We start from the raw sequence: 115343 nt of genomic DNA, 5'->3' as shown, positions 1-115343 counted from the left end.
AAGCCGTCCGCCGGAGAGGGGAACGGGTTGGACGCGTGGAAGTAGGCTTCCTGGACGTTGTAGGCGGTGTCTCCGGCGGTGAAGGCCACCAGGCCCGCCGCGAGGGCGTACCAGGGCCAGCGGTGTGCGGGCCGGTACAGACGCGCACCCACGAGAAGGGCCGCGGCGCCCGAGAGCCCGATCACGGCCCAGGCGGGTGTACGCAGCGAGGCGTCTGTCATGTACACACCCGTAGCTGCGCCCACCGTGACGATGAGCGCGGCCATCAAGCGGTGGGCCAGCAGCACGGTGATGCGCCTCCCCGGGTCGGCGATCGCGCCGCCGCGCGGGGTACGCCGACTCGGACGTCCCTCGGTCATCCTAGGTGGCACGGGTGTCGCCGGGCATCTTGGGATGAAGTTGGCATTCCGGGCATGAAGAGAAGTGGTGCGAGCCGACGGCTCGGGGGAGCGCCGGCCCGCGTCTGATCCAGGGCACCTGCCGGGACTTCGCGGGCGCCCCACGGTCTACTCCTGCTCCGGTCGCCGGCGCGCCGTGTCCGCGTAACCGCGGGGGTTGAGGCGCTGGAACTGCCAGGCGTCCCGGCACATCTCGGCGAGGTCCCGGGTCGGCCGCCAGCCCCAGGCGCGCCGCAGAGCGCTTCCGTCGGCGACGAGTTCGGCCACCTCGCCGGGGAGGCGGGGCTGTACGTCGTACGGGATCGGCCTGCCCGAAGCGCTGGAGAACGCGGCCACGACGTCGAGCACCGATCTCCCCTGGCCGAGGCCGAGGTTGTAGACCCACATGCCCGGGCCGTCGTCGAGATGGTCGAGCGCGATGCGGTGGGCCTCGACGGCGTCCATGACATGCAGGTAGTCGCGTACGGCGGTGCCGTCGCGGGTGGGGTAGTCGTCACCGAACACGAGGAGCCGTTCGCGGGTGCCGACGGCGACCTGGGCGATGACCGGCATGAGGTCGGCCACCGGATCCGCCGGGTCCTCACCGAGCAGCCCGCTGGGGTGGGCGCCGGCCGGGGTGGAGTGCCGCAGGCACAGGACCGTGCACTCGGGGCAGTTCAGGCAGAGGTCCGCGAGGATCTGTTCGCAGATCCACTTCGAGGTCGCGTACGGGTTCATGGGGCGGACCTGGGCGGTCTCGGTGAGCGGACCGCTCCCGGCGTCCCCGTACACGGCGCAGGACGACGCATAGACCAGCCGGTGCACGCCGTGCTCGTGCATGGTGCGCAGCAGGGTCGTCGTGCCGCCGACATTGATGTCGTAGTACTCGGTGGCCGTCCGTGTCGACCGGCCGGCCCCCTTGGCGGCGGCGAAATGCACGACGGCGTCCACGGAGTGGCGGTCGAAAACGGCCGCGAGCGCGTGCCGGTCCCGGATGTCCAGTTCGTAGAAGGCGCCCAGAAAACGGCCGGCGATCCGCGCCACCCGAGCGAACACCTGCGGTGTGCTGTTCGAGTAATTGTCGACCACGATCACTTCGTATCCGTGGTCCAGGAAGTCCACGCAGGCGTGGCTGCCCAGGAAGCCCGCCCCGCCGGTGACGAGGACGGTCGACGGTGCCCATGAGGTGCCCGTCCCTTCGGGTGCGTTGCCGGTCATGGCGGGACGTCTCCTGCGTGCGGTAACGACGTATGTTTACGATGTATAGACATCACTTTGCTCCGATTTGCCGCCCGCGTCAAGGACGACCCGGCGGAGCCCGGGGACGCCGTTGCTCGACGGGCGGGCGCGGGCCGCCGCGTCCGCCCGTCGGTCATGGCCGCCTGCCGGCGCCACGTCTCGTGACCGGCCGCGCCCCGGGGACGGGACCGGCTATCCCCGGACCAGCAGCTGGAAGTCGAACGAATAGCGCGACGCGCGGTAGACGTGGGTGCCGTGCTCCACCGCGCGGCCCGTGTCGTCGTACGCCGTGCGCCGCATGGTGAGGAGCGCGGCGCCCTGCGGCTCGTCCAGACGGGACGCCTCCGCGGCCGTCGCGCAGCGGGCGCCGACGCGCTGGCGGGCACTGTGCAAGGTGATGCCGGCCGCGCGCATCAGGCGGTACAGGCCCGTCTTCTCCAGGCGCGCGGTGTCCAGGTCGAGCAGCGTCGCGGGCAGGTGGTTGCACAGCAGCGCCACCGGCTCGCCGTGCGTGAGCCGCAGCCGCTCCAGCACGACGACCTCCTCGCCCTCGGCGATCCCCAGCGCGGCGGCCACCTCCGCGCCCGCCGGCTCCCGCTCGTGGCGCACGACCCGCGTCGAGGGCCCCTGGCCTGCCGCCTCCAGGTCGTCGTAGAGGCTGCTGAGTTCGAGCGGGCGCCGCACCTGGCGGTGCACCACCTGGGTGCCGACCCCGCGGCGCCGCACCAGCAGGCCCTTGTCGACGAGGGACCGGATGGCCTGGCGGACCGTCGGGCGGGACAGGCCGAGCCGGGTGGAGAGGTCGACCTCGTTGCCGAGCAGAGTGCCCGGGGCCAGGACGCCGCGCCCGATGGCCGCCTCGAGCTGCTGGGCCAGCTGGTGGTAGAGCGGGACGGGACTGGTCCGGTCCAGGGCGAAGTCCACCGCGTCCGTGCCGGTGCGCGGCTGCCTCATGTACGCCCCCTCACAGATGGCGGCGGCGGTCCGCCAGCCGCTGCTCGTAGCGCGCGCGGGCGGCGACCGCGGCCTCGCGGCCCGCCACCTCCGCGACCGGCACGTCCCACCAGGCCTCGGCCCCGGGAGCGGTCGGCGCCGGGTCCGTCTCTACGTACACGCAGGTCGGCCGGTCCGCGGAGCGCGCGGCGGCCAGCGCCTCCCGCAGCTCGGCGACCGTCATGGCGCGCAGCACCTCCATGCCGAGGCTGGCCGCGTTCGCCGCGAGGTCCACCGGCAGCGGCGGCCCGGTGAACGTGCCGTCGGCGGCGCGGTGGCGGTAGGCGGTGCCGAAGCGCTCGCCGCCGGTCTCCTCCGACAGCCCGCCGATGGAGGCGTACCCGTGGTTCTGGACCAGCACCAGCTTGACCGGCAGCCCCTCCTGGACGGCGGTGACGATCTCCGTCGGCATCATCAGATACGTCCCGTCGCCGACCAGCGCCCACACCACCGTGTCCGGCGCGGCCTGCTGCACCCCGATCGACGCCGGGATCTCGTAGCCCATGCACGAGTAGCCGTACTCCAGGTGGTACTGGCGCGGGCTGCGCGCCCGCCACAGCTTGTGCAGGTCGCCGGGGAGCGAGCCGGCCGCGTTGATCACCACGTCCGTGTCGCCGACGAGGGCGTCCAGCGCGCCGAGCACCTGCGTCTGCGTCGGCACCGCGCTGTCGTCCGCCGCGCGGAACGCGGCGTCCACCACCCGCTCCCAGCGCTCCTTGCCCTCCCGGTACTCCGCCTCGTACGCCGCGTCCACGCGGTGCCCGTCGAGCGCCGCCGTCAGCCTCTCCAGACCGCTGCGCGCGTCGCAGACCAGGGTGCGCGCCGTGAGCTTGTGCGCGTCGAAGGCGGTGATGTTGAGGTTCACGAACCGCACGCCGGGGTTCTGGAAGAGGGTCCCGGACGCGGTCGTGAAGTCCGAGTAGCGGGTACCGACGCCGATCACCAGGTCGGCGGTGCGGGCCAGGTCGTCGCACACGGCCGTGCCGGTGTGGCCGATGCCGCCGACGTCGGCGGGGTGGTCGTGGCGCAGCGAGCCCTTGCCGGCCTGGGTGGAGGCGACCGGGATGCCGGTGGCGTTCACCAGCGCACGCAGCGCCTCCTCGGCCTCGCTGTGGTGGACGCCGCCGCCCGCGACGATCAGCGGACGGGACGCGGCGCGGATCGCCCGGACGGCCTCGGCGAGTTCGACGGGGTCCGGCGCCGGCCGCCGTACGAACCACACGCGCTCGGCGAAGAACTCCGCCGGCCAGTCGTGCGCCTCCGCCTGCACGTCCTGCGGCAGGGCCAGCGTCACCGCCCCCGTCTCGGCCGGGTCGGTCAGCACCCGCACGGCCTGCAGCGCGCTGACGATCAGGGCTTCGGGGCGGGTGATCCGGTCGAAGTAGCGGGAGACCGGGCGCAGCGTGTCGTTCACCGACACGTCCGCCTCCACCGGGTGCTCCAGCTGCTGGAGCAGCGGGTCGGCGGGGTGCGCGGCGAAGTAGTCGCCGGGCAGCAGCAGGACCGGCAGGCGGTTGACGGTGGCGAGGGCGGCACCGGTGACCAGGTTGGTGGCGCCGGGCCCGATCGACGTGGTCACCGCCATGGCGGACAGCCGGTTGAGATGGCGGGCGCGGGCCACGGCCGCGTGCACCATGGCCTGCTCGTTGCGGCCCTGGTGGTACGGCATGACGTCGGCGTACTCGACGAGTGCCTGGCCGATCCCGGCGACGTTGCCGTGGCCGAAGATGCCCCAGGTGCCGGCGATCAGCCTGCGGCGCACGCCGTCGCGTTCGGTGTACTGGGCGGCGAGGAACCGCACCAGGGCCTGGGCGGTGGTCAGACGGAGGGTGCGGGGGCTCATCGGGACGTCTCCGGGGCGGTGTAGAGGGGCAGTCGGGGGTCGACGCTCTGCCCGGGCCAGGTGTCACGGATCCAGGCGTGGTCGGGGTGGTCGCAGATCAGCCAGGACCGCTCGGTCCCGGGGCCCGCCATGACGTTGAGGTAGTACATGTGGTGGCCCGGCACCGCCATGGACGGTCCGTGCCAGCCGTCGGGAATGAGGACGACGTCGCCGTCGCGGACCTCGGCCAGCACGTCCGTGCCCCGGCCCCGGCCGGACGGCGAGACCCGCTGGTAGCCGAGGCCGGGCGTGGCGCCGTGGGCGGCGAACTCGAAGTAGTAGATCTCCTCCAGCACCGACTCCTCGCCCGGGCGGTGCTCGTCGTGCTTGTGCGGCGGGAAGGAGGACCAGTTGCCGCCCGGGGTGAGCACCTCCACCGCGATCAGCTTGTCGCAGTCGAAGACGCCCGCCGCCGCGAAGTTGTTGACCTGGCGTGAGCAGTTCCCGGTGCCGCGCAGTTCGACCGGGACCGAGGAGGCGGGGGAGTGGCGGGCGGGCAGCCGGCGGTCGCAGCGGGCCCCGGTCAGCGCGAAGCGGCCGCCGCGCTCGGAGGTCACGGTGGTGCGGGCGTCGCGCGGGGCGTAGGCGAAGTCGCTGACCGCGCTGAAGACGTCCGTCCGGCCCGCCAGCTCGAAGGTGTGGTGACCGAAGTCGTCGGCCACGGCGACGGCGCAGGAGCCGCTGAGCGGGAGCACGATCCACTCGCTGTCGCCGGTGTCGAAGGTGTGCGAGCCGCCGGCGGGCAGCTGCAGCACGCGCAGAGCGGAGTACCCCCAGCCGGCCTTCTCGGGCCCGACGTCGACGGCGTAGGACCCGGTGGCCGCCTTGCCCGCGGGCAGGTGGTACGTCATGAACTCCTCCGTTTCGCAGCACGCGTCGTAGTGCTGACCTTCCCAGGGCGCCGGTGTCCCAGCGGGGCGCCCGGGCGGTCGTGGCCGGCGTGTCCCGGCCGGACCCCGCCCGCGGGGCGGGGCGTCGCGGGTCGTGCGGGCCGGCGGTTCACAGCAGTCCGACGGCCGTGTCGACCGCCTCCTCCACACTGCCCGCGGCCGGGTAGAGCAGCGAGCGGCCCACGACCAGGCCGTGGACGGTGGGCAGTCCGAGCGCCTTGCGCCAGCGCTCGTAGGCGGCGTCCTGGTCGTCGCCCACGTCACCGCCGAGGAGCACGGCGGGCAGCGTCGAGGTCTGCAGCACCTCGGCCATGTCGTCGGGGTCGTCGGTGACGGGCAGCTTGAGCCAGGTGTACGCGGAGGTGCCGCCGAGGCCGGAGGCGATGGCGATGGAGCGGGTGACGGCCGACGCGGACAGGTCGTTGCGGACCTGGCCGGCCACGCGGCGCGAGAGGAACGGCTCGACGAACACCGGGAGCCGCAGCGCCGCCATCGCGTCGATGGCGCGGGCGGTGCCCTCCAGCGTGGTGAGCGAGCCGGGGTCGTCGTAGTCGATGCGCAGCAGCAGCTTGCCGGCGTCGAAGCGCAGCCGGGCGAGGTCGGCGGCGCGGTGCCCGGTGAACCGGTCGTCCATCTCGAAGGCGGCGCCCGCGAGCCCGCCGCGGTTCATCGAGCCCATCACCACCTTGCCGTCCAGTGCGCCCAGCAGCAGCAGGTCCTCCAGGACGTCCGCGGTGGCGAGCACCCCGTCGACCCCGGGCCGCGACAGCGCCGTGCACAGGCGCTCCAGCAGATCGGCGCGGTTGGCCATGGCCAGGCGCCGGTCGCCGACGGCGAGCGCGCCGCGCGCCGGGTGGTCGGCGGCGACGATCATCAGCCTGCCGGAGCCGTCGAGCAGCGGCCGCCGCACGCGGCGGGCGGCGGCCTCGGCGACCGCCTCCGGGTGCCGCGCGCGGACCGTGGCGAGGTCGGGGATGCTGAGAGTCAAGACGTCGCTCCGTTTCCGCGTCAGGGCTGCGGCCCGCGCCCCTGGGGTAGGGATCGACCGCGTACCGGCGGGCCTGCCGCCTCCAAGGTGTAGGTGCGGGAGCCGACGGTGTCAATAGTTTGTACTTACATTCGGACCTTGTTGTGAAATGATGTCTTAACAAAGTATTGACAGCGGGCGCCGCAGCGACTTGTATCCCGTCCCAGCGCAACAGCCGTACGACACGGCTCTCGATCCCCTCCCTTTCCCCCGTCGCACACGTCGCACAGTGAGGTGCAGGAAAGATGGACCGCTCTTCTCACTCCCGCAGACTCGCCCCGGTCGTGGCCCTGGCCGCGGCGGCGGCCCTGACCCTCGCGGGCTGCTCCAGCAGTTCCGGCGGCAAGAAGGCCGAGGAATCAGGGGGCGCGGCGTCCGCCGGCAAGGCCAGCACCCCCCGCATGACGGTCGCGCTGGTCACCCACCAGTCGCCCGGTGACACCTTCTGGGACATCGTCCGCAAGGGCGCCGAGGCCGCGGCGGCCAAGGACAACATCAAACTCGTCTACTCCGCCGACCCGAACGCCGGCGGCCAGGCCAACCTGGTGCAGAACGCCATCGACCAGAAGGTCGACGGCGTCGCCATCACCTTGGCCAAGCCGGACGCCATGAAGGGCGTCGTCGCCAAGGCCAAGGGCGCCGGCATACCCGTGGTCGGCCTCAACTCCGGGGTCAGCGACTGGAAGAAGCTCGGCCTGCTGGAGTTCTTCGGGCAGGACGAGACCGTCGCCGGTGAGGCCTTCGGCAAGAAGCTGAACGAGGTCGGCGCCAAGAAGGCCGTGTGCGTCGTCCAGGAGCAGGGCAACATCGGCCTGACCCAGCGCTGCGACGGCGTCAAGAAGACCTTCTCCGGCTCCGTGGAGAACCTCTACGTCAACGGCACCGACATGCCGTCCGTGAAGTCGACGATCACCGCCAAGCTCAAGCAGGACAGCGGCATCGACTACGTCGTCACGCTCGGCGCCCCGTTCGCGCTGACCGCGGTGCAGTCGGTGGGCGACGCCGGCAGCAAGGCCAAGGTCGCCACCTTCGACCTCAACAAGGACCTCACCAAGGCCATCAAGAACGGCACCATCCAGTTCGCCGTCGACCAGCAGCCCTACCTCCAGGGCTACCTGGCGATCGACTCCCTGTGGCTCTACAAGAACAACGGCAACTACAGCGGCGGCGGCGAGCAGCCGGTGCTCACCGGCCCGGCCTTCGTCGACAAGGCCAACGTCGACCAGGTCGCGAACTTCGCCGCGAAGGGCACCCGGTGATCGGTATGACCCAGCAGGCTGCGCCGGCGGTGGGGACACCGCCGGCCCCCGGCCCCGGGCAGTCCGACGGCCGCACCCGGCAGCGCTCCCTCGTCTTCCGGCTGCTCGCGCGGCCCGAGGTCGGCGTCTTCCTCGGCGCGGTGGCCGTCCTGGTCTTCTTCCTGATCGCGGCACCGAGCGTGCGCCAGGGCAGCTCGATGGCCACGGTGCTCTACCAGTCGTCGACCATCGGCATCATGGCGCTGCCGGTCGCGCTGCTGATGATCGGCGGCGAGTTCGACCTGTCGTCCGGCGTCGCGGTGATCACCTCCGCCCTCACCGCGAGCATGCTGAGCTTCCAGCTGAGCATGAACGTGTGGACCGGTGTGGCCGTCGCCCTGATCGTCTCCCTCGGCATCGGCGCCTTCAACGGCTGGATGGTGGTGAGAACGGGACTGCCCAGCTTCCTGGTCACCCTCGGCACCTTCCTGATCCTCCAGGGCGTCAACCTCGCGGTGACCAAGCTCGTCACCGGCAACGTCGCCACCGACGACATCAGCGACATGGACGGCTTCAACCAGGCCAGAAAGGTCTTCGCCTCCTCCTTCGACGTCGGCGGCGTCCAGGTGAAGATCACGGTGGTGTGGTGGCTGGTCTTCGCCGCGCTGGCCACCTGGGTGCTGCTGCGCACCCGGTACGGCAACTGGATCTTCGCGGTCGGCGGCAACAAGGAGAGCGCCCGGGCCGTCGGTGTGCCCGTGAACTTCACGAAGATCACGCTGTTCATGACCGTCGGCTTCGGCGCCTGGTTCGTCGGCATGCACAACCTGTTCTCCTTCAACACCGTGCAGTCCGGCGAGGGCGTCGGCCAGGAGCTGATCTACATCGCCGCGGCCGTCATCGGCGGCTGCCTGCTCACCGGCGGCTACGGCTCCGCGATCGGCCCGGTCTTCGGCGCGTTCATGTTCGGCATGGTCAACCAGGGCATCGTGTACGCGGGCTGGAACCCGGACTGGTTCAAGGCGTTCCTCGGGGTGATGCTCCTCGGAGCGGTCCTGATCAATCTGTACGTGCAGCGCACCGCGACGAGAAGGTGAGGTGACATGACCACCGACGGAACCCACGGCGCGATCCTCGCGGACACCGTGCCCGAGAAGGACGCGCCCCTCGTCGAACTGCGCGCGGCCGGCAAGTCCTACGGCAACATCCGCGCCCTGCACGGCGTGGACCTGCGCGTCCTCCCCGGACAGGTGACCTGCGTCCTCGGTGACAACGGCGCCGGCAAATCCACCCTGATCAAGATCATCTCGGGGCTGCACCAGCACACCGAGGGCGAGTTCCTCGTCGACGGGCATCCGGTGCGCTTCAGCACCCCGCGCGAGGCCCTCGACCGCGGTATCGCCACCGTCTACCAGGACCTCGCGACCGTCCCGCTGATGCCGGTGTGGCGCAACTTCTTCCTCGGCTCGGAGATGACCAAGGGCCCCTGGCCCGTCCGCCGTCTCGACATCGGCCGCATGAAGAAGACGGCCGACCAGGAGCTGCGCAACATGGGCATCGTCCTGGACGACCTGGAACAGCCCATCGGCACCCTCTCGGGCGGTCAGCGCCAGTGCGTGGCCATCGCCCGCGCCGTCTACTTCGGCGCGCGGGTGCTGATCCTGGACGAGCCGACCGCCGCGCTCGGCGTCAAACAGTCCGGCGTGGTTCTGAAGTACATCGCCGCCGCCCGCGACCGCGGCCTCGGCGTCATCTTCATCACCCACAACCCCCACCACGCCTACATGGTCGGCGACCACTTCAACGTGCTGCGCCTGGGCACCCTGGAGCTGTCCGCCGCCCGCAGCGAGGTCAGCCTCGAGGAGCTGACCAACCACATGGCCGGCGGCACCGAACTCGCCGCCCTCAAGCACGAACTCTCCCAGGTCCGGGGTGTCGACGTGGAGGGACTCCCCGAGGCACAGGACCTCTCCGCACCCGTGGCGGCCCCTACGCCGGAAGGAACTCCCTGACATGCCCGCTGCTCTGAGCCGTATCCGGGTCGGCTCCGCCCCCGACTCCTGGGGTGTGTGGTTTCCGGACGATCCCGCCCAGGTGCCCTGGCAGCGCTTCCTCGACGAGGTCGCCGAGGCCGGCTACGAGTGGATCGAGCTCGGCCCCTACGGCTACCTTCCCACCGACCCGGTCCGGCTCACCGACGAGGTGCACGCCCGCGGCCTGAAGGTGTCCGCGGGCACCGTCTTCACCGGCCTGCACCGCGGCCTGTCCGTGTGGGACGACACCTGGGAGCACGTGGCAAAGGTCGCGGCCCTCACCCAGGCCATGGGCGCACGGCACCTCGTCGTCATCCCGTCCTTCTGGCGCGACGACAAGACCGCCGAGATCCTTGAGCCGCCGGAGCTGACCGCCGAGCAGTGGGCGCACCTCACCAAGGGCATGGAGCGGCTCGGCCACGAGGTGAAGGAGACGTACGGCCTGGACATCGTCGTCCACCCGCACGCCGACACCCACATCGACACCGAGGCCCACGTCGAGCGCTTCCTCGACTCCACCGACTCCGACCTCGTCAACCTCTGCCTGGACACCGGGCACTACGCCTACTGCGGCGGCGACAGCGTCAAGCTCATCGAGACCTACGGCGAGCGCATCGGCTATCTGCACCTCAAGCAGGTCGACCCCGTGATCCTCGCCGACGTCGTGGCGCAGGGGGTGCCGTTCGGTCCGGCGGTGCAGCGCGGAGTGATGTGCGAACCGCCTTCCGGTGTACCGGAGTTGGAGCCGGTGCTGGAGGCGGCGCAGCAGCTGGGCGTGGACCTGTTCGCCATCGTCGAGCAGGACATGTACCCCTGCGAGCCGGACAGGCCCCTGCCGATCGCGGTCCGCACCCGCCGTTTCCTGCGCTCCTGCGGGGCCTGAGTCCGTCGTTTCCTGCGGTCCTGGGGGCCTTAGCCGTCCGGAGCGGCCGGCCGGGCGTGTGCGTGCCCCTGGCGCCGGACCGCCGACAGGCCCGTTCCCGACAGGACGCGGCAGGCGGGCGCTCCTATGCTGGTCCTAGCCCAGTGTGACCCATGGGACCACTGGTGCGTCAGGGCCGTCGGCCTGTGGGCGGCGGCCGCTGTCCCGCCGCCTTCCACGACGTTCGCGGGGCGCCCCCTCCTGCCGCCTCCCGGGAGCAAGCCCATGTCGTACGCGTCCACCCGCCTGCGCAGGTCAGCCGTCACCGCCGCCGCACTGGGCATCCTCGTGGTGCCGGCCGTGGGCGGCACCGCCGTCGCCCGTACGAGCGCGGCCCCCACACCGCCCTCCCCCCTCTCTCCCACCGCCACGGACTCCGCCTCCCCGTCCTCCACCTCGCCGTCCGCCACGGACACCGCCTCCCCGTCCTCCGCCTCCCCGTCCTCCACCGCGCCGTCGCCGTCCGGGACGTCGCCCACGTCGCCGTCCCCGAGCGGCAACGAGGTCCGCGCGCTCACGCCCGCCGTGCAGCGCGCTCTCGACGCCGCGGTGCAGCGGGTGATGCACCAGGCGAACATCCCCGGTGTGACCGTCGGCGTGTGGACGCCCGACCAGGGGCGGTACGTCAAGTCCTTCGGTGTCGCCGACAAGAGCACCGGCCGCAAGATGTCGCCCGACCTCTACATGCGCATCGGCAGCGAGACGAAGACCTTCACCGTGACCGCCGTGCTGCAACTGGTGGACCAGGGCAAGATCGGCCTCGACGACACCATCGACAAGTACGTCAGCGGCGTGCCCAACGGCAACAAGATCACCATCCGGCAGCTGGCCGGCATGCGCAGTGGACTGTTCAACTACTCGGCGGACGAGGACTTCTACAAGGCGCTCACCTCCGACCCCAAGCGCCCCTTCACCCCGCAACAGCTGCTGGCCTACGCCTTCAAGCACCCTGTGCTCTTCCCGCCGGGCCAGCAGTTCTACTACTGCAACACCAACCTGATCCTGCTCGGCCTGGTCGTCGAGAAGGAGAGCGGGCAGAAGCTGAACGACTACATCCAGCACAGGATCCTCGACCCGGTCGGCCTGAAGCACACGCTCTTCCCGACCGGCAACGAGTTCCCGACGCCGCACTCGCAGGGCTACACGAATCAGACGGCGACCGGGAAGGTCGAGGACTCCGCCGACTGGAACCCCTCCTGGGGCTGGGCGGCCGGCGCGATGATCTCCCAGCTGGACGACCTGCGGGTGTGGGCCCGCACGGTGGCCACCGGCAAGCTGCCGAACGGCGGTGACATGATCAGCCCCGCGACGCAGAAGCAGCGCCTGATGACGCCCGCGACCCCGATCCCGGGCGCCGGCTACGGACTCGGCATCTTCAATGTGCAGGGCTGGATCGGGCACAACGGCTCCCTGCCCGGCTACGAGTCCCTCACCATCTACCTGCCGGAGGCGCAGGCCACGGTCGTCGTGATGCTGAACACCGACATCAACTACAAGAACGAGGAGCCCAGCACCCTCTTCGGCCAGGCCGTGACGCAGATCATCTCGCCCGACCACGTGTTCAACCTGCCGGCGGAACCGGCGGCACGCTGAGTTCACCGCGGGCTCGCGCCTGAGCACCGACCGAACGCCGGCCGGGGCGGCCCGCACACCCTGCCGGGCCCTGGCCGGGGGTGCGGGCCGGCCTCCCCGGCCGGCGGCCAAGGGTCACGCGTCGCGTACCTCCGCCAGGGTCACCGGCCGGTGCTCGCGCAGGGACAGCGTGCAGGCCTCCGCGATCCAGCCGGCCTCCAGGGCGTCCTCGATCGTGCAGGGGGAGGGCCGGGTGCCGGCGATCAGCTCGGTGAACGCGGCGAGTTCGGCGCGGTAGGCCGCGGCGAAACGGTCCATGAAGAAGTCGTGCGGGACGCCCGAGGGGAAGGTGACTCCCGGCTCGGCCGAGCGCAGCGGCAGCTTGTCGTCGAGGCCGACCGCGAGGGAGTCCTGGAATCCGTGCAGTTCCATGCGGACGTCGTGACCGCGCCCGTTGTGGCGGGAGTTGGACACCACCGCGATGGTGCCGTCGTCGAGGGTGAGCAGCGCTCCGGTGGTGTCGGCGTCTCCGGCCTGCCGGATGTAGTCGGCGCCCCGGTTGCCGCCGACGGCGTACACTTCGCTCACCTCGCGGCCGGTCACCCAGCGGATGATGTCGAAGTCGTGCACCGAGCAGTCCCGGAAGATGCCCCCGGACGCGGCGACGTACGCGGCAGGCGGCGGCGCCGGGTCCAGCGTCGTGGACCGGACGGTGTGCAGCGTGCCCAGCTCACCGGCGCGCACGGCGGCGCGGGCGGCGGTGAACCCGGCGTCGAAGCGCCGGTTGAAGCCGATCTGGATCGGCACGCCGCTGCCCTCGACGGCGCGTTGCACCTCCACACCCTCGGCGATCGTGCGGGCGACCGGCTTCTCGCAGAAGACGGGCACGCCGGCCGCCACACCGGCCCGGATCAGGGCCGGGTGGGCGTCCGTGGCCGCGGCCACGACGATGCCGTCCACGCCGGAGGCCAGCAGGGCCTCGGGCGAGTCGGCTACCTCGGCGCCGAACCGCGCGGCGGCGGCCTTGGCGGCGTCCGCCACGGGGTCGGTGACGACGAGCGACTCGACCGCGTCGAGCCCGGACAGGGTCTCGGCGTGGAAGGCCCCGATGCGGCCGAGGCCGAGGATTCCGATACGCATGGTGCTCCTTGAGGGGAAGGACGGGTGTGCCGGTGGGGGAGCGGCAGGGCGGATGCGCCGGCCGGTGAGGGGAAGGGCGGGAGGAGGGCGGGTGCGGCCGTCAGTCCAGTCCGCCGAGGACGTTCTGGTCCCAGTCGATCACCGAACCCGTGACCACCCCGGACCGGTCGGACAGCAGGAAGACCACGAAGTCGGCGATCTCGTCGGGCCGGCCGAGCCGCCCCATGGGCAGCCGCGCCGCCGCCTGCTCCTGCCAGTCGTCGCCCGCCCCGTGGAAGGCGCGCTGGGTGGCGTCCTCGCCCTCGGTCGCGGTCCAGCCGATGTTCAGGCCGTTGATCCGGATCCGGTCGTGGCGGTGGGCGTGCGCGGCGTTGCGGGTCAGTCCCGCGAGCCCGGCCTTCGCCGCCACGTACGGCGCGAGGAAGGGCTGCCCGCCGTGCGCCGACGACGTGATGACGTTGACGATCGTGCCGGGCGCCCCGCGCGACAGCATGTCCGCGACCGCCGCCTGCATCGCGAAGAACGGCCCCCGCAGATTGACGGCGATGTGCCGGTCGAACAGCTCCGGTGTGGTGTCGAGCAGCGTGCCGCGCGCGGTCAGGCCGGCGGAGTTCACCAGGCAGTCGACGCGGCCCCAGGCGTCCACCACCGCGGCCACGGCCGCTCCGGCCTGCTCCGCGTCGGCCAGATCCGCCCGCACGTACAGTGCCGTGGCGCCGCCCGCGGTGAGCTGCGCGACCAGCGCCTCGCCAGGTTCCGGGCGGCGTCCGGTGACGGCCACGACCGCGCCCTCACGGGCCGACGCCCGGGCGACGGCCGCACCGACGCCCTGGCTGCCGCCGTTGACCAGTACGACCTTGTCGTCCAGCAGTCCCATCTCGCTCCCTGCTCCCCTCGTCCGACGGGTCAGCCCGAACGCCGCTCGGCGGCCGCGCGCAGCTGCGCGCGCAGCGTCTCGGCGCCCCACTCCCCGGCGAGTGCCCGCCGCACCAGATCGGCCTGCGACGGCGGCGCGAGCCCCTCCACCGGAGGATCGCGGTCCAGGTCCGTCGGGAAGGGATAGCCCTCGGCGCTCGCTGCGACCACACGCTCCAGCCACGCCTCGTCCACGCCCTCGGCCCTGCGCTTGAGCAGCACCGGGTAGACCGCGTTGACGACCGCCTCGCGGTCCACGCTCTCCATGGCCCGGCCGAACGCGGACGACACCTGGAGCAGGTTGGCCGTGCGCCGGATGTCCGCCGAGCGGTTGGTGCCGGCCGCGTGGAAGAGGGCCGGGTTGAAGAAGACCGCGTCCCCCTTGGCGAGCGGCAACTGCACGTGGTGCGCCGCGAAGTGGTCCCGGAACTCGGGCAGCCGCCAGGCCAGATATCCGGGCTCGTACAGCTGGGACCAGGGCAGGTACAGCGTCGGCCCCGACTCCACCGGCATGTCGCAGTGGGCGACGGCGCCCTGCAGGGTGAGCACGGGGGAGAGGCGGTGCACATGCGCCGGATAGGCGGCGGCGGTGGCGTTGCTGAGGAAGCCCAGGTGGTAGTCGCGGTGCGGCTGCTGCGCCGCACCGCCCGGGTTGACGACGTTGACCTGGGAGGTCACCTGGTAGCCGGGGCCGAGCCAGGCCTCGCAGACCAGCGCCACGACGTCGTTCGCGTAGTAGTCGGCGAACGCCTCCGGGTCGTGCAGCGCGGCCTTCTCCAGAGCGTTCCACACCCGGTCGTTGCTGCCCGGGCGCGCGAAGTGGTCCCCGGCCGTCCGGCCCGCGGCGCGCTGCTCGGCGATCAGCGCCTCGAAGACGACGGTGAGCCGGTCGACGACGGCCGGATCCGGGAAGGCGCCCCGGAAGACCGCGATCCCGGGGCCGTCGGCGAGGACGCGGACGATCTCGGATTGGATCTCGCGGCCGGAGCCGAGCCGCCCGGCGTCGTAGAGCGGCACGTTGTGCTCGACGGCGGCGGCATGCGGGTACGCGGCCGGGTCGGTGGTCCGCTCGGTCAGGGTACGGAAGGCGGCCAGGTCGCAGTCCGGTTCGGACAGCCAGGTGCGCTGCGGGGCGGTGGCGGACATCGCGGTCCCTTCGGTTCATGGCGCGATGCGTCGGCCATGGGGCCAGGTGCGGGTCAGGGTGGTCCATGGCGCCGTGCGGGTCACGGAGCGACGCGGCTCTGTCATTCTTGTCAGGACAAACACGGCGAACAACCGGCAGGCAGCCATCAAAAACCCCTCAAGGAGCCGACCGTGGGCCACCCTTTCCCGATCAAGGAGATCGCACGTCAGGCCGGGCTGAGCGAGGCCACGGTCGACCGGGTGCTCAACGGCCGGGGCGGGGTGCGCGCGTCCACCGCGCAGGAGGTGCACCGGGCCATCGCCGACCTGGACCGGCAGCGCACCCAGGTACGGCTGATCGGCCGCACCTTCATGATCGACATCGTGATGCAGGCTCCGGAGCGGTTCTCCACCGCCGTGCGCGCCGCCCTCGAGGCGGAGCTGCCGTCCCTGCACCCGGCCGTGCTGCGCTCCCGCTTCCACTTCCGCGAGACCGGGCCGGTCGAGGAGCAGGTCCGCGTCCTGGACCGGATCGCGCGCAGGGGCTCCCAGGGGGTGCTGCTGAAGGCCCCGGACGTTCCCGAGATCACCGCCGCCGTCGGCCGCCTCACCGCCGCGGGCATCCCCGTGATCACCCTCGCCACGGACCTGCCGGCCAGCACCCGGCTCGGCTACGTCGGCATCGACAACCGCGCCGCGGGCGCCACCGCCGCCTATCTGACGGGCCAGTGGCTCGGCGAGCGGCCCGGCAACGTGCTCACCAGCCTCAGCAGCGGCTTCTTCCGCAACGAGGAGGAGCGCGAGATGGGTTTCCGCAGTGCCATGCGCGCCCGGCACCCGGGTCGCGCCCTCGTCGAGATCGCCGAGGGCCAGGGGCTCGACGCCACCCAGTACGACCTCGTGCGGGCCGCCCTGGAACGCGACCCGGACATCCGCGCCGTGTACTCGATCGGCGGCGGCAACATCGCCACGCTCCAGGCCTTCGCCGACCTCGGCCGCGCGTGCGCCGTGTTCGTCGCCCACGACCTCGACCACGACAACACGCGCCTGCTGCGCGAACACCGGCTGTCCGCCGTCCTCCACCACGACCTGCGCCAGGACCTGCGCGAGGCGTGCCGCCTGGTGATGCGGGCGCACGGCGCGCTCCCGCCGGCCGGGCCCACCCTGCCGTCGGCGATCCAGGTCGTCACCCCGTTCAACATGCCGCCGCAGGCCGCCCGATGACCGGCACGGGGCGCACGCGGAGCGAGCGGGTCACGATCGAGGGCGTCGACTTCACGGTCACGCTCACCCCGGGCGACGGCATCGGCCTGCTCGCACTGCACGCCAGCGTCGAGGGCGGCACCGGTGAACTCGCGGACGAACTGGCGGAGCGGTGCGGGGCCGCGCGGCTGGTGTTCCGGCAGAACGCCGGGGAGCCGGTGCACATCACCTCGGCACGGATGGCGGCCGCCCCGTGCGGCCTGCTGCGCGACTTCCTCGCCCGCGCCGATGTCGTCGTGTCCCTGCACGGGCATCTGCGGCCCGCCGCGCCCCGCGCGATCTTCCTCGGCGGCGCCGACCGGAGCGCGGCGCACCTCATGGCGGGCGGACTCCAGGCGCTGCGGCCCCGGTTCGAGCCGGTCACCGACCTGGCACTGATCCCGGCGGCCCTGCGGGGCGTCCACCCCCGCAACCCGGTGAACATGGCCGGCGGGCCCGGCGTGCAGGTGGAGCTGCCGCTGCTCGCGCGCACCACCGTCCCGGGCGGTGCGGACAGGCCGCCGCGCGATGTCGCCGACGCCCTCGCCGACGGCGTACGACGGCTGCGGGCACTCACCCGGGAAGCGTGACGGCCCGCCGGAGCGCGGCGTGCACTGCCGGAGTGCGGCGTCCACCGCTGCGGGTGGCGTTCCAGGCCGGAGTGCGGCGTCCACCGCCGCGTGTGACGCCCCGGGCCGGAATGGGGCGCGTCCACCGCCGCGTGTCGCGTTCCCGGCCGGAGTGAGGCGGTCACCGCTGGAGCGTGACCCACGCCCCGGTCTCGGCGGAGCGTGCCATCGCGTCCAGCACGGTCGCGCTGTGCACGGCGTCCGCGAGGGTCGCCCCGTGCGGGGTGCCCTCGGCGATCGAGCGCAGGAAGCGGTGGCACTCGATGACCTTCAGGTCGTCGTACCCCATGGCGTTGGCCGCGCCGGGCTGGAACGCGCCGTACTCGCCGGCGCCCGGGCCCACGTACACCGTGCTCACCGGCTGGTCCTGGTAGGCCGTCCCGCGGCTGACGCCCAGCTCGTTCATCCGCCGGAAGTCCCAGAAGACGGCGCCCTTGGTGCCGTGCACCTCGAAGCCGTAGGCGTTCTGCTCGCCGACGGAGACGCGGCAGGCCTCCAGCACGCCACGGGCGCCGGAGGCGAAGCGCAGCAGACAGCTGACGTAGTCCTCGTTCTCCACCGGGCCGAGTGCGCCGCCCGCGGCGCGCGCGTGGCCGGCGGTGGCACCGGTGGGCCGGGCCCGCTCGGGCAGGAAGATCGCGGTGTCGGCGGTCAGGGCGGCGATGTCGCCGAGCAGGTGACGGGCGAGGTCGGCGCCGTGCGAGGCGAGGTCGCCGAGCACCCCGCTGCCGCCGCGCTCGCGCTCGTAGCGCCAGGTGAGCGCACCCTCGGGATGGGCGGCGTAGTCGCTGAACAACCGGATGCGGACATGCGTGACCGCGCCCAGTTCCCCGGAGACGATCAGTTCACGTGCGGCCTCGACGGCCGGGGCGTTGCGGTAGTTGAAGCCGACCGTGCCCTGCACCCCCGCCTCGGCGGCCGCACCGGCGACCGCGCGGGCGTCGTCGCCGCCCAGGCCGACCGGCTTCTCGATCCACAGATGCTTGCCCGCCTCGGCCATGGCGACGCCGATCTCACGGTGCAGGAAGTTCGGCGCGGTCACGCTGACCGCCTCCACCCGCGGATCGGCGGCGACCTCACGCCAGTCACGGGTCGTCGAGGCGAAGCCGAACTGCGCGGCGGCCTCCTCCGCCCGCCCCGGCACCTCTTCGGCCACGGTGACCAGGCGCGGCCGCAGGCCGAGGAGGGGGAAGTGGTGCAGCACGCGCGCGTACGCCTGGGTGTGCACCCGCCCCATCCAGCCGAACCCGACGACGGCCACCCCGAGCGTGCGTGCCATAGCAGCCCTCCGTCGACTTGGACCGTTCCAACGCTGTCTCACGCCACCCTGGGCGGAGTCACCCCTGCTGTCAAGCACTTTGACATCGACACCGCTTCGTGGAACGGTCCACACCATGAGGCAGCCGACGATCCGTGACGTGGCCGAGCGCGCCGGGGTGTCCAAGTCGCTGGTCTCCCTCGTGCTGCGCGGCTCCGCCCAGGTGCGCGCCGAGAAGCGCGACGCGGTGCTGCGGGCGGTGCGTGACCTCGGCTACCGGCCCAACGCGGCGGCCCGCACCCTGAGCGAGCGACGCTCCCGCACCGTCGGGGTGCTCCTGCACGACCTGCGCAACCCGTGGTTCGTGGAACTGCTCGACGGTCTCGGCCCCCCGCTGCACGCGGCCGGCCTGCACACGCTGCTCGCCGACGCCCGCCTGGGCCGCCGCGCGGGCCACGATCTCGCCGAACCCTTCCTGGACCTCGGGGCCGACGGCCTGGTCGTGGTCGGTACGCTGCCCGACCCGGCCGGGCTCGCACGGGTCGCCGAACGGCTCCCGGTGGTGGTCGCCGGGGCGCGGGAACCGGCACTGCCGGGCGTGGACGTCGTCGCGGGCGACGACGAGCGGGGCGCCCGGCTCGTCGTGGAGCACCTGATCGGGCTCGGCCACCGCCGCATCGCCCATGTCGGCGGGCACGGCGCGGTGGGTGAGCTGCGCCGGGAGGGCTACGCGTCCGCGCTCGCCGCGCGCGGGCTCGAGCAGCGGGTCGAGCCCGGGGACCTGACGGAAGAGGGCGGCTACCGGGCCGCGGTGCGCCTGCTCAGCCGCCCCGACCGGCCCACGGCGGTCTTCGCGGTCAACGACATGACGGCGGTCGGCGTGCTGACGGCGGCAGCGGAGCTGGGCCTGAAGGTGCCGCACGACGTCTCCGTGGCCGGCTACGACAACACGAGCATCTCCCGGCTCCGGCACCTGTGGCTCACCACGGTCGACAACGCCGGCCACGAGCTGGGCCGCCGCGCGGCGCGTTGCCTGCTGCAACGGTTCGAGGACCCGGGGGGAGCGGGCCGGGTCCACCTGACCACGCCGGCCCTGGAGGTACGCGGGACGACGGGACGCCCGTACGCCGAGGCGGCGCCGGGCACCGCGGCGCCGGGATGATCCGGACGAACCGCGGGGCCTCCTGCCGGGGTCAGACCACGCTCACGCTCTCGATCACCACATGATGGTCGGAGTAGACGGAGTCGGCGACGGCGCACCAGCGGCGCGGCTCGCTGCTGAACACGTAGTCGATCTTCCATCCGCCGTCGTGCGTGGGGCGTCCCGTGCGGGTGGCGCCGTCCTGGTCGCACTCCATGTAGCCGACGGTGCCGGGCCCCTGCGAGTACAAGTCGGCGGGCCAGATCCACGCGTCCGTGTTGCCCGGCTGATCCGGCGGCAGGCTGTTGAAGTCACCGCCGAAGACCACCTTCGGGAAGCCCGCCGTGACGGCCTTGATGTCCTTGAGCTGGTCATCGCGGTAGTCCCAGTCCGGGTGGTCCGGGTTCACACCGGGGCGCGACAGGTGCACCGCGCACAGTCTGACGTTCCACCAGGTCGCGGTGGCGCACTGGAAGGGCTGGTTCAGCCCGGTCCACGGCTGGGTGAGGGGGTAGGTCGTGGCGTCGGTCATCCCCGCCTTGACCACGATGGCCGTGCCGATCCGGTCCGCGCGGTCGCCGGGGCCGTCGTTGCCGCACCGGCTGTTCCAGGTCACGCCGTCCTGCGACCACTTGTAGGGCGCGAAGCTCTTGCTCCACCCCGCGCCCAGCTTGCCCATCAGCAGGGTCAGGTCGTCCTCGCACACCTCCTGGAGCAGCACGGCCTGAACGTAGTCGTGATCGACGTGGTACTTGACCACGTCCGTCTTCTGCTCCGGCGTACCGGTCCCCGCGCAGTTCCATGTGTCGCGCTGGCTGCCGCACATGTTCCAGGACATGACCTGGAGGTTCTTCGGCTCCGCCGCGCTCGCGGGCGACACCGCGGTGCCCAGGGTCGCCAGCACCGCCAGCCCGCCCAGTGCTTTCGCCATCAAGCCGCTCGTGATCCTCATCGGGCCCCCCTCGCTCAGTCTTCGATCTTGAAGAGGGAGGAGCATAACGGCTCGCGGCTGCCCTCAGAGATTGATCGCGTACACCTTGCGCAGGGTCTCGTGCACCGTCCACGTCGTGCGGTCGCCCTCGCGCAGCACCGCCATGTCGCCCGGGCCGACGTGCAGGGTCGGGCCGTCCTCGACCTCGACGGTGGCCGACCCGCTGAGGACGACGAACATCTCGTCGGCCTCCGTGTCGGTGACGACACCCGGCGTGATCTGCCAGATGCCGCGGACCTGGCGTCCGTCCTCGGACTCCCACACCACCTTCCCGGTCACCTCGGGTGAACCGGAGACGATCTGGGCGGCGTCGAGCGGCTCCGGGACGAGGTCGGCGTCCGGGACGTGCAGCGCGAAGGAGTGGATCATGCGGCGACCCTAACCGGACCGCTCCCACGGCGGCGCTGGACACAGTGTGCGTGTTCACCCCGGCTGGACCGACACATCGTCGCAAGTGGCAGGCACCCCCGGCCCGGGTGATCGTGAGGGCATGGCCGACTCCGACTCCCCGCCCACGGCCTCCGCGCCGGGCGGCCACGACCCGCGCGAGATGATCCTCTTCGGCGGCGTCTACGGCGCCGTCCTCGCCAGTTCCATGGTCGCGGCCCTCACCCAGTACGGGCACTCCTCCGCGCACAGCCGCCGCTACGACGCGCTGTGGCTGCTGGTCACCGCTCTCGCCTCGGCGCTGGCCCACGGCTACGCCCACTACATCGCCGAGCGCGGCCCGCACCGCCGCTGGGACGCCCTGCGCGCCCTCGCCGACGAGTGGCCCCTGGTCACGGCCGTCCTGCCGACGGTCCTGATCCTCGCCGGAGCCGGCTGGGGCTGGTGGCCCCCCGACGGCGTCGAATACCCGGCGTTCTCCCTCAACATCGCCCTGCTGTTCATCCTGGGCCTGACCACGGCCCGCTCGTCCCACCGGGGCTGGCCCACCGCGCTGGCCGTCGGAGCGGTGGACGCACTGCTGGGCTGCGTGGTGGTCGTCGCGAACGCGATCATCAAGTGAGGCCGGCCGTCGCCCGGCCCGTTCGCCGAGGAGCGCCCCTAGCCGGGTGCATGGGTATTACAGTCTTCTGCCTGCGGCATGTCACACAGTGTCGCCCGATGGGCCCGTAGGGCAGGGGATGTCCGCGCGCCGGGAACGCGCGGTGGTTGGGGGGTTTCGTGCAAGAAATGATCAAGGGTGCCAACGTGTCGCTGGCGGCCCTGAGCGAGGACGTCGGCTCCGTGATCGTCGCGCTGGGCTGGGCCAGTCCGACCGGGGAGGGGGACGCGGACGTCTCCGTGCTGCTGCTGGACGCGAACGGCAAGGTGCGCAGCGACGCGGACTTCTACTTCTACAACAATCCGGTGGCGGCCGACGGAAGTGTGCAGTTGCTCGGCAAGACGCCCACGGAGAACGGGAGCGAGGACCGCATCAGCTTCGACCTGACCGCCGTACCGTCCGGCATCGAGCGGATCGTCGTCGCCGCGAGCCGGTACCGGGGGGCCCGGTTCGGGGAACTGGACGATGTCCGGGTGACGTTGGCCGACTCCTCCGGTGAGAACCTTCTGCGCTTCACCATCGACGACGCGGACTCGGTCGGCGCCGTCATCTTCGGTGAGCTGTACCGGCGCGGTACGGAATGGAAGTTCAGGGCCGTCGGCCAGGGCTACGACAGCGGGCTCGCCGGTCTGGCCACCGACTTCGGCGTCGACGTGGACGACGCGGAGGAGACGGACACCGACGCGGCGGTCGCGGTGCTGGAGGACACGCGTGACGACGAGGGAGGGGACCCGGTGGCGGTGCCATCCCCGCAGGCGACGCTGGAGGCGGTGCCGGCGCCTCGGCCGCCCGCCGACGATCCGGCACCCAGGAAGTCGTCCGCCCGGCCGCGCACGGCGAAGAAGAAGATCACCCTGCCCAAGGTGGCGGTGAAGACGCTCGCCGAGAACGACTCCTGGAGGCAGGCCCGGCTCTTCCCGGTGTCGGCCCTCAAGAGCGACCGGGACCGCGAGATGCGCGCCACCTCGGTCCTGCTGTCGGTGATGGCCCAGGTGCCGGAGTTCGGCCGCAGGCTCACCGCGGCGTTCGGCGCCCCGGCCGGGCGCATGGAGACCTTCACCGAGGTCTCCCTGCCGCACGGCGACACCCCGCGGCGTCCGGACGGGGTCATCCGGGTGGAGCGGGCGGGGAAGCTGTGGACCGCGCTGGTCGAGACGAAGACCAACGGCAACCCCCTGAAGGCCGAACAGGTCCAGGCGTACATGGACATCGCGGCGCGCCGCCGCTACGAGGCGGTGATCACGCTCTCCAACGACGTGGCCCTGGAGGGCACCCCGCTCGTCGACGTCAAGATCGACGGTCGCCGCAAGCACAAGGTCGCCCTGTGGCACCTGTCCTGGGCCGAGGTGGCGCACCAGGCGCAGATGCTCCTGCGGCACGAGGGCGTGGGCAATGCCGCGCACGCCTGGCTGCTCCAGGAACTGCTGCACTACCTCCAGCACGAGAACTCCGGCTGCCACGGGTTCCAGAACATGGGGTCGGCGTGGGTCCCGGTGCGCAACGGCATCGACGACGAGACGCTGTGCCAGGGCGACCCCCGGGCGCTGGAGGTGGTGGAGAGCTGGGAGCGGCTGATCCGCCAGGTCTGCCTGCGGCTCGGCGGTGAACTCGGCCAGAAGGTGCTCCCCGTGCAGCGCACCCGACGTGGCACGGACCCACAGGCCCGGCGTGGCGAGCTGGCCGACCAGCTGTGCCGGGACGGCCGGCTGCACGCCGAGCTGCGGATCGAGGGCACGCCCGGGGTCCTCGCGATCGGCGCGGACCTGCGCACCGGCAAGCTGCGCACCGCCATGGAGATCCCCGCACCCGAGCAGGGCTACCCGCTGTCCTGGGCCAAGCGGCTGGTGCGGCGGCTGGCCGAGGCGCCGGCGGACCTGCATGTCGAAACGCTGGTCGACGGGGAGGCCGGCGGACCGCGGGGCACGTTGGAGCGGCTGCGCCCCGAGCCTGGCGACATGCTGCCGAAGGACAGCCGTGTGCGCATCACGGGTTTCCGGCTGTCGCTGTTCAAGGGGATGGGGAGCGGCCGGGGCAACGCGGAGTCCGGCTTCATCCGCAGCGTCGACGACGCCGTCCAGCGGTTCTTCAGCAGCGTGGTCGTCCATCTGGACGGCGCCACGCCACGCCGGGCGAGCGTCAGGTAGCCGACGGACCTGACGAGGGCCGGACCGCAGCATGGGCGCTGAGGTCCGGCCCTCGCCGTGTGCGCACCGGAGCCGCCGGACGCCCGGCCCAGGGCAAATTCATCACTGCTGTCTTATATAAGTTGAGACTGATAATATGGCGTCGTGCATGCCTTCGACGTCCTCGCCGACCCCGTGCGCCGCCGCATACTGGAGCTGCTGGCCGACGGTGAGATGACCGCCGGTGCGGTCGCCGACGTCGTGCGGGCGGAGTTCGGGATATCGCAGCCCGGCGTCTCCCAGCATCTGAAGGTGCTGCGGGAGAGCGGCTTCGCCACGGTCCGTGCCGAGGGCGCCCGGCGGCTGTACGCCGTCGACTCGGGGCCCCTGCGGGACATCGACGCCTGGCTGGACCGCTTCCGGCGGTTCTGGACCCCGCACCTGGACGCCCTGGCCACCGAACTCGCCCGCGGCCGCCGCGAACGCCGGCTGGGCGGCACCGACGAAACCCCGAGGAGCACCCCGTGATCGACGTGACCCACCAGATCAGCAGCGTGCGCCGCACGGTCGGCCGCCGCGACTTCAAGGCGGGCGAGGCCCGCGTGGTGACCGTGAGCCGCACCTACGACGTCCCGCTCGAGGACCTCTGGGACGCGTGCACCAACCCCGAACGCATCCCCCGCTGGTTCCTGCCGGTCGAGGGAGACCTGCGCGAGGGCGGCCGCTACCAGCTGCAGGGTCAGGCCGGCGGCACGATCGAGCGCTGCGAGGCACCCAAGGGGTTCACCGCGACCTGGGAGTACGGCGGCGAGGTCAGCTGGATCGAGCTGCGGCTGAGGCCGGAGGGGGAGGGGCGGACCCGCTTCGAGCTGGACCACATCGCCCACGTCGACGACACCAAGTGGGCCGAGTTCGGGCCCGGCGCGGTCGGAGTCGGCTGGGACGGGATGCTCGTGGGCCTCACCGTGCACCTGCGGACCGGCGAGAGCGTCGCCCCGGCCGAGGGCATGGCCTGGATGACCTCCGAGGAGGGCCGCCGCTTCTACGCCGAGAGCAGCGAGGCCTGGTACGCCGCGAACGTGGCGAGCGGTGAGGACGAGCGCCGGGCCCGCGAGGCCGCCGACCGTACGACGGCGGCGTACACCGGCGCGGGCTGACCGGCGCGCCCGGCCCCGCCCGGCCGGAGCACCCGCGCGGGTGGGGTAGGGTTTACCTGCGTGATCACGCGGTCCACCGCGTGCGACGCACCGGGACGTGGCGCAGCTTGGTAGCGCACTTGACTGGGGGTCAAGGGGTCGCAGGTTCAAATCCTGTCGTCCCGACGGGAGCGAAGCTCCAAAGTCGCAGGTCAAAGGGTTCTGCTTCACAACGTGAGGTGGGACCCTTGATCATTTTCTGGAGTCCCGTGTCACGTTTGGTCACAAGCCCTGACGGTGATCAGCCATCATCGTAAGTCATCAGCCAAAGTGTCCGATTGTGAAGGTGGTCGGCGCTGCTCAGGGGGCAGGATGCCGCTGTGTCAGGTTCATCGCGACCACGGTCAGGGGGACGAATGCACGTTGTGATCCGGATCGAGAGCGGGCGCCAAGAAGAGGAGCTCCGGTCGCTTGACGGGTGGTTGCGTCAGGAGCCGACCGTCCGACGGGCGGCTACGGTTTCGTTGTGCACACAGGCTGCGGCACCCGGGTCCATGGGTGGCCTTATCGATAGCCTTGGCTTGATCACTAGCAACGGGTGGAGTGCGGCATCCTTCGCTCTCTCACTCGTGACCTGGCAGCAGACCCGTCCACAGCCTCCGAAGATCATCATTCGGCGAGGCGATGTAGAGATCAGTCTGACGGAGGCGACCGAAGAAGAAGTCCGTCGGCTGGTTGACGCATTGGAGCCAACGGACGAGACCTCCTCGCCGTCATGAGTGCACTACCCGACCCAGCCCTCTCGCGGGCTGTTGTTGCAGGCGTCAGTTCCTACTCGAAGCTTGAGTCGCTGCCGGCCGTGGCGAACAATCTCAGGGATCTTGCGGATGCCCTGATGAGCCCGCTCTCCTGGGAGTTGCCCGCCGAGCACTGCATCGTCGTGGCCGAACCGAGTACCTCCCACGACTTGCTCGACCCGATATGCCATGCGGCCGCTGAGGCCAAGGACACGCTCCTGGTGTACTTCGCGGGGCACGGCCTTATCGACGGCCGGGGCGACCTCTTCCTCGGTTTGCCAGGTTCGGTCCACGGCCGCAGCCACACGGGAGTCCCGTACCAGGCACTCCGCGAAATCCTTATGGATTCGCCAGCCCAGCGGCACGTGATCGTCCTCGATTGCTGTATGAGTGGTCGAGCCCTCGGAACGATGAGTGGACACGATCTTCTGGCCGACCAGGCGGAGGTCGACGGGAGCTACCTGCTGGCGGCCTCGCCGGAGAATGGCGTCGCCCTGGCACCACCTGGCGAAACGCACACAGCCTTCACTGGAGAGCTCCTACGCCTTGTCCGCGAGGGCATCCCGGGTCCCGCTCGTGAGTTGGACCTGGACGCCATCTACCAGCAGCTCAGGCGAGAACTTGGGACACGTGGACGACCCATTCCGCAAAGGCGCGCACGCAACACCGCAGGGCGGATCATCCTTGCGAACAACGTCGCCTTCGATCCTGCTGCTACCCGAGCACAGCGGGCCACAGAGGCAGTATGGCCCGAGCCAGCTAACTGCCATGCGTCGCGAGCCTTCATCGAAGCGCTGGCTCATGTCAGGGCAGTCAATGGCTGGACGATCCTGGAAGTGAGTCAGCGAGCCACGCCGCCCGTGTCCCCCAAAACCATCAGTGCGCTGCTCAATCGGACAACCATGCCTAGGTCGTGGAAAACGACATGTATCTATCTGCGAGCCTGCGGTCTCCCTGAAGAGCACGTCGCTGCATGGGAAGCCGCCTGGCAGCGGCTGCGTCTGTTGGAGCAAGCTGAATCGACCACACCCAGCCAGCCGCCAACCCCGTCCACGCGCCGAAGGTGGCGGACGAGATTGATCAGAAAGAAGCCAGGTAGCCGGTGAGATGACCTGAATCAGCGGCCCGGAGAAGGAGAGACTGTCGACGGATGTTGGGGCGTTGTTCCTTGGGCATCCGAGCCGTGGGAGAAGAGGCCCATCCAGGCGCCCACTATCAGCAGTCCAACCACAACGATGCCCGTTGCCGACTTCTTCGCTGACTTGCCCTTACCCGTAGACCGGTTCACCCAGTGACCGGCCCGGTAGTACTGACCAGGACGCCCTGCCACCGGCACACCCCCGAAACCGTCTGTGCGACGGACTGCCCGCCGCAGCCACAGAGTGTCGCAGCCCAGGGCATGTCTCAGTACGAGGCGGGCCAAATCTGGCTGATATCTGACGCCAGCCGTGAAAGGATCATATGCCATCAGCTGGCAGCTCCCTGTGCTTGTCGGAGCCGGCCTTCAGACTCTTCGTATCGTGGTGCACGTACCGCCGCTTGTTGGAGGACAGGTCACTGTGCCTGGCCCATGCCGAGACCACAGTGTCCGGCACTCCGTTGTTGGCCATTCACGACAGACATGCGTCTGCGTGTCGTAGAGGCGGGCCCTGCATACGCCTGCTGCCTCAATCAGCTTCCGTGCTTCGCGACGTAGCTTGTCCGTCTTGAACGGACGGCCCAGTTCAGGTGGACGCGGGCTGCAGCGTATGTCTGGCGGTAGGCGATTGCTGATCGCCCGCTCTCAGGCTCACTCCATAAGTGTGAGCTCAGTCGCGATGCTCACCCTCTCTGTGCTGCAGAGCACGCAGGGTCGCGGGATGCGCCATGTTGACCTCGCGTTGTGCATCCTGATGGCCTAGCGCCGCTGCCTTGCTGAACCACTGCAAGGGGTCGCAGGTTCAAATCCTGTCGTCCCGACGGGAGCGAAGCTCCAAAGTCGCAGGTCGAGGGCCGGTTGCGGAGGATTCCGCAACCGGCCCTCGACCGTTTCACGGCATGTAGACCTGCTCCAGGCTGTGGATGGCGCCGTCGTCACCGGTCGCGTACTTGAACACCAGGCCGGAGTCGGGGTGCGCCTTGATCCAGTCGACGAGCTCCTGCACGCCGATGCGCTGGTTCCCGCTGCCCGCGACGACGGGGTTGGTGGCGGTGACGTACGCGGCCTGGTCGAGGGCCCAGCGGCTGTCCTCGCCGGTGACGACGAACGGCGCCCCGTCGGAGTCCCCGCCGGGGCATCCCCAGGCCCCGTGCTGAATGACGAGGTTCACCTTCCCGGTGCTCGCGGGGAGTTCCTCGACACGATAGACGGCGATCTCGTCGGGGTCGACATGGTCCGGGTCCGGCGCCTTGCCGGCGCAGTCGGCGGCCGGTGCCGTGCTCTTCGCCGGGCCGGAGGCCTTGGAGGCGGGCTTGGCCTTGGCCGCTCCCGCGCCGGCCGCACCCGGTGCGGCGGTCGCCGTGGAACCGGCGCCGCCCGATCCTGCCGGCGCCGCCGTGGAGCCGGCGCCGCCCGTTCCCCCGCCGCCCGACGCGGCCCCGCCGCCGGAGGTGCCGGACGTGCCGGACGTCCGGCTTGCCGTGGCGGCGGCGCTCGGCGAACCCTCGGCGCCGGCGGGGGAGTGGCCCCCCTGACAGCCGGTCAGCACGGCGGCCAGCCCGGCGGCGGCGAACGCGATGACGGCGGGTCTGAGGCGATGAACGGTCATGTCGGGACGTCCCCCCTGGTCACGGGCGGCCGCGTCGGCCGCACACAGGTCGGGAACGTAACAGCGCCTCAGCTCACGCCGCACCACCGGAACGTGCTGTGTCACGGACTCCGGACAATGCCGTCACGGGCCGCGGATCATGTGACGGGCGGCAGGGACGGAGAGCGCCGGCGGCGCGTGCGGCCCGACCAACCAGTGGACGCCCCCTTGACGGCGAACGGTGACCGATCGACACTCCAGAACAGGGAATCCTAGTGAACAGGTAGGGAATGGTATGAGGACTCGCGCACCGCTCCCGGCCCACGCCCGAGCGAGCCGGTCGCCCCTGCTCACCTCCCGCCGTCACATCGACCTGCTGCGCGTCTGCAGCGCCATCGGTCCCGCCGCCTGAGCCCAGGGCCTGGCCTGCGCCTGGGCCCGGCCCCATGGCCCTCCTCGTGCCCCACAGTGGCGGCGGCCGGCACACGCCCGGTCCGCGCCGTTCGCGCGGCGCCTCGCGCCGGCGGCCGACACCCCCTGCCCTCCACGCCGCCGTTCACGGAGCCACCCGCCTGGCCGCACCGGTCACCGTCGCCCCACACGGGCGACCGCCCCCGCACCCACCGCCGGCACCCCCGCGCGCCTCCGCGCGCCCGACCCCCGGGAGACCCATGTCCATCGCACCGCTCGCCGCCCATCTCTCCGCGCCGTCCGCGTCCGCCTTCCGTGGGCGGATCGGGCGGGACGCGCGCAGTGGGCACTACGCCGTGCCCCGCCGCTACCGGCTGCACGTGTCGACCGCCGGCCCCGACGGACTGCGCATCGCCGTCACACACAGCCTGCTCGGGCTCGACGAGAGCTGTCCGGTCACCTTCCTGCCCGCGGTCCCGGACTGCCCGGACGGCGGTCACGCCGCACTGCGCCCGCTCTACGAGGCCAGCGCCCACCGCTACCCGGGCCCGGCCCTCGCCCCCGTGCTCAGCGACGACTGGTCCGGGCGGATCGTCAGCACGCACGCCCGCGACATCATGCGCGACCTCGACCGGCACTTCGCCTCCGGCCACCCCGCGCTCTACCCCCGCGCCGCCGCCCCCGGGATCGAGGCCGTGGAGCGGCTGTGCTCCGACGGTATCGAGGAGGCCGCCCAGCGCGCCGGATCCGCCACCGCCGGCCCCGCCGAGCGGGCGGCGGCCCTGCGCACCCTGCTGACCGCGCTGGACGACGCCGAGCGGCTGCTGGCCGGGCAGAGGTACCTCCTCGGTGGCCGACTCACCGCGGCGGACGTCGAATTGTGGGTCGCGCTGGTGCAACTCGACACCGTGCACCGGCATCACCTGGACGCCGCCGCGGTGCAGCGCGTCGCCGGCCACGCCGCCCTGTGGGCCCACGCCCGCCGCCTGACCGCCCGCCCGGCCTTCGGCGCCCACCTCGACCTCGACGGCATCGCCCGGCGCCACCAGGCCCGTTGCCGCGGACTGGAGGCCGCCGGGTCCGCCGTACAGATCCTCGACTGGGCCCGTCACGCCAGGTCCCAGCAGACGGACGGCCGTTGACAGCCGCCGGGGCGACTGTCTTGAATAGCGGCTCAGAACGGTCATGAGTGTCAGCGACAAGCCCTGGCTGGCTGACCGGCAACCCTCGCTCCGCGGTGGGGTGCCCCAGGTGACGACCGGACCGGATGACGTTCGGTAAGCGCGAGGCCCCGCGGGGCCGGAACAGTGACGGTGACGTGATGCACGCAGCTCCCAGCACGGCGGCCCGCCGCGCCGCGGGCTGCGTGCGGCCGTACGCGAACCCGCTGGTCGCCGACCGCGCCGTCGATCTCCTGCGCGTCAACAGCGCACTGTGTACCGCACCGGGCCGAGCCCGCTGCCGGGGCTGACCTCTCAGCCGTCCGCCCCGCGCTCCTTCGCCGCACCCCGCACCCGCGGCGTGCCGCCGCCCGCCCGAGCCCCCGGTCCCGTGCGTTTCCCCGCGCCCCGCCCCGTCCGCCCGGCAGCCGCCCCGCGCTGCCCGGACGCGGGCGCGCGCGGCCCACCACGGCCGAGGGGCGCCGCAGACTCCCCGCCGGAGCCCACCATGAGCCAACCCCGAGGCGTCGCCGTCTCCCTCGCCGCGCCCCCGGCCACCGACACGCCGCCGGACACACAACCCCCGCCACGCGTCGTGCCGTTGCGGCATCCCGGACGCTGGATCGCCACGGCCGTCGTGCTCGTCCTGCTCGCGCAGTTCGTGCACGGACTGGCCACCAACACCTTCTACCAGTGGGACCGCTTCGCGTACTGGTTCTCCCGTCCCACCATCCTCGACGGCCTCGGCATCACCCTCGAGGTCACCGCCTACAGCGCGGTCCTCGGCCTCGTCGGCGGGATCCTGCTGGCGCTCGCCCGGCTCTCCCGCAGCCCGGTGCTGCGCCTGGTCAGCTGGACGTACGTCTGGGCGCTGCGGTCCGTTCCGCTCATCGTCGTCCTGCTGTTCCTGTACAACTTCTCCGCCCTGTACAAGACCCTCAGCCTCGGCGTCCCCTTCGGGCCGGCCTTCCTCACCTTCGACGAGTCGCGGCTGGCCACCGACATGGTCGTCGCCGTCGTCGGCCTCAGCCTCAACGAGGCCGCCTACGCCGCCGAGGTGGTCCGCGGCGGCATCCTCTCCGTCGACCAGGGCCAGCACGACGCGGCCGCGGCCCTCGGCCTGCCCCGCAGCCGCCAGTTCACCCGGATCACGCTGCCGCAGGCGCTGCGCTCCATCATCCCGAACTACGTCAACCAGCTGATCGGCCTCGTCAAGAGCACCTCGCTGGTCTTCTACGTCTCCCTGCTCGACCTGTTCGGCGCCGCGCAGACCATGGGCTCCACCTACCCCGGCGACATCGTGCCGCTGCTGCTGGTCGTCACCGTCTGGTATCTGCTGCTCACCAGCGCGATCTCCGTCGTGCAGTTCTACGTCGAACGCCACTACGCCCGTGGCGCCGCCCGCTCCCTTCCGCCGACCCCGCTGCAGCGCCTGCGCGCCGGGTTCACCGGTCTGCGGACCCGCGTCCGCCACGAGACCGCCGTATGACCGGTCTGCCGTCGTCCCCTTCTTCCCCGCATCCCGTTCACCCAGCCACAAGGACAGCCATGAGCATCCACGCCACCCGACGCCACCTGCTGCGCGGCCTGACCGCCGCCACCGCCGCCGCGCTCCTCGCCGGCTCGCTCGCCGCCTGCGGCGGGGACAGCGAGGCCGCGACCACGGCCGGCGGCGCCGCCGCCGGGACGGTGACCGTGGGACGGCTGTCCAACGGCGCAGCCCGGGAGACCGCGGTGAAGGTGAGCGAGGTGAAGTCCCTCAGCGCCGAGGTGCCCGCGGCGATCAGAAAGCGCGGCACTCTGCGCATCGGCGTCGGGGCCCTGCCGTCCGGCTTCCCGCCGCTGGCCTACGTCGGCGGCGACCAGAAGACCCTCACCGGTGCCGAACCCGACCTCGGCCGGCTGGTCGCCGCGGTCCTCGGCCTCGAGCCCGACGTGCGCAACGCGACCTGGGAGAACATGTTCGTCGGCCTCGACAGCGGCAAGTCCGACGTCCTGTTCTCCAACGTCACCGACACCGAGGAACGCAAGCGCAAGTACGAGTTCGCCTCCTACCGGCAGGACAACCTCGCCTTCGAGGTCCCCAAGTCCGACACCTGGACCTTCGACGGCGACTACCGCGCCCTCGCCGGAAAGACCGTCGCCGTCGGCAGCGGCACCAACCAGGAGCGGATCCTGCTGGAGTGGAAGAAGAAGCTCGCAGGTGAGGGCAAGAAGCTCACCGTCAAGTACTACCAGGACCACAACAGCACCTACCTGGCCCTGAGCAGCGGCAAGATCGACGCCTACTTCGGCCCCAACCCGGGCATCGCCTACCACGTCACCCAGACCGCGAGGACCCCGCAGGCCACCCGCACCGCGGGCACCTTCTCCGGGGCCGGAGCCACCCTGCAGGGCCTGATCGCCGCCACCGCCAAGAAGGGCAGCGGCCTCGCCAAGCCGGTCGCCGACGCCATCAACCACCTGATCAGGAACGGCCAGTACGCGCAGTGGCTCAAGGCGTGGAACCTCTCCAACGAGGCCGTCACCACCTCGGAGATCAACCCGCCCGGCCTGCCGCTGGACAACTCCTGAGCCCGGGAACACCCGCGCCCGGGCCGGGTGTTGAACCCACGACGACCCTCGCGCAGCCGCAGCCGCAGCCGCAGCCGCCGCTCAAGCCCGCACCTCCGGAGGTGACGCCCGTGCTCCGCAGCCCGCACACCGTCCGCCTCCACACCCGGGCGCACATCGATCTGCTGCGCGTGGCCGGCGCGCTCTGTCGCGCCTGACACGGCGCCCGCGCAGGAGCCGCGCACCGGCGCCTCACGATCCCCCCGGACCGTCCGTCACCGGCCGCCCCCCGCGGCCTCCGCCACGCCCGTGCCCCGCCGCTCCCCGGGGCCGGCGTGTCCCCACCGACCTCCAGGAAGGCACCCCTCGTGTCCTCGACACCCGCTGCTCCCCTGCACCTCGCCGTCGCCCTGGACGGCACCGGCTGGCATCCCGCCTCCTGGCGCGAGCCGGTGGCCCGGCCCCGCGAGCTGTTCACCGCCGGATACTGGGCCGGCCTCGTCGCCGAGGCCGAACGCGGACTGCTCGACTTCGTGACGATCGAGGACGGCCTCGGTCCGCAGTCCTCGCACTTCCTCGACCCGGACGAGCGCACCGACCAGGTACGCGGCCGGCTCGACGCCGTCCTGATCGCCTCCCGTGTGGCACCGCTGACCTCGCACATCGGGCTGGTGCCGACCGTCGTCGCCACCCACACCGAGCCCTTCCACATCTCCAAGGCCGTCGCCACCCTGGACTACGTCAGCGGCGGCCGGGCCGGCCTGCGCGTGCAGATCTCCGCCCGCCCCACCGAGGCCGCCCACTTCGGCCGCCGGACCGTTCCCCGGATCGACGCCTACGACAGCCCGGCCGCGCGGGACGTGGTGACCGAGCTGTTCGACGAGGCCGCCGACCACGTGGAGGTCGTGCGCCGGCTGTGGGACAGCTGGGAGGACGACGCGGAGATCCGGGACGTGGCCACGGGGCGCTTCATCGACCGGGACAAGCTGCACTACATCGACTTCGAGGGCCGGCACTTCAGCGTCAAGGGCCCCTCCATCACGCCCCGCCCGCCGCAGGGCCAGCCCCTCGTCACCGCGCTCGCCCACTGGAGCGTCCCCTACCGGCTCGTCGCCCGCCAGGCCGACGTCGGCTACGTCACCCCGCACGACACCGGGCAGGCCCGCGCGATCACCGCTGAGATCCGTGCCGAGCAGGAGGCCGCCGGGCGGGCCGGTCAGCCGCTGCACGTCTTCGCCGACCTGGTCGTCTTCCTGGACGACACCCCGGGCGCGGCCGCCGCCCGCCGGGAACGGCTGGACGCCGCGGCCGGCGAGCCGTACACCGGCGACGCGCTGATCTTCACCGGGACCCCGGCCGAACTCGCCGATCTGCTCCAGGAGTTCCAGCAGGCGGGTCTGTCCGGGTTCCGGCTCCGCCCCGCCGTCGCCGGGCACGACCTGCCGGCCATCACCCGCGGGCTGGTCCCCGAACTCCAGCGCCGTGGCGCCTTCCGCCGCGCCTACGAGGCCCGCACCCTGCGCGGCCTGCTGGGCCTCGCCCGCCCCGCCAACCGCTACGCCGCGACCGCCTGAGCCGGAGGAGAACCCACCGCCATGACCAAGCCGCTGAAGCAGATCCACCTGGCCGCGCACTTCCCCGGCGTCAACAACACCACCGTGTGGAGCGACCCGAAGGCCGGCAGCCACATCGAGTTCGACTCCTTCGTGCACTTCGCGAAGACCGCCGAACGCGCCAAGTTCGACTTCCTGTTCCTCGCCGAGGGCCTGCGCCTGCGCGAACACGCCGGGAAGATCTACGACCTGGACGTCGTCGGCCGCCCCGACACCTTCACCGTGCTCGCCGCGCTCGCCGCCGTCACCGAGCACCTCGGGCTGACCGGCACGATCAACTCCACCTTCAACGAGCCCTACGAGGTGGCCCGTCAGTTCGCCAGCCTCGACCACCTCTCCGGCGGCCGCTCCGCGTGGAACGTCGTCACCTCCTGGGACGCCTTCACCGGCGAGAACTTCCGCCGTGGCGGCTTCCTGCCCAAGGAGGAGCGCTACAGCCGCGCCCGGGAGTTCCTCACCACCGCGCACGAACTGTTCGACTCCTGGCGGGGCGACGAGATCGTCGCCGACCAGGCCACCGGCACCTTCCTGTCCGACGCCAAGGCCGGCGCGTTCGTGCACCAGGGCAAGCACTTCGACATCCACGGACGCTTCAACGTCCCGCGCTCCCCGCAGGGCCGCCCGGTGATCTTCCAGGCGGGCGACTCCGACGAGGGCCGCGAGTTCGCCGCCGCAGAGGCCGACGCCATCTTCAGCCGCCACGGCACCCTGGACACCGGCCGGGCCTTCTACCAGGACGTCAAGCGCCGTCTCGCCCGTTACGGCCGCCGCCCCGACCAGCTGCTGATCCTGCCCGCCGCGACCTTCGTGCTCGGCGACAGCGACGCCGAGGCCGAGGAGGCGGCCCGCGAGGTGCGCCGGCAGCAGGTCAGCGGAGCCACCGCGATCCGCCACCTGGAGTTCGTCTGGAACCGGGACCTGTCCGGATACGACCCGGACGGCCCGCTGCCCGACGTCGACCCCGACGTCAGCGAGGACCACATCGCCCGCGGCCGCGCCCAGGTGCGCATGTACCGCGACCCGCTGGCCACCGCCCGCGAATGGCGCGAGCTCGCCGAGGCGAACCACTGGTCGATCCGCGACCTCGTCATCCACACCGGCAACCGGCAGAGCTTCGTCGGCTCACCCGCCACCGTGGCCGCGGCGATCAACGAGTTCGTGCAGTCCGACGCCGCCGACGGCTTCATCCTCGTCCCGCACATCACCCCCGGCGGCCTGGACGAGTTCGCCGACACCGTCGTCCCGCTCCTGCAGGAACAGGGCGTCTTCCGCACCGACTACGAGGGCACCACCCTGCGCGACCACCTGGGCCTCGCCCACCCCGACGACGCGGTGCGGGGCGAGCGGGCGGCTTCCTGAGGTCCGCACCGCCCACCGGCGCCCGGGTGCCATGATCGGCCCATGACACTCGACATCACCCGGGCCACGGTGCGGGACCTGCACCAGGTGGTGGCGGACCACCCCCGCTACTGGGGCGAGCGCGACCTGCGCGCCCTGCACCAGCCGGTGTTCGTCCAGGAGTTCGGCGCCACCTGCCTGGTGGCCCGCGCGGACGACGGCATCCGCGGGTACCTCGTGGGTTTCGTCACCCCGGACCGCACCGGCTACGTCCATCTGATCGCCACCCGCGACGACAGCCGCGGCACGGGCCTCGGCCGCCGGCTGTACGAGGCGTTCACCGAAGCGGCCCGCGGCCAGGGCGCGGTCCGTCTGAAGGCGATCACCTCGGTCGGCAACAGCGGCTCGCTCGCCTTCCACCGCAGCCTCGGCTTCGCGGCGCGCGTGGAGGACGACTACGACGGGCCCGGCGCGGCGAGGATCGTGTTCACCCGCCTCCTGCCGCCCTGAGAGCACCGGCCGCGACCGGCACGTCACCTCCCCCGAGGATGGCGTGCCGGCCGCGTTCCCCCGGCGCCGGTCTGTGGTCCATGCGATGTCGTGCACGCTGGATGAAGTGTCCCCAGCCTGCCCGGGGCCGCCGCCCGGCCGCCTGAGTCGGGGGCTACTCAAGTCGCCCTGTATCAGAACCGAGCAGGGGCGCTCCTGTTGTCGTGACGACCTACGAAAGCGACGCGCGCACCCTGCGGCTGCCCTGGCCGTTCACCGGCCGCGAGGACGAAAGGGAACTCGTCCGCCGCTCCCTGGCGGGCGGCCGGCCCGGGCTGGTGGTGACGGGAGGCGCCGGCTGCGGCAAGACCCGGCTGGCCGCGGAGGCCGTGCGCTCCGCCGGCTGCGCGAGGATCGCCGGCACCCCCGGCGCCCGGCAGCCGCCCTACGCCGCCTTCGCCCCGCTGATCCCCGGCGCGGCCTCCCCGCACGAGGCGATGCGCCGGCTCGCCGGTGTACGGCAGTTGCTCGTCGACGACGCCCAGTGGCTGGACGAGGCCTCGGCCGCGCTGGTGCACCAGCTGGCCGTGCACGGCCGTACCCGGCTGCTGGTCCTCCTCACCGACGGCCACCCGGTACCGGCCCCCGTCGCCCGGCTGTGGACGGGCGACCTGCTGCCCCGCCTCGCCCTCGCGCCACTGCCCGCCGAGGACACCGCCACCCTGCTCGCGAGCGGCGCCGGCAGCGCGCCGGAACCATTGACCGCGGCCCGGCTGCACCGGCTCGCCCACGGCGACCTGAGGCTGCTGCGCGATCTGCTGGACGCGCTGCGCGCCCATGGGCGGCTCACCCCCGTGCCCGGGACCGGCACCTGGGCCTGGCGGGGCCCGCTGCCGGTCACCGCGGCGGTCCGGGAACACGCCGCGACGCCGCTGGAGCGGGCCTGCCCCGCCGAGCGCGAGACGCTGGACCGCCTCGCCTTCGCCGAGCCCCTGCCGCTGGACGCCGGCGCCCTGGACCTGCCGGCCCTCGAACGCCTGGAGACCGCCGGCCTGATCGACGTGGACGAGCACGACACCGTACGCCTCGCCCACCCCCTGCACGGGCCCGTGCTGCGGGCCGGCGCGGGCCGGTTGCGTGCCCGGCGCCTGGCGCCCGCCGCCGACGACCTCGCCCTCGCCCTCAAGGCCGAGACGGCCGCACTGGAACGCCGCCTCGACGCCGACGACGTCACCGCGCTGCCCACCCCGGTGGGGGACTGGCTCGCGACGGAGGGCGCCGGGGTCCCGGCCGCCCACGCCGCCCTGCGCTCCCGCTTCGCCCGCCTGCAGGGCGCCCTCCGCGAGGCGGCGGCCTGGGCCCGCCTCAGCCCCGACGACCCGGACTGCCGTACCGAACTGGCGCTCGCCACTGCCCAGTCGGGCGAGCCGGTGCCGGACGGGGTCACGTCCGCGTGGTGGGCCGCCGCACGCGGGGAGCCGGCCGCTGCGCTCGGACCGATCGGCCCCGGCGACGCCTACGACGCCGTCCGGCTCGGCGCCCCCGAGCGGGCCCTCGGGCTGCTCCCGCCGGGCAGTGTCTTCGCGCGGCACGCCGAAGCCCTCGCCCGCGCGGACGGCCCCGCCCTGGACCGGGTGGCCGAGGAACTGGCGGAACGCGGCTTCCTGCTCTTCGCGGCCGAGGCGCACGCCCAGGCGGTCCCCGCGCACCGCGACCCGGCCGCCGCCCGCACCGCACGCACCCGGGCCGCCGCCCTCGCCCGTCGCTGCCCGGGCGCGCGCACCCCCGCGCTGACCGGGCTGGTGCTGGGCGAACTCACCGCCCGCCAGCGGCAGATCGTCACCCTCGCCGCCGCCGGCCTGAGCAACCGGCAGATCGCCGAACGGCTCACCCTGTCCGTGCGGACCGTCGGCAACCACCTCTACGGCGCCTACACCCGCCTCGGCACCGGCGACCGCGAGGCCCTGCCGTGGCTGGTGGAACCGCCTCGGGACCAGCAGTCCGCCTGATGGATGTCCCGCCGCTCATGCCGGGAGGTGCGGTGCCTCCCGGTCCCTGGCCGCACCGCCGTCACGCCGCGCCGAACGCGGTGAACGACCAGCCCGTCGCCTGGTGCAGCGCGTCGTCCGGCACGGCGGCGCGTGCGTCGCGCAGCGCCTCAGCCAGGGACAGGCCGCCGCCGAGCCCCTTGTGCAGCGCCAGCATCAGCGGCACCACCGCGGCGTCGTTGACCGGCGCGCTCGCCGCCACCACACCGGCGGTGCCCAGCGGCAGCAACGCCGTGACCAGACCGAGCAGTTCGTCGGCGCCGACGGAGGCGAAGCGGGCGGTGTCGCAGCAGGACAGGATGATCCGGTACGGGCTGCGCGCGAGGCGTTCGAAGTCGTGCACGATGAGCGGCCCGTCGGCCATCCGCAGCGACGAGAACAGCGGACTGTCGGCGCGGAAGGCGCCGTGCGCGGCGATGTGCGCGAGCGCCGCGCCGTCCAGTTCCGCCAGCACCCGCGCCGTGCGCGCCCCGTCCTCCTCCAGCAGCGTCGGCGTGCCGTACCGCCCGGCGAGCTCCGGCACCTCGGCCCCACCGGTGGCCAGCCCCGGCCCGCGCACCAGGACGTGCCGGCCGTGCGCCGGCGGCTCGGTGTCACGGGCGCGCAGCCAGCTGCTCGCCGACGGCGACACGCTCACCACCCGCTCCCTCAGCGACGGCAGCACCGCCCACGGCACGCGGTGCAACCGCCCCGGCGGTACGACGACCAGCGGACCGGAGCCCAGATGCCGGGCCGCCTCGCCCAGCAGCAGCTCCTCCAGCCGCCGCCCCGCCGCCAGCAGCACCGGCAGCCGGGCCTGCCCGCCGGGATGCGCGAGCCGGCGCAGCCCCGCCTGCACATGCTCCGCCTCCGCCTCGGCCTCGGCGAGCAGCCCGGCGGTGAACCGCCGCACCCGGCCCCGCCCGACCAGCAGCACATGCACCCGCCCGTCCACCACGGCGAGTTCGACCAGCCGCCCCTCGCCGAGCCGCTCCAGCAGCCGCCCCGTGTCGAACCGGTCGGCGCCTCCGGGCGCGTCCCCGCGCAGATGCAGCGTGCGCGAGCGGATCTCCCGCTCCAGCCGCCGCTGTTCGCGCTCCAGCGCCGGCACGGCCCGGCCCTCGGCGCGGGCCTCCTCCGCCCGGGCCGCGATCTCCCGGAACGCGGTCAGACCGCTCAGCAGCGCCGGATCGGCGGGCGGACGGGTGGGCGGCGCGCTCAGCGCGGTCGCCCGCCAGCGCTCGCTCCACTCCAGCAGCCCGCGCGGCCCGCCGGAGTCCAGGCTCGCGCGCTGCGCCATCGCCGCCAGCTCCGCGCCCTGCTCGGTGGCGCGGGCCCGCAACTCCGAGGCACCGAGCGTCATCCGGTGGGCGTCCAGCACGGCCAGCCCGCTGCGGCACGCCTGCAGCACGCCCCGGCTCGACCCGGCGGCCCGCGCGCGCAGCGCCTGCGCCGCCCAGCCCGTGATCCGCGCCAGGGGCGGCCCGCCGTGCCGGCTGCGCGCCGCCAGCGCCAGATGCCGCTCGGCGTCCCGCGGCCTGCCCAGCGCCAGCGCGATCCGCCCGGCCAGCAGGGACGCCTCCGGCGCAGCCGGCGCCCCGAACGACGTCAGCCGCTCGGCCACCCGCGCCGCGTCCGCCACCAGCCGCCCGGACGCCCGCCCGGCGGCGAACCGCGCCTCGATCAGCACCAGCCGGGCGTGCGCCTCCCACCACGGGCGCCGCTGCGCCGCGAACAGCCGTACCGCCACCGCCGCCCGGGCGATCGCGGTGTGCGGGTCACCGGCCGGGCGGGCGGCCCGCGCGGCGGCCAGCAGCAGCTCCGCCTTGCGGGTCGGCTGCCCCCCGATCCCGTCCAGCGCCCGGATCGCGGCGTCCGCCTCGGCCAGCGCCTCCGGCGCGAGCCCCGCGGCCATCAGCACCTCGCAACGCCGGACGGCGAGCATGAACGTCGGCGTGCCCAGCGCCGCGTACCGCTTCTCCGCCTCGTCCAGCAGCCGCAGCGCCGCAGGCACGTCCCCGGCGCGGAACGCCGCCAGGCCCCGGCTCTCCACCGCGTCGGCCTTGTCGTGCTCCTGGCCCGTGGTGTCCCACAGCGCCTCGGCGGCCGTGAAGTCCGCGTCCGCCCGCTCCACCGAACCCAGCGCGAGATGGACGGTGGCCCGCAGGGTCAGCGCCCGCGCCGTCCAGATGACGTCGTTCTCCTGCCGCAGCACGGGGATCGCGCGCCGAACGTCCTCCAGCGCCTCCCGGTGCCGGCCCAGCACCCAGCGGGCGTAGGCGCGGCGGAACAGCACCTGTGCCCTCGTGTGCCCGCTGCCGCGCTCGACGCCCCGCTCCAGCGCCGCCAGGCCCTGCCGGGTGCGGCCCGCGTGCACCAGGGCCACCCCGAGCGTGGCCAGCACGTCCGCCTCCCGGTCGGCGAGCTCCGCCCGGGCCGCGAGGTCCCGGGCACGCCGCAGATGACGCAGCGCGAGACGCAGATCGCCCCAGTCCCGCTGCCAGATGCCGATCACCTGGTGCGCCACGGAGGCGCGCACCGGGCCGGGGTCCGCCTCCAGCACCTCCCGCGCCCGCGTCAGCGCCTCGTTGGGGGCCGCGAACACCATCGGCAGCAGGTCGAACACCGAGTCGCTTCCCGAGGTCACCCTTGGGATGGTAGGCGACCGGGAACCGCATCCCCACCGGTGTGCCTCTGTATCAATCGGCGACCCGGCGGCTCTCACCTACGACGGTCGCCTCGAGGGGGAGGAACACGACATGCCACCACAGCGGTTCCGCGAGCAGTTCGACCAGATCCAGCGTTCCATGCCCGGCGTCCCGCTGGCCCTCGGCCCGGACGACGCGGCCGAGTTCGTGTTCGAAAGGGGCGTGGTCCTCGTCCGCGACGGCGAGGACGCCGCGTTCGTCGAGGACGCGGTCCGCGCCCACTTCACCGCCACCGACGGCCTGGACCCCGACCACGTGCGGCGCGCGGGCCCCGGGACCAACCGCTCCGGCGTCACCCGCGTCCAGGTCGCCGACCCCGGGCGGGGGACCCACCCCGGCGACCCCGTCGTCGGCCACGCGCTGCGCGCCGTGCGGCAGGCCGAGGACCGCACCGGACGCCGGCTGGTCAGCCGCAACCACGTGGTGTCGATCGCGGTGAACTCCTGCCCGGGCGACGAGCCCGTGCCCGCCGAGCACGCCGCGCCCCTCAACCCCGCGCCCGCCGACGGCGGTCACGACCCGGACCGGACCGTGGGCGTGCTGGTGATCGACAACGGCCTCAGCCACGACTACCGCGCCCACCCGCTGCTCGCCCGCACCCGGGGCGACCTGCACCCCCAGGAGACCGACGAGTCGGGCGTCCTGCGCCAGTACATGGGCCACGGCACCTTCATCGCCGGGCTGCTCGCGGCCGTCGCGCCGAGCACCGACATCACCGTCCTCGGCACCCTCAACGACGCCGGCGCCATCCTGGAGTCCGAGTTCGGCGACCGGCTCTTCGACGCCGTCGACCGGCACGGCTGGCCCGACATCCTGAGCCTGTCGGCCGGCACCTCCAACGGCCGCACCGACGGCCTCCTCGGCCTCGACGCCTTCATGCGCCGACTGCGCGAGCAGCGCACCCTGCTGGTGGCCGCGGCCGGCAACAACTCCAGCGCCAGCCCGTTCTGGCCCGCCGCCTACGCCACCGTGCCCGGCTTCGAGGACGCGGTGCTGAGCGTCGGCGCGCTGCGCGCCGACGGCGAGTTCGGCGCCTGCTTCACCAACCACGGCCCCTGGGTGCGGGCCTACGCGCCGGGCGAGCGCCTCACCAGCACGTTCACCGGCTTCACCGGGCCCGTGCCGTACGTCTACCACCACTCCACCTACGACGCCTGCCGCTACGGCTTCACCTACGCCTGCACCTGCACCACGCCGAGCCACAGCGGACTGCTCAGCGACGACGGGGACACGAGCGCCAAGCCGGACCAGGTGATGTTCGAGGGCCTCGCGCACTGGAGCGGCACCTCCTTCGCCACCCCGGTGGCCGCCGGGCTCGTGGCCGCGTACATGAGCGCCCACCAGGAGAGCGACCCGCGCGCCGCCCGGTCCCGACTGCTCGCCGGCAACCGGGAGTTCGCCGAGGTCCGCGGGGCGCACGTGCCGGCGCTGCGGCCGCCCACCTGGCGTCCGGCGGCCGCCCCGGCGTCATGACGCGCGGGGCCGCACTCCCTACGGCGTACCATGACGTGCCGTACACGAGGGGTGGGGCAGTCGTGGACCGTGCAGAGGTCGGCACGCTGGTCCGGTCCGCCGTCGACGGTGACGGCGCGGCCTGGAAGGCGCTGGTGGAAGGGCTCAGCCCGCTGGTCTGGTCGGTGGTGCGCGCGCACCGGCTCTCGGACGCCGACGCGCACGAGGTCTACCAGACCGTGTGGTTCCGCTTCGCCCAGCATCTGGGGCGGTTGCGCGAACCCGACAAGGCGGGGGCGTGGCTGGCCAGCACCGCGCGGCACGAGTCGCTGAAGGTGATCAGGAGTCTGCGACGGCTGACCCTGACCGACGACCCGCACCTGCTGGACCGGGCGAGTGAGGAGCACACGCCGGAACAGTCGCTGCTGGAGGCGGAGGAGGCGGCCGCCGAGAGCGAGCGCATCCGCCGGCTGCGGCGGGAACTGGGGGCGCTCGGGGAGCGGTGCCAGGGGCTGCTGCGGGTGCTGATGGCCTCGCCGCCGCCCAGCTATCAGGAGGTCTCCGCGGCGCTCGGCATCGCCGTGGGCAGCATCGGCCCGCTGCGCCAGCGCTGCCTGCGCCGGCTGCGGGCCCGACTGGACGCACGGGGGGTGCGGTGAAGGACGACGACGGCCTCGGGCCGGTGGACGGCGACTTGGGCCCGGTGGACGGCGACTTCGGGCCGGTGGGCGATGACGGCCTCGGCCTCGGGCCGGGCGGGGACGAGGAACTGGACCGGCTGGAGGGGGAGTTGCGGGCGGCCGCGGACGTACTGGACCCGCTGCCGGCCGTGCTGAGCGCGATCGCCGTCGAGGCGTACGCCCTGCACGACCTCGACGCCCGCATCGCGGAGCTGACCTTCGACTCGCTGACCGACGCGCTGCCGGTGCGCGGGGCGACGGACGTGCCGCGGATGCTGACCTTCCAGGCGGGCGAGCTGACGGTCGACGTCGAAGTGGGCGCCGAGGGGCTGTACGGGCAGGTGCTGCCGCCGCAGCCGGCGGGAGTGGAGGTGCTGACCGGGCCGCACGCCGGGGCGGCGCTGACGGCCGACACGATGGGCCGCTTCAGCTCCGCCGCGCCGCCCGCCGGGCCGTTCGCCCTGCGGCTGCGGACCGGCGGCGAGGTGATCGTCACGGAGTGGCTGCGCGCCTGAGCGGGGGCCGGCCGTGGGTCAGCCGGAGACGGCGTCCACGAGACGGGCCAGGGCAGCGGCCAGCCTGCCGAGCCCCGGCCCGGCCGGTCCGCCCGGCTCGCTCATGTAGGTGTCCCGGCGGATCTCCACCATCAGCGCGCCGACCCGCGGCTCGCGGCCGTAGAAGTCCAACGGCACGTACGTCCCGCTGAACGGGCTGTCCAGCCCGGTCTCCCCGCACCCCGCGAACGCCTCCCGTGCCGCCTCCAGCAGCGCGGGCGGGGTGTGGAAGGCGTCCGTGCCCAGGCACACCGGCGGGCGCGGGCCCGTGCCGTGCAGCTCGTACGGCAGCGGCGCGCTCGGATACGAGTGCACGTCGACGATCACGACCCGGCCGACGGCGTCGAGCCGCTGTGCGACGGCCTCGGTCATGGCCCGCGCGTAGGGCCGGAAGTACCGCTCCAGCAGCGGCTCCGGGTCGTGGCCGCCGGGCCGCAGCACCTCCCGGTGCGTGGTCCGCGTGTACACGGCCCCCATGCCGACGGCCGCCATCTCCTCCCGCTCGTCCGGGAACCTCTCCGGATCGACGACCAGCCGCGACAGCCGGTTGACGAACCGCCACGGCGTCACCCCGGCGAGCCGGGCCGCCTCGTCGGCGATCCCGGCGGTGTGCGCGTCGGTGATGTGGTCCAGCTCCCGCTCCAGCGCGGGATCGCCGAGCACGATCCCGGCGCGCACCTCGCCCGGTATCTCCCGCGCCGAGTGCGGCACATGCAGGAGCACGGGCGAGGTGGCCGCTCCGGGCAGCAGCTCGAAGGGCACCTCCTCGAGAGCCGGCAGCTCGAAGGTCGGCTCGGCTGGGGTCATGGCGCGGCTCCCGGGGTTCGGTCGGGGACGGGGTGCGTGATCAAGGTGCCACAGCGGGCACGCACCCCGCCCCGGAACGCACCTCCGCCCCGGCCGGGCGGTGCGCGGTCGGGGCGGAGGTGCTTTCCCGGGCCGGTCGGATCACCGGCGCCGGGCCCGGAGCAAGGTGGGCGTTCAGCTCAGGGACGCCAGGGCCTCGTTCCAGGTGGCCGACGGGCGCATCACCGCGGCGGCCTTGGCCGGGTCGGGCTGGTAGTAGCCGCCGATGTCGACCGGCTTGCCCTGGACGGCGTTCAGCTCGTCGACGATCTTCTGCTCGTTCGCGGCGAGCGTCTCCGCCAGCGGCTGGAAGGCCTTGGCCAGCTCGGCGTCGTCGCTCTGCCGCGCCAGCTCCTGCGCCCAGTACAGGGACAGGTAGAAGTGGCTGCCGCGGTTGTCGATGCCGCCGACGCGCCGGGTCGGGGACTTGTCCTCGTTGAGGAAGGTCGCGGTGGCGCGGTCGAGGGTGTCGGCGAGGACCTTGGCGCGGGTGTTGCCGGTGGCCTCGGCGTACTGCTCGAAGGACGGGACCAGGGCGAAGAACTCGCCCAGGGAGTCCCAGCGCAGGTAGTTCTCCTTGACCAGCTGCTGCACGTGCTTGGGCGCGGAGCCGCCGGCGCCGGTCTCGAACAGGCCGCCGCCCGCCATCAGCGGGACGACCGACAGCATCTTGGCGCTGGTGCCCAGCTCCAGGATCGGGAACAGGTCGGTGAGGTAGTCACGCAGCACGTTGCCGGTCACCGAGATGGTGTTCTCGCCGCGGCGGATGCGCTCCACCGACAGCTTGGTGGCCTCGACGGGGGACAGGATGCGGATGTCCAGGCCCTCGGTGTCGTGCTCCGGCAGGTACTGCTCGACCTTGGCGATCAGGTTGGCGTCGTGGGCGCGGTTCTCGTCCAGCCAGAACACGGCCGGGTCGCCGGTGGCGCGGGCGCGGGTGACGGCGAGCTTCACCCAGTCCTTGATCGGCGCGTCCTTGGTCTGGCAGGCGCGGAAGATGTCACCGGCCTCGACGCTCTGCTCGATCAGAACGGCACCGGAGGCGTCCAGGACGCGGACCGTGCCGGCGGCCGCGACCTCGAAGGTCTTGTCGTGGGAGCCGTACTCCTCGGCCTTCTGCGCCATCAGGCCGACGTTCGGCACCGAGCCCATGGTGGACGGGTCGAACGCGCCGTTGGCCTTGCAGTCCTCGATGACGGCCTGGTACACGCCGGCGTAGGAGGAGTCCGGGATGACGGCGAGCGCGTCGTGCTCCTGGCCGTCGGCGCCCCACATGTGGCCGGAGGTGCGGATCATCGCCGGCATCGAGGCGTCGATGATCACGTCGGACGGGACGTGCAGGTTGGTGATGCCCTTGTCGGAGTCGACCATGGCCAGCTCGGGGCCCTCGGCCAGCTCGGCGTCGAAGGAGGCCTTGATCTCGTCGCCCTCGGGGAGGGCGTCCAGGCCCTTGAGGATGCCGCCGAGACCGTCGTTCGGGGTCAGACCCGCGGCGGCGAGCTTCTCACCGTACTTCTCGAAGGTCTTCGGGAAGAAGGTGCGCACCACGTGGCCGAAGATGATCGGGTCGGAGACCTTCATCATCGTGGCCTTCAGGTGCACGGAGAACAGCACACCCTCGGCCTTGGCGCGGGCGACCTGCGCGGCGAGGAACTCGCGCAGCTTCGCGACGCGCAGCACCGACGCGTCGACGACCTCGCCGGCCAGCACGGGTACGGACTCGCGCAGCACGGTGGTGGTGCCGTCGGCGGCGACGTGCTCGATCTTGAGCGTGCCGTCCTGCTCGACGATCACGGACTTCTCGGTGGAGCGGAAGTCGTTCTCGCCCATCGTCGCCACATCGGTCTTGGACTCGGCGGACCAGGCGCCCATGCGGTGCGGGTGGGTCTTGGCGTAGTTCTTGACGGAGGCGGGGGCGCGGCGGTCGGAGTTGCCCTCACGCAGGACCGGGTTCACGGCGGAACCCTTGATCTTGTCGTAGCGGGCGCGGATCTCGCGCTCCTCGTCGGTCTTCGGCTCGTCCGGGTAGTTCGGCAGCGCGTAGCCCTGCCCCTGCAGCTCGGCGATCGCGGCCTTGAGCTGCGGGATGGACGCCGAGATGTTCGGCAGCTTGATGATGTTCGCGGCCGGCGTCTTGGCCAGCTCGCCCAGCTCGGTCAGCGCGTCCGGGATGCGCTGGTCCTCGGTGAGGTACTCCGGGAACACGGCGATGATGCGCCCGGCCAGCGAGATGTCGCGGGTCTTCACATCGACACCGGCCTGCGAGGCGTACGCCTGGACCACCGGCAGGAAGGAATACGTCGCCAGGGCCGGGGCCTCGTCAGTGTGCGTATAGATGATGGTCGAGTCAGTCACCGGGTGCTCCGCTCCACGTCTGCAACATTGCTCGACATCAAGATATCTCGTGATCCGGTCCGGCTCGACAAGGGTCCTGGCCGGAATCGGCGCCGCCGGCGAGCCGCGCGCGGCCCGGCCGCGTCCGCGCGGCTCAGTGGCGGCGGACCGTGTCCGGGCCGGTACCGCCGGTCATCTCGCGCCCGATCCACCGGCAGATCACCTCCACCACGTAGTCCCGCTCGGCGTGGCTCAGCTCACGGCCCTTGGGGATCCCGTGCCAGCGCTGGAGGCAGGTGCGGCAGCAGGTCGCCGTCGCGTGCTGGGCGACGAACACGGGGTGACCGCGGTACGGCGTCTGCTTGCCGTCCTTGTACGGCTCGGCCGGCGCGAGGCGCTTCCCGATCAGGTCGTGGGCGTGCCGGCGGATCGTCGCCGGGCCCTTCAGCTCGGCGGTGGCGCGGTCACGGCCGCGCAGGTGGAACTTCGACCGGAACGGCTGGCGCGCGAGCACTGCCAGCCGCTGGTCGATCACACGGGGGTCGGGTGCCGGGAGCATGTCCCTTCGAGCGTAGGCGCTGAGCGGGCGGCGTGCGCCGAGCGGGGTGGGGCTGCGGGCCGTCGGCGTCCGCGGACGGGGCGTGGCTGGTCGCGCGGCCCCGCCCCCTCAGGTGTGGCCCGTCGCGCGGTTCCCCGCCCCCCTTCCGGGCGCTTCTATTCCGTCGGCTGGAACGCCGACGGCGCGTCCCCGGCCGTGCGCTGGTGCGGAATCGCCGCGGTCGCCCCCCGGACGGTCACCGTGCGCGCCGGGGCCGGGATGTGGATGCCCTCCGCGCGGTAGCGCTTGTGCAGGCGCTTGATGAACTCGTGCTTGATCCGGTACTGGTCGCTGAACTCGCCGACGCCCAGGATCACCGTGAAGCCGATCCGGGAGTCGCCGAAGGTGTGGAAGCGGATCGTCGGCTCGTGATCCGGCAACGCGCCGGTGATCTCGGTCATGACCTCCGCGATCACCTCGTTGGTCACCCGCTCCACATGGTCCAGGTCGCTGTCGTAGGCCACCCCGACCTGCACCAGGATCGTCAGCTCCTGCTCGGGCCGGGAGAAGTTGGTCATGTTGGTCTTGGCCAGCTGGCCGTTCGGTATGACGACGAGGTTGTTGGACAGCGCCCGCACGGTCGTCTGCCGCCAGTTGATGTCCTCGACGTAGCCCTCCTCCCCGCTGCTGAGCCGGATGTAGTCGCCGACCTGCACGGTCTTGGAGGCGAGGATGTGGATGCCGGCGAAGAGGTTCGCGAGCGTGTCCTGCAGTGCCAGCGCCACGGCCAGACCGCCCACGCCGAGGGCCGTGAGCAGGGGCGCGATGGAGATGCCGAGGGTCTGCAGCACCACCAGGAAGCCGATCGCCAGGACCAGCACCCGGGTGATGTTCACGAAGATCGTCGCGGACCCGGCGACGCCGGAGCGCGACTGGGTGACCGCGCTCACCAGCCCGCCGATCACCCGGGCCGCCGACAGGGTGACGACCAGGATCAGCCACACCGTCAAGGACTGGTTGACCGTCCGCTGCACGGCCCGCGTCAGCGGCAGCACGGCCGCCGCCGACGCGGCTCCGCCCGCGATGGCCGCCCACGGCACCACCGTGCGCAGCGCGTCCACGACGACGTCGTCGCCGCTCCACTTGGTCCGTTTGGCGTGCTTGGCCAGCCAGCGCAGCAGCGTGCGCGAGAAGAAGGCCGCCAGCAGGCCCGCCGCCAGGGCGATACCGGCCAGCACCAGGTCGTCCAGGGTCAGCGCGCGGTTCACCGGCCGCCTCCGCGAGGACGGTCACCGGCGCCCGGGGCCGATGGCGGGATGTGAAGTCTCGTCACGTGGTCACCTGCTCGAACTGCTCGTGTCGGGGATGCGCGCCGCACACGTCCGACGGGGCGTCAGAGCGCGGCACGAGCGCTCATCCTGCCGCATGAAAGACAGCAGTTCGAAACCGGGCGGCCGGTGCGAGCGCCCCTCACCGACCGGCCCGCGCGGTCATACGCCGTCGAGCGGGACGGGTGTGGCCTGGTGGTAGTACATCTGCCAGGTTCCGTCCGCGCCCCGCCGGCGCCAGAGCGAACTGCGCCGCGCCCGGTTTCCGTTCAGCGTGGTCTCGTAGGTGAGGTGTACCAGCCCGGGGGCCAGCAGGACGCCGCGGAAGTGCGAGGGCTCGTAGCGGGGACCGCTTGCTGCCGCACCGTCCATCTCGGGCAGCGCGGCGAGCATCTCCTCGTACGTCCACCGCCGCCCGGACGCGCCGACCTCCACGAAGTCCGGGTCCAGGAGCTCCTGGGCGAGCGAGCGTGAGCCGCGCACGTCGGGGTCCATGAGGCGCAGCTCGCCGGCGATCGCGGCGCGTACCTCATCCGTCTCTCGGTTCATGCGGACATCTTCGGCCAGGTGAGCCCCTCGGCGCCCCGGCGCCCCGGCGCCCCGGCGCCCCGGCGCCCCGGCGTCGGGCGACGGCCGCGGTACGGCATCCCGCCGTGCCGCGCCCGGGGATCCGGGCACCGTCACCGCACATACGCGATATCGGCCCCTTGTCGCATCGCACAAGCGACTGCTGACACCTCCTTTGGATGGCATCTGCGTTTCCCTCGCACCGCCGTGCGGGTACGGTCCCCCGGGAGGTGGTACGCCATGAGCCCATCCATGACGGAACCGGACGTCGCCGCGGCCGGGCCGGTCGCCGAGGTCGTGCTGAGCGGGGATCTCGCGCGTCCGGCCCGGATCACCGTGCCCGATCTGCACGCCTGGCCGCTGCACGCGGCGCGGGTCGGCTTCGCATGCGCCACCAGCGGTATGCAGGACCACACGTTCGAGGGCCCGCTGCTCTACGACGTGCTGTCCGACGCCGGCCCCGGGTTCGACCCGGCCCGCCGCAAGGACCGGCTGCGTTTCCTCATCGCCCTGACCGGCGCCGACGGCCACCGTGTCCTGCTGTCCTGGGCCGAGATCGACCCGGACTTCGGGCGGGCCCCCGTGCTGCTCGCGGTCGCGGCGGACGGCGCGCCGCTCGACCGGGCCGGACCGCAACTGGTCCTGCCCCAGGACCGCTGCGGCGGCCGGTACATCAGCGGCGTCACCGCGATCCGCGTGGACGGCGGCTACCGCGGCGCCTCCTGAACGGGCCCGGCCGCGATCACGCTCGAGGGGCGTTCCGTGGTTTCGCGGCGGCGCAGTCAGTCCGCGTCGAACGCCCCGTGCCGTCCCGCGCCCGACGCGAACCGGCCGGCACCTTTCATCGCCTGCTCCAGCACCCCTGTTCCGTGGGCGAGTTCGGCACGCAGCGCCTCGCCCTCGTCCAGTCCCTCCTGGTCCAGGACCGCCGCGCGGTCGGAGCGCAGGCAGTCCTGGGGGAAACGGGCCAGGACGGCGGCCAGCTCCTCCGCGGCGGCGCGTGCGGTGCCGGTGGGGACCACACGCGTGGCCAGCCCCATCTCGTACGCCTCGCGGGCGGGGACCGGGCGGCCGGTGAGGATCATGTCCAGTGCGCGGCCGGTGCCGATCAGCCGGGGCAGCCGTACCGTGCCGCCGTCGATCAGCGGCACGCCCCAGCGGCGGCAGAACACGCCGAACACCGCTTCCTCCTCGGCGATCCGCAGATCGCACCACAGCGCCAGCTCGAGTCCGCCCGCCACCGCGTGCCCGGCGACGGCGGCGATCACCGGCTTCGACAGCCGCATCCGGGTCGGCCCCATCGGCCCGTCCCCGTCCTCGGAGACCCGGTTGCCGCGCTCCCCGCCCATCGCCTTCAGGTCGGCGCCCGCACAGAACGTGCCGCCCTCGCCCCACAGCACCGCCACCCGCGCCTCGTCGTCCGCCTCGAAGGCCCGGAACGCCGCGGCCAGTTCGGCGGCCGTCGGCCCGTCCACGGCGTTGCGCGCCTGCGGACGGGACAGGACGACCGTGGTGACGTGATCTCGTCGTTCGACGCGGACCGGCATGACAACACCCCTTCTGGGCGACGCTGTACGGCGACGCCCGCAGGTTACTCGCGGGTCGCCGGGTCTCAGATCACCTTCAGGCGGACCAGCGCACCGAGTGTGAGCGCGCCCGGCAGGAGGGGCAGCCACACGGTGAGGATCCGGTAGGCCAGCACCACCGCCGTCGCCACGGCCGCCGGGCCGCCCGCCGCGACCAGGGCCACCACCAGCGCGGCCTCCACCGAGCCGACCCCGCCCGGCGTGGGCACCAGCGCCACCGCCACGGTCGCCGCGAGATAGGCCACCGCGATGTGCGCGGGCGACACAGGAAGGTCCAGCGCCTGCCCGACCAGGACCAGACCCGACGCCTGCAGCGCCGGGAAGGCCAGCGAGCCGCCCCACAGCGCCAGGGCGCGGGCGGGGCGCGTGTGCACGTCGCGGGCCTCGCCGAGCGCGGTGCGCAGGAAGCCGCACACGGCCGTGCGCAGCCGCCGGACGCAGACCAGCACCGCGCCCGCCGCCAGCACGAGCACGGCGGCGGCCGCCAGCAGCGGCAGCAACGCGCCGTCGGGCAGCAGGGTGCCGGGGTGCAGGGCCCCCGGGAAGGCGAGCAGCAGCGCCGACAGCAGGACGAGCCGTCCCACGCACTCGGCGAGCATGTACAGCGCGAGTGCCGACGACGAGCGGGCCAGCGGCACCCCGCACACGGTCATGAAGCGCAGATTGACCGCGCTCGCGCCAAGCCCCGTGGGCAGCAGATGGTTGGCGGCGCCGGCCGCGAACTGGGTGGCCAGCAGCCGCCGCCGGGGCAGCCGTTCGACGAGCGCGCCCTGCCGGGTGAACGAGGCCGCCACCCAGGTCAGACAGGTCGCGCCGGCCGCGGCGAGCAGCCACGGCCACTCGGCGGTGCGCAACTGGCCGAGCCCTTCGGTGAGCGTGGCGCGGTGCCGTACGGCGACGACGGCGACGAGCAGGAGCGGGAGCAGACACAGCACCTGCCGGACGGGGACGCGACGGGGGAGTCGTCCCTGGGGCAGCGGGGGGAGGGGGACTGCGGTCACATCGGGAGAGGTTCTCCGCACCGCGCCAACGGCGGGTTGCGGAAGCGGGGACGGCACATTGCGTACGGTCATCGGATCCTTCGAACGGGGGGACGGACGGCGGACATTGACCTCAACGATGATTGAGGTTCTACGTTTCTGTCCATGAGCATGGAAACCACCGCCTGGACGCAGCTGCACAGCGTCATGACCGCTCAGCAGGAGCGGCGCCCCTTCGACCCCGCGACGCTGCGCCGCATCGGCGGCTTCGCCCGCCCGCACCGCCGGCGCATCGCCGCGTTCGTGGTGCTCGGAGTGGGGACCGCGCTGCTCGCCGTGGCCACCCCGATCCTCGCCGGACGCGTCGTCGACTCGATCGTGTCGGGCGGCGAGGCCGGCCACGTCGTACGCCTCGCCCTGCTCATCGCGCTCATCGCGGTCGCCGAGGCCGCGCTGGGCATCCTCTCGCGGCGGCTGTCGGCCACGCTCGGCGAGGGACTCATCCTCGATCTGCGGACGGCTGTGTTCGATCATGTGCAGCGCATGCCGGTCGCGTTCTTCACACGGACCCGTACGGGAGCGCTGGTCTCCCGGCTCAACAACGACGTCATCGGCGCCCAGCGCGCCTTCAGCAACACGCTGTCCGGCGTGGTCAGCAACCTGGTCACGCTGCTGCTCACCCTCGCGGTCATGCTGACGCTGTCCTGGCAGATCACCCTGCTCGCGCTGGTGCTGCTGCCGGTGTTCGTGATCCCGGCCCGGCGGATGGGCAGCCGCATGGCCCGCATGCAGCGGGAGGCCGCCACGCTCAACGCGGCGATGGGCACGCGGATGACGGAACGCTTCTCCGCCCCCGGCGCCACCCTGATCAAACTGTTCGGGCGGCCCGACGAGGAGTCGGCGCAGTTCGCGCTGCGTGCCCGGCGGGTCGCCGACATCGGCATCCGCACCGCCACCGCCCAGTCCGCGTTCATCACCGCCCTGACCCTGGTCTCCGCCCTCGCCCTCGCCCTGGTCTACGGCCTCGGCGGCTTCTACGCCCTGCGCGGCACCCTCGAGGCGGGCGCCGTCGTCTCCCTCGCGCTGCTGCTGACCCGGCTGTACGCGCCGCTCACCGCGCTCGCCGGGGCCCGGGTGGAGGTGATGAGCGCGCTGGTCAGCTTCGAGCGGGTCTTCGAGGTGCTCGACCTGAAGCCGCTCATCGAGGAGCAGCCGGACGCCCGTGAGCTGCCCGACGGACCGGTCGGCGTCGAGTTCGACGACGTCCGCTTCGCCTACCCGGCCGCCGACCAGGTCTCCCTCGCCTCCCTGGAGGAGGTGTCCGCCCTCGACACCCGCGGCGGAACGGAGGTCCTGCGCGGCGTCTCCTTCCGCGCCGAACCCGGGCAGACCGTCGCCCTCGTCGGTTCCTCCGGCGCCGGCAAGTCGACCATCGCCCAACTGCTGCCGCGGCTGTACGACACGGACGCGGGCGCGGTGAGAGTCGGCGGTGTCGACGTGCGCGACCTGACCTTCCGCTCACTGCACTCGGCCGTCGGCATGGTCACCCAGGACGGCCACCTCTTCCACGACAGCGTCCGCGCCAACCTGCTGCTCGCCCGCCCCGAGGCCAGCGACGAGGACCTGTGGGACGCGCTGCGCCGGGCCCGCCTGGACGACCTCGTCCGTTCCCTGCCCGACGGCCTGGACACGGTCGTCGGCGAGCGCGGCTACCGGCTCTCCGGCGGCGAACGCCAGCGCATGACGATCGCCCGGCTGCTGCTCGCCCGCCAGCGCGTCGTCATCCTCGACGAGGCCACCGCCCACCTCGACAACACCTCGGAGGCGGCCGTGCAGGAGGCGCTGACCGAGGCCCTCGCCGACCGCACGGCCGTCGTCATCGCCCACCGGCTGTCCACCGTGCGCACGGCCGACGTGATCCTGGTGGTGGAGGGGGGCCGCATCGTGGAGCGCGGCACGCACGAGGAACTGCTGGCAGCGGGCGGACGGTACGCCGAACTGCACCGGACGCAGTTCGCCCCGACACCGGACGCGGCCGGGGCCGCCGCCGGGCGGCCGGCGGGAGAGCCCGTGGCGTGAGGGCGGCCTCAGGGGCGGGCTCCGCGACCCGGCCGGGCGCGGAGCACCGGCCGGACCGCGATCCGTCTCGGGGTTCCGGACGCGGCCCGGCCGGAGTCGTGGAGTGCGCTGCGGTGCCGGTGACTTCAGTCAACAGCGCCCGCTCGCCCGCCGCATCTCCGGTGCACCGAACGGCCGAACTCACCGCCGCCGGGCGCCATCCCGCCGGGCTCACGGCAAAGACCCGGCCGTGCGCCTGGCCGGACACCGGCGCCGGTGCCCGGCGTCACCAGTGCCCGGCGTCACCAGTGCCCGGGCCGCTCCAGTCCCGCCGGCAGGACCGTCGACGCGTCGCCCCTGGCCGCGTTCAGCTGGGCCTGGGTGACGAAGAGCGCGTCCGAGAGGTCGGCGCCGCAGAGGTCCGCGTCGCGCAGGTCCGCGCCGATCAGGTCGGCCGAGCGCAGGTCGGCGCGCCGGAGGTCGGCCGCGATCAGCAGCGCGCCGCGCAGACTGGCACCCCGCAGATCGGCACCGGCCAGCCGGGCGCCCATCAGATCCGCCCCGCGGTGATTGCGGCGCCGGCCGGGCAGCCCGCTCCGGGTCAGCTCGCTCGCCCGCAGCAGCAGCTCGTTCACCTCGCCGCGCAGCGCGTTCACGTCCACCGCGCGGATCTCCTCGGCGCTGCCCCGGGTGAGTTCCTCGATACGGCCCGACGCGCGCCGCAGGTCCCGGTGGACGGGCCGGGCCGCCGCGAGGCCGAGCGCCTCGGTGACGTACCACAGCAGCTCGTGCAGCTGCCGCATCACCGGGAAGACCGCGAACATGGCCCCCGACGTACCCGGCGCGCCCCGCCAGTCCGTGCCGCCGAAGGTGACCTGGGAGACCTTCTGGCCCGCGCCGAAGCAGTCGAAGACGGTGCAGCCCGGATAGCCCCGCTCCCGCAGGTCGCTGTGGATCCCGCAGCGGAAGTCCGCCTGGAGGTTCCCGCACGCCTTCCCGGCCGGTTTGTCGGCCGCGAAGTCGGCGGAGCGGGCGAAGGGCAGCGCGACGCAGCACAGACCGAAGCACGACGCGCAGTCGGCCTGCAGGTCCGCCCGGCGTGGCGCGGGCAGCGGGCGGCCACCGCCGGCGGGCGCCCCCTCCTCGGCGCGCGCCGCCTCCTGGGACGACGGTGCCTGCGGCCGTCGGCGTCCGCCGCGCCCGCCGCCCGCCGTGTCGGATCCGCCCCGGCGGGCGGACGGGGCGGGGCGCTTGCGGCCCCCGGCGGGGGAGGGGCTTCCGTGCTGTCGGGACACCGTGCGTGCTCTCCAAGGACGAGACGAGCACCGCCGGTCTGCGGCGCTCGGTAAACCGGCCGTCCATTCTCGCAGAGCGCCCGGGGGCCGCGACCGGGCCGCCCCGCACCCGGGTCACCGGTCCGCACTGCCCCGGGTCACCGGTCCGCGCTGCCCCGAATCCGGCGCGCCCGGCACTCGGGGGTCATGCCGTGACCGTCGCCTTCCGGGCGCTTGGCTCTCATGCCGTGACCGTCGCCTTCCGGGCGCTTGGCTCTCAGGCCGTGATCGTCGCCTTCGGGCGCTTGGCCCTCAGGCGCTGTCGGTCGCCTTCCCGGCACTCGGCCCGCAGGCGGTGACCGCCGTCTTCTCCTCGCTGTCCGCCAGCCACCACAGCAGCGGGGACAGCCCCAGTTCCACGGCCGCCAGCAGCAGCTGGAACCACTGCGGCCGGCCCTCGACGGCGAGGGACAGCAGCCGGGCGGCCCCACCGAGCAGGAACACGGCGGTGAGCACCCGCACCGCGGCCGCCGGGACGGGGGACTGCCGTACCGCCCACAGCCAGGCCAGCCCGTACCCGGCGAAGATCGCGCCCATGAACCGCCCGAAGCTGTCGACGGTCGGCCCGGCCGAACCGGCGCCTGGGATCGCGGCGTTCCCGAGCAGCACATGGAAGAGACCGATGGCCACGCACGCGTACCCCATGGCCCACGCCAGTCCCCGCAGCACTCCGACTCTCGTCATGCCGATGCCCCCGTCGCTTAGTAGACACACGTCCAGTAACGCGTCCAGGGTAGGCGCCACCAGTAGACACATGTCAAGTAACATGCCGCCCATGCCGCCTCGCCGCCGCCTGACCCCCGACGAACGCAGGGCCGAGCTCCTTGCCGTCGCCGCCCGGCAGTTCGCCGAGCGCCCCTACGACGAGGTGCTGATGGAGGACGTGGCCGAGCGCGCGGGCGTCTCCCGCGCGCTGCTGTACCGGTACTTCCCGAGCAAGCGGGACCTGTTCGCCGCGCTCTACCGGCAGGTCGCCGACCGGCTGCTCGACCTGACCCGGCTCGATCCCGCCGACGGCCTGGCGGACCAGCTGGCCCAGGGCCTGGACGTGCACATCGCGTACTTCGCGGAGAACCGCAACACCGTCCTGGCGGCGAACCGGGTCCTGGCCGGCGACCGGCTGATCCAGACGATCATCACCGGCGAGCTGGACGCCCTGCGCGAGCGTCTGCTCGGTGTCCTGCCGGTCGCCGACGCGGGCACCCGGCAGGCGGTCTCCGGCGTGCTGAAGAGCTGGCTGGTCTTCGTCCAGGTGCTGTGCGTGGACTGGCTGACCGAGCCGACGTGCACCCGCGCCGAACTGCGCAACGTGTGCGTGGGTGCCGTGCTGGGCGCCTTGCGCCCCCTGCTCGAGGAGGACCCGGCGCCCGGCCGGCCGTACTGAGAGCCGCCGTGGCTCAGGCCTGCACGACCTCGGCGGAGTTGATCACGACCTGCTCCTTGGGCACGTCCTGCGCACCCGTCGGGACCTGCGCGATCGCGTCGACGACGTCCTGGCCCTCGACGACCTTGCCGAAGACCGCGTAACCCCAGCCGTCCTGGCCCGGGTAGTTCAGGAAGTCGTTGTCGCTGACGTTGATGAAGAACTGCGCGCTGGCCGAGTGCGGAGCGGACGTCCGCGCCATGGCGACGCTGTACTTGACGTTCTTCAGGCCGTTCTTCGCCTCGTTCTCCACCGTGCGCGGGGCGGGCTTGATGCGCATGTCGGTGCCGTGGCCACCGCCCTGGATCATGAAACCGTTGATGACCCGGTGGAAGATCGTTCCTGCGTAGTGGCCGCTGTTCAGGTACTCCAGGAAGTTCTCGACCGTCTTCGGGGCCTTGGCATCGTCGAGGCTGAGGACGATGTCGCCCATCGTCGTCGAAAGGCGGACGTTGGTCATGACTGCTTCTCCACTCGCTGTACGTCGTCTCGCCCGCGCCCGAACAGGCACGGAAAACACGTCAGTCTTTCACAGCCCCCGCGAGTACACCGGGTCCCACTGCTCCGGCACGGCAGAACCGTCCTGACGGAGCACCGGCCCCCGCGTGCCGTCCCGATCCCCGTGACCGGTCCTGGCGCACGGGCACGGTCCGCCCCGCGCGGCTCAGAAGTCGTAGCAGACGTAGGAGCCCTCCGGCCCGCCGGCGATCCGGTCCGAGCCCCAGCATGACGGCCGACACCGGGGCGGTGGAGTACGGGGTGTACGGGGTGTAGGGGGAGAAGTTCACGGGGCCGCCGGCCCTCCAGAGCGGGCCGGCGGCCGTGCGGGCGGGGCGGGGCCTACAGCGGGGTGACGTACGCGCCCGCGATACCGCCGTCGACCAGGAACTCGGCGGCGTTGACGAAGGAGGAGTCGTCGCTGGCGAGGAAGGCGACGGCGGCCGCCATCTCCTCCGGCTCGGCGAACCGGCCGACCGGGATGTGCACCAGGCGGCGCGCGGCCCGCTCGGGGTCCTTGGCGAACAGCTCCTTCAGCAGCGGGGTGTTGACGGGTCCCGGGCACAGCGCGTTGACGCGGATGCCCTCGCGGGCGAACTGCACGCCGAGTTCGCGGGACATGGCGAGCACGCCGCCCTTGGAGGCGGTGTAGCTGATCTGCGAGGTCGCCGCACCCATGACGGCCACGAAGGACGCGGTGTTGATGATGGAGCCCCTGCCCTGGCGGCGCATGTACGGCAGGGCCGCCTTGCAGCACAGGTAGACGGAGGTGAGGTTGACCTCCTGCACGCGCTTCCACGCCTCCAGGCCGGTCTCCAGGATGGAGTCGTCGTCGGGCGGCGAGATGCCCGCGTTGTTGAAGGCGACATCGACGCTGCCGTAGGTGTCGTACGCCGTCTTGAACAGCGCCTCGACCTGCTCCGGGTCGGTGACGTCGACCTGCACGAACAGCCCGCCGACCTCGTCGGCGGCGGCCTTGCCGGCAGCCGCGTCGATGTCGGCGCACACGACGTTCGCGCCCTCGGAGGCGAGACGGCGCACGGTGGCCAGGCCGATGCCGCTGCCGGCTCCGGTGACGACGGCGGTACGGCCGACCAGGCGGCGGCAGATGGCGGACTCGGTCACGGTCGGTTCTCCTCGGTGCTGATGAAGACGTTCTTGGTCTCGGTGAAGGCGGTGAGGGCGTCGGGACCCAGTTCCCGGCCGATGCCGGACTGCTTGAACCCGCCGAACGGGGTCCAGTAGCGGACGCTGGAGTGGGAGTTGACGGACAGGTTCCCGGCGGCGACCGCCCGCGAGACGCGGATCGCGCGACCCACGTCCCGGGTCCACAGGGAGCCGGACAGGCCGTAATCGGTCGCGTTGGCCAGGCGTACGGCGTCCGCCTCGTCGTCGAAGGGCAGGACGACGGCGACGGGGCCGAAGACCTCCTCGACGGCCGCCGGGTCGTCCGGACGTCCTTCGAGGACCGTCGCCGGGTACCAGAAGCCCTTGCCGTCGGGCGCCTCGCCGCGGATGACGACGGGGGCGCCGTCGGGGACGTAGGAGCGCACCCGCTCGCGCTGGGCGGCGGAGATCAGCGGCCCCATCTGGGTGCCGGGATCCGCGGGATCGCCCACCCGCCAGGCCTTCACGGCCGGTTCGAGCAGTTCCAGGAAGCGGTCGTACACCTCGCGCTGGACGAGGATGCGGCTGCGGGCGCAGCAGTCCTGGCCGGTGTTGTCGAGGAAGGAGCCGGGCGCGGCGGCCGCGGCCCGCTCCAGGTCGGCGTCGGCGAAGACGATGTTCGGGCTCTTGCCGCCGAGTTCGAGGGTCACCCGCTTGAGCTGCGCCGAACCCTTCGCCAGGACCTGTTTGCCGACGGCGGTGGAGCCGGTGAACACCACCTTGGCGACGCCCGGGTGTTCGACGAGGGCGGCGCCGGTGACCGGGCCGGCGCCCGGCAGCACCTGGAACAGTCCCTCGGGCAGGCCGGCCTCCAGCGCGAGCCGGGCCAGCCGCATCGCCGTCAGCGGGGTCGTCTCGGCGGGCTTCAGCAGTACGGCGTTGCCCGCGGCCAGCGCCGGGGCCGCGCCCCAGCAGGCGATCGGCATCGGGAAGTTCCACGGCGCGATCACCGCCACCACCCCGAGCGGCTCGTGGAAGGTGACGTTCAGGCCGCCCGCCACCGGGATCTGGCTGCCCGTCAGCCGCTCGACGCCACCGGCCGCGTAGTCGAACAGGTCGCGGGCGTTGCCGGCCTCCCAGCGGGCGTTGCCGATCGGGTGGCCCGCCTCGAGGACCTCCAGCCTCGCCAGTTGCTCGAGATGGTCGTCGATGACGGCGGCGAAGCGGCGCAGCAGCCGGGCCCGCTCTCCGGGCGCGAGGGCGGCCCAGGCGCTCTGGGCGCGCGCCGCGCGGGCGACGGCCTCGGCGACCTCCGCCGCGCTCGTGGCCGGGACGGTGGCGACGGTCTCCTCGGTCGCCGGGTTGATGATCTCGTGCTCGAAGGGCTCTTCGGGGGCGGGGTGTTCGGACAAGGGGTTCCTCACATGCGCTCGAAGGAACGGAAACGCTCCCAGTCGGTGACGGCGGAGTCGAAGGCGTCCAGCTCGACGCGGGCCATGTTCAGGTAGTGCTCGACCACCTCGTCGCCGAAGGCGGCCCGCGCGATCGGGGAGGACTGCCACAGCTCGGCGGCCTCCCGCAGGGTGCCGGGCACGTGCCGGGCATCGCCCGTGTACGCGTTGCCGGTGCACGCCTCGGGCAGCGCCAGTTCGTGCTCGACGCCGTACAGCCCGGCCGCGACCATGCCGGCGACCGCCAGATACGGGTTCACGTCCCCGCCGGGCAGCCGGTTCTCCATGCGGTGCCCGGGGCCGTGGCCGATCACCCGCAGCGCGCAGGTGCGGTTGTCGGGGCCCCAGGCGACGGCCGTCGGCGCGAAGGAGCCGGGGCGGAACCGCTTGTAGGAGTTGATGTTCGGCGCGTACAGCAGGGTGAAGTCGCGCATCGCGGCCAGCTGCCCGGCCAGGAAGTGCTCCATCAGCACAGACATCCCGTACGGCCCGTCGCCCGCGAGGACGGGACGGCCGGCCTCGTCGCGCAGCGAGAGGTGGATGTGACAGGAGTTGCCCTCGCGCTCGTCCCACTTGGCCATGAAGGTGAGGGACACGCCCTCCTGCGCGGCGATGGTCTTGGCGCCGGTCTTGTAGATGCTGTGCTGGTCGCAGGTGGTCAGGGCCTCGTCGTAGCGGAAGGCGATCTCGTGCTGCCCGAGGTTGCACTCGCCCTTGGCGGACTCCACGGTCAGCCCGGCGGCGCCCATCTCGTTGCGGATGCGGGCCAGCAGCGGCTCGACGCGGGCGGTGCCGAGCAGCGAGTAGTCGACGTTGTACTGGTTGGCGGGGGTCATGTCGCGGTAGCCGCGCGACCAGGCCGCCTCGTAGGTGTCCTTGAACACCATGAACTCCAGCTCGGTGCCCGCGTACGCGGTCCAGCCGTGCTCGGCGAGCCGGTCCAGCTGGCGGCGCAGGATCTGCCGCGGGGAGGCCACCACCGGGGAGCCGTCGTGCCAGGCCAGGTCGGCGAGCAGCAGCGCGGTGCCGGCGTCCCACGGCGTGCGGCGCAGGGTCGCCGGGTCGGCGTGCATCGCGAAGTCGCCGTAGCCGCGCTCCCAGGAGGACATGGTGTAGCCGCCGACGGTGTTCATGTCGGTGTCCACCGCGAGCAGGTAGTTGCAGCCCTCGGTGCCGTTGCGGAGGACCTCGTCGAGGAAGAAGCGCGCGGCGAACCGCTTGCCCTGGAGCCTTCCCTGCATGTCGGTGAAGGCGAGGACGACAGTGTGGATCTCCCCGGTGTCGACGAGTGTCACCAGGTCGTCGACGCTGAGCGGGGGCGTACGGTCAGCCACGGGAACAGCCTCCTGTCGATGCGAATGAGGCCCTAAGGTACGCACACAGACCTTTGAAAGGGAAGAGGTTGAGGGTCTTGCGCTCCGCACGTCGGACCGCAAAGGTGTGCACCCGTACCTTTCTTCGAGGTAGGGAGCGGCCCATGACCGAGGGCACCGACGCACGCGTGACACCCTCTTCCCCCACGGCGCCTCCGTCGCCGGACGACGCCTATCTTGAGCGGCGCACCCTGCGCCGGGGCAGCGCCGGCTGGCTCCTGCTGACCGGCCTCGGCGTGGCCTACGTCGTCTCCGGCGACTACGCCGGCTGGAACTTCGGCCTCGCCGAGGCAGGGTTCGGCGGGCTGGCCGCCGCCGCCCTGCTGATGGGCGTGATGTACACCTGCCTGGTCTTCTCGCAGGCCGAGATGGCCGCAGTGCTGCCCACGGCCGGCGGTGGCTACGGCTTCGCCCGGCGGGCGCTCGGCCCCTGGGGCGGGTTCCTCACCGGCACCGCGATCCTCATCGAGTACGTGCTCGCCCCGGCCGCCATCGCCATCTTCATCGGCGACTACGTCGAGTCCCTGCACCTGTTCGGGCTGACCTCCGGCTGGCCCGTGTACCTCGCCTGCTTCGCCCTGTTCATCGGCATCCACCTGTGGGGCGTCGGCGAGGCGCTGCGCTTCAGCTTCGTCGTCACCGGCATCGCGGTCGCCGCGCTGATCGTCTTCGCCGTCGGCGCCCTCACCCACTTCGACGCCGGCCGGCTCGACGACATCCCCGTCGACCACACGGCCTTCGCCGCGAACTCCTGGCTGCCGTACGGACTCCTCGGCATCTGGGCCGCCTTCCCCTTCGGGATGTGGTTCTTCCTCGGCGTCGAAGGGGTACCGCTGGCCGCCGAGGAGACCAAGGACCCGGCGCGCTCCCTGCCGAGAGCCATGGCCCTGTCCATCGGCATCCTCCTCGTCCTGGCGCTGGTCACCTTCCTCGCCGCCACCGGGGCGCACGGCTCCGCGGCGATCAAGGACGCCGGCAATCCGCTGGTCGCGGCACTGGAAGGGGACGACGGGCCCACCGCGCTGAGCCGGTTCGTGAACTACGCGGGGCTCGCCGGGCTCGTCGCCTCCTTCTTCTCCCTCATCTACGCGGGCTCCCGGCAGCTGTTCGCCCTCTCCCGGGCCGGCTACCTGCCCCGCTTCCTGTCCCTGACCAGCCGCCGCAAGGCGCCCTACCTCGGCCTGCTGGTGCCCGGCGCGCTCGGCTTCGCGCTCGCCGCCGCGACCGGCGACGGCGCCCGCATGCTCAACGTCGCCGTGTTCGGCGCGACCATCTCCTACGCCCTGATGGCGCTCTCCCACCTGGTGCTGCGCCGCCGCGAACCGGATCTGCCGCGGCCGTACCGCACGCCGGGCGGGGTCGTGACCTCCTCGGTGGCCCTCGTCCTGGCGTGCGCCGCGCTCGCCGCGACCTTCCTGGTGGACAAGACCGCCGCACTGATCGCGCTGGCCGTGTACGCGGTCGCCCTCGCCTACTTCGCCCTCTACAGTCGGCAGCGTCTGGTCGCCTCCGCCCCCGAGGAGGAGTTCGCCGCGCTGGCGGCCGCCGAGGCCGAACTCGAACGCGACTGACCCCGCCCGACGCCCGGAAGGAAAGAACCCGTGCCCACGCCCCTCATCGGCATCAGCACCTACCTCGAGTCCTCCGTGCGCTGGGGCGTGTGGGACCTGCCCGCCGCCGTGCTCCCGGCCGGCTACCACCAGTTGGTGCAGCGCTGCGGCGGCCTGGCGGTCCTGCTGCCGCCGGACGACCCGGGAGCCGCCGAGGAGACCGTCGCCCGCCTGGACGGCCTGGTCGTCGCGGGCGGCCCCGACGTCGACCCCGTCCGCTACGGCGCCGAGCGCCACCCGCGCACCGGCCCCGCCCATGAGCGGCGCGACGCCTGGGAACTCGCCCTGATCGAGGCCGCGCTGGACCGGGGGACGCCGCTGCTCGGCGTCTGCCGGGGCATGCAGCTGCTCAACGTGGCCCTCGGCGGCACGCTCGTGCAGCATCTGCCGGACGTGGTCGGACACGGCGGCCACTGCGGCCCGCCCGGGGAGTTCGCGCGCCACGTGGTCAAGCCGGTGCCGGGCACCCTGCTGGCCGCGGCGCTCCCCGAGGCGGTCACGGTGCCGACCTACCACCACCAGGCCCTGGACCGGCTGGCCGACGGCCTGACGGCGAGCTGCCATGCCGAGGACGGCACCGTGGAAGCCGTCGAACTGCCGGGGCCCGGCGGGTTCGCCGTCGGTGTGCAGTGGCATCCGGAGGCCGGAACCGACATGCGGGTCATGGATGCCCTGATCGCCGCCGCCCGGGCCCACGGGGACGCGACGGAGGCGCCCTAGGTGAGTGCGGCCACCAGGTTCGCCACCGTGACCGTGTTGAAGACGAAGGCGATGACCGCGTTCGCCGCCACCGTCCGGCGCATCTCCCGGGACGTCACGTCGACGTCGGTCGTGCCGAACGTCGTCATGACCGACAGGGCGAAGTACACGTAGTCCGCCCAGGCCGGGGTGGCCTCGCCGGGGAACTGAAGCGCCCGCCCCTCCTCCACCAGGTTGTCGGCGTGGAAGGCGACCGCGAACGACAGCATCACGCAGACCCAGGCGCACACCACCAGGGCCAGCGTCGCCACCACCCGCACGCCCGCGGGCAGCGCCGAGCCGAGGTGGCCCGGCCGCCACACCACCGCCACCACCAGCGCGCAGGCCCCGATGAAGAGCGAGACCCCCGGACCGGGCGCCGTACCGAACACGTAGCGCTGCAGCACGGTGCCCCGCGTGGAACGGTCGGCCCAGGTACGGATCTGCTCCGGAGCGGCGGACGCGAAGGCCACCATCGTGACGGTCAGATACGTGGCGAGGTACACGAACATCACCAGTACGCCGACGTCCGCCCCGGAGATCCACGGCGACCGGCTGTTCAGCACCAGGGCGACGACGAGCACGACCGCCGCCGCAGACGTACTCACCGCCGCGCGCCGGCGTTCGGAGAGCCAGGAACGCACCAGCACACTCCCTCGAACGCGATCGCGGCGGGGCAGCAGTGTACGGCGGCACACGTCCGCCGGCGGATCAGCCGCGCAGCGACGGGGCGAGGATTCCCGGCAGGGCCGCCCGGCGCGGCGCCGCCGCGAAGCCGGCGAGCGGCGCGCCCATGATGACCGCCGGCCAACTGGCCCGGCCCACCGCCGCATCGGGCGGCCCGGCCTACCGCTTCATCGGGCGGCCCGAAGCACCGCGCCATCGGGCGGCCCGCCCTACCGCTTCACCGGGCGGCCCGGCCCACCGCCCCGTCGGGCGGTCCGGCAGCGGTCGTCGGCGTGGACGCGTCCGCCGTCGTCACGGCAAGCCGTCCGTCTCGGCCGGCAGTCTCTGTTCCGCCCAGATGACCTTGCCCTCGCGGCTGTGCCGGGTGCCCCAGCGGTCGGCGAGCTGGGCCACCAGCAGCAGCCCGCGCCCGCCCTCGTCGAAGGTGCGGGCGTGGCGCAGGTGCGGCGAGGTGCTGTTCGCGTCGAAGACCTCGCAGGTCAGCGTGGACTGAAGGATCAGCCGCAGCTGGATCGGGCTCCTGCCGTAGCGGATCGCGTTGGTGACCAGCTCGCTGACGATCAGCTCGGTGGCGAAGGACAGCTCCTCGAGGCCCCAGGCGGTGAGCGTCTCGGAGGTGTGACGGCGGGCGCCGGCGACGGCCGCCGCGTGCTGGGGCAGGTCGAGCGTGGTGACGTGGCCCGGATCCAGGGCCCGGGTCCGCGCCACCAGCAGGGCGACGTCGTCGGAGCGGTCGGTGGGCAGCACGGCGGCGAGCAGCCGGTCGCAGATCTCCTCCGGTGTGTCCGGCCCATCGGTGAGGGCGTCGCACAGCGCGGCGCGCGCGGAGTCGACGTCACGGTCACGGCTCTGGATGAGACCGTCGGTGTACAGAGTGAGCAGGCTGCCCTCCGCCAGCTCGAACTGCGCCGTCTCGAAGGGGAGTCCGCCCAGCCCCAGGGGCGGCCCGATCTCCATGTCGGGGAAGTCGACCGACCATGTCGCGTCAAGCCCCCGGGCCTCGGGGGGAGTCGCCACCGCGGGCGCCACATGGCCGGCGCTGGCCAGCGTGCACAGCCGGGACACCGGGTCGTAGACCGCGTACAAGCACGTGGCGCTCAACTCGCCGTCGTGGCGCGCGTCCTCGCGTTGCAGGCGGATGACCACGTCGTCGAGGTGCGTGAGGAGTTCGTCGGGCATCAGATCGATGTCGGCGAACGACTGGACGGCCGTGCGCAGGCGGCCCATGGTGGCGGCTGCGTGCAGACCGCGGCCCACGACGTCGCCGACGACGAGGGCGACGCGCGCCCCGGACAGCGGGATCACGTCGTACCAGTCACCGCCGACGCCGGCCCGCGCGCCGCTCGGCAGGTAGCGGGACGCCGTGTCGACGGCCGCCTGCTCCACGGCGCGCTGCGGCAGCAGGCTGCGCTGGAGGGTGAGCGCGGTGGCGCGCTCCTGGCTGTACCGGCGGGCGTTGTCGATGGACACCGCCGCCAGCGCCGCGATCTCCTGGGCCAGCAGAAGGTCGTCGTCGTCGAAGGGCACCGCGGTGGCACGGCGGAGGAACTGGGCGAGGCCCAGGGTGTTGCCGCGGGCCCGCAGCGGGAGGAGCAGCGCCGAGTGGTGGGTGGCGGCGGCCACCGTGGCACCGCTCAGGCCCGGCTGTCCCGAGGCCAGCGCGCGCGCCGGTTCCGACTCCGCCGGGTAGGTGTGCGTCCGTCCGGTGGCGACCGGCAGGTCCGCGTCGTCGTCCAGCGCCGACCGCTGGCCGATACGACGCAGCACCGGCGAACGTCCCGGGGGAGCCGGCGGATGGGCGTCGCCGTCGTGGAGGAGGGAGTCGAGGAGGTCGACGGTGACCAGGTCGGCGAAGTCGTCCGTGCCGAACTCCGCCAGCTCCTGGGCGGTACGGGCGGTGTCGAGCGACGTGCCGATCCGCCGGCTCGCCTCGTTGGCCAGCAGCAGCCGGCGCTGCACCCGCCGGTCGCGTTCCTCCTGGTAGGCCGTGACGACCTGCTCGGAGCCCCGGTCGACGTAGGCGAAGGCCGCCCCCATCAACCGCATGGCCGCCGCGCTCATCAGCTCCCAGTCGTCGGTGAGCCGGGCGGCCTCGCCCTGGAAGAGCTGGATCAGGATCATGTGCCCGAGGCGGTAGGAGCGCAGCAGCTGGCTGACCGGCACCCCGCGCCGGGCGGACTCGCGGGCGACCTCGAGCGCCTCCGGCGGTGCCTGGACCTCCGTCACGTCGATGCGCCCTTCGAGCACGTCCAGGAACCTGGTGATGTGTCCGGCCGTCTCCTCGAGCGCGAGGTCGGCGATCTCCTCGTGCTCCCACAGCTCGGGCATGTCGACGCTCAGGCGTCGCAGCAGCAGGTCGGCCGACTCCACCGCTCGCGGTCTGAGCTCTTGAGCCAGACGACGGAGGAACGCGTCGACATCGATGCCCATACCGGAAACGTACCGAAGCTCCCCGGTCCGCGCCCCTCCAGCGAGCCCCACCGGAGCGCCGCAGGCTACAGCGGCGCCGGGGACGAGGCTCCCGCGATCAGCAGGCGAGGTGTTCCCGTGCCGTCCGCCGGCACGCTCCACAGATCGCTGCCGCCCACCTTGCCGTCGGCGGGCAGGGCGTAGGCGAGCGTACGGTCGTCGAGCCACGTGGCCTGGTCGTCGACGCTGTGGCGTTCGGCGAGCGGCGTCTGGCGCAGTGTGCGGAGGTCGAGGACGTACTCGTGCCAGAGCGAGGCACCGGACAGGACCCTCTTCTTGTAGGCGACCCGGGTCCCGTCGGGGGAGAGCGACGGGCACTCGACGTTCTCCGCCAGGGTGGTCACCGTACGCCGGGAGAGGGACCCGCGGACCAGGTGGGTGTGGCCGCCGGTGTTCAGCGTCGCGTAGAAGGTGTCGTCGTCGGCGGCGAACGTGACACCCCAGAAATTGACGTCCGATGCGTGGTACGGCTTGCCGTCCTTGACCACGGAGAACGTCTCCAGGCTGGGCGTCAGCCGCATCGTGCGGGTGTCCAGCACGGAGGTGCGGGTGGAGAAGAAGGCCGACGAGTACGACTCGCCGGAGACGAAGACCGTCCAGGCGGCGAAGCGGCCGCTGGGCGAGACCCGGGCCCGGCTCGGGGTGCCCGCGAGCGGGAAGGTGCGCAGGGTGCGCAGGCGGGAGTCCAGGATCAGGGCGCGGTTGCTCTGTTTGAGGACGCCCGGGTCGGACTGGAGGCAGACTCCGGTGCCGGCCGCCGCGTAGAAGCGGACGCACTTCAGGTCCGCCGCGATCCGCGCGCCCCCGGGATCTGCCGACGCGACGGAGGCGACGGCGCCCCGGTGCGGGCCGGCGGCCGCGTTCACGAACAGCAGGCGGCCCTTGCGGTCGAGCGCCGGCGTGCCCGCGGTGACGGCGGGGCCGCCCGACTGCGCCCGGTCGGCCCGGTCGGCGCGGGCGGCGGCGTGCAGGACGACACCGGTACCGAGGCCGGCGAGCAGCAGCACCGCCGCGAGGAGTATGAGCAGGCGGCGGCGCAGCGGTGTCATCCGGGTCCTTGCGTTCGTCGTCGAGGCGGTGCGGGTGCGGGTGCCAGTACGGGTACGGGTGCTGCCGGTGCCGGTGCGGGGCGTGGTCATCGCGTGCCGTCCGCAGGCCGCAGGACCAGGCCCGCGACACCGGCACAGCACACCAGGCCGACCGCCGAACCGGCCAGGGCCGGGCCGTCGCCCCACAGCGTCCACGCGGCGCCGAAGGCCAGGGAGCAGCAGAAGCGGGCCAGCGCCTGGCTGGTGCCGACGATCGCGAGGCCACTGGCGCGCAGATGCTCGGGCACGACACCGGCGAGAGCGGCCGGCAGGACGCCGTCGGTGGCCGCGTAGAACGCGCCGTGCAGCGCGAGGACCGCCGGGGTGAGGACCGGCGTGGCCGGCGCCCACAGCAGCAGCGCGTAGGCGGTGAGCAGGGCCAGGTGCCCGGCGAGGAACACGGTGCGGCGCCCGACCCGGTCGGCCAGTGCGCCCAGGGGCACCGCCAGCGCCAGGAACACGACGGCGGTGCCGAGCGGCAGCAGTGTGAACCACGCGTCGCCGACCCCGGCCCGCCGTTGCAGCAGCAGATAGACGAAGGCGTCGCTGACGGTGGTCAGCCCGAGCAGCGCGGCACAGCCGGCGAGCGCCCGCAGCCGCGGCAGGCGCAGCAGGGCGAGGGCCTCACGCAGCCGGACGGGAGGCCGCACCGTGCCGGCCTCGCCGCCGCCCGCTGCCGCACCGGGGCCCCAGGCCTCACCGGCGTCCGGGGTTTCACCGGCGCGCGTTGCGCCCGTGCCCCCGGCCCCGTCTGCCGCCGTGGGCGCGCCCGCGTCCCGCGCCCCGCGCCTGCCCGGCACGAACAGCACCAGGACGAGGACGCCCAGCACGGCCACGCACGTGCTCACGCCGAACACCGCGTCGTAGCCGTCGGCCGCCGCGCGCAGGATGAGGAAGGCCGCCAGCGGGCCGAGCATCGCACCGGTGGTGTCCATCGCCCGGTGCACACCGAACGCCCGGCCCTGGTGCGCGGCCGGTGTGGACAGGGAGATCATCGCGTCGCGCGGGGCGGTGCGCAGACCCTTGCCGGTGCGGTCCAGCGCCAGGACCGTGCCGAGCGTGCCGAGGCTGCCGGCGAGCAGCAACAGCGGTTTGCACAGTGCCGAGAGGCCGTAGCCGAGCCCGGCCATCAGCTTGTGGCCGCGCACCCGGTCCGCCAGATGGCCGCCGGTGAGCTGGACCAGGGCGCTCACGCCGTTGTAGATGCCGTCGAGGGTGCCGAAGCCCAGCGGGCTGAAGCCGAGCGTGCTGACGAGATAGAGCGGCAGGACGGCGGTGACCATCTCCGAGGAGATGTCGGTGATCAGGCTGACCGTGCCGAGCACCAGCACGACCGGGGCGATCCCGGACCGCCGGCCCCGTGTGCGGCCCGGATCGGCGCCCGCCTGCGCCGGTGCGGAACGGTCGGTGAGGTACATGTGCCAGGACTCCCGGTGCGCTCAGTTCCGCCGGCTGCTCTCGTCACGCAGCCAGGTGCCGAAGTCCCCGGCGCGCAGGGCCTTGCGCGCCCCCCGGCGGGCGACGAGCGCCGCGGCGGCGAAGACCACGACCCCCGGCAGCAGCGACGGCTCCGCGCGCAGCAGCGCCGTCAGGTCCGACCGGCCGGTGCGCGCCGAGGCCCCCTGCGGGCCCTCCCGCTCGACCTGCGCGGTAGAGACGGCGGCCCGGATCCGCCGCTTGATCAAGTCCCGCCAGGTACGCGGCGGATGGACCACGACCTGCGCCGAGCCGACCACGCGCCGCTCGTCCGCGGCGAACGCCAGCGACGCGGCCAGGTCGTCCGCCATCAGCGGCGGAAGCGCGGCGATCCGGGCGTGCCCGGCCTTGGAGACCGCGATGACCCCCCGGCCGAACAGTCCCTCGCGCACCGCGGGCAGCCGCTGCCACACCCGGTAGTAGGCGCGCACCGGCCAGGCACAGGCGGCCAGCGGGATGTGCCGTCGCGGCGCGGTGGCGAGGATCCGCCCCGCGCCGTCGTCCAGGGGCTCGGTCAGCGCCCGCACGTCGGCGGCGGTGAGCACCACGTCGGCGTCCACGTAGAGGCGTGGGAAGCCACGGGCGTGGTCGTCGCCCGCCCGCAGCGCGGCGTGCTTGGAGGGGGCGGGGAGCTCGACCACCCGCACACGAGGACCGCGAGCGGCCGCGACCCGCGCGGTGTCGTCCGTGCACCCGTTGCACACGACCACGATGTCGGTCTCGTCCCCGACGTCGCCGGTCAGCAGCGAATCGAGGAGCCGGCCGAGGACCCGCGCCTCGTTGTGCGCCGGGATCACGATGCTCGTCACGCGGGCAGTATGCCCCGGGTGACGCCGTTGTGCTGCGTGTTTCGTCCAACTGTTCCCGCGACTGCGTCCCGTGGTCTAGATTGAGGTCCGCCGGACCGGTTTGGGAGGGGAACCAGCCCCTGGCTGCACGTCAGGGAACGGCGTTGTGCGCCGGGTGCCGAGAGGCAGCCGGTCAACACGCGGGGGGCATGAAGCGGTTGGGGAACCGCTGAAACTTCCTTGTTTTTCCGTGCCGTTGTGCTGAGGAGACACAGCGGTGCCGATCCAGTCCCGGCTGCGGGCCTCGCGACCGCATGCCCGGTTTTCGTTGGCTCAGGGTTAGCTGCGCATGTGGTGGTGGGGGGTCCATGACCATTGAGATCACGCATGAGCACCTGGTTGTGGAACACAGACGTCCAGATGCTCGCCGAAGACGTTGGGAACGCACGTACCGAAGAGCTCTGCTGGTCGCGGACGCGTCCGCGGCCCTGGCCGCCGCCCTGGTGATCCACGGGGTGTACGGCCGCTGGGCGGTGGCGCTGCTGCTGCCGCCGCTGTGGATCGCGGCGATGTTCGCCCACCGCGCCTACGAGCGCGGCGCCCTTCCGCTGGGGGCCGAGGAGTATCTGCGCGTGCTGCGCGGCGCCGCCCTGCTGCCCGCGCTGGCGGGCACGTACTGGGTCTTCACCCATGACGCCGGGTTCCTCCACGACATGACGACGGCCGCCGTCCCGGCCGCCGCCTTCGCGCTGCCGCTCCGTTACGCGCTGCGCCGCCGGCTGCACCGGCGCTGGGCGCGGGGGCGCGACCGCAGTGCGACGCTCCTGGTCGGGCCCTCGCGCGGGGTTCTGGAGCTGGCCGCCGTCCTGCGGCGGGCCGGCGGCACACGCGCCTTGCACGTCGCCGGCGTGTGCGTGAGCGACACCGAGCACACCGCGCAGATCCGCCGGCTGGGCGTGCCCGTCCTGGGCGGCGCCGGCGACCTGGACGACGTCATCCGGGCCATGGGCATCGGCACCGTGGTGGTGCTGCCGGCCCCGGAGTTCGACGCCGCCGCCCTGCGCCGCATGTCCTGGACGGCCGCCGTCCACGACGCCGACTTCCTGCTGGCACCCGTCCTCACCGACGTGTCCGCCTCCCGCCTGGCCGTGCGCCCCACCAACGGCGTGCCGCTGCTGCGGGTCCAGGCGCCGAACCTGTCCCGGCTCTCGCGGCTGCCCAAGGAGGCGCTGGACCGTACGCTCGCGGCGCTGTTCCTGCTGCTCCTCGGGCTGCCCATGCTGCTGATCGCCCTGGTCGTCCGGCTGGACAGCGCCGGACCGGCCCTGTACCGGCAGCAGCGGGTGGGCCGCTACGGCGACCACTTCACCATGCTGAAGTTCCGCACGATGCGGCCGGACGCGGACGCCCTGCGGGCCGAACTGGAGCACCTCAACAGCAACAGCGACGGACTGCTGTTCAAGGTGAAGAAGGACCCGCGCGTCACCCGCGTCGGCTCGTTCCTGCGCCGCAGCTCGCTCGACGAACTGCCGCAGCTGATCAACGTGGTCAAGGGCCACATGTCGCTCGTGGGCCCCCGCCCTCCGCTCCCGGAGGAAGTGGAGGAGTACACGGCGGACATCAAGCGCCGGCTGCTGGTGAAACCCGGTCTCACCGGGCTGTGGCAGGTCAGCGGCCGCTCCGACCTGCCCTGGGACGAGGCGGTCCGGCTCGATCTCGGATACGTGGACAACTGGTCGATGGGCCTGGACCTGTCGATCCTGCTGCGCACCGGCTCGGCCGTGGTGCGCGGGACGGGGGCCTACTGATGAGCACGGGCGCATGCCGACGGGAACGGGGGGCCCAGTGATGAGCCAGGAGAAGAGGAACACTGTGACGCAGGAGCCGTTGGGGGTCGCCGTCGTCGGGGCCGGCTACTGGGGCCCCAACCTCGTCCGCAACTTCCAGGCCAGCGACCGGTTCCGGCTGCGCTGGCTGTGCGACCTCGACGTGGACCGCGCCCAGCGGGTCCTCGGCGCCTACTCCACCGTGCAGGCCACCGCGGACTACGCGGCCGTCCTCGCCGACCCGGCGGTCGACGCCGTCGCCGTGGCCACCCCGGCCGGCACCCACCTCGACATCGCCCTGGCCGCCCTGCGGGCCGGCAAGCACGTCCTCGTCGAGAAGCCCCTCGCGGCCACCTACGCCGACGGTCTGCGCCTGGTGAACGAGGCGCAGGAACGCGGTCTGACCCTGATGTGCGACCACACCTACTGCTACACGCCCGCCGTGGGCCGTATCCGGGAGGCGGTCCACTCGGGAGAGTTGGGCGAGATCCACTTCGTGGACTCGGTCCGCATCAACCTCGGGCTCGTCCAGAAGGACATCGACGTGCTGTGGGACCTCGCCCCGCACGACCTGTCCATCCTGGACTTCATCCTCCCCGACCACGTCGAGCCGGTCGCCGTCGCCGCCCACGGCGCCGACCCGATCGGCGCGGGCCAGGCCTGCGTGGCCTATCTGACGCTGCAGCTCAACACCGGGGCCATCGCCCATGTGCACGTCAACTGGCTCTCCCCGACGAAGGTGCGCACCACCATGGTGGGCGGCGCCAAACGCACCCTGGTGTGGGACGACCTCAACCCGCTGCAGCGGGTGGCGATCTACGACCGGGGCGTCGACCTGGCCGCGCCGCAGGAGATCGGCGCGGACGAGCGCCGGGACATGCTCGTCTCGTACCGCTCCGGGGACATGGTCGCGCCCGCCATCGCCGAGCGCGAGGCGCTGCGGGGCATGGCGGAGGAGTTCGCCGACGCGATCCGCACCGGCCGGGCGCCGCTGACCGACGGTCACGCCGGCCTGCGGGTGCTGGACATCCTCGAAGCGGCCTCCCGGAGCCTGCAGTTCAAGGGTGCCGTCGTCGGCCTGCGCGCCGGGCACTGACGTACCCCGTCGGTGCCGGGCACCGACGGTCCGCGTCAGCACCCGGCACCGGCGTTCCACAAAAGCGAGAGGGCTAAGCAGTTGAGCAGCGTACGAGGCAAGAAGATCCTGGTCACCGGAGGGGCGGGCACCATCGGCTCGAACCTCGTCGACCTCCTGGCCGAGGGCGGTGCCCGCGAGATCGTCGTGCTCGACAACTTCGTGCGCGGGCGCATGGCCAACCTCGCCCAGGCGCTGGGCAGCGGCACCGTGCAGGTCGTCGAGGGCGACATCCGTGACGCGGCCCTGGTCCGCAAGGTCACCGAGGGCGCCGACCTGGTGTTCCACCTGGCCGCGATCCGCATCACGCAGTGCGCGGAGGAACCCCGCCTCGCCAACGAGGTGATGGTCGACGGCACCTTCAACGTCCTGGAGGCGGCGGTCGACGCCGGTGTCTCCAAGATCGTCGCCTCCTCCTCGGCGTCCGTCTACGGCATGGCCGAGACCTTCCCGACCACCGAACGCCACCACGCCTACAACAACGACACCTTCTACGGCGCCGCCAAGGCCTTCAACGAGGGCATGCTGCGCAGCTTCCACGCCATGTACGGGCTCGACTACGTGGCCCTGCGCTACTTCAACGTGTACGGCCCCCGGATGGACATCCACGGCCTGTACACCGAGGTGCTCATCCGCTGGATGGAACGCATCGAGGCGGGCGAGCCGCCGCTGATCCTCGGTGACGGCAGCCAGACCATGGACTTCGTCGACGTCCGCGACATCGCCCGCGCCAACGTCCTGGCCGCCGAGGCGGACGTCACCGACGAGGTGTTCAACGTGGCCAGCGGCACGGAGACCTCGCTGAAGGAGCTGGCCGAGGGCCTGCTCGAGGCGATGGGCGCCACCGGCCTGGAGCCCGAGTACGGCCCCGCCCGCGCCGTGAACGGCGTGGTCCGGCGCCTCGCCGACACCTCCCGGGCCGCCGAACGGCTCGGCTTCACCGCGCACATCGACCTGCGCACCGGCCTGAAGGACCTCGTCGAGTGGTGGCGCGCGGAGCGGGAGGCCGCCAAGTGAGCACCGATCGCATTCCCGTGATGATCCCCTGGCTCGGCCGGGAGGAGGCCGACGCCGCCTCCGAAGCCGTGCTGTCCGGCTGGGTCGCGCAGGGCCCCCGGGTCGCCGCCTTCGAGCGGGCCTTCGCCGAACGCGTCGGCGCCGAGCACGCCGTCGCCGTCAGCTCCTGCACCACCGCCCTGCACCTGTCCCTCGTCGCCCTCGGACTCGGGCCCGGCGACGAGGTCGTGGTGCCCTCGCTGTCCTTCATCGCCACCGCCAACGCGGTGCGCTACGTCGGTGCCGAGCCGGTGTTCGCGGACGTGGACCCGGCCACCGGCAACCTGACCACGGCCACCGTGGACGCGGTGCGCACCCCGCGCACCCGGGCGGTCCTCGTCGTCCACCAGGGCGGCGTCCCGGCCGATGTGCACGCCCTGCGGGCCGCCTGCGCCGACTGGCAGCTGCCGCTGGTCGAGGACGCGGCCTGCGCCATCGGCTCCACGGCCGGCGGCAAGCCCGTCGGGCAGGGCGCCCTGATCGCGGCCTGGTCCTTCCACCCCCGCAAGATCGTCACCACCGGCGAGGGCGGCATGATCACCACCGACGACGCCACGTGGGCCGCGCGCCTGCGCCGGCTGCGCGAACACGGCATGAACGCCTCGGCCGCCGAACGCCACGCCAGCGACAAGCCCGTCCTGGAGAGCTACCTCGAGGTCGGCTACAACTACCGGATGACGGACATCCAGGCCGCCGTCGGCCTGGTCCAGCTCGGCAAGCTCGACGCGATGATCAGCCGTCGCCGCGAACTGGCCGCCCGCTACGCGGCGTTGCTGCGGGACGTCCCCGGCCTCACCCCGGTAAGCGACCCCGAACACGGCGAGAGCAACTTCCAGTCCTACTGGGTGCTGCTGGAGCCGGACTTCCCCGTCGGCCGGGACGACCTGCTCGCCGCGCTCGCCGCGGCCGGCGTGTCCGCCCGCCGCGGCATCATGGCCGCCCACCTCGAACCCGCCTACGCCGGCCACACCGCCGCGCCGCTGCCCGTCACCGAGCGGATCAGCCGCGACTCGCTGATCCTGCCGCTGTTCCACACCATGACCGAGGCTCAGCAGGACCGCGTGGTGGCCGCCCTGCGCGAACAGGCCGCACCATGAACGCGCTGCTGATCGTCGGCGCCGGCGGCTTCGCCCGGGAGACCGCGCAGGCCGTACGGGACGCGGGCGACGCCACCCTGCTCGGGCACCTCGACGACAACCGGGCCCTCCACGGCACCGACGTCGACGGCGTGCCCGTCCTCGGCGGCACCGACCTCGTCCACGACCTGCCCGACGCCCTCGTGGTGATCTGCGTGGGCAACCCCCGCGACTACGGCGCCCGCGCCCGCCTGGCGCGCCGCCTCGGCCTGCCGGAGGACCGCTACGCCACCGTGGTCCACCCGAGCGCCGCCGTCTCGGCGACCTCACGCATCGGACCCGGCTCCGTGCTGCTGGCGCACTGCGCGCTGACGGCCGCCGTCCACGTGGGCGCGCACGTCGCGGTGATGCCGCACACCGTCCTCACCCACGACGACGTCGTCGAGGACTACGTGACCGTCGCCGCCGGGGTGCGCCTCGGCGGGGGAGTGCGCCTGGGCACCGGCAGCTATGTGGGTTCCGGGGCCCTGGTCCGCGAGGGCACGACGGTCGGCGCGTGGTCGCAGATCGGGATGGGGAGCACGGTGCTCGGCGACGTACCGCCGGGCGAGATCTGGGTGGGAAGCCCGGCCCGGCGGCTGCGCGAGGCGGCCGCCCCGGCGCTGGACGAACTCGCGCTGCAAGCAATGGGGGGACGGATCGCATGAATCGGATACCGCTGGTGGACCTCAAGGCGGCCCACGCCGAGGTCGCCGACGAGGTACGGGCCGGCTTCGACCGCGTCCTGGCGAACACGGCGTTCGTCGGAGGCGAGGAGGTCCGCCTCTTCGAGCAGGAGTACGCCGAGTTCGGCGGTGTCGCGCACTGCGTGGGCGTCGCCAACGGCACCGACGCCGTCGAACTCGCCCTGCGCGCGAGCGGAGTCGGGCCCGGCGACGAGGTCGTGGTGCCCGCCAACACCTTCATCGCCACCGCGGGCGCCGTCGCCCGGATCGGCGCGCGCCCCGTCCTCGCGGACTGTCTGCCCGGCAGCCACCTGCTCGACCCGCAGGCCGCGCTGGACGCGGTCGGTCCGGCGACCCGAGCGGTGGTGCCGGTGCACCTGTACGGTCAGATGGCCGACGTCACCGCTCTGGCCGGCCGGCTCCCCGGCCACGTCCGCGTCGTCGAGGACGCCGCCCAGTGCCAGGGCGCCCGCCGCGACGGCCGCACGCCGGGCAGCGGCACCATCGCCGCCACCAGCTTCTACCCGGGCAAGAACCTCGGTGCCTACGGCGACGCGGGCGCGGTCCTCACCGACGACGAGGAACGCGCCGGCCTGGTCCGCGCGATCGCCAACCACGGCGGCGTCGCCAAGTACCGCCACGACGTCCCCGGCTTCAACAGCCGCCTGGACGGACTGCAGGCCGTCGTGCTGCGCGCCAAGCTGGCCCGTCTCGCGGACGGCAACGCGGCCCGCCGCGCAGCCGCCGCCCGCTACGACGCGCTGCTCGCCGACCTGGTGGCCGCCGGCCGGCTCGTGCTGCCGGTGACGGAGCCCGGCAACGTCCACGTCTGGCACCTGTACGTCGTCCAGGTCACCGGCGCGGACCGCGACGACGTCGTCGGCAAGCTGAACGCCGAGGGCATCGGCGCGGGCGTGCACTATCCGCAACCCGTCCACCTGACCGAGGCCTACCGCCATCTCGGCCACGGCCCGGGCGACTTCCCGAACGCCGAGAAGGCGGCCGGGCGGATCCTGTCGCTCCCGCTCCACCCCCAGATCACCCCCGACCAGCAGCAGCAGGTCGTGGACGCGCTCACCGCAGCGCTCGCAGGCTGAACCATCCGCTCCACCCCGACCGCACGGGTCGGCCGGCACAGCACCGCTGAGAGGTACACATGAACAGTTGGAGCAGACGGCTGCGGGGCGGGCGCCTCGCCGTCGTCGCAGCATTGATCTGGGCGGTGCTCCCGCAGGCGGTCCCCGCCCAGGCGGTGACCGATCCGTGCGGTGCCGGGTCCAACCCGGTCGTCTGTGAGAACTCCAAGCCCGGCAGCCCGAAGTCCGACTGGTTCTCCGCCAACGCCTACGGCGACATCAAGGGATTCACCACCAAAGAGAGCGTCCAGGCGGGCGACACGGTCCAGTTCAAGGTCCAGTCGAAGACCCCGTACCGCATCGAGATCTACCGGCTGGGCTGGTACGGCGGAGACGGTGCCCGGGAGATGTCGACGGCGGCGCAGGCCGCGGTGACGTACCCGGCGAACTACACCACCAGCCCCAGGAGCTGCACCACCAAGAGCACCACCGGCCTGGTCGACTGCGGCAACTGGCCCGTGACCGCGAGCTGGACCGTGCCCGGCGACGCCGTGTCCGGCCTGTACATCGCGAACATCACGCAGACCGACGGCGACGGCCTGATGCCGTACCCGTTCGTCGTCCGCAAGGACTCCAGCACCTCCGACGTCGTCGTGCAGACCAGCGACCAGACCTGGCAGGCGTACAACGACTACGGCGGCCAGGACCTGTACGGCGGAGCCGGGCCCGCGCCCGACGGCCGCGCCTACGAGGTCAGCTACAACCGGCCGCTGGACATCGGCGGCGACAACGGCATCTACGGCTCCGAGTTCATGATGCTGTCGTGGCTCGAGCGCAACGGCTACGACGTGAGCTATCTGTCCGGCGTGGACGTGTCCACCAACGGCGCCACCCTGCTGAAGAACCACAAGGTGTACGTGTCCTCCGGCCACGACGAGTACTGGACGCAGAGCCAGTACTCCAATGTGCTGGCGGCCCGCAAGGCCGGCCTGCGGGAGGCCTTCTTCAGCGGCAACGAGGTCTTCTGGAAGACCCGCCTCGCCCCGAGCATCGACGGCGCGAACACGGCGAACCGCACCCTGGTCTGCTACAAGATGACCAAGATGGCGCAGAACAACGGCATCGCCGACCCCAGCGGCATCTGGACCGGCACCTGGATGGACCCGACGAGCACCCAGTACGGGCAGACCTACCAGCCGCCGAACATCCTCACCGGCTCCATGTTCACGGTGAACGGCTACCGCAGCGACGCCATCACCGTCCCCGGCTCCTACGGCAGGAACCGGCTGTGGCGCAACACCTCCGTCGCGAACCTCACGCCGAGCCAGACCGCCACCTTCCCGGCCGGCACGCTCGGCTACGAATGGGACAGCGACATCACCAACAGCACCCGGCCGACCGGAGCCATCGACCTGTCGTCCACCACGGTGGACATCAACGACGGCAAGCTCCGCACGGACTGGGGCAACGTCTACGGCAACGGCACCGCGACGCACAGCCTCGTCGCCTTCCGCGACCAGGATTCCGGCGCGCTGGTGTTCGGCTCCGGCACCGTGCAGTGGTCGTGGGGCCTGACGAACGTCCCCACCTACGACCCGGCCGACACGGTGGTCACCGAGGACGCCCGCATGCAGCAGGCGACGGTGAACATCCTCGCCGACATGGGGGTCCAGCCGAAGACCCTGCAGAGCAACCTCGCCTCCGCGACCGCCTCCACCGACACCACCGGACCGGCCGTCACCGTGACGAGCCCCGCCTCCGGCGCCACCCTCCCGGCCCTGAAGCCGGTCACCCTCACCGGCACCGCGACCGACACCGGCGGCGGAGTCGTCGCCCGCGTCGAGGTGTCCACGGACGGCGGCACGACGTGGAACGCCGCCACCGGCCTCACGTCCTGGAAGTACACCTGGACGCCGACGACACCGGGCCCGGCGTCCCTCAAGGTCCGCGCGGTCGACGACAGCGTCAACATCGGCGCCGTCACGACCCTCCCGGTGACCGTCGGCCCCCAGACCTGCCCCTGCACCGTCTGGCCGGCCTCGGCCGTGCCCGGCACGGTCAACGCGGGCGACGGCAGCGCGGTCGAGCTCGGCGTCAAGTTCCGCACCACCGTGGCCGGTTCGATCACCGGTGTCCGCTTCTACAAGTCGCCCGCCAACACCGGCACCCACACCGGCAGCCTGTGGAGCGCCTCCGGCACCCGCCTGGCCACCGGCACCTTCACCGGCGAGTCGGCCTCCGGCTGGCAGCAGCTGAACTTCGCCACCCCGGTCGCGGTCAAGGCGAACACCACCTACGTCGCCTCGTACTTCGCCCCCAACGGCGGCTACTCCTACGACGGCGGCTACTTCACCGGCAGCGACGCGGGCCTCGCCCCGCTCACGGCGCTGAAGTCCGGCACGGACGGCGGCAACGGCGTCTACAAGTACAGCTCCACCAGCGCCTTCCCGTCCTCGCAGTCCTCGGGCAGCAACTACTGGGTCGACGCGGTGCTCGACACCTCGACGGCCAGTACCGCACCGCCCACCGTCACCGCGACGTCCCCGACTTCCGGCGCCACCAACTCCTCCATCACGGCGCCGGTGTCGGCCACCTTCAACGCGTCGATCGACGCGGACAGCCTCACCTTCACCGTGAAGGACCCCGACGGTACCGCCGTACCGGGCACCGTCACGCTGCCCGCCGCGAACAAGGCGACCTTCACCCCGTCGACCGAGCTGGCACTGCACACCACCTACACGGCGTCCGTGCAGGCCACCGACGTGTGGGGCAACGCCATGGCGAACCCGGTGACCTGGAGCTTCACCACCAGCTCCACCCCGCCCGCGGTCACCTGCCCCTGCACCCTGTGGAACGCGGCCACCGTCCCCGCCACCACCGACGTGACCGGTGACGCCAACTCCGTCGAGCTGGGCACCCGCTTCACCTCCTCCACGGCCGGCTGGGTCACCGGCGTCACCTTCTACAAGGGCACCGGCAACACCGGCACCCACACCGGCAGCCTGTGGACCGACGACGGCACCCTGCTCGGCAGCGGCACCTTCACCAACGAGTCGCCCTCCGGCTGGCAGACGCTGACCTTCGCCACTCCCGTGGCGATCACGGCCGGCACCCCCTACGTCGTCTCCTACCACGCCCCGCAGGGCAACTACGCCGTCGACGGCGGCTACTTCACGGCGGCCCACCAGTCGTACCCGCTGACCGCCACCGCCGACACCACCACGCACCACAACGGGCTCTACCGCTACGGCGCCGGCCCGGCCTTCCCCACCAGCTCCTACGGTTCCGCGAACTACTGGGTGGGCCCCGTCTTCACCGCCGACAACCCGGCCGCCATGCTGGCGCCGGCCACCGCCTCGGAGGTGACCACGTCCTCGGTGACGCACACCGCCGACGCGGCCGCCCCGCTCGTCGCGACCCTGCCCGCCGGCACCGCCCTGTCCTCCGTCACCGCGACCGTGACCGTCCTGCCCGGCCCCACGGCAGCCGCCGCCGGGAAGCTCCACGTCACGGCCGTCACCTCCTACGACCGGGCCACCCACAAGGTGTCCGTCCACCTGTCGGCCCCGCTGCCGGACGGCACACGGTTCACGGTCACGATCAGCGCCCGGGACAAGCACCGTCACGCGGTGCGGGGCCACAGCTGGACCCTGACCAGCAAGGCCGTCCGCAAGAAGAAGAACTGACCGACCGAGCGCACCGGTGGTGGGGGGGGGCGCGGGGCGGGCGCCCCCCCCGCGGGGGGGGGGGCCCCCGCCCGGGCGGGGCCCCCCCCGGGGGGGGTGGCGCCACGGCGTCGGCCGACAACAGGCCGGGGGGCCCTTTTCACCGCACACGTACGGACACGCTCGGGGGAGCCGTTCGTGTGCGATGGAAAGGGCCTGCCGCTGTGACTGACATGGAGGCACCATGGGGCGCTATGTCGCACGACGACTGCTCCAGATGATCCCGGTCTTCATCGGGACAACCCTGCTGATTTTCCTGATGGTCTACGCCCTGCCCGGCGATCCCGTGCGGGGGCTCTTCGGTGACAAGGGCACGAGCCCGGCGGTCCTTCGGGCGCTGCGGCACGAGTACGGCCTCGACAAGCCCGTTCTGGTCCAGTACCTGGACTACATGAAGGGCATCATCCTGCACTTCGACTTCGGCAACCAGATCGCCAGCGGGCGTCCGGTCACCGAGATCCTGGGCGACGCCTTCCCCGTGACGCTGCGTCTGTCCGGCCTGGCGTTCGCCATCGAGGCGGTCCTCGGCATCGTCCTCGGCGTCGTCTCCGGCATGCGGGCCGGCAAGTGGGCCGACACCGTCATCCTCGTCGTGACGCTGCTGCTCATCTCGGTTCCCGTCTTCGTCCTGGGCTACATCCTCCAGACGGTGTTCGCCTTCCAGCTCGGCTGGCTGGAACCGGCGGTCAACGACGACACGAACCTCAACCAGCTGCTGTTGCCGGCCATCGTGCTGGCGAGTGCCTCGCTGGCCTATGTGGCACGGCTGACGCGGACCTCGATCGCGGAGAACCTGCGCGCCGACTACATCCGCACCGCCGTCGCCAAGGGCCTGCCCCGCCGCCGTATCGTCGGTGTGCACCTGATGCGCAACTCGCTCATCCCGGTCGTCACCTTCCTCGGCACCGACCTCGGTGCCCTGATGGGCGGCGCCGTCGTGACCGAGTCCATCTTCAACATCCACGGCGTCGGCGGCACCATCGCCGACTCGATCACCCGCCGTGAGGGCACCACGCTGGTCGGCCTGGTCACCATCCTCGTCCTCGTGTACCTCGTCACCAGCCTGATCGTCGACCTGCTGTACGCGGTTCTGGACCCGAGGATCCGTTATGCCTGAGCTGACCAAGACCGCAGACGAGCCCGTCGTCGCCGTCGCCGCAGGCGGCGCCCCCGCGGGCAAGCCGGAGAAGACCCGCAGCCTGTGGGGCGACGCCTGGCGGGACCTGCGCACCAACTGGGTGTTCATCGTCTCGGCGGTGCTCATCCTGCTGCTGCTGGTGATGGCGGCCTGGCCGAGCCTGTTCACGGGCGCCGACCCGAACAACAAGGACCTGGCGACCCACTACCTCCAGCACCCGCACTACGGCAAGGTGTTCGCCGAGGACTGGCTGGGCTACGACGCCCAGGGCCGCAGCGTCTACGCCCGTGCCATCTACGGCACCCGCGCCTCGCTGCTCGTCGGTGCGGGCACCACGCTTGTCGTCACCGTCTTCGGTGGTCTGGTCGGCATGCTCGCCGGTTACTTCGGCGGCTGGCTGGACGCCGTGCTGTCCCGCATCACGGACATGTTCTTCGGCATCCCGTTCCTGCTCGGCGCGATGGTCATGCTGAACTCCTTCACGGAGCGCAACATCCCGGTCGTCATCATGGCGCTGGCCTTCCTCGGCTGGACCCAGACGGCGCGTGTCATGCGTGGTTCGGTGATCACCGTCAAGGCCACGGACTATGTCCACGCGGCCAAGGCGCTCGGTGCCTCCACGAGCCGGATCCTGTTCCGCCATGTGCTGCCCAACGCGGTCGCGCCGGTGATCGTCGTCGCCACCATCTCGCTGGGTGTCTACATCGGCGCCGAGGCGACGCTGTCGTTCCTGGGCCTGGGCCTGAACGGCGTCTCGTGGGGCAACGACATCTCCGACGGCGGCAACCAGATCCGCGTCGCGCAGTACATCATGCTCTACCCGTCGATCATGCTCAGCATCACGGTGCTGGCGTTCATCATGCTCGGTGAGGCCGTCCGCAACGCCCTCGATCCGAAGTCGCGCTGAGGGAGGCGTACGTGACCATCATCGAAGACACCACTTCCGTGCCCTCGCCGCGCGGCGAGGGCGCCGACGGCGGTCCGCTGCTCGAAGTGCGGGACCTGCACGTCGAGTTCCACACCCGTGAGGGCGTGGTCAAGGCCGTCAACGGCGTCAACTACAGCGTCTCCGCGGGCGAGACCCTCGCCGTGCTCGGCGAGTCCGGCTCCGGCAAGTCGGTCACCGCGCAGGCCATCATGGGCATCCTCGACATGCCGCCGGCGAAGATCCCGCAGGGCGAGATCCTCTTCCGCGGCCAGGACATGCTGAAGATGTCCGCCGAGGACCGCCGCCAGATCCGCGGCCGCCGTATCGCGATGATCTTCCAGGACGCGCTCAGCTCGCTGAACCCGGTGCTGACCGTGGGCTACCAGCTGGCCGAGATGTTCCGCATCCACCAGGGTCTGTCCAAGAAGGACGCCAAGGCCAAGTCCATCGAGCTGATGGACAAGGTCAAGATCCCGGCCGCGGCCGCCCGCGTCAACGACTACCCGCACCAGTTCTCCGGCGGTATGCGCCAGCGCATCATGATCGCCATGGCGCTGGCGCTGGAGCCGGACCTGATCATCGCCGACGAGCCGACCACGGCCCTCGACGTGACGGTCCAGGCCCAGGTCATGGACCTGCTCGCGGAGCTGCAGCGCGAGTACAACATGGGTCTGATCCTCATCACCCACGACCTCGGCGTGGTCGCCGACGTCGCGGACAAGATCGCGGTCATGTACGCGGGCCGGATCGTGGAGCGCGCCCCGGTCCACGAGCTGTACAAGCGCCCCGCGCACCCGTACACGCGGGGTCTGCTGGACTCCATCCCGCGCCTGGACCAGAAGGGCCAGGAGCTGTTCGCGATCAAGGGTCTGCCGCCCAACCTGCTGCGCATTCCGACCGGTTGCGCCTTCAACCCGCGCTGCCCCAAGGCCCAGGACATCTGCCGCGAGCAGGTCCCGGTGCTGGCGCCGGTCACCGAGCAGGACGGCACGGACCTGCCGGGCCGCGCCTCGGCCTGCCACTTCTGGAAGGAGACGCTCCATGGCTGAGCTCAGCAAGAACGACGAGCAGCCCGACGCCACGCCGAACGTCTCCGAGGTGGACGTCGTCGACGCCCACTCCGAGGAGGAGGCGGTCGCCGCGATCGAGGCGCCGGTGGAGCGCGGTGAGCCGATCCTCCAGGTGCGTGACCTGAAGAAGCACTTCCCGCTGACCCAGGGCGTCCTGTTCAAGAAGCAGATCGGCGCGGTCAAGGCCGTCGACGGTGTCTCCTTCGACCTGTACCAGGGCGAGACCCTCGGCATCGTCGGCGAGTCCGGCTGCGGCAAGTCCACGGTCGCCAAGCTCCTGATGAACCTGGAGCGCGTCACCGCGGGCGAGATCTTCTACAAGGGCCAGGACATCACCAAGCTGTCCGGGCGCGCGCTGAAGGCGGTCCGCCGCAACATCCAGATGGTGTTCCAGGACCCGTACACCTCGCTCAACCCGAGGATGACGGTCGGCGACATCATCGGTGAGCCCTTCGACATCCACCCCGAGGTGGCCCCGAAGGGCGACCGGCGCCGCAAGGTGCAGGAGCTGCTCGATGTCGTCGGTCTGAACCCGGAGTACATCAACCGCTACCCGCACCAGTTCTCCGGCGGTCAGCGCCAGCGCATCGGCATCGCCCGCGGCCTGGCCCTGAACCCCGAGATCATCATCTGCGACGAGCCGGTCTCCGCGCTGGACGTGTCCGTCCAGGCGCAGGTCGTCAACCTGATGGAGCGTCTGCAGGACGAGTTCAACCTGTCCTACATCTTCATCGCGCACGACCTGTCGATCGTCCGGCACATCTCGGACCGCGTCGGTGTGATGTACCTCGGCAAGATCGCCGAGATCGGCACGGACGAGCAGATCTACGACCACCCGACGCACCCCTACACCCAGGCGCTGCTGTCGGCGGTCCCGGTGCCGGACCCGGACGCGCGCGAGCACCGCGAGCGCATCATCCTCACCGGTGACGTGCCCTCGCCGGCCAACCCGCCGTCGGGCTGCCGCTTCCGCACCCGGTGCTGGAAGGCGCAGGACAAGTGTGCGCAGGAGGTGCCGATCCTCGCGATCCCCGAGCGGTTCAAGGGGGAGGACACGCCTGCGGCGCACGAGTCGGCTTGTCACTTCGCCGAGGAGAAGGACGTCGTCCACGCGGTGTGACTGCCGTCGGCTGAGCCGTTGTTCCCGGTGCCCCCTGTTTTCGGGGTGCCGGGAATTTCGGTTTCTTCGGGTTGTATTTCGGGTGCGGCGCCGTTGTGGCCGGTCGCGCAGTTCCCCGCGCCCCTTTCAGGTCGGCACTGCCCTCCGTGCGGACAAGTGGCAGGCCGACTGGGGCTCCCGGGCGGCGTGCAGCATCTCGGGGTCCTGTGTGCGGCACGCCTCCGCCACTCCCGCCCGTTCCGCCTGACCGCTTGCCAGGGCCGGGCATCTGGCGTGGAAGCGGCAGCCGGGTGGGATGCGGGACGGGTCCGGGGGTTCGCCGGTGAGGATCTGGGGCGTGCCCGGGGCCTCGGGGAGGACCGACAGGAGGGCCTGGGTGTAGGGGTGGCGGGGAGCCGTCAGCACCTCCTCCACCGTTCCCGTCTCCACGATCCGGCCGAGGTACATCACCGCCACCCGGTCGGCGATGTTCCAGGCCAGGCCCAGGTCGTGGGTCACCACCAGTGCCGCGAGGCCCAGTTCCGTGCGCAGGCGGAGCAGCAGGGCGAGGATCTCGCCGCGCACCGACGCGTCCAGGGACGCGACCGGCTCGTCGGCCACCAGCAGCCGGGGTTCGAGCACCAGCGCGCCCGCGATGACCACCCGCTGCCGCTGACCGCCGGACAGCTCGTGCGGGTAGCGCAGGAAGAAGCGCTCGGGGGGACGCAGGCCCGCGCGGGACAGGGCCTCCGCGACCGCCGCGCGCTCGTCCCCGGCGTGCCCGTGGATGCGCAGGCCCTCCGCCACCGCGTCGTACACCGTGTGCCGGGGGTTGAGGGAGCCGCTGGGGTCCTGGAGGACCAGCTGCACCTGGCGGCGGTGGGCGCGCAGGGCGCGGGAGGAGTAGGACAGCTCCCGTCCCTCGTACGAGATCTGTCCCGCCGTCGGTCTCACCAGGCCCAGCAGCGCGCGGGCCAGGGTCGACTTGCCGCAGCCGGACTCGCCGACGAGGGCGACGATCTCACCGGGGCGGATGTCGAGCTCCACCCCGTCGACCGCGCGGGCGGGGCCCGCCCCCCGCCGGCCGGGAAAGGTCACGTGCAGGCCCTGGGCGCCGATCAGCGGCGGTGTCGTCATGGGGTGCTCCTCGCGTTCTCGGACGGCAGGCCCCCGGCATCCGTGTCCGCGTCCGGTACGCCCGCCACGTGCACGCAGGCCGCCGCGCGGCCCGGACCGGCGTCCCGCAGGGGCTGGTCGTCGGCCGCGCACACCGCAAGGGCCACCGGGCAGCGGGCGTGGAAGGCGCAGCCGGCGGGGAGGGCGGCCGGGTCCGGCGGGTCACCGGGCAGGCCCGCCGGAGCGAACCGGGACGCCGGGTCCCCGATGCGCGGGAACGCCGCCGACAGGGCCTTCGCGTACGGGTGACGGGCCTCCTCGAAGACCGAGCGGGCCGGGCCCTCCTCGACCACCCGGCCCGCGTACATCACCGCCAGCCGGTCGCAGGTGTCGGCCAGGACGGCGAGGTCGTGGCTGATCATGATCAGGCCCAGGTCCTGGTCGGCGACCAGTTGCTCGATCAGCTTCAGGATCTGCGCCTGGATCATCACGTCCAGCGCGGTCGTCGGCTCGTCCGCGATGATCAGCCGCGGCTCGCAGGCCAGCGCCATGGCGATCATCACGCGCTGGCGCTGACCGCCGGACAGCTCGTGCGGGAAGGCCGAGGCGCGCGCGGCCGGCAGCCCCACGTGTTCCAGCAGCTCCCCGGCCCGTTTCCGGGCGGCGGCGGGGGTGGCCCGGCCGTGCAGCAGGATCGGCTCGGCGATCTGGTCGCCGACCCGGTGCACGGGGTTCAGGGAGTGCATCGCGCCCTGGAACACGATCGACGCCCCCGCCCAGCGCACCGCGCGCAGCCGCCCCCAGCGCATGCCGAGCACGTCCTCGCCGTCCAGCGCGATCCGGCCGGTGATCCGCGTGCCCGCCGGCAGCAGCCGCAGCAGCGCGAGGGCGAGGGTGGACTTGCCGCAGCCCGACTCGCCCGCGACGCCGAGCTTCTGTCCGGCCTCCAGGGTGAGGTCCACGCCGCGTACGGCGGCCGCCCCGCCCGCGTAGGTCACCGACAGGTCCCGCACCTCCAGCAGCGTCATCGCGCCACCCCCAGCCTGGGATTGAGGACGGCCTCGACGGCCCGTCCGCACAGCGTGAACGCCAGCGCCACCCCCGCGATCGCGAGGCCGGGCGGCACCAGGTACCACCAGTCGCCCGAGCTGACCGCGCCCGCCTCCCGCGCCTCCTGGAGCATCCCGCCCCAGGACACCACGGTCGGGTCGCCGAGCCCGAGGAAGGCGAGGGTGGCCTCGGCGAGGATGGAGGAGGAGATCATCAGCGTGGTCTGCGCCAGCACCAGCGGCATCACATTGGGCAGCACGTGCCGGGTCATGATGTGCCAGTGCCCGCCGCCGAGCGCCTTCGCCCGTTCGATGTACGGCCGTGACTCCACCGCGAGGGTCTGCGCCCGCACCAGCCGGGCGGTCGTCGGCCAGGTGGTGACGCCGATCGCCAGCACGACCGTGCCGAGCGAGCGGGACATCACGGTGGCCAGCGCGATGGCCAGCACCAGCGTCGGCATCACCAGGAACCAGTCCGTGACCCGCATCAGCACGGTGGCGTACGCGCCCCGGAAGTGCCCGGCGGTGATGCCCACGACCGCGCCGATCGCCACCGACAGCACCGCCGCCAGCAGGCCCACCAGCAACGACACCCGCGAGCCCCACACCAGCAGGCCCAGCAGGTCGCGGCCGAAGCGGTCGGTGCCCAGCCAGAACTGACCGCTCGGGCTCTCCAGCGGGCGGCCCGGAGCGCCGGTCACGCTCGCCACGTCCGGGCCGACCGTCAGCGGCGCGCTCAGCGCGAGCAGGGCGAGGAGGGTGAGCGCCACCAGGCCCACCAGGCCCGCGCGGTGGGTGCGGTACCGGCGCCAGAAGCCCGCTGCGGCGAGCCGCCGGCGCTGCCGGGCGAGCCCGGTCGCGGTGGAGGTGCTCATGTCCGTCCCACTCTCGGGTCGAGCAGCGGATAGACCAGGTCGGCCAGGGTGTTCATGACGATCACCGCCGCGGCGAAGAACAGGAACAGGCCCTGCACCAGGGGCAGGTCGGGCACGCTGAGCGCCTGATAGAACAGGCCGCCGAGGCCGGGCCAGGAGAAGACCGTCTCGACCAGGATCACGCCGGCGACGGTCCGGCCGAGGTTGACGAAGACGAGCGTGACGGTCGGCAGCAGCGCGTTGGGCACCGCGTGCCGGCGCCGCACCAGGTCGTCGCGCAGCCCCTTGGCCCGCGCGGTCGTCAGATAGTCGCTGCCCATCTCGTCCAGCAGTGCCGAGCGCGTCACGAGCAGGGTCTGGCCGTACTCGACGGCGACCAGGGTGAGCACCGGCAGGATCAGGTGGTGGGCGACGTCGAGGACGTACGCGAAGCCCTCCTTGCCGCCGGTCTCCATGCCGCCGGTGGGGAAGAGCCCGGGGAGCGGGCCGATGCCGACCGACAGCACGATGATGAGCAGCAGGCCCAGCCAGAAGGACGGCACGGAGTACAGGGTCAGGGCCAGCCCGGTGTGGAAGCGGTCGCCGAGGCTGCCGCGCCGCCAGGCCGCCCGGGTGCCGAGGAGGACACCGAGCAGGGTGTAGAGGACGAACCCGGTGCCGGTGAGCAGCAGGGTGTGGGGCAGCGCCTCGGTGATCTTGTCGAGGACGGGGGCGCGGAACTGGTAGGAGGTGCCGAGGTCGCCGGTGAGGGCCTTGCCGCAGTAGTCCGTGAACTGCTGCCACAGCGGCAGGTCGAGCCCGAACTCCCGGCGGTAGGCGGCCAGTTGCTCGGCGGAGACGGGGCGGCCGCCGGTCATCGTGCGGACCGGGTCGCCCGGGATGAGGCGGAACAGGAAGAAGCCGGTGACGAGCACGGCCAGCAGCGAGACGGCGGCGCCGGCCAGCTTGCCGGCCCCGTAGCGCAGGTACGGGACCGGCGAGGTGCGCCGGACGGCGGCGGTGGGGAGGGTGGTGGCGGTCATGGGCTACTCGCGGTCCTCGGCGGTGGAGCGGCGGCGCAGGGCGAGGAAGCCGGCGGCGCCCGCGAGGACGACGACGCCCGCGACGATGCCGACGACGACGCCGGTGGAGCTGCCCGAGCCGGAGGAGCCGTCCGAGGCGGCGGGCTCCGCCGACCACCAGCTCCAGTAGCCGTCCTGGCCGTAGATGTTGCCCGCCGCCTTCGGCATCGTCTCGATCGAGGCGATCTGGTCGGTGCGGTAGGCCTCCATCGCGTTCGGGTACGCCATGACGTTCATGTACCCGGTGTCGTACAGCCGCGACTCCATCTGCCGGACCAGGTCCGCCCGCTTGGCCGGGTCGTACTCGGCGAGCTGACGGGCGTACAGGTCGTCGAACTGCTTGTCGCAGATGAAGTTGTCGGTCGCGCCCGTCTTCTTCGGGTCGGCGGGCAGGGCGGCACAGGTGTGGATGGACAGCACGAAGTCCGGGTCGGGGTTGACCGACCAGCCGTCGAAGGCGAGGTCGTAGGTGCCGGCGAGCCAGGGGTCGCTGACGTTGTCCAGGCAGTCGAGGCGGACACCGATGCCGAGCTTGCCCCACCACTCCTTCAGGTACTGGCCGACGGCCTTGTCGTTGGGGTCGGTGGCGTGGCACAGCAGGCGGTAGGTGAGCGGCTTGCCGTCCTTGCCGACGCGCTGCCCGGAGCCGTTCTTCCGGTAGCCGGCCTGGTCGAGGAGCCGGCCGGCCTTCGCCGGGTCGTACGCCAGTTCCTGTGCGCCGGACGGCTTCCAGAAGTACGTGGCGAAGCGCGGGGGGATGTAGCCGGCGCCCTCGACGGCGTGGCCCTGGAAGACCTTGTCGATGAGCGTCCTGCGGTCGACGGCGAGGAACAGCGCCTGCCGCACCCGTTGGTCCAGCAGCGAGGGGTTGCCGTCACCGAAGCGGGTGCCGTCCTTGGCGCGGGCGCCGGGGTTGACGGCGAGCGCGTAGAAGCGGCGGCCTGGGGCGTCGTTGACCTTCACGTCGCGCTGGTTCTTCAGGGCGGCGGCCTGGGCGGGGGTGAGGTTGCCGACGAAGGACACCTCGCCCTTCTGCAGGGCGGCGACGGCGGCGTCACCGTCCTTGTAGTACTTGAAGACCAGCTCGTCGAACTTGGGGGCGCCGCGCCAGAACCTCTTGTTGGCCTTGAGCCGTACGTAGCTGTCGGGCCGGTAGTCGGCGAGGACGAACGGGCCGTCGCCGACGACGGGGAAGGTCTTGTCGTTGTTGAACTTGGAGAAGTCGCCGACCTTCTCCCAGATGTGCTTGGGCACGATCGGCACGTCGAGCGCCGTCATGGTGGCCTGCGGCTTCTTCAGCTCGATGACCAGCCGGGTGGGACTCGGGGCGGTCACCTTGCGGAAGTTGGTGACGAAGCTGCCGTTGGCGGTGGCGGCGGACTCGTCGGTCATCATCTTGGTGAACGTCCAGGCCGCGTCCTCGGCGGTCACCTTCTGCCCGTCGGACCAGGTGGCGTCGGAGCGGATGGTGTAGGTCCAGGTGAGCTTGTCGGCCGAGGGCGCCCACCGGGTGGCGAGGCCCGGGACCGCGTGGGCGTCGCCGGGGTCGTAGTCGGTGAGGTACTCGTACATCAGCCGGTTGATGCTGGTGGAGAGCAGGCGGGTGGCGAGGAAGGGGCTGAGCGAGTCGACGCTCTGCGCGACGGCGACGGTGAGCACCTTGGGGCCGCCGTCCGCCGCCGCGGCCTGCGCGGGCGCGGGGGCGAGGGGGGTGGCGAGGGCGGCGGTCAGGGCCAGCGCGGCGGTGCCGGCCGCGGCGGCGAGGCGGGTGGTGGTGGGGCGCGCTCTTACGGGTCCGTGCTGATCGTTCGTCTTCATGGAACGTGACCTCGCGTCGTCGCTCGCTGGGGAGACGGCAGTGTCCGGAAGTGGCCGTTCGCTCAGGGACAGCTGTGTCTGATCGTGGCCGCTCACCCGGGGACGGCTGTGTCTATCAGTGGCTGTCTGCGCACGTCAACGGTCCGTCAAACCCCTTGCCGCCTGCGAAAACGGCGTTCGGGGGATCTTCTGTGCACCCCATTGGTCCAGTCCACTGAAGCGCCCCAGGTGAAGCCCTGGCGGCCCTTCGGGGGACGGGTGGAAAACGCGGAGCCCCGCCGGACAGGGTCCGACGGGGCGGGGCGGAACCGGCGCCCTCCGTCCGTGCCGGTTCTCTCAGCGCTGCTGGGCGGGCACGGTCACCCGTACTGGATGCCCCACAGGTTGTTGTTGCGCTTGGCGGGCGCCACGATGCCCGTCTTCTTCCAGATCTTGTGCTTCACGCACTGCTGCTGCCCGTTGGGCTCCAGGCGGTACTTGGTGACGCTGAAGCCCTTGGCCTCGTGATACATCATCAGACGGCCCTTGGTCTTGCCGGGCTTCTTCTCCACCTTCGCCGAGTAGGTCCAGGTGTCCGACTTCGACCAGGTCTTGCCGACCGAGACGCTGAAGGAGGTCGACGCCTTGGCGAAGATCACGCCGGCCTCGGTGCCCAGGGTGGCCGTGCCGGTGGCGGTCCAGCTGCCGGTCTTGTTCTTGGCGTAGCTGATGGTCACGCCCGGCCGTGCCCAGTCGCTGTGCACGTTGGTCGGCTCCCACACCGTCTTCTTGTCGGAGATGGTGTAGATGGGGTTGTCGTCGCACCGGACCCCGGCGGCCGCCGTGGGGGCCGAGACGACCACCGCACCGCAGCCGAGCAGCGCGGTCGACAGGGCCGCGCTCATCACACGCTTCATGGATCGCCTTTCAGGCACAGGGGATCGGACGCCGCGTACGCGGCGCGCCGACTTGAAGTGGGCAGGACAGATACTTCACTCAACTCCCCTGTGCGCAAAGCGATCTGAGTGACTCTTGAGCTTCCAGTTGAGGTCCCGGTGGCCTCCGGCGCGGCGGAGGCGAGGGCTCCGGTGCGTCCGCGCGCGGTCGCCCCCCGGCAGGTCCCCGCAGCGCCGCGCATGCACCCGGACGGGCGACCCGTACCCCGGACGGATGGCGTGAATATGAGGTATGTGGCATTCAGGCGGATAGTGGCCGTAACGATCAGCGCCCGGCGCCGGCGGCACCGCGTCGCCCGGTCAGGGGCGCAGGGACGAGGAGGCACTCCATGCGCGGAGCCACGCACGCCACCTGGGCCGCCTGCGCGGCCGCGGTAGTCCTCGCGGCGACGGGCTGCGGAAGCGGGGGAGACAGCGGCAGCGGTGGCGGCAACGGCGGCGGCGTCCTCAGCTCCTCCTGGGGCGACCCGCAGAACCCGCTGGAGCCCGCCAACACCAACGAGGTGCAGGGCGGCAAGGTCCTCGACATGATCGTCCGCGGCCTGAAGCGGTACAACCCGCACACCGGCAAGGCCGAGGACATGCTCGCCCAGTCGATCCAGACCTCCGACTCCCAGAACTTCAGGATCACCATCAAGCCCGGCTGGACGTTCTCCAACGGCGAGAAGGTCACCGCCAAGTCCTTCGTCGACGCCTGGAACTACGGCGCGAGCCTGAAGAACAACCAGAAGAACGCCTACTTCTTCGGCTACATCGACGGCTACGCCAAGGTCCACCCCGACACCGGCAAGCAGACCGCCGACACCCTGTCCGGGCTGAAGGTCGTCAACGACACGACGTTCACCGTCAAGCTCAGCCAGAAGTTCTCCACCTTCCCCGACACCCTCGGCTACCCGGCCTTCGCCCCGCTGCCGCAGACGTTCTTCACCGACCACGCCGGCTGGATCAAGAAGCCGGTCGGCAACGGCCCGTACACCATCCAGTCGTACGCCAAGGGCTCGCAGATGTCGCTGCGCAAGTGGGACGGCTACCCGGGCACGGACAAGGCGCAGAACGGCGGCGTCGACCTGAAGGTCTACACCGACAACAACACCGCCTACACCGACCTGATGGCCGGCAACCTCGACCTGGTCGACGACGTCCCGGCCGCGCAGCTGAAGAACGTCAAGAACGACCTCGGCGACCGCTACCTCAACACCCCGGCCGGCATCATCCAGACCCTGGCGTTCCCCTTCTACGACGCGAAGTGGAACAAGCCGAACTCCGAAAAGCTCCGCCAGGGCCTGTCGATGGCCATCAACCGCAAGCAGATCACCGACACGATCTTCGCGAAGACCCGCACCCCCGCCACCGACTGGACCTCACCCGTCCTCGGCGCGGCGGGCGGCTACAAGCCCGGCCTGTGCGGCAAGTTCTGCGACTACGACCCGGCCGAGGCCAAGAAGTACGTCCAGCAGGGCGGCGGCATCCCCGGCGGCCAGGTGAAGATCAGCTACAACGCCGACACCGGCTCCCACAAGCAGTGGGTCGACGCCGTGTGCAACTCCATCAACAACGCCCTCGGCAACACCAAGGCATGCGTCGGCAACCCGGTCGGCACCTTCGCCGACTTCCGCAACCAGATCACGCAGAAGAAGATGAGCGGCCCCTTCCGCGCCGGCTGGCAGATGGACTACCCGCTCATCCAGAACTTCCTGCAGCCGCTGTACTACACCAACGCCTCCTCCAACGACGGGCACTGGTCCAACAAGCAGTTCGACGGCCTGGTCGACAAGGCCAACCAGGAGACCGACACCGCCAAGGCCGTCGGCCTGTTCCAGCAGGCCGAGGGGGTCGTCCGGGACAACATGGCCGCGATCCCGCTGTGGTACCAGAACGGCAGCGCCGGCTGGTCGGACCGCCTGTCCAACGTGACGCTGAACCCGTTCAGCGTGCCCGTGTACAACGAGATCAAGGTGAGCTGACCGGTCATGGGACGCTACGTCGTCCGGCGTCTGCTCCAGATGATCCCGGTCTTCATCGGGGCGACGCTGCTGATCTTCCTGATGGTGAACGTGATGGGCGACCCCATCGCGGGACTGTGCGGCGAGCGGCAGTGCGACCCGGCCACCGCCGCCCAGCTGAAGAAGGAGTTCGGGCTCGACAAGCCGGTCTGGCAGCAATACCTGACCTACATGGGGAACGTCTTCACCGGCGACTTCGGTACGGCGTTCAACGGCCAGAAGGTCACCGAGCTGATGGGCACGGCGTTCCCCGTCACCATCCGGCTCACCGTCGTCGCGATCATCTTCGAGATCGTCATCGGCATCACCCTCGGCGTCGTCACCGGTCTGCGCCGCGGCCGGCCCGTCGACACCGGGGTGCTGCTCGCGACGCTCGTGGTGATCTCCGTGCCCACCTTCGTCACCGGCCTGCTGCTCCAGCTGCTGCTGGGCGTGCAGTGGGGCTGGATCCGCCCCTCGGTGTCCTCCGAGGCGCCCTTCAACGAGCTGATCGTGCCCGGCCTGGTGCTGGCGTCCGTGTCCCTGGCCTACGTCACCCGGCTCACCCGCACCTCCATCGCGGAGAACCGGCGCTCGGACTATGTGCGCACCGCCGTCGCCAAGGGCCTGCCGCGGCGCCGGGTCGTCGTCCGGCACCTGCTGCGCAACTCCCTCATCCCCGTCGTCACCTTCATCGGCACCGACATCGGCGCCCTCATGGGCGGAGCGATCGTCACCGAGCGCATCTTCAACATCCACGGCGTCGGCTACCAGCTCTACCAGGGCATCCTGCGGCAGAACACCCAGACCGTCGTGGGGTTCGTGACCGTCCTCGTCCTGGTCTTCCTGGTCGCCAACCTGCTGGTCGACCTGCTCTACGCCGTACTCGACCCGAGGATCCGCTATGCCTGAGCAGCCCTACGAGCCCGAGGGCGCCATCGCCGGCACCGGCATGGGCGGCGCGATGGACCTCGCGGCCAGCGAAGCGACGACCCTGGAGAAGACCCCGGGCGGGCCCGAGGGCACCGGGCCGCAGGCCAAGCCCCGCTCCCTGTGGTCCGACGCCTGGCGCGACCTGCGCCGCAACCCGGTGTTCCTGATCTCCGGGCTCGTCATCCTCTTCCTGGTCTTCATCTCCCTGTGGCCGTCGGCCATCGCCTCCGGCTCCCCCCTCAAGTGCGACCTCGCCAAGGCCCAGCAGGGCTCCTCGGCCGGCCACCCCTTCGGCTACGACGGCCAGGGCTGCGACGTGTACACACGGACCGTGTACGGCGCCCGTACGTCGGTGACGGTCGGCGTGTGCGCCACGCTCGGCGTCGCCCTGCTCGGCAGCGTGCTGGGCGGGCTCGCCGGGTACTTCGGCGGCGTCTGGGACTCGGTCCTGTCCCGGATCACCGACATCTTCTTCGCGATCCCCGTCGTGCTCGGCGGTCTGGTGCTGCTGTCCGTGGTCACCAGCAACACCGTCTGGCCGGTCGTCGGCTTCATCGTGCTGCTGGGCTGGCCACAGATCTCCCGCATCGCGCGCGGCTCCGTCATCACCGCCAAGCAGAACGACTACGTACAGGCCGCCCGCGCGCTCGGCGGCTCCAGCTCCCGCATCCTGCTGCGGCACATCACGCCCAACGCGGTCGCGCCGGTGATCGTCGTGGCGACCATCGCGCTCGGCACCTACATCGCGCTCGAGGCCACCCTGTCCTTCCTCGGCGTCGGCCTGAAACCGCCCAGCGTGTCCTGGGGCATCGACATCTCCGCCGCCGCCCCCTACGTCCGCAACGCCCCGCACGCCCTGCTGTGGCCCTCCGGAGCCCTGGCCGTCACCGTCCTGGCCTTCATCATGCTCGGCGACGCGGTCCGCGACGCCCTCGATCCGAAGCTGAGGTGAGTCGCCCGTGCTGCTCGAAGTGCGTGACCTGCACGTGGAGTTCCGGACGCGCGACGGGGTCGCCAAGGCCGTCAACGGCGTCACCTACGCCGTGGACGCCGGGGAGACGCTCGCCGTGCTCGGCGAGTCCGGCTCCGGCAAGTCGGTCACCGCGCAGACCGTCATGGGCATCCTCGACATGCCGCCGGGCCGGATCACCGGCGGCGAGATCCTCTTCCAGGGCCAGGACCTGCTGAAGCTGAAGGAGGACCAGCGGCGCAAGATCCGCGGCGCCGGGATGGCGATGATCTTCCAGGACGCCCTCAGCTCCCTCAACCCGGTGATGACGGTCGGCGACCAGCTCGGCGAGATGTTCGTCGTGCACCGCGGGATGACGAACAAGGACGCCCGCGCCAAGGCCGTGGAGCTGATGGAACGGGTGCGCATCCCGGCCGCCAAGGAGCGGGTGCGCCAGTACCCGCACCAGTTCTCCGGCGGCATGCGCCAGCGCATCATGATCGCCATGGCGCTGGCCCTGGAACCCGCGCTCATCATCGCCGACGAACCCACCACGGCCCTCGACGTGACGGTCCAGGCCCAGGTGATGGAACTGCTCGCCGACCTCCAGCGCGAGTACAACATGGGCCTGATCCTCATCACCCACGACCTCGGTGTGGTCGCCGACGTCGCCGACCGGATCGCCGTGATGTACGCCGGCCGCATCGTGGAGTCGGCGCCGGTGCACGACATCTACAAGGCGCCCGCCCACCCGTACACCCGCGGCCTGCTGGACTCGATCCCGCGGCTGGACCAGAAGGGCCAGGAGCTGTACGCCATCAAGGGCCTGCCGCCCAACCTCATGAACATCCCGCCCGGCTGCGCCTTCCACCCGCGCTGCCCCATGGCCCGGGACGTGTGCCGCACGGACGTGCCGCCGCTGTACGAGGTGTCCGAAGAGCGCGGCAGCGCCTGCCACTTCTGGAGGGAGTGCCTGCATGGCTGAGCCGATCCTCGAGGTGAGCGGGCTGGTCAAGCACTACCCGCTCACCCAGGGCATCCTGTTCAAGAAGCAGGTCGGCGCGGTGAAGGCCGTCGACGGCGTCGACTTCTCGCTCGGCCGCGGCGAGACCCTCGGCATCGTCGGCGAGTCCGGCTGCGGCAAGTCCACGGTCGCCAAGATGCTGGTCAACCTGGAACGGCCGACGGCCGGGTCGATCCGCTACAAGGGCGAGGACGTCACCAAGCTGTCCGGGCGCGCGCTGAAGGCGGTCCGCCGCAACATCCAGATGGTCTTCCAGGACCCGTACACCTCGCTCAACCCCCGCATGACGGTCGGCGACATCATCGGCGAACCGTACGAGATCCACCCCGAGGTCGCGCCCAAGGGCGACCGGCGCCGCAAGGTGCAGGACCTGCTGGACGTCGTCGGTCTGAACCCGGAGTACATCAACCGCTACCCGCACCAGTTCTCCGGCGGCCAGCGCCAGCGCATCGGCATCGCCCGGGGACTGGCGCTGCGCCCGGAGGTGATCGTCGCCGACGAACCGGTCTCGGCGCTGGACGTGTCGGTGCAGGCGCAGGTCATCAACCTGATGGACCGCCTGCAGAGCGAGTTCGACCTCTCCTACGTCTTCATCGCGCACGACCTGTCGATCGTCCGGCACATCTCGGACCGGGTCGGCGTGATGTACCTGGGCCGGATCGTCGAGATCGGCACGGACGAGGAGATCTACGACCACCCCACGCACCCCTACACCCAGGCGCTGCTGTCCGCGGTCCCGGTCCCCGACCCCGAGGCCCGTGAGCACCGCGAGCGCATCATCCTCGCCGGTGACGTCCCGTCCCCGACGAACATCCCCTCCGGCTGCCGCTTCCGCACCCGCTGCTTCAAGGCCCGTGAGCGCTGCGCCCTGGAGGTGCCGCTCCTCACGATCCCGCCCCATCTGCCCGGCGGCCGGGCCGCCCACCCCTCGGCCTGTCACTTCGCCGAGGAGAAGCACGTCGTCCCCGTGGAGGACCGCCCCGGCCGCCCGCCCGAGGTGCCCTCCGAGCGGCGCCCGCCGCAACAGGGAGACGGGCCGGGGTGACATGGCTGTCGCCCCGGCCCGCTCACGGCACCCGCACGGCCGTACGCTGATCAGTCTCCCGTGTCCGTATATCGGTGCCGCTTCCGCGAAGTTGCCTGTGCGTTAACGGAGTTCGGGGCTGTCCGTGCCGTGCGCCGCCGACCCTATGCGAGGGCCCGGCGGAGGAAGTCCACCTGGAGCAGGAGCAGGTTCTCCGCGACCTGTTCCTGCGGGGTCATGTGGGTCACCCCGGACAGGGGGAGCACCTCGTGCGGGCGCCCCGCCGCCAGCAGCGCCGAGGACAGGCGCAGCGAGTGGGCGACCACGACGTTGTCGTCGGCGAGGCCGTGGATCACCATCAGCGGGCGGTGCGGCTCGGCCGGGGAGACCAGGCCGGCGTCGTCCACCAGGGAGCTGTGCGCGTACGGCGCCGGGTCCGCGCCCGGGTCGCCGAGGTAGCGCTCGGTGTAGTGCGTGTCGTACAGCCGCCAGTCCGTGACCGGGGCGCCCGCGATGCCGGCGCGGAAGACGTCCGGGCGGCGCAGCACGGCGAGCGCCGAGAGGTAACCGCCGTAGGACCAGCCGCGGACGGCGACCCGGGTCAGGTCCAGCGGGTAGCGCTGGGCCAGGTCGTGCAGCGCCTCGATCTGGTCGTCCAGGGTCACCGTGAAGTCGCGGTGGACGGCCTTCTCCCAGGCCGGCGAGCGCCCCGGCGTGCCCCGGCCGTCGGCCACGACGACGGCGAAGCCCTGGTCGGCGAACCACTGCGAGGTCAGATGCGCGTTGTGCGCGGCGGCCACCCGCTGACCGTGCGGGCCACCGTAGGGGTCGAGGAGTACCGGCAGGGGGGTGTCACCGGGGTAGTCCGTAGGCATAAGCACGGCGCACGGGATCCTTCGTGCGCCCCCCTCGGTGAGCGTCACGCGCGGGGACAGACCGGGATCTTCCGCGAAAGAGGGGACCGTCGCCACCGGCTTGCCATCCCGCAGCACCTGTACCCGCGCGCCGGGCCGGTCGAGCGTCGCCGACACCAGGACGGTCACGCCCCCGGCGCGCACCGCCGAGTGCACGCCGGGCTCCTGCGAGACGCGCTCCCAGCCCAGCTCGTTCACCCGGTAGACGTGCACCTCGCCGGTCTCCGGTGCCTCCGCCTCCTCGCCCGCGGAGGCGGAGACCAGGACGTCCTCGTCGGCGACGTCGAGCACCGCCCGGACGTGCAACTGCGCGTTGGTCAGCGGGCGTTCGCCGACCGCGAGGACCCGCGCCCCGCCCTCGTCCGCGATGCGGACCAGCCGTCCGGAGGGCGACCAGGCCGGCACCCCGGCGAAAAGTTCCAGCCAAATCGGATCTTCATCCGCGTGCACCATCCGGGTCGCCCCGGTGTCCGGGTCCACCGCCAGATACAGCTGGCTGCGCTGGTCCCGCGCCTGCACCAGCAGCAGCGGCGCCCCCGCCGCTGACCAGTGCACTCGCGCCAGATACGGGTAGCGCGCCCGGTCCCAGGAGACCTCCGTGCGCACCCCGTCGAGCCCGACCACGAACAGCCGTACCTCGGCGTTCGCCGTCCCCGCCGCCGGATAGCCGACATGATGTGGCTCACGTTCCGGATGGGCCGGGTCGGCGATCCACCAGCGCCGCACCGGCGTGTCGTCCACGCGCGCCACCAGCAGCCGGTCCGACTGCGGCGACCACCAAAAACCCCGCGAACGCGACATCTCCTCGGCGGCGATGAACTCGGCCAGCCCCCAGCTCACCCCCTCGGACTCCGCTTCCGCCAGCGCCCGGTCGTCCTCGCCCTCCGCGCCGACCACCCGCAGGGCGCCCCCGGCGGCGTAGGCGACATGGCGTCCGTCGGGGGAGGGGCGCGGATCGATCACCGGTCCCGGAACGGACAGTTCCCGTGCCGTGCCGGCCCGCAGCTCGGCCGTGAAGAGCCGCCCCGACAACGCGAAAGAGGCCAGCTCGACGGCCGCGTCGGTGGCGTAGCCGACGATGCCGGCGCCGCCCTCCCGGCTGCGTTCGCGACGCGCCCGCTCCTCGGGCGACAGGTCCTCCAGGGCCCCGCCGAGCAGGGCGTACGGATCGGCCGCCAGGCGCTCGGCGCCGTCGGCCACGTCGAGCACCCACAGCGCGCCGGCCCGGTCGGTACCGGAGGACGACCGCAGGAACACGACACGGGAACCGTCGGGCGCGACGGTGAACGAACGCGGCGCGCCGAGGGTGAAGCGCTGGGTGCGGGCATGCCGCCGCGGGAAGGAGTCAGGCTCGCTCGTCATGCCCCGACCATATTGGCCATGAGCCCCCTTGTGCGCCCGTGCGCCGAGCCATGCACGAGTACGTATAGCTATGATCACTAACGCTGTGTGGGTATGAACCTGTCGGCAATTGCATGGAATGACAAGGTGCCCTGCTCTGTCTGGAGGTGAACCGCCGTGGCACTCTCGATTTCGGCGGTGGTGCTGCTGGCGATCATCGTCTTTCTGCTGATCAAGAAGTCCGGGCTGAAGGCGGGGCACGCGATCGTCTGCATGCTGCTCGGCTTCTATCTCGCGTCGTCCACGGTCGCGCCCACCATCAGCGACCTGACGTCGAACATCGCGGGAATGATCGGCAGCATCAAGTTCTGAGCCGCCGTACCATCCCTCCGGGCCGCCCGGCCCGGGGGTTTCGCGGGCCGTCATGGGCCGCCACCCTTAGGGTGGCCCCATGACCGCTCTGCCCTCCCGACGTCTGCTGCTGGTGCACGCGCACCCGGACGACGAGTCGATCAACAACGGCGCCACCATGGCCAAGTACGCCGCCGAGGGCGCCCGGGTCACGCTGGTGACCTGCACCCTCGGTGAGCGCGGCGAGGTCATCCCGCCCGAGCTGCGGCATCTGACCGGCGCCGCGCTGGGCCGGCACCGGCTGGGCGAGCTGACCGCCGCCATGCGCGAACTCGGCGTCGAGGACCACCGGCTGCTCGGCGGCCCCGGGCGCTACGCCGACTCCGGGATGATGGGCCTGCCCGACAACGACGACCCCGCCTGCTTCTGGCAGGCCGACGTCGACGAGGCCGCCGGACACCTCGTTCAGGTGATCCTCGAGGTACGGCCCCAGGTCCTCGTCACCTACGACGCCGACGGCGGCTACGGCCACCCCGACCACATCCAGACCCACCGCGTCGCCATGCGTGCCGCCGAACTCGCCGCCGACGCCGGCTGGCGCATCCCCAGGATCTACTGGAACCGGGTGCCGCGCACGGTCGCCGACGACGCCTTCGCCCGCCTCCAGCAGGAGCTGCCGGGGCTGCCGTTCGCCAAGACGGCCACCGTCGACGACGTGCCCGGTGTCGTCGCCGACGACCGGGTGACCACCGCCGTCGACGGCAGCGCCCACGTTGCCGCCAAGGCCGCCGCGATGGCCGCGCACGCCACCCAGATCGAGGTCGCCCCCGGGCAGCCGTACTTCGTGCTCTCCAACGAGCTGGCGCAGCCGCTGTTCACCACCGAGTACTACGAGTTGGTGCAGGGCGAGCCGGGAGAGCAGGGGAGCGCCTTGGAGAGCGACCTGTTCGCCGGGGTCGGGGAGGCGTGATGGAGCAGCGCGGATCCGGTTCCCTGCTCGCCCAGCCGCTGCGGCCGCCGTCCCCCGGGCGGGCCGCCGCCTGCCTGGGCCTGTTCGTGCTCGGCGGGGTCGTCGCCGTGGCCGGGGCGCTGGTGCAGGCCGGCTGGTTCCCGGGCGGGCTGCTGCTGGCCCTCGCCGGAGCGGCGGGACTCTTCCTCGGCGGCGCGCGCGCCCTGGGCAGCCGGGCCGGGGCCGTCGCCCCCGTCGCCGGCTGGATGATCACCGTCGTCCTCCTCACCACCAGCCGCCCGGAAGGTGACTTCCTGTTCGGCGCCGGCGGCGGGTCGTATCTCTTCCTGCTCGGCGGCATGGCCGTGGCTGTGATCTGCGCCACGCTGGGTGCGGGGCGGCCACCCGGTGCGCACCCCGCCCGACTTGGCAAGTGACGTCCCCTTCGCCACGGCGTCCTCGTGCGAGTCCCGTGTGGGTTTCCCCAGCGGTCGTGGGATACGGGTCAGAAGTGGCCAGTATGGTGGTGCGCGCCGCCGAGCCTCCCCCAAGCTCTTCCGAGCCGGGGGGACACCCCAGCGAAGGACGATGACGCGGGCGGCGGAGCCAACCGGGAGAACCTGCCTTGAGTCGTGAAACTGACACTCCGTCCTCCGGTCCCAAGGGGCGCGGCGGAGCCGCCTACCCCTCGGGGACTCCGCCGTACGGAACCCCGACGGCTTCCGGCGACGGTACGGATGCGGGCCGAGCGGGCACGCAACCGGAGGAGAAGAAGACCGAGACGACGCTGACGACCCGGATCCGGATCAACATCCCAGGGTCCCGGCCGATTCCGCCCGTCGTCGTGCGCAAGCCCGTCGGCGACGGGGACGCCGCCGAGGCCGAGAGCGCCGAGCCGCAGTCCGCGGCCGCCGCCCCGTCCGCCGGCAGCGCCGAGGCGCCCGCCGAGTCCGCGCCGCAGGCGGAGGAGAAGACCAGCGACTGGTTCGCGCCCCGCAAGTCCGGGGCGCCCAAGGGCGGCCAGGGCGCACCGGCCGGCAACGCGGCGCCTGCGCCCGGCGGTTCCGGCACCCCCACGGCTGGGGGACGCCCCGGTGGTGTGGTCGGCTCCATGAGCGTGCCCGGCGGCCCCGGCGCCAACGGCTCCGCCCGCCCCGGCGCCAACGGCTCCTCGCGTCCCGGCGGGACCAACGGCTCCGGCCTGCCGGGCGCCGGGCGCCCGGGTTCCGGCTCCGGCCTGTCCGGCGCCACCGGCGGCCCGGTCGCGCCCGGACACGGCGGCGGCACCGGCTCCTTCGACGTCACCGAGGCGCTCGCCGCGGGTCCGCTGGGCAGCTCGGCGCGCCCCGGCACCGACGCGCCCACCCGCGACGACCTGCCGTACTTCGCCGAGCCCGGGGACGACCGCGCCGACTACGACACCCCCGGCGGCCCGGGCGGCGGTCCCGGCGGCAGCACCGGCTTCAACGGCCCGAACGGCCCCGGAGCGCCCGGCGGCCGCGGCCCGCAGGGTCCCTCGGGCCCGACCGGAGGCCCGGTCACCGGCGACGGCCCCGTCCTGCCGCCGGTCCCCGGCGCGGCCGGCCCCGGCCCCGGGACCACGCCGCCGGGCGTGCCCGGAGTCTGGGCGCCCGGAACCACCCCCGGTGTCGGACTGAGCGACGACACCGCGATCCTCACCCCGCAGAAGCCCGCCCCCGAACCGCCCGACGGCGGCTACGGCGGGCAGCCCCACGACAACGTCTCCGGCCACACCGTCACCAGCGGCATCCCCGTGGTGCCGTCCGGCGACCGCGGCACCGGCCCGTTCGGCGCGGGCCCCGACGCCCCCCTGGCGCCGACCCCGCCGAAGCTGCCCGAGCCCGTCGCGCAGAACGCGCCCGCCTCACGCCCGCCGAAGAAGAAGGGCCGCAGGAAGCTCCCGCTGCTCGTCGGCGGCGTGGTCGTGCTGGCCGCCGGCCTCTACGGCGCCGGGCTGCTGATGAACCACTCCGACGTGCCCAAGGGCACCACCGTGCTCGGCGTTGATATCGGCGGCGGCACCCGCGACGAGGCCGTCAAGAAGCTCGACGAGGCGCTCGGCAAGGGGGTGAACGAGCCGCTGAAGCTGTCCGTCGACGGCTCCACGGTCACCCTGAAGCCGGACCAGGCGGGGCTCCACTTCGACGAGGACGCCACGGTCGGCGCGGCCGCGCAGAGCGACTACAACCCGGTCTCCGTCATCGGCTCGCTGTTCGGGCAGCAGCGCCAGGTCGACCCGGTCATGCCGGTCGACGAGGAGAAGCTCCAGGCCGCCCTGGAGAACGCCGCGGGCGGCTCCGGCTCGATGACCGACGGCACCATCCGCTTCGAGGCCGGCAAGGCCGTCGCCGTCTACGGCAAGCCCGGCAAGGGCATCGACGTCGAGCGCTCCAAGCAGGCGGTCGAGCAGGCGTACCGCACGCAGGTGGAGACCGGCGCGACCACGCCCGTGCGGGTGGCGACGACGAACCGGCAGCCCACGGTGTCCAACACCGAGGTGGACCGGATGATGAAGGAGTTCGCCGAGCCGGCGATGTCCGCCAAGGTCACCGTCATGACGGACGCGGCGCACAAGGTCGCCTTCAGCCCGCAGAAGTCGCTGTGGAAGTTCCTGAAGGTCAAGGCCGTGGGCGGCAAGCTCGTCGACTCCTACGACGAGGCCGCTCTCAAGGAGCTGTACGGCAAGACCTTCGACGGGGTGCTGATCGCCCGCGCGAACGGCCAGAAGACCCCGGTCACCGTCCAGGACGTCTACGGCGCCCTGCGGCTGGCGCTGAAGAGCACCACCAACCGGGTCGCCGTCATCTCCACCGACCCCAGCTGACGGGCCACGGACCCCAGCGGACCGCCCACGACGGGGGCGCACGGCACACCGCCGGGCGCCCCCTTCGTCGTATGCCCCCGCTTGTCACCCGCCCGGCATGACATCTGTCATCCGGCACTGCGGACGGCCGACACTGCCGGGGCCGCCGTCCGCGCGGCGACGATGGGGGCATGACGACGACAGCGACGGCCACCGCCACACCGGTGGTGGGTTTCGACCAGGTGAGCAAGGCATACGGGGACGTACGGGCGGTGGACGGGCTGTCCCTCGCGCTGCACCCCGGCGAGACCGTGGCCCTGCTCGGCCCCAACGGCGCCGGCAAGTCGACCACCCTCGACCTGCTGCTCGGCCTCAAGCAGCCCGACGCCGGCACGGTCCGCGTCTTCGGCACCAGCCCGCGCGACGCCATCGTCGCCGGGAAGGTCGGCGCGATGCTGCAGAGCGGCGGCCTGATGGACGAGGTCACCGTCGCCGAACTGGTCCGCCTCGCCTGCGACCTGCACCCGCGGCCCTACCGGGTCTCGGACGTGCTGGCCCGGGCCGGGGTCGCGAACATCGCCGACCGCAAGGTCAACAAGCTCTCCGGCGGCCAGGAGCAGCGGGTGCGTTTCGCCCTCGCCACGGCCGGCGACAGCGACCTGATCGTCCTGGACGAGCCGACCACCGGCATGGACGTCACCACCCGCCAGGCGTTCTGGGCGACCATGCGCGAACAGGCCGACCAGGGCCGCACGGTGCTGTTCGCCACGCACTACCTGGAGGAGGCCGACGCCATCGCCGACCGGGTGCTCGTGCTGCACCGCGGCCGGCTGCTGGCCGACGGCACCGCCGCCGAGATCAAGGCGAAGGCCGGCGCGCGCCGCGTCGCCTTCGACCTCGAGGGCGCCATCGACGAGACCGCCCTGCACGGCCTGCCGTTCCTGACCTCGCTGGACGTGTCCGGCCAGACCGTGCGCATCCAGTCCACCGACGCCGACGCCACCGTGCACGCCCTGTACGGCCTCGGCCTCTACCCCCGCAACCTCGAAGTCGCCGGGCTCGGCCTGGAGCAGGCCTTCGTCGCCATCACCGCCGCCGAGGAGGCGAAGACCAAGTGAACAGCCTGATCAAGCTGGAACTCACCCGCGCCCTGCGCAACCGCAAGTTCCTGTTCTTCTCCGTGCTCTACCCGTCGCTGCTGTTCCTGATCATCGCGGGCAGCGCCGACAGCACCACCAAGGTCGACGGCAGCGGGCTGACCCTGCCGACGTACATGATGGTCTCCATGGCCTCCTTCGGCGCCCTGACGGCCGTGCTGATGGGCAACAGCGAGCGCATCGCCAAGGAGCGCGAGAGCGGCTGGGTGCGGCAGCTGCGGCTGACGACCCTGCCCGGGCGCGGCTACGTGCTCGCCAAGACGGCCAGCGCGGCCGTGGTGAGCCTGCCGTCCATCATCATCGTGTTCGTCGTCGCCGCGGTCGTGAAGGACGTCCGCCTCGACGCCTGGCAGTGGCTCGCCCTGACCGGCTCGATCTGGGCCGGCAGCCTGGTGTTCGCCGCGCTCGGTGTCGCCCTCGGCTACCTGGCCAGCGGGGACGCGGTGCGGCCGATCACGATGATCACCTACTTCGGCCTGTCCATGCTGGGCGGCCTGTGGATGCCGACGACCACCTTCCCGCAGTGGCTGCAGGACATCGCCAAGTGGCTGCCGACGCACGCGTACGCTGCCCTGGGCAGGTCCATCGAACAGAGCCAGGCCCCGCAGAGCCAGGACATCGCCATCCTCGCCGTCTTCTTCCTCCTCTTCGCGGGTGGAGCGGCGTGGCTGTACCGGAAGGACACGCTGAAGGCGTGAGCACCATGACGGCGGACCACCAGGGTGGGGACGACTCCGAACGCACCGTGCGGCTGGGCTGGCCCCCGCGCAACCGGCGCGAGATGTACGTCAAGATCATGTGGATCGGCGTCTGGCTGGTGTTCCTGGCCTCACCGGTCGGCGACCTGGTGGCCGGCCACCACACCGGCGCGGCGACCGCCGCCGGTGCGGTGGGGCTCGCCGCCTTCGTCGCGGCCTACCTGACGCTGGTCTTCCGCAACATGGGACGGCCGTTCTCGGCGCCGCTCGTCGTCTCGCTGACCGTCACCCTCGGCGTCCTCGCCCCCCTGCTGTCGTACACGCTGGGCAGCGCCTGGCTGGGCCTGTTCGTCTACGTCTCGGTCGCCTGCGGGGCCACCCTGCCGCTGCGCGCTGCGTACTGGGCCGTCCCCGCGGTGGCCGTGGTCATGTACCTGGTGGGCCTGCACTCCAACGAGAAGGAGGCGCGCGGCCTGTTCCTGCTGGTGCTGCTCATCGGGTTCGCGATGAGCGGCGTCGGCCAACTGGTGCGCACCACGATCGAGTTGCGCAAGGCGCGGGCCACCGTCGCCCAGCTCGCCGCCAACGAGGAGCGGCTGCGTCTCGCCCGCGACCTGCACGACCTGCTGGGCCACTCGCTGTCCCTGATCACGCTGAAGAGCGAGCTGGCCGGCCGGATGCTCCCCGGACAGCCCGACAAGGCGGCCCAGCAGGTCGCCGACATCGAACAGGTCAGCCGCCAGGCGCTGGTGGACGTCCGCGAGGCCGTCACCGGCTACCGCCGCCCGCGCCTGGCCGCCGAGATCGCCGGCGCGCAGGTCGCGCTGACGGCGGCCGGGGTGAGCGCCGATCTGCCCGCCGAACCCGATCTCACCGGCCTGGTCGAGGAGAGCGAGGCGGCGCTCGCCTGGGCCTTGCGCGAGGCGATCACCAACGTCGTCCGGCACAGCGGTGCCCGCCGCTGCGTCGTGGAGCTGACCCGGCACCAGACCCTCGACGGGCCCGTGCTCCAGCTCACCGTCGAGGACAACGGCGGCGGCGGCTCCGGCGCGGGTCCCGGCAACGGGCTCACCGGCCTGACGGAACGTCTGCAGAAGGCCGGCGGCACGCTGGACGCGGGGCGGTTCAAGCACGGATTCCGGCTCGTCGCCCGCGTACCGGCCGGTACTGCCCGGGACGTAGGATCCGGGGCATGAGCCCCACGATCAAGGTCCTGCTGGCGGAGGACCAGTCGATGGTCCGCGAGGCCCTGGCCGCGCTGCTCGGCCTGGAGGAGGACATCGAGGTCGTCGCGCAGGTCGCCCGGGGCGACGAGGTGCTCCCGGCCGCCCGCGAGCACGACCTCGACGTGGCCCTGCTCGACATCGAGATGCCCGGCATCACCGGCATCGAGGCGGCGGGCCTGCTGCACCGCGAGTTCCCGGCGCTGAAGCTGGTGGTCCTCACCACCTTCGGCCGCCCGGGATACCTGCGCAGCGCGATGGAGGCCGGCGCCGACGCCTTCCTGGTCAAGGACGCGCCCGCCGCGCAACTCGCCGCCGCGGTCCGCAAGGTGCTGGCCGGCGAGCGGGTCATCGACCCGACGCTCGCGGCCGCCGCGCTCGCCGAGGGCGCGAACCCGCTGACCGACCGCGAACGCGAGGTGCTGCGCGCGGCGGCCGACGGCTCCACCAACGCCGAACTGGCCGCCGCTCTGCATCTGTCCCAGGGCACGGTCCGCAACTACCTCTCGACGGCGATCCAGAAGCTGGCGGTCCGCAACCGGGCGGAGGCGGTGCGGATCGCGCGGGAGAAGGGCTGGCTCTAGATCCGCCGCCGGCTCGTCCGGACGCTCCCGACAGGTGTGACGAGGCGTCCACCGGGCAGCAGACGATCGCGGGTGGATAATGGCCCGAAATCGTCCCCCAAGTGGTGTTTGCGGTGATCTGATGCGCAACGGCTCTGCCCCGCCGCCCGACCGGAACCGGCCCGTCCCCGGCCGCGGCGGCCACCCGGCCACCGACCGGATGCTGCGGACCCTGCTGCGCCGGCGCAAACAGGTCCTGGCGCCCTCCGACGTCACCGTCACCGACCGCCCGGCCGTGCGCCGCGCGGTCTCGGCGGCCGCGATGGGCAACATGATGGAGTGGTTCGACTTCGGCGTGTACGCCTACGTCGCCCCCGTCCTCGGCAAGGTCTTCTTCCCCTCCAGCTCACCCGGCGCCCAGGTGGTGTCCACTTTCGCCACCTTCGCCGCCGCGTTCGTGGTCCGCCCGCTCGGCGGCATCGTCTTCGGCCCGCTCGGCGACCGCATCGGCCGTCAGCGCGTGCTCGCGGCCACCATGGTGATGATGGCGGTCAGCACGTTCGCCGTCGGCTTCCTGCCCTCGTACGCGGCCGTCGGCTTCGTCGCCCCGCTGCTCCTGCTGGTCTGCCGCCTCGTCCAGGGCTTCTCCACGGGCGGCGAGTACGCGGGCGCGACCACCTACATCGCCGAGTACGCCCCCGACACCCGGCGCGGCTTCCTCGGCAGCTGGCTCGACTTCGGCACCTTCGTCGGCTACGCCCTCGGCTCGGCCCTGGTCACCGGCCTGACCGCGGCCCTCGGCAGCGGCGGCATGCAGGACTACGGCTGGCGCATCCCGTTCCTGGTCGCCGGCCCCATCGGGGTGATCGGCCTGTACGTGCGGCTGAAGCTGGAGGAGACCCCCGCCTTCCAGCGCGAGGCCGAACTCGCGAACCAGGAGCGGGCCGCCCAGCGCGCCGCCGACGGCGAGGACCCGGTGGAGGAGGCCCGCCAGTCCGGCCACGGCCGGCTCAAGGACATCTTCGTCCACCACTGGCAGGCGGTCCTGATCTGCATGGGCCTGGTCCTGCTCTACAACGTCACCAACTACATGGTGACGTCCTACCTCCCCACCTACATGACGGCGACTCTCGGCCAGGACGAGAACACCGCGCAGCTCCTGGTCCTCGGCACGATGATCGTCGTCGCCCTCACCATCACCACGGTCGGCCGCTCCACGGACCGCTGGGGCCGCCGCCCCGTCTTCATGGCGGGCAGCGTGGCCCTGATCGCTCTCTCGATCCCGGCGTTCCTGCTGATCCGCCAGGGCGGCATCCTCGGCCCCGCGATCGGCTGCCTGATCCTCGGCCTGCTCCTGGTCTGCTTCGCGGGCACCTCGGCCGCGACGCTCCCCGCCCTCTTCCCGACCCGCATCCGCTACGGCGCCCTGTCGATCGCCTTCAACGTCTCCGTCTCCCTCTTCGGCGGCACGACGCCCTTGTTCACCTCGGCCCTGGTGACCGGCCTGGACGACAAGATGATCCCGGCGTACTACCTGATGGGCGCGGGCGTCATCGGCCTGCTGTCGTCGCTGGTCCTGTACGAGACGGCCGGCCGCCCCCTGCGCGGTTCGGGCCCCATGGTCGAAACCCCGGAACAGGCCCGCCGCGTGGTCGCCGAAAGCCGCACGGAGGCCGGCCGCCGGGCGAGGGACGTGTGGGTACGGATCCGCAGGAGGCCGCGCTAGCCTCCGGCCCGGACACCGGGTTTCCCGATTCCCGTCACTGCGTGTGGCCGCACCTCGCTACCGTGATGCGTCACGAAGCGATCGCTCACGGTGACCGCCTGAGGGGGTTGGCATGTCGGTGGACGTCGAAGTGGACGGACCTGGCTGGGAAGTGGACCCGGACGACGACTGGGCTCTGGCCGTCATCGCCACGGTGGGGCGGCAGTTACGGCTCAGGCGCGAGGCCGTCGGGATGAAGGCCGGCGAGTTCGCGACGGCCGTCGGATACGGCGAGGACATGGTCTACAAGATCGAGCGCGGGGAACGCATCCCCCGGCCCGAGTACCTCGACAAGGCGGACGAGGTGCTGGGAGCGGCGGGCCTGCTCGCGGCCATGAAGGAGGACGTGCGCAAGGTCCGCTACCCGAAGAAGGTGCGGGACCTGGCACAGATGGAGGCGCGGGCGGTCGAGATCGGCGTCTACGAGTGCTCCAACATCGCCGGTCTGTTGCAGACGCCCGACCACGCCCGGGCGCTGCTGGAGTCCTGGCAGCCCGCCTACTCGCCGGAGGACCTGGAACGGCGGGTTGCCGCCCGCATGGCGCGCCGCGCCGTCTACGAGCGTTCGCCCGCGCCCGCGCTCAGCTTCGTGCTGGAAGAGGCGACGCTCCACCGCAGGGTGGGAGGCACAATGGTGCGGCGACAGCAGTTCGAACGCCTGCTGGAGGTGGGCCGGTTGAGCAACGTGACGCTTCAGGTGATGCCGATGGACAGCGTGGCTCACCCCGGTATGAGTGGCACGATCGAAGTGCTCAAGTTCGAGGACGGAACGGCGGTGGCGCGCTCGGACGGAGCGTTCAGCGGCCGTCCGATCACCGACCGGAAGCAGTTGCGCATCGTTGAGCTGCGGTATGGCACCATCCGGGCGCAGGCTCTCCCACCTCGGGAGTCACTGGCGCTTATCGAGAAACTGCTGGGAGAAACATGATCCGCAAGCCCACCGCCGGGGACGCCTCCGAACTGTCCTGGTTCAAGAGCACTTACAGCAGCGGCCCCGACGGCGACTCCTGCGTCGAAGTGGCGTACGCCTGGTTCAAGAGCAGCTACAGCAGCAGCAGCGAGGGCGACTCCTGCGTGGAGATGGCCACCACCCCCGGAACCGTCCACGTGCGGGACTCCAAGAACACGGCCGGCCCCCGCCTCACCTTCACGCCGGAGGCGTGGACCGGGTTCGTGTCGCTCGTCGGCTGAGCCCGCGTCACCGCCGGCCGGCCGCCACCTCGGCGGTGCGCTGCTGCGGCACGTGCCTTCGGACGGGCCGGGAGAGGGTGGGCCTGCCGCGGCGGCCCTTGCCGAGGTCCTTCCACCGCAGGGCGGGGCGTTCGACGAAGTGCCAGGAGGCCGCGGCGAGCAGCAGGGTGAAGACGAGGGTCAGCGCGAGGTACGCGCCGATGCCCCACCGGGTCCAGCCGAGAAGGGCGAGTGTCTGCTGCACGGGGAAGCCGTAGATGTAGATGCCGTAGGAGTAGTCGTTGCGGGCGCCGATGCGGCGCAAGGGTGCCGGCAGGCGGACGGCGAGCCAGACCAGCAGATAGGCGAAGGCCGGTATGCCGACGGTGAAGAGATAGCCGTAGTGCAGGCTGCCGACCAGGACGACGAGCGACGCGACGCCCAGCGGGTCGCTGACGGGTATTCGATGCCGGGCGACCTCGACGAGCGCGCCGAGGCCGAAGGCGAAGCCGAGATAGATCATGAAGCTCGGGTTGACCTGACCCACCAGAGGCAGCCGGAAGTCGTGCAGATAGTGGGAGGCGTACTGGCCGGCCCACAGAGGCTGCCGGCTCGCGTGCCGAACGACCAGCCAACCGAGCACCGCCGTGACGACCAGAACGGCACGGCGGGCGCGGCTGAGGATGCCGGTGACGGCGAGCACGGCCACACCGAGGTAGCAGAGCACCTCGTAGTGCAGGCTCCACAACGCGCCGTTGAAGGAGATCGCGTGGGTGCGCCCCGCCGAGCGCGCGTCGGTCATGACGTGCGAGATGTCCTGCTCGTCCGTCGACAGACCCCAGTCGGCGCGCAGGTAGTCCAGCGGCCCGTGGGGGCCGTTCAGGCCGTGCAGCGTGGAGTGCAGGCGCCAGTACAGCAGGGGCGCGAGGACGAGCGCCGTGACGCTCACGCACACCCAGAAACCGGGGAGGATGCGCAGCATCCGGTGCCAGAGGAAGCGGCCGACGGTCAGCCGGGCGCCGCTGCGGGTGACGAGAATCCCGGACAGGACGAAGAAGCCGTAGACGGCGAGCTTGCCGAGGTCGACCTGCCCGCCGCTGAAATGGTGCAGGTACTCCGTACCGCCGTATCCCAGGACCCGGGCGTGAGAGACGACCACGGCCAGCGCCAGGCACAGCCTGAGCAGCCCCATACTGTTGTCGCGACCGGTCAGAAGCTCCGCGACGGTGCCGTGCGACCACCGAAGCGCGAACCCGCGATGCATGCTTTCCCCGTTTTGTGCGTGTGGGCGATGATGGGTCGAGAAATCCCCTGGGCTCGCGCACATGCGTCCCTGGTCAAGTGGCGTGTGCGAGCCGGAGCCGCGGCGTAAGAGTGCTGAACAGCGGGGGAGGTTCCCGTTCCGGGTCGGCTGCGGTGGACGGCCGTCAGTTCAGCAACGCCCGTGCCGCCCGTGCCTCGCCGCGCAGCTTTTCCGCTGCGGTTTCGTCCACCGCCGCCACCACCTCCGCGTACGCCTCCAGCTCCTTCGCGCCCTCGGTGAATTCGCCGCGGCGGATCAGGGTTTCCGCGCGTTCCTGGCGGAGGCGGGCCGGGTGGGAGGGGAGGAGGAGGGAGAGGTCCACCGCCCACAGGGAGACGTCGGAGCGTTCCGGGCGAGCCGCCGCCCAGGCGCGGATGTTGTTCAGGATGCGCAGGACGACGTCCAGGGGGTCGGCGGGGGTGAAGTGGGACGGGTCCGGCGTGGTGCCCGTCGCGCCGACGACCAGGAGTTCCGCGTCCGGGCCCGTCAGGACACGGCCCCGGTCGAAGGGGTCGGCGAGGACCTGGTCCGTCTCGGGGCCGAAGCCGACCACGAAGTGACCCGGCAGGGCCACGCCGTACACGGGCGCCCCGGCGCGGCGCGCGACCTCCATCCACACCACCGACAGCAGGATCGGCAGGCCCCGGCGGCGGCGCAGCACCTCGTGCAGCAGCGACGACTCCAGATGGTGGTAGTCGCCGGGCGTGCCGTGGAAGGCGAGGCGTTCGCCGAGCACGCGGTGCAGGGCGGCGGCCCAGTCCGCGGGCCCACCGGGGCGGAACGGAAGCTGCCCGGCCAGCTCGTCCAGTTCCATCTGCGCCGCGTCCATGCCGGCCTCGTCCAGCGAGCCGTCCGCCACCGCGCCGATCAGCAGGCACAGCGCGGCCAGGTCGGGCCGCTCGGCACGCGCCTCGGCGGCGAACCGGCGGTGCAGCTCGGCGGCACGGTCGGGCGGCGGAGGGTACGGAGGAGGGAACAGGGGGCGCATCAAGGGATCACGCCTTTCCGGAACCCGGCTCGCGGTAGTGGTGGTACGCGTGGTGCGCCGCGAAGCCCATCCCCGCGTACAGCGCCCGCGCGCCCGCGTTGTCCGTCTCGACCTGGAGCCACGCGGCCGACGCGCCCTCGTCGAGCGCCCGGTGGGCCAGCGCGGCCATGACGGCGGTCGCCAGCCCCTGCCGCCGCCGCGCCGGGTCGACCTCGACGACCGCGAAGCCCGCCCAGCGGCCGTCCACGACACAGCGGCCGATGGCGGCCGGCGGCTCGCCCGCCTCGCCGGGGACGGTCGCGAACCACACCGACGGGCCGCTGTGCAGCACCTGGAGCGCCACCTCGCTCACCCCCTTGCGCTGGTAGCGGGCCAGCCACGCCTCGTCGGCCCGACGGGACAGCACGACCCCGGCCGGCTCGGCGAGGTCCGCGATCGGTGCCAGCCCCCCGATCCACAGCTCGGCGCTCACCTCGCGCCCCCAGCCGCGCCGGTCCAGCTCCGCGCACAGCAGCTCCTGGGTGCCCTCGGCGCCGGTCGCGGTCTGCACGTAGGCGGGCAGTCCGCGTGCGCCGTACCAGCGCCGTACCGCCGTCAGGGCGTCGTCCAGGGGCAGGCCGGGGTCGCCGAGCGGCAGCGCGGAGTTGGCCCGCCGGGTGAATCCGGCGGCCGCCCGCAGCTCCCACTCGCCGAGCCGTTCGCTCTCCAGCGGCCGCCACGCGCGCGTGGAGACCTGCGCCAGCTCCTCGTAGGAGGCGGCGGGGCCGCGGCGACGCGCCGGGGCGGCCGGGATCACCTTCCCCGCGACCAGCGAGGATTCCGCGATCCGGACAGCCGTCCCGTCCTTGCGTGTGATCAGCAGCACACCGTTGTCCCATGATGTGAGAACACCCACCGTGTCGGTGAATTTCTCCTCTGCGGCACCAGTGTCGTTCAAGCGGCGCACCGAGACCCGTTTGCCCACGTCAGCAGTGGTGATACGGACCTCGAGGCGCCCGCTGGCGGAGATTTCCACTGGTCAGTTCACCCCTCCTGTTCGGATCATGCCCAGGAACGGAGATACTAGGGGCGGGCATCGACGACGCCGCGCTCCCGCGCGCCAGGCGGCGGAGCCTGAGGAGGCCCGCCAGCGCCCTATCGAGGAGGAACGACAGCGTGACCTACGTCATCGCGCAGCCTTGTGTCGACGTCAAGGACAAGGCGTGCATCGAGGAGTGCCCGGTCGACTGCATCTACGAGGGCCAGCGGTCCTTGTACATCCACCCGGACGAATGCGTCGACTGTGGTGCCTGTGAGCCGGTCTGCCCGGTCGAGGCGATCTTCTACGAGGACGACACTCCGGAGGAGTGGAAGGACTACTACAAGGCGAACGTCGAGTTCTTCGACGAGCTCGGCTCCCCGGGCGGTGCGAGCAAGCTGGGGCTGATCGAGCGGGACCACCCCGTCATCGCCGCGCTCCCGCCGCAGAACGGCTGACACCCGGCCGCCTCTGAAGCGCCGCCTCGGTCCCGTACGGCCCGATCACCGCCGTGATCGCCGTACGGGGCCGAGGCGTTTGCCGAACCGACGAAAGCGAGCAAGACCCGTGTCCGCAGTCTCGGCACTCTCCGGCCGACTCCCCACCTTCCCCTGGGACAAGCTGGAGCCCTACAAGAAGACGGCCGCGGCCCACCCGGACGGCATCGTCGACCTCTCCGTCGGCACGCCGGTCGACCCGGTGCCCGAGCTGATCCAGAAGGCCCTGATCGACGCCGCCGACTCGCCGGGCTACCCGACGGTCTGGGGCACGCCGGCGCTGCGCGACGCGATCACCGGCTGGGTCGAGCGACGCCTGGGCGCCCGCGGGGTGACGCACCGGCACGTGCTGCCCATCGTCGGTTCCAAGGAACTGGTGGCCTGGCTGCCGACCCAGCTCGGCCTCGGCCCCGGCGACCGGGTCGCCCACCCGCGCCTGGCCTACCCGACGTACGAGGTGGGCGCCCGCCTGGCCCGCGCCGAGTACGAGGTCTACGACGACCCGACCGAGCTGGACCCCGCCGGGCTGAAGCTGCTCTGGCTGAACTCGCCCTCCAACCCGACCGGCAAGGTCCTCGCCAAGGACGAGCTGACGAGGATCGTGGCCTGGGCCCGCGCCCACGGCGTCCTGGTCTTCTCCGACGAGTGCTACCTGGAGCTGGGCTGGGAGGCCGACCCGGTCTCCGTCCTGCACCCGGACGTCAACGGCGGCTCCTACGACGGCATCGTCGCCGTCCACTCGCTGTCCAAGCGCTCCAACCTGGCCGGCTACCGCGCCGCGTTCCTCGCCGGCGACCCGGCCGTCCTCGGCCCGCTGCTGGAGATCCGCAAGCACGGCGGCATGATGACGTCGGCCCCGACGCAGGCGGCCGTGGTGGCGGCGCTCGGCGACGACGAGCACGTACGCGTGCAGCGCGAGCGCTACGCGGCCCGCCGCGAGGCCCTGCGCACCGCCCTGCTGAAGCACGGCTTCCGCATCGAGCACAGCGAGGCCAGCCTCTACCTGTGGGCCACCCGCGACGAGTCCTGCTGGGACACGGTCGCCCACCTCGCCGACCTGGGCATCCTGGTCGCCCCGGGCGACTTCTACGGCACGGCCGGCGAGACGTACGTCCGCGTGGCCCTCACGGCGACGGACGAACGGATCGCGGCGGCGGTAACCCGCCTGTCCTGAGCCGCACGCCGCCCCCCGTGCCTCACACGCAGTTCCCCGCGCCCCCAAAGGGGCGCGGGGACCTGCGCGACCAGCCACGA

At 72.3% G+C, this 115343-nt stretch carries 102 protein-coding genes, 1 tRNA gene and 1 riboswitch (1 of these 104 running past the window's edge); of the genes, 61 read left to right on the top strand and 42 right to left on the bottom strand.

Annotated features, from left to right (window positions below; translation table 11 throughout):
* From AB0E88_RS13775 to AB0E88_RS13750, 6 genes are all read right to left on the bottom strand, one after another.
* A protein-coding gene (locus AB0E88_RS13775) for an EAL domain-containing protein (RefSeq protein WP_361628962.1) crosses the window boundary here: on the bottom strand, positions 1-359 show its 5' end (the start). It extends 2878 nt beyond the left edge of the window; 359 of the gene's 3237 nt are visible here — the first part of the coding sequence; it begins with the start codon at positions 357-359; its stop codon lies beyond the left edge, outside the window.
* 147 nt (positions 360-506) lie between these two features.
* Positions 507-1595 (bottom strand): UDP-glucose 4-epimerase GalE, encoded by a 1089-nt coding sequence (gene galE, locus AB0E88_RS13770; protein WP_361628959.1) that lies wholly within the window; start codon positions 1593-1595, stop codon positions 507-509.
* 213 nt (positions 1596-1808) lie between these two features.
* Positions 1809-2570 (bottom strand): GntR family transcriptional regulator, encoded by a 762-nt coding sequence (locus tag AB0E88_RS13765; protein WP_361628956.1) that lies wholly within the window; start codon positions 2568-2570, stop codon positions 1809-1811.
* Positions 2571-2580: 10 nt separating this feature from the next.
* Positions 2581-4452: a 3D-(3,5/4)-trihydroxycyclohexane-1,2-dione acylhydrolase (decyclizing) gene (gene iolD, locus AB0E88_RS13760; protein WP_361628953.1), complete on the bottom strand. Its 1872-nt coding sequence runs from the start codon at positions 4450-4452 to the stop codon at positions 2581-2583.
* Positions 4449-5342, bottom strand: coding sequence for a 5-deoxy-glucuronate isomerase (gene iolB, locus AB0E88_RS13755; RefSeq protein WP_361628950.1), 894 nt, complete (start codon positions 5340-5342; stop codon positions 4449-4451). The genes iolD and iolB overlap by 4 nt, the downstream gene beginning before the upstream one ends.
* 148 nt (positions 5343-5490) lie before the next feature.
* Positions 5491-6369 carry a deoxyribose-phosphate aldolase gene (locus AB0E88_RS13750; RefSeq protein WP_361628947.1) on the bottom strand — a complete coding sequence of 293 codons (879 nt, stop codon included), beginning with the start codon at positions 6367-6369 and terminating at the stop codon, positions 5491-5493.
* A gap of 284 nt (positions 6370-6653) precedes the next feature.
* On the opposite strand from AB0E88_RS13750, the gene AB0E88_RS13745 reads away from it, so the two are divergent.
* The 5 genes from AB0E88_RS13745 (at position 6654) to AB0E88_RS13725 (ending at position 12194) form a co-directional block, all read left to right on the top strand.
* A complete protein-coding gene (locus tag AB0E88_RS13745; RefSeq protein WP_361628944.1) occupies positions 6654-7667 on the top strand; it encodes a sugar ABC transporter substrate-binding protein in 1014 nt (337 codons plus the stop codon).
* Complete coding sequence (locus tag AB0E88_RS13740) at positions 7667-8743, top strand: ABC transporter permease (RefSeq protein WP_361629314.1); 1077 nt, start codon at positions 7667-7669, stop codon at positions 8741-8743. Before AB0E88_RS13745 ends, AB0E88_RS13740 begins: the two co-directional genes overlap by 1 nt.
* A gap of 6 nt (positions 8744-8749) precedes the next feature.
* Positions 8750-9658 carry an ATP-binding cassette domain-containing protein gene (locus AB0E88_RS13735; protein WP_361628941.1) on the top strand — a complete coding sequence of 303 codons (909 nt, stop codon included), beginning with the start codon at positions 8750-8752 and terminating at the stop codon, positions 9656-9658.
* 1 nt (position 9659) lies between these two features.
* Positions 9660-10562 (top strand): sugar phosphate isomerase/epimerase, encoded by a 903-nt coding sequence (locus AB0E88_RS13730; protein WP_361628938.1) that lies wholly within the window; start codon positions 9660-9662, stop codon positions 10560-10562.
* A gap of 264 nt (positions 10563-10826) precedes the next feature.
* Positions 10827-12194, top strand: coding sequence for a serine hydrolase domain-containing protein (locus AB0E88_RS13725; RefSeq protein WP_361628935.1), 1368 nt, complete (start codon positions 10827-10829; stop codon positions 12192-12194).
* 114 nt (positions 12195-12308) lie between these two features.
* Here the strand turns inward: AB0E88_RS13725 and AB0E88_RS13720 are convergent, their stop codons facing one another.
* The 3 genes from AB0E88_RS13720 to AB0E88_RS13710 all read right to left on the bottom strand — a co-directional run bounded on the left by AB0E88_RS13720 (position 12309) and on the right by AB0E88_RS13710 (position 15374).
* Entirely contained in the window at positions 12309-13313 is a 1005-nt protein-coding gene (locus AB0E88_RS13720) for a Gfo/Idh/MocA family oxidoreductase (protein WP_361628932.1), read from the bottom strand.
* 100 nt (positions 13314-13413) lie between these two features.
* A complete protein-coding gene (locus AB0E88_RS13715) occupies positions 13414-14190 on the bottom strand; it encodes an SDR family oxidoreductase (protein ID WP_361628929.1) in 777 nt (258 codons plus the stop codon).
* A gap of 29 nt (positions 14191-14219) precedes the next feature.
* Entirely contained in the window at positions 14220-15374 is a 1155-nt protein-coding gene (locus tag AB0E88_RS13710) for a phytanoyl-CoA dioxygenase family protein (RefSeq protein ID WP_361628926.1), read from the bottom strand.
* A 171-nt stretch (positions 15375-15545) separates the two neighbouring features.
* Between AB0E88_RS13710 and AB0E88_RS13705 the strand changes: the two genes are divergently transcribed.
* On the top strand, positions 15546-16577 hold the full coding sequence (locus tag AB0E88_RS13705; RefSeq protein ID WP_361628923.1) for a LacI family DNA-binding transcriptional regulator: 1032 nt from the start codon (positions 15546-15548) through the stop codon (positions 16575-16577).
* Positions 16574-17185, top strand: a complete 612-nt coding sequence (locus AB0E88_RS13700; RefSeq protein ID WP_361628920.1) for a poly-gamma-glutamate hydrolase family protein — start codon at positions 16574-16576, stop codon at positions 17183-17185. Before AB0E88_RS13705 ends, AB0E88_RS13700 begins: the two co-directional genes overlap by 4 nt.
* Positions 17186-17345: 160 nt before the next feature.
* Here AB0E88_RS13700 and AB0E88_RS13695 read toward each other — a convergent pair whose 3' ends face one another.
* Positions 17346-18503 carry a Gfo/Idh/MocA family oxidoreductase gene (locus AB0E88_RS13695; protein WP_361628917.1) on the bottom strand — a complete coding sequence of 386 codons (1158 nt, stop codon included), beginning with the start codon at positions 18501-18503 and terminating at the stop codon, positions 17346-17348.
* Between the two features lie 115 nt (positions 18504-18618).
* Between AB0E88_RS13695 and AB0E88_RS13690 the strand changes: the two genes are divergently transcribed.
* Positions 18619-19644 (top strand): LacI family DNA-binding transcriptional regulator, encoded by a 1026-nt coding sequence (locus tag AB0E88_RS13690; RefSeq protein WP_361628914.1) that lies wholly within the window; start codon positions 18619-18621, stop codon positions 19642-19644.
* Positions 19645-19675: 31 nt separating this feature from the next.
* Here AB0E88_RS13690 and AB0E88_RS13685 read toward each other — a convergent pair whose 3' ends face one another.
* Positions 19676-20575 (bottom strand): endonuclease/exonuclease/phosphatase family protein, encoded by a 900-nt coding sequence (locus AB0E88_RS13685; RefSeq protein WP_361628911.1) that lies wholly within the window; start codon positions 20573-20575, stop codon positions 19676-19678.
* Positions 20576-20638: 63 nt separating this feature from the next.
* Positions 20639-20983, bottom strand: a complete 345-nt coding sequence (locus AB0E88_RS13680; protein ID WP_361628908.1) for a cupin domain-containing protein — start codon at positions 20981-20983, stop codon at positions 20639-20641.
* 121 nt (positions 20984-21104) lie between these two features.
* On the opposite strand from AB0E88_RS13680, the gene AB0E88_RS13675 reads away from it, so the two are divergent.
* The 7 genes from AB0E88_RS13675 (at position 21105) to AB0E88_RS13645 (ending at position 26824) form a co-directional block, all read left to right on the top strand.
* Positions 21105-21623 carry a hypothetical protein gene (locus AB0E88_RS13675; protein WP_361628905.1) on the top strand — a complete coding sequence of 173 codons (519 nt, stop codon included), beginning with the start codon at positions 21105-21107 and terminating at the stop codon, positions 21621-21623.
* A 167-nt stretch (positions 21624-21790) separates the two neighbouring features.
* Complete coding sequence (locus tag AB0E88_RS13670) at positions 21791-23806, top strand: TerD family protein (protein ID WP_361628902.1); 2016 nt, start codon at positions 21791-21793, stop codon at positions 23804-23806.
* 144 nt (positions 23807-23950) lie between these two features.
* On the top strand, positions 23951-24313 hold the full coding sequence (locus AB0E88_RS13665; RefSeq protein WP_361628899.1) for a metalloregulator ArsR/SmtB family transcription factor: 363 nt from the start codon (positions 23951-23953) through the stop codon (positions 24311-24313).
* Positions 24310-24942 carry an SRPBCC family protein gene (locus AB0E88_RS13660; RefSeq protein WP_361628896.1) on the top strand — a complete coding sequence of 211 codons (633 nt, stop codon included), beginning with the start codon at positions 24310-24312 and terminating at the stop codon, positions 24940-24942. Before AB0E88_RS13665 ends, AB0E88_RS13660 begins: the two co-directional genes overlap by 4 nt.
* A gap of 91 nt (positions 24943-25033) precedes the next feature.
* Positions 25034-25107, top strand: a tRNA-Pro gene (locus AB0E88_RS13655).
* A gap of 230 nt (positions 25108-25337) precedes the next feature.
* Complete coding sequence (locus AB0E88_RS13650) at positions 25338-25700, top strand: hypothetical protein (protein ID WP_361628893.1); 363 nt, start codon at positions 25338-25340, stop codon at positions 25698-25700.
* A complete protein-coding gene (locus AB0E88_RS13645; protein WP_361628890.1) occupies positions 25697-26824 on the top strand; it encodes a caspase family protein in 1128 nt (375 codons plus the stop codon). Before AB0E88_RS13650 ends, AB0E88_RS13645 begins: the two co-directional genes overlap by 4 nt.
* Positions 26825-27748: 924 nt before the next feature.
* Here the strand turns inward: AB0E88_RS13645 and AB0E88_RS13640 are convergent.
* A complete protein-coding gene (locus AB0E88_RS13640) occupies positions 27749-28465 on the bottom strand; it encodes a hypothetical protein (RefSeq protein ID WP_361628887.1) in 717 nt (238 codons plus the stop codon).
* Positions 28466-28739: 274 nt separating this feature from the next.
* Between AB0E88_RS13640 and AB0E88_RS13635 the strand changes: the two genes are divergently transcribed.
* From AB0E88_RS13635 to AB0E88_RS13595, 9 genes are all read left to right on the top strand, one after another.
* Entirely contained in the window at positions 28740-28856 is a 117-nt protein-coding gene (locus tag AB0E88_RS13635; protein ID WP_361628884.1) for a putative leader peptide, read from the top strand.
* A 259-nt stretch (positions 28857-29115) separates the two neighbouring features.
* On the top strand, positions 29116-29997 hold the full coding sequence (locus AB0E88_RS13630; protein ID WP_361628881.1) for a glutathione S-transferase C-terminal domain-containing protein: 882 nt from the start codon (positions 29116-29118) through the stop codon (positions 29995-29997).
* A gap of 39 nt (positions 29998-30036) precedes the next feature.
* A riboswitch (SAM riboswitch) is annotated at positions 30037-30145 on the top strand.
* Between the two features lie 31 nt (positions 30146-30176).
* On the top strand, positions 30177-30326 hold the full coding sequence (locus tag AB0E88_RS13625) for a hypothetical protein (RefSeq protein WP_361628878.1): 150 nt from the start codon (positions 30177-30179) through the stop codon (positions 30324-30326).
* Between the two features lie 197 nt (positions 30327-30523).
* Complete coding sequence (locus AB0E88_RS13620; RefSeq protein ID WP_361628875.1) at positions 30524-31504, top strand: amino acid ABC transporter permease; 981 nt, start codon at positions 30524-30526, stop codon at positions 31502-31504.
* Positions 31505-31563: 59 nt separating this feature from the next.
* Positions 31564-32589 (top strand): ABC transporter substrate-binding protein, encoded by a 1026-nt coding sequence (locus AB0E88_RS13615; RefSeq protein ID WP_361628872.1) that lies wholly within the window; start codon positions 31564-31566, stop codon positions 32587-32589.
* 347 nt (positions 32590-32936) lie between these two features.
* Positions 32937-34142 (top strand): LLM class flavin-dependent oxidoreductase, encoded by a 1206-nt coding sequence (locus AB0E88_RS13610; RefSeq protein WP_361628869.1) that lies wholly within the window; start codon positions 32937-32939, stop codon positions 34140-34142.
* Between the two features lie 21 nt (positions 34143-34163).
* Entirely contained in the window at positions 34164-35540 is a 1377-nt protein-coding gene (locus AB0E88_RS13605) for an NtaA/DmoA family FMN-dependent monooxygenase (protein WP_361628866.1), read from the top strand.
* Positions 35541-35582: 42 nt separating this feature from the next.
* Entirely contained in the window at positions 35583-36029 is a 447-nt protein-coding gene (locus tag AB0E88_RS13600; RefSeq protein ID WP_361628863.1) for a GNAT family N-acetyltransferase, read from the top strand.
* Positions 36030-36232: 203 nt separating this feature from the next.
* Positions 36233-38017 carry a LuxR family transcriptional regulator gene (locus tag AB0E88_RS13595; protein WP_361628860.1) on the top strand — a complete coding sequence of 595 codons (1785 nt, stop codon included), beginning with the start codon at positions 36233-36235 and terminating at the stop codon, positions 38015-38017.
* A 61-nt stretch (positions 38018-38078) separates the two neighbouring features.
* Here AB0E88_RS13595 and AB0E88_RS13590 read toward each other — a convergent pair whose 3' ends face one another.
* Entirely contained in the window at positions 38079-40643 is a 2565-nt protein-coding gene (locus AB0E88_RS13590; protein WP_361629311.1) for a CHAT domain-containing protein, read from the bottom strand.
* 151 nt (positions 40644-40794) lie between these two features.
* On the opposite strand from AB0E88_RS13590, the gene AB0E88_RS13585 reads away from it, so the two are divergent.
* The 3 genes from AB0E88_RS13585 to AB0E88_RS13575 all read left to right on the top strand — a co-directional run bounded on the left by AB0E88_RS13585 (position 40795) and on the right by AB0E88_RS13575 (position 43390).
* Positions 40795-42216, top strand: a complete 1422-nt coding sequence (locus tag AB0E88_RS13585) for a S8/S53 family peptidase (RefSeq protein ID WP_361628857.1) — start codon at positions 40795-40797, stop codon at positions 42214-42216.
* A gap of 62 nt (positions 42217-42278) precedes the next feature.
* Positions 42279-42854, top strand: a complete 576-nt coding sequence (locus AB0E88_RS13580) for a sigma-70 family RNA polymerase sigma factor (protein WP_361628854.1) — start codon at positions 42279-42281, stop codon at positions 42852-42854.
* A gap of 65 nt (positions 42855-42919) precedes the next feature.
* Positions 42920-43390: a hypothetical protein gene (locus AB0E88_RS13575; RefSeq protein WP_361629308.1), complete on the top strand. Its 471-nt coding sequence runs from the start codon at positions 42920-42922 to the stop codon at positions 43388-43390.
* Positions 43391-43408: 18 nt separating this feature from the next.
* Here AB0E88_RS13575 and AB0E88_RS13570 read toward each other — a convergent pair whose 3' ends face one another.
* From AB0E88_RS13570 to AB0E88_RS13550, 5 genes are all read right to left on the bottom strand, one after another.
* A complete protein-coding gene (locus AB0E88_RS13570; protein WP_361628851.1) occupies positions 43409-44236 on the bottom strand; it encodes an N-formylglutamate amidohydrolase in 828 nt (275 codons plus the stop codon).
* A gap of 174 nt (positions 44237-44410) precedes the next feature.
* On the bottom strand, positions 44411-46630 hold the full coding sequence (locus tag AB0E88_RS13565; protein WP_361628848.1) for an NADP-dependent isocitrate dehydrogenase: 2220 nt from the start codon (positions 46628-46630) through the stop codon (positions 44411-44413).
* Positions 46631-46763: 133 nt separating this feature from the next.
* Positions 46764-47168, bottom strand: a complete 405-nt coding sequence (locus AB0E88_RS13560) for a DUF4186 domain-containing protein (protein WP_361628845.1) — start codon at positions 47166-47168, stop codon at positions 46764-46766.
* A gap of 155 nt (positions 47169-47323) precedes the next feature.
* The gene (locus tag AB0E88_RS13555) at positions 47324-48415 is read right to left on the bottom strand and encodes a mechanosensitive ion channel family protein (RefSeq protein ID WP_361628842.1); all 1092 of its coding nucleotides are present in this window, start codon (positions 48413-48415) and stop codon (positions 47324-47326) included.
* Between the two features lie 222 nt (positions 48416-48637).
* The gene (locus tag AB0E88_RS13550) at positions 48638-49024 is read right to left on the bottom strand and encodes a DUF4440 domain-containing protein (protein WP_361628839.1); all 387 of its coding nucleotides are present in this window, start codon (positions 49022-49024) and stop codon (positions 48638-48640) included.
* 258 nt (positions 49025-49282) lie between these two features.
* Between AB0E88_RS13550 and AB0E88_RS13545 the strand changes: the two genes are divergently transcribed.
* A complete protein-coding gene (locus AB0E88_RS13545; protein ID WP_361628836.1) occupies positions 49283-49768 on the top strand; it encodes a hypothetical protein in 486 nt (161 codons plus the stop codon).
* 56 nt (positions 49769-49824) lie between these two features.
* Here AB0E88_RS13545 and AB0E88_RS13540 read toward each other — a convergent pair whose 3' ends face one another.
* Together AB0E88_RS13540 and AB0E88_RS13535 are read right to left on the bottom strand one after the other, a co-directional pair.
* On the bottom strand, positions 49825-50589 hold the full coding sequence (locus AB0E88_RS13540) for a crotonase/enoyl-CoA hydratase family protein (RefSeq protein WP_361628833.1): 765 nt from the start codon (positions 50587-50589) through the stop codon (positions 49825-49827).
* Positions 50590-50654: 65 nt separating this feature from the next.
* Positions 50655-51554, bottom strand: coding sequence for a lysylphosphatidylglycerol synthase transmembrane domain-containing protein (locus AB0E88_RS13535; RefSeq protein WP_361629305.1), 900 nt, complete (start codon positions 51552-51554; stop codon positions 50655-50657).
* A gap of 225 nt (positions 51555-51779) precedes the next feature.
* Between AB0E88_RS13535 and AB0E88_RS13530 the strand changes: the two genes are divergently transcribed.
* Positions 51780-53687: an ABC transporter ATP-binding protein gene (locus tag AB0E88_RS13530; RefSeq protein WP_361629302.1), complete on the top strand. Its 1908-nt coding sequence runs from the start codon at positions 51780-51782 to the stop codon at positions 53685-53687.
* Positions 53688-53968: 281 nt separating this feature from the next.
* On the opposite strand, the gene AB0E88_RS13525 is transcribed toward AB0E88_RS13530, so the two are convergent.
* Together AB0E88_RS13525 and AB0E88_RS13520 are read right to left on the bottom strand one after the other, a co-directional pair.
* Positions 53969-54778, bottom strand: a complete 810-nt coding sequence (locus tag AB0E88_RS13525) for a pentapeptide repeat-containing protein (protein WP_361629299.1) — start codon at positions 54776-54778, stop codon at positions 53969-53971.
* Positions 54779-55252: 474 nt separating this feature from the next.
* Positions 55253-55684 carry a DUF4345 domain-containing protein gene (locus AB0E88_RS13520; protein WP_361628830.1) on the bottom strand — a complete coding sequence of 144 codons (432 nt, stop codon included), beginning with the start codon at positions 55682-55684 and terminating at the stop codon, positions 55253-55255.
* Positions 55685-55775: 91 nt separating this feature from the next.
* Here AB0E88_RS13520 and AB0E88_RS13515 point away from each other — a divergent pair, with 91 nt between their 5' ends.
* Entirely contained in the window at positions 55776-56384 is a 609-nt protein-coding gene (locus AB0E88_RS13515; protein WP_361628827.1) for a helix-turn-helix domain-containing protein, read from the top strand.
* Between the two features lie 13 nt (positions 56385-56397).
* On the opposite strand, the gene AB0E88_RS13510 is transcribed toward AB0E88_RS13515, so the two are convergent.
* The 4 genes from AB0E88_RS13510 to AB0E88_RS13495 form a co-directional block, all read right to left on the bottom strand.
* Entirely contained in the window at positions 56398-56883 is a 486-nt protein-coding gene (locus AB0E88_RS13510; protein WP_361628824.1) for a peptidylprolyl isomerase, read from the bottom strand.
* Between the two features lie 380 nt (positions 56884-57263).
* On the bottom strand, positions 57264-58046 hold the full coding sequence (locus tag AB0E88_RS13505) for a 3-oxoacyl-ACP reductase (RefSeq protein ID WP_361628821.1): 783 nt from the start codon (positions 58044-58046) through the stop codon (positions 57264-57266).
* Entirely contained in the window at positions 58043-59440 is a 1398-nt protein-coding gene (locus tag AB0E88_RS13500; protein WP_361628818.1) for an aldehyde dehydrogenase family protein, read from the bottom strand. The genes AB0E88_RS13505 and AB0E88_RS13500 overlap by 4 nt, the downstream gene beginning before the upstream one ends.
* 8 nt (positions 59441-59448) lie before the next feature.
* Complete coding sequence (locus tag AB0E88_RS13495) at positions 59449-60813, bottom strand: glutamine synthetase family protein (RefSeq protein ID WP_361628815.1); 1365 nt, start codon at positions 60811-60813, stop codon at positions 59449-59451.
* Between the two features lie 143 nt (positions 60814-60956).
* On the opposite strand from AB0E88_RS13495, the gene eat reads away from it, so the two are divergent.
* Together eat and AB0E88_RS13485 are read left to right on the top strand one after the other, a co-directional pair.
* Entirely contained in the window at positions 60957-62423 is a 1467-nt protein-coding gene (gene eat, locus AB0E88_RS13490; protein WP_361628812.1) for an ethanolamine permease, read from the top strand.
* 30 nt (positions 62424-62453) lie between these two features.
* A complete protein-coding gene (locus AB0E88_RS13485; protein WP_361628809.1) occupies positions 62454-63182 on the top strand; it encodes a gamma-glutamyl-gamma-aminobutyrate hydrolase family protein in 729 nt (242 codons plus the stop codon).
* Here the strand turns inward: AB0E88_RS13485 and AB0E88_RS13480 are convergent.
* The 5 genes from AB0E88_RS13480 to AB0E88_RS13460 form a co-directional block, all read right to left on the bottom strand.
* Entirely contained in the window at positions 63179-63844 is a 666-nt protein-coding gene (locus AB0E88_RS13480) for a DUF1345 domain-containing protein (protein WP_361628806.1), read from the bottom strand. The two genes, AB0E88_RS13485 and AB0E88_RS13480, sit on opposite strands and share 4 nt — an antisense overlap.
* Before the next feature lie 334 nt (positions 63845-64178).
* Entirely contained in the window at positions 64179-66317 is a 2139-nt protein-coding gene (locus AB0E88_RS13475) for a SpoIIE family protein phosphatase (protein ID WP_361628803.1), read from the bottom strand.
* Between the two features lie 65 nt (positions 66318-66382).
* Positions 66383-67405 (bottom strand): TolB-like translocation protein, encoded by a 1023-nt coding sequence (locus AB0E88_RS13470; RefSeq protein WP_361629296.1) that lies wholly within the window; start codon positions 67403-67405, stop codon positions 66383-66385.
* An 86-nt stretch (positions 67406-67491) separates the two neighbouring features.
* Positions 67492-68862 carry an MFS transporter gene (locus tag AB0E88_RS13465; RefSeq protein ID WP_361628800.1) on the bottom strand — a complete coding sequence of 457 codons (1371 nt, stop codon included), beginning with the start codon at positions 68860-68862 and terminating at the stop codon, positions 67492-67494.
* 21 nt (positions 68863-68883) lie between these two features.
* Entirely contained in the window at positions 68884-69729 is an 846-nt protein-coding gene (locus AB0E88_RS13460) for a glycosyltransferase family 2 protein (RefSeq protein ID WP_361628797.1), read from the bottom strand.
* A gap of 347 nt (positions 69730-70076) precedes the next feature.
* On the opposite strand from AB0E88_RS13460, the gene AB0E88_RS13455 reads away from it, so the two are divergent.
* The 11 genes from AB0E88_RS13455 (at position 70077) to AB0E88_RS13405 (ending at position 84583) form a co-directional block, all read left to right on the top strand.
* Positions 70077-71516, top strand: a complete 1440-nt coding sequence (locus AB0E88_RS13455; protein ID WP_361628794.1) for a sugar transferase — start codon at positions 70077-70079, stop codon at positions 71514-71516.
* 40 nt (positions 71517-71556) lie between these two features.
* On the top strand, positions 71557-72630 hold the full coding sequence (locus AB0E88_RS13450) for a Gfo/Idh/MocA family oxidoreductase (protein ID WP_361628791.1): 1074 nt from the start codon (positions 71557-71559) through the stop codon (positions 72628-72630).
* An 81-nt stretch (positions 72631-72711) separates the two neighbouring features.
* The gene (locus AB0E88_RS13445) at positions 72712-73686 is read left to right on the top strand and encodes an NAD-dependent epimerase/dehydratase family protein (RefSeq protein ID WP_361628788.1); all 975 of its coding nucleotides are present in this window, start codon (positions 72712-72714) and stop codon (positions 73684-73686) included.
* Positions 73683-74822 (top strand): DegT/DnrJ/EryC1/StrS family aminotransferase, encoded by a 1140-nt coding sequence (locus tag AB0E88_RS13440; protein ID WP_361628785.1) that lies wholly within the window; start codon positions 73683-73685, stop codon positions 74820-74822. The genes AB0E88_RS13445 and AB0E88_RS13440 overlap by 4 nt, the downstream gene beginning before the upstream one ends.
* On the top strand, positions 74819-75508 hold the full coding sequence (locus AB0E88_RS13435; protein WP_361628782.1) for an acetyltransferase: 690 nt from the start codon (positions 74819-74821) through the stop codon (positions 75506-75508). The genes AB0E88_RS13440 and AB0E88_RS13435 overlap by 4 nt, the downstream gene beginning before the upstream one ends.
* A complete protein-coding gene (locus tag AB0E88_RS13430; protein WP_361628779.1) occupies positions 75505-76623 on the top strand; it encodes a DegT/DnrJ/EryC1/StrS family aminotransferase in 1119 nt (372 codons plus the stop codon). The genes AB0E88_RS13435 and AB0E88_RS13430 overlap by 4 nt, the downstream gene beginning before the upstream one ends.
* A gap of 59 nt (positions 76624-76682) precedes the next feature.
* Positions 76683-80288 carry a DUF4082 domain-containing protein gene (locus AB0E88_RS13425; RefSeq protein WP_361628776.1) on the top strand — a complete coding sequence of 1202 codons (3606 nt, stop codon included), beginning with the start codon at positions 76683-76685 and terminating at the stop codon, positions 80286-80288.
* Between the two features lie 223 nt (positions 80289-80511).
* Complete coding sequence (locus AB0E88_RS13420) at positions 80512-81444, top strand: ABC transporter permease (RefSeq protein WP_361628773.1); 933 nt, start codon at positions 80512-80514, stop codon at positions 81442-81444.
* Positions 81437-82372: an ABC transporter permease gene (locus AB0E88_RS13415; RefSeq protein ID WP_361628770.1), complete on the top strand. Its 936-nt coding sequence runs from the start codon at positions 81437-81439 to the stop codon at positions 82370-82372. Before AB0E88_RS13420 ends, AB0E88_RS13415 begins: the two co-directional genes overlap by 8 nt.
* 11 nt (positions 82373-82383) lie before the next feature.
* Positions 82384-83442, top strand: a complete 1059-nt coding sequence (locus AB0E88_RS13410; RefSeq protein WP_361628767.1) for an ABC transporter ATP-binding protein — start codon at positions 82384-82386, stop codon at positions 83440-83442.
* The gene (locus AB0E88_RS13405) at positions 83435-84583 is read left to right on the top strand and encodes a dipeptide ABC transporter ATP-binding protein (protein ID WP_361628764.1); all 1149 of its coding nucleotides are present in this window, start codon (positions 83435-83437) and stop codon (positions 84581-84583) included. The genes AB0E88_RS13410 and AB0E88_RS13405 overlap by 8 nt, the downstream gene beginning before the upstream one ends.
* A 126-nt stretch (positions 84584-84709) precedes the next feature.
* Here the strand turns inward: AB0E88_RS13405 and AB0E88_RS13400 are convergent, their stop codons facing one another.
* The 6 genes from AB0E88_RS13400 to AB0E88_RS13375 all read right to left on the bottom strand — a co-directional run bounded on the left by AB0E88_RS13400 (position 84710) and on the right by AB0E88_RS13375 (position 91377).
* Positions 84710-85699 carry an ABC transporter ATP-binding protein gene (locus tag AB0E88_RS13400; protein ID WP_361628761.1) on the bottom strand — a complete coding sequence of 330 codons (990 nt, stop codon included), beginning with the start codon at positions 85697-85699 and terminating at the stop codon, positions 84710-84712.
* Positions 85696-86706 carry an ABC transporter ATP-binding protein gene (locus AB0E88_RS13395; protein WP_361628758.1) on the bottom strand — a complete coding sequence of 337 codons (1011 nt, stop codon included), beginning with the start codon at positions 86704-86706 and terminating at the stop codon, positions 85696-85698. Before AB0E88_RS13395 ends, AB0E88_RS13400 begins: the two co-directional genes overlap by 4 nt.
* Positions 86703-87602 carry an ABC transporter permease gene (locus AB0E88_RS13390; RefSeq protein ID WP_361628755.1) on the bottom strand — a complete coding sequence of 300 codons (900 nt, stop codon included), beginning with the start codon at positions 87600-87602 and terminating at the stop codon, positions 86703-86705. Before AB0E88_RS13390 ends, AB0E88_RS13395 begins: the two co-directional genes overlap by 4 nt.
* The gene (locus AB0E88_RS13385; protein ID WP_361628752.1) at positions 87599-88624 is read right to left on the bottom strand and encodes an ABC transporter permease; all 1026 of its coding nucleotides are present in this window, start codon (positions 88622-88624) and stop codon (positions 87599-87601) included. The genes AB0E88_RS13390 and AB0E88_RS13385 overlap by 4 nt, the downstream gene beginning before the upstream one ends.
* Before the next feature lie 3 nt (positions 88625-88627).
* Entirely contained in the window at positions 88628-90481 is a 1854-nt protein-coding gene (locus tag AB0E88_RS13380; RefSeq protein WP_361628749.1) for an ABC transporter substrate-binding protein, read from the bottom strand.
* A gap of 359 nt (positions 90482-90840) precedes the next feature.
* Entirely contained in the window at positions 90841-91377 is a 537-nt protein-coding gene (locus tag AB0E88_RS13375; RefSeq protein WP_361628746.1) for a hypothetical protein, read from the bottom strand.
* A 368-nt stretch (positions 91378-91745) separates the two neighbouring features.
* Here AB0E88_RS13375 and AB0E88_RS13370 point away from each other — a divergent pair, with 368 nt between their 5' ends.
* The 5 genes from AB0E88_RS13370 to AB0E88_RS13350 are packed head-to-tail and all read left to right on the top strand — an operon-like array spanning position 91746 to position 97349.
* Positions 91746-93380, top strand: coding sequence for an ABC transporter substrate-binding protein (locus AB0E88_RS13370; RefSeq protein ID WP_361628743.1), 1635 nt, complete (start codon positions 91746-91748; stop codon positions 93378-93380).
* 6 nt (positions 93381-93386) lie between these two features.
* The gene (locus AB0E88_RS13365) at positions 93387-94310 is read left to right on the top strand and encodes an ABC transporter permease (RefSeq protein ID WP_361628740.1); all 924 of its coding nucleotides are present in this window, start codon (positions 93387-93389) and stop codon (positions 94308-94310) included.
* A complete protein-coding gene (locus AB0E88_RS13360) occupies positions 94303-95283 on the top strand; it encodes an ABC transporter permease (protein WP_361628737.1) in 981 nt (326 codons plus the stop codon). The genes AB0E88_RS13365 and AB0E88_RS13360 overlap by 8 nt, the downstream gene beginning before the upstream one ends.
* Before the next feature lie 7 nt (positions 95284-95290).
* Entirely contained in the window at positions 95291-96265 is a 975-nt protein-coding gene (locus tag AB0E88_RS13355) for an ABC transporter ATP-binding protein (protein WP_361628734.1), read from the top strand.
* On the top strand, positions 96258-97349 hold the full coding sequence (locus AB0E88_RS13350; protein ID WP_361628731.1) for a dipeptide ABC transporter ATP-binding protein: 1092 nt from the start codon (positions 96258-96260) through the stop codon (positions 97347-97349). Before AB0E88_RS13355 ends, AB0E88_RS13350 begins: the two co-directional genes overlap by 8 nt.
* 143 nt (positions 97350-97492) lie before the next feature.
* Here the strand turns inward: AB0E88_RS13350 and AB0E88_RS13345 are convergent, their stop codons facing one another.
* Positions 97493-99604 carry a prolyl oligopeptidase family serine peptidase gene (locus AB0E88_RS13345; RefSeq protein ID WP_361628728.1) on the bottom strand — a complete coding sequence of 704 codons (2112 nt, stop codon included), beginning with the start codon at positions 99602-99604 and terminating at the stop codon, positions 97493-97495.
* A gap of 156 nt (positions 99605-99760) precedes the next feature.
* On the opposite strand from AB0E88_RS13345, the gene AB0E88_RS13340 reads away from it, so the two are divergent.
* The 11 genes from AB0E88_RS13340 (at position 99761) to AB0E88_RS13290 (ending at position 110304) form a co-directional block, all read left to right on the top strand.
* Complete coding sequence (locus AB0E88_RS13340; protein WP_361628725.1) at positions 99761-99955, top strand: hypothetical protein; 195 nt, start codon at positions 99761-99763, stop codon at positions 99953-99955.
* A 79-nt stretch (positions 99956-100034) separates the two neighbouring features.
* Positions 100035-100904 carry an N-acetyl-1-D-myo-inositol-2-amino-2-deoxy-alpha-D-glucopyranoside deacetylase gene (gene mshB / locus AB0E88_RS13335; RefSeq protein ID WP_361628722.1) on the top strand — a complete coding sequence of 290 codons (870 nt, stop codon included), beginning with the start codon at positions 100035-100037 and terminating at the stop codon, positions 100902-100904.
* Positions 100904-101320 carry a DUF6113 family protein gene (locus tag AB0E88_RS13330; protein ID WP_361628719.1) on the top strand — a complete coding sequence of 139 codons (417 nt, stop codon included), beginning with the start codon at positions 100904-100906 and terminating at the stop codon, positions 101318-101320. Before mshB ends, AB0E88_RS13330 begins: the two co-directional genes overlap by 1 nt.
* 188 nt (positions 101321-101508) lie before the next feature.
* Complete coding sequence (locus AB0E88_RS13325; protein ID WP_361628716.1) at positions 101509-103728, top strand: hypothetical protein; 2220 nt, start codon at positions 101509-101511, stop codon at positions 103726-103728.
* A 170-nt stretch (positions 103729-103898) separates the two neighbouring features.
* Entirely contained in the window at positions 103899-104825 is a 927-nt protein-coding gene (locus AB0E88_RS13320) for an ABC transporter ATP-binding protein (RefSeq protein ID WP_361628713.1), read from the top strand.
* Complete coding sequence (locus AB0E88_RS13315) at positions 104822-105562, top strand: ABC transporter permease (protein WP_361628710.1); 741 nt, start codon at positions 104822-104824, stop codon at positions 105560-105562. The genes AB0E88_RS13320 and AB0E88_RS13315 overlap by 4 nt, the downstream gene beginning before the upstream one ends.
* A 5-nt stretch (positions 105563-105567) precedes the next feature.
* On the top strand, positions 105568-106758 hold the full coding sequence (locus tag AB0E88_RS13310) for a histidine kinase (RefSeq protein WP_361629293.1): 1191 nt from the start codon (positions 105568-105570) through the stop codon (positions 106756-106758).
* Complete coding sequence (locus AB0E88_RS13305; protein ID WP_361628707.1) at positions 106755-107369, top strand: response regulator transcription factor; 615 nt, start codon at positions 106755-106757, stop codon at positions 107367-107369. Before AB0E88_RS13310 ends, AB0E88_RS13305 begins: the two co-directional genes overlap by 4 nt.
* A gap of 199 nt (positions 107370-107568) precedes the next feature.
* Positions 107569-109074, top strand: a complete 1506-nt coding sequence (locus AB0E88_RS13300; protein ID WP_361629290.1) for an MFS transporter — start codon at positions 107569-107571, stop codon at positions 109072-109074.
* 112 nt (positions 109075-109186) lie between these two features.
* The gene (locus AB0E88_RS13295) at positions 109187-110041 is read left to right on the top strand and encodes a helix-turn-helix transcriptional regulator (RefSeq protein ID WP_361628704.1); all 855 of its coding nucleotides are present in this window, start codon (positions 109187-109189) and stop codon (positions 110039-110041) included.
* Positions 110038-110304: a DUF397 domain-containing protein gene (locus AB0E88_RS13290; RefSeq protein WP_361628701.1), complete on the top strand. Its 267-nt coding sequence runs from the start codon at positions 110038-110040 to the stop codon at positions 110302-110304. Before AB0E88_RS13295 ends, AB0E88_RS13290 begins: the two co-directional genes overlap by 4 nt.
* 7 nt (positions 110305-110311) lie before the next feature.
* Here AB0E88_RS13290 and AB0E88_RS13285 read toward each other — a convergent pair whose 3' ends face one another.
* From AB0E88_RS13285 to AB0E88_RS13275, 3 genes are all read right to left on the bottom strand, one after another.
* The gene (locus tag AB0E88_RS13285; RefSeq protein WP_361628698.1) at positions 110312-111475 is read right to left on the bottom strand and encodes an acyltransferase; all 1164 of its coding nucleotides are present in this window, start codon (positions 111473-111475) and stop codon (positions 110312-110314) included.
* Positions 111476-111710: 235 nt separating this feature from the next.
* Entirely contained in the window at positions 111711-112574 is an 864-nt protein-coding gene (locus tag AB0E88_RS13280; protein WP_361628695.1) for a transglutaminase-like domain-containing protein, read from the bottom strand.
* 7 nt (positions 112575-112581) lie between these two features.
* Positions 112582-113589 (bottom strand): GNAT family N-acetyltransferase, encoded by a 1008-nt coding sequence (locus AB0E88_RS13275; protein WP_361628692.1) that lies wholly within the window; start codon positions 113587-113589, stop codon positions 112582-112584.
* A 140-nt stretch (positions 113590-113729) separates the two neighbouring features.
* On the opposite strand from AB0E88_RS13275, the gene fdxA reads away from it, so the two are divergent.
* Together fdxA and AB0E88_RS13265 are read left to right on the top strand one after the other, a co-directional pair.
* Positions 113730-114050 carry a ferredoxin gene (gene fdxA, locus AB0E88_RS13270; RefSeq protein WP_361628689.1) on the top strand — a complete coding sequence of 107 codons (321 nt, stop codon included), beginning with the start codon at positions 113730-113732 and terminating at the stop codon, positions 114048-114050.
* A gap of 109 nt (positions 114051-114159) precedes the next feature.
* Positions 114160-115263: a bifunctional succinyldiaminopimelate transaminase/glutamate-prephenate aminotransferase gene (locus AB0E88_RS13265; RefSeq protein ID WP_361628686.1), complete on the top strand. Its 1104-nt coding sequence runs from the start codon at positions 114160-114162 to the stop codon at positions 115261-115263.
* Positions 115264-115343 lie beyond the last annotated feature (80 nt).

Source organism: Streptomyces sp. NPDC028635 (genome assembly GCF_040637635.1).
Classification (GTDB): Bacteria; Actinomycetota; Actinomycetes; order Streptomycetales; family Streptomycetaceae; genus Streptomyces.
The sequence above is the reverse complement of the archived record's forward strand: the minus strand, read 5'-3'. Positions and strand labels throughout refer to the sequence as shown.

Coding starts and splice junctions, on each gene's coding strand:
- AB0E88_RS13600 (WP_361628863.1), top strand. CDS start 35,583: ATGACACTCGACATCACCCGGGCCACGGTGCGGGACCTGCACCAGGTG.
- AB0E88_RS13530 (WP_361629302.1), top strand. CDS start 51,780: ATGGAAACCACCGCCTGGACGCAGCTGCACAGCGTCATGACCGCTCAG.
- AB0E88_RS13425 (WP_361628776.1), top strand. CDS start 76,683: ATGAACAGTTGGAGCAGACGGCTGCGGGGCGGGCGCCTCGCCGTCGTC.
- AB0E88_RS13730 (WP_361628938.1), top strand. CDS start 9,660: ATGCCCGCTGCTCTGAGCCGTATCCGGGTCGGCTCCGCCCCCGACTCC.
- AB0E88_RS13370 (WP_361628743.1), top strand. CDS start 91,746: ATGCGCGGAGCCACGCACGCCACCTGGGCCGCCTGCGCGGCCGCGGTA.
- AB0E88_RS13405 (WP_361628764.1), top strand. CDS start 83,435: ATGGCTGAGCTCAGCAAGAACGACGAGCAGCCCGACGCCACGCCGAAC.
- AB0E88_RS13415 (WP_361628770.1), top strand. CDS start 81,437: ATGCCTGAGCTGACCAAGACCGCAGACGAGCCCGTCGTCGCCGTCGCC.
- AB0E88_RS13630 (WP_361628881.1), top strand. CDS start 29,116: ATGTCCATCGCACCGCTCGCCGCCCATCTCTCCGCGCCGTCCGCGTCC.
- AB0E88_RS13380 (WP_361628749.1), bottom strand. CDS start 90,481: ATGAAGACGAACGATCAGCACGGACCCGTAAGAGCGCGCCCCACCACC.
- AB0E88_RS13650 (WP_361628893.1), top strand. CDS start 25,338: ATGCACGTTGTGATCCGGATCGAGAGCGGGCGCCAAGAAGAGGAGCTC.
- AB0E88_RS13745 (WP_361628944.1), top strand. CDS start 6,654: ATGGACCGCTCTTCTCACTCCCGCAGACTCGCCCCGGTCGTGGCCCTG.
- AB0E88_RS13615 (WP_361628872.1), top strand. CDS start 31,564: ATGAGCATCCACGCCACCCGACGCCACCTGCTGCGCGGCCTGACCGCC.
- AB0E88_RS13715 (WP_361628929.1), bottom strand. CDS start 14,190: ATGGGACTGCTGGACGACAAGGTCGTACTGGTCAACGGCGGCAGCCAG.
- AB0E88_RS13540 (WP_361628833.1), bottom strand. CDS start 50,589: ATGCCGGTCCGCGTCGAACGACGAGATCACGTCACCACGGTCGTCCTG.
- AB0E88_RS13450 (WP_361628791.1), top strand. CDS start 71,557: ATGAGCCAGGAGAAGAGGAACACTGTGACGCAGGAGCCGTTGGGGGTC.
- AB0E88_RS13590 (WP_361629311.1), bottom strand. CDS start 40,643: ATGGTGTTCGCGGCCCCCAACGAGGCGCTGACGCGGGCGCGGGAGGTG.
- AB0E88_RS13520 (WP_361628830.1), bottom strand. CDS start 55,684: ATGACGAGAGTCGGAGTGCTGCGGGGACTGGCGTGGGCCATGGGGTAC.
- AB0E88_RS13515 (WP_361628827.1), top strand. CDS start 55,776: ATGCCGCCTCGCCGCCGCCTGACCCCCGACGAACGCAGGGCCGAGCTC.
- AB0E88_RS13365 (WP_361628740.1), top strand. CDS start 93,387: ATGGGACGCTACGTCGTCCGGCGTCTGCTCCAGATGATCCCGGTCTTC.
- AB0E88_RS13765 (WP_361628956.1), bottom strand. CDS start 2,570: ATGAGGCAGCCGCGCACCGGCACGGACGCGGTGGACTTCGCCCTGGAC.
- AB0E88_RS13560 (WP_361628845.1), bottom strand. CDS start 47,168: ATGCTCCCGGCACCCGACCCCCGTGTGATCGACCAGCGGCTGGCAGTG.
- AB0E88_RS13305 (WP_361628707.1), top strand. CDS start 106,755: ATGAGCCCCACGATCAAGGTCCTGCTGGCGGAGGACCAGTCGATGGTC.
- AB0E88_RS13420 (WP_361628773.1), top strand. CDS start 80,512: ATGGGGCGCTATGTCGCACGACGACTGCTCCAGATGATCCCGGTCTTC.
- AB0E88_RS13735 (WP_361628941.1), top strand. CDS start 8,750: ATGACCACCGACGGAACCCACGGCGCGATCCTCGCGGACACCGTGCCC.
- AB0E88_RS13285 (WP_361628698.1), bottom strand. CDS start 111,475: ATGGGGCTGCTCAGGCTGTGCCTGGCGCTGGCCGTGGTCGTCTCTCAC.
- eat (WP_361628812.1), top strand. CDS start 60,957: ATGACCGAGGGCACCGACGCACGCGTGACACCCTCTTCCCCCACGGCG.
- AB0E88_RS13710 (WP_361628926.1), bottom strand. CDS start 15,374: ATGTCCGCCACCGCCCCGCAGCGCACCTGGCTGTCCGAACCGGACTGC.
- AB0E88_RS13695 (WP_361628917.1), bottom strand. CDS start 18,503: ATGGCACGCACGCTCGGGGTGGCCGTCGTCGGGTTCGGCTGGATGGGG.
- iolB (WP_361628950.1), bottom strand. CDS start 5,342: ATGACGTACCACCTGCCCGCGGGCAAGGCGGCCACCGGGTCCTACGCC.
- AB0E88_RS13605 (WP_361628866.1), top strand. CDS start 34,164: ATGACCAAGCCGCTGAAGCAGATCCACCTGGCCGCGCACTTCCCCGGC.
- AB0E88_RS13510 (WP_361628824.1), bottom strand. CDS start 56,883: ATGACCAACGTCCGCCTTTCGACGACGATGGGCGACATCGTCCTCAGC.
- AB0E88_RS13690 (WP_361628914.1), top strand. CDS start 18,619: ATGAGGCAGCCGACGATCCGTGACGTGGCCGAGCGCGCCGGGGTGTCC.
- galE (WP_361628959.1), bottom strand. CDS start 1,595: ATGACCGGCAACGCACCCGAAGGGACGGGCACCTCATGGGCACCGTCG.
- mshB (WP_361628722.1), top strand. CDS start 100,035: ATGACCGCTCTGCCCTCCCGACGTCTGCTGCTGGTGCACGCGCACCCG.
- AB0E88_RS13670 (WP_361628902.1), top strand. CDS start 21,791: ATGATCAAGGGTGCCAACGTGTCGCTGGCGGCCCTGAGCGAGGACGTC.
- AB0E88_RS13400 (WP_361628761.1), bottom strand. CDS start 85,699: ATGACGACACCGCCGCTGATCGGCGCCCAGGGCCTGCACGTGACCTTT.
- AB0E88_RS13395 (WP_361628758.1), bottom strand. CDS start 86,706: ATGACGCTGCTGGAGGTGCGGGACCTGTCGGTGACCTACGCGGGCGGG.
- AB0E88_RS13280 (WP_361628695.1), bottom strand. CDS start 112,574: ATGCGCCCCCTGTTCCCTCCTCCGTACCCTCCGCCGCCCGACCGTGCC.
- AB0E88_RS13310 (WP_361629293.1), top strand. CDS start 105,568: ATGACGGCGGACCACCAGGGTGGGGACGACTCCGAACGCACCGTGCGG.
- AB0E88_RS13720 (WP_361628932.1), bottom strand. CDS start 13,313: ATGCGTATCGGAATCCTCGGCCTCGGCCGCATCGGGGCCTTCCACGCC.
- AB0E88_RS13455 (WP_361628794.1), top strand. CDS start 70,077: ATGACCATTGAGATCACGCATGAGCACCTGGTTGTGGAACACAGACGT.
- AB0E88_RS13685 (WP_361628911.1), bottom strand. CDS start 20,575: ATGAGGATCACGAGCGGCTTGATGGCGAAAGCACTGGGCGGGCTGGCG.
- AB0E88_RS13475 (WP_361628803.1), bottom strand. CDS start 66,317: ATGGGCATCGATGTCGACGCGTTCCTCCGTCGTCTGGCTCAAGAGCTC.
- AB0E88_RS13550 (WP_361628839.1), bottom strand. CDS start 49,024: ATGAACCGAGAGACGGATGAGGTACGCGCCGCGATCGCCGGCGAGCTG.
- AB0E88_RS13635 (WP_361628884.1), top strand. CDS start 28,740: ATGAGGACTCGCGCACCGCTCCCGGCCCACGCCCGAGCGAGCCGGTCG.
- AB0E88_RS13640 (WP_361628887.1), bottom strand. CDS start 28,465: ATGACCGTTCATCGCCTCAGACCCGCCGTCATCGCGTTCGCCGCCGCC.
- AB0E88_RS13465 (WP_361628800.1), bottom strand. CDS start 68,862: ATGTACCTCACCGACCGTTCCGCACCGGCGCAGGCGGGCGCCGATCCG.
- AB0E88_RS13375 (WP_361628746.1), bottom strand. CDS start 91,377: ATGAAGCGTGTGATGAGCGCGGCCCTGTCGACCGCGCTGCTCGGCTGC.
- iolD (WP_361628953.1), bottom strand. CDS start 4,452: ATGAGCCCCCGCACCCTCCGTCTGACCACCGCCCAGGCCCTGGTGCGG.
- AB0E88_RS13585 (WP_361628857.1), top strand. CDS start 40,795: ATGCCACCACAGCGGTTCCGCGAGCAGTTCGACCAGATCCAGCGTTCC.
- AB0E88_RS13290 (WP_361628701.1), top strand. CDS start 110,038: ATGATCCGCAAGCCCACCGCCGGGGACGCCTCCGAACTGTCCTGGTTC.
- AB0E88_RS13645 (WP_361628890.1), top strand. CDS start 25,697: ATGAGTGCACTACCCGACCCAGCCCTCTCGCGGGCTGTTGTTGCAGGC.
- AB0E88_RS13320 (WP_361628713.1), top strand. CDS start 103,899: ATGACGACGACAGCGACGGCCACCGCCACACCGGTGGTGGGTTTCGAC.
- AB0E88_RS13700 (WP_361628920.1), top strand. CDS start 16,574: ATGACCGGCACGGGGCGCACGCGGAGCGAGCGGGTCACGATCGAGGGC.
- AB0E88_RS13390 (WP_361628755.1), bottom strand. CDS start 87,602: ATGAGCACCTCCACCGCGACCGGGCTCGCCCGGCAGCGCCGGCGGCTC.
- AB0E88_RS13330 (WP_361628719.1), top strand. CDS start 100,904: ATGGAGCAGCGCGGATCCGGTTCCCTGCTCGCCCAGCCGCTGCGGCCG.
- AB0E88_RS13345 (WP_361628728.1), bottom strand. CDS start 99,604: ATGACGAGCGAGCCTGACTCCTTCCCGCGGCGGCATGCCCGCACCCAG.
- AB0E88_RS13545 (WP_361628836.1), top strand. CDS start 49,283: ATGAGCCCATCCATGACGGAACCGGACGTCGCCGCGGCCGGGCCGGTC.
- AB0E88_RS13675 (WP_361628905.1), top strand. CDS start 21,105: ATGGCCGACTCCGACTCCCCGCCCACGGCCTCCGCGCCGGGCGGCCAC.
- AB0E88_RS13570 (WP_361628851.1), bottom strand. CDS start 44,236: ATGACCCCAGCCGAGCCGACCTTCGAGCTGCCGGCTCTCGAGGAGGTG.
- AB0E88_RS13470 (WP_361629296.1), bottom strand. CDS start 67,405: ATGACACCGCTGCGCCGCCGCCTGCTCATACTCCTCGCGGCGGTGCTG.
- AB0E88_RS13300 (WP_361629290.1), top strand. CDS start 107,569: ATGCTGCGGACCCTGCTGCGCCGGCGCAAACAGGTCCTGGCGCCCTCC.
- AB0E88_RS13680 (WP_361628908.1), bottom strand. CDS start 20,983: ATGATCCACTCCTTCGCGCTGCACGTCCCGGACGCCGACCTCGTCCCG.
- AB0E88_RS13620 (WP_361628875.1), top strand. CDS start 30,524: ATGAGCCAACCCCGAGGCGTCGCCGTCTCCCTCGCCGCGCCCCCGGCC.
- AB0E88_RS13430 (WP_361628779.1), top strand. CDS start 75,505: ATGAATCGGATACCGCTGGTGGACCTCAAGGCGGCCCACGCCGAGGTC.
- AB0E88_RS13385 (WP_361628752.1), bottom strand. CDS start 88,624: ATGACCGCCACCACCCTCCCCACCGCCGCCGTCCGGCGCACCTCGCCG.
- AB0E88_RS13350 (WP_361628731.1), top strand. CDS start 96,258: ATGGCTGAGCCGATCCTCGAGGTGAGCGGGCTGGTCAAGCACTACCCG.
- AB0E88_RS13625 (WP_361628878.1), top strand. CDS start 30,177: ATGCACGCAGCTCCCAGCACGGCGGCCCGCCGCGCCGCGGGCTGCGTG.
- AB0E88_RS13295 (WP_361628704.1), top strand. CDS start 109,187: ATGTCGGTGGACGTCGAAGTGGACGGACCTGGCTGGGAAGTGGACCCG.
- AB0E88_RS13725 (WP_361628935.1), top strand. CDS start 10,827: ATGTCGTACGCGTCCACCCGCCTGCGCAGGTCAGCCGTCACCGCCGCC.
- AB0E88_RS13435 (WP_361628782.1), top strand. CDS start 74,819: ATGAACGCGCTGCTGATCGTCGGCGCCGGCGGCTTCGCCCGGGAGACC.
- AB0E88_RS13360 (WP_361628737.1), top strand. CDS start 94,303: ATGCCTGAGCAGCCCTACGAGCCCGAGGGCGCCATCGCCGGCACCGGC.